At 65.7% G+C, this 105,513-nt stretch carries 124 protein-coding genes, 1 tRNA gene and 1 riboswitch; of the genes, 60 read left to right on the top strand and 65 right to left on the bottom strand.

The features are described from left to right. Positions 1 to 125: 125 nt before the first annotated feature. The 7 genes from QO033_RS07980 to QO033_RS07950 all read right to left on the bottom strand — a co-directional run bounded on the left by QO033_RS07980 (position 126) and on the right by QO033_RS07950 (position 3,325). A complete protein-coding gene (locus QO033_RS07980; protein ID WP_284480426.1) occupies positions 126 to 488 on the bottom strand; it encodes an HNH endonuclease in 363 nt (120 codons plus the stop codon). 92 nt (positions 489 to 580) lie between these two features. Beyond that, positions 581 to 1,306: a hypothetical protein gene (locus QO033_RS07975; protein WP_284480425.1), complete on the bottom strand. Its 726-nt coding sequence runs from the start codon at positions 1,304 to 1,306 to the stop codon at positions 581 to 583. Then, positions 1,303 to 1,923: a hypothetical protein gene (locus QO033_RS07970; RefSeq protein WP_284480424.1), complete on the bottom strand. Its 621-nt coding sequence runs from the start codon at positions 1,921 to 1,923 to the stop codon at positions 1,303 to 1,305. The genes QO033_RS07975 and QO033_RS07970 overlap by 4 nt, the downstream gene beginning before the upstream one ends. Before the next feature lie 178 nt (positions 1,924 to 2,101). Beyond that, positions 2,102 to 2,713 (bottom strand): hypothetical protein, encoded by a 612-nt coding sequence (locus QO033_RS07965; RefSeq protein ID WP_284480423.1) that lies wholly within the window; start codon positions 2,711 to 2,713, stop codon positions 2,102 to 2,104. Beyond that, on the bottom strand, positions 2,710 to 2,895 hold the full coding sequence (locus QO033_RS07960; RefSeq protein WP_284480422.1) for a hypothetical protein: 186 nt from the start codon (positions 2,893 to 2,895) through the stop codon (positions 2,710 to 2,712). Before QO033_RS07960 ends, QO033_RS07965 begins: the two co-directional genes overlap by 4 nt. Further along, positions 2,892 to 3,098: a hypothetical protein gene (locus QO033_RS07955; RefSeq protein WP_284480421.1), complete on the bottom strand. Its 207-nt coding sequence runs from the start codon at positions 3,096 to 3,098 to the stop codon at positions 2,892 to 2,894. Before QO033_RS07955 ends, QO033_RS07960 begins: the two co-directional genes overlap by 4 nt. Further along, positions 3,095 to 3,325 carry a hypothetical protein gene (locus QO033_RS07950; RefSeq protein WP_284480420.1) on the bottom strand — a complete coding sequence of 77 codons (231 nt, stop codon included), beginning with the start codon at positions 3,323 to 3,325 and terminating at the stop codon, positions 3,095 to 3,097. The genes QO033_RS07955 and QO033_RS07950 overlap by 4 nt, the downstream gene beginning before the upstream one ends. 312 nt (positions 3,326 to 3,637) lie before the next feature. Between QO033_RS07950 and QO033_RS07945 the strand changes: the two genes are divergently transcribed. Then, complete coding sequence (locus QO033_RS07945; RefSeq protein WP_284480419.1) at positions 3,638 to 4,288, top strand: helix-turn-helix domain-containing protein; 651 nt, start codon at positions 3,638 to 3,640, stop codon at positions 4,286 to 4,288. Positions 4,289 to 4,490: 202 nt separating this feature from the next. On the opposite strand, the gene QO033_RS07940 is transcribed toward QO033_RS07945, so the two are convergent. Then, the gene (locus QO033_RS07940; RefSeq protein ID WP_284480418.1) at positions 4,491 to 7,283 is read right to left on the bottom strand and encodes a glycosyltransferase; all 2,793 of its coding nucleotides are present in this window, start codon (positions 7,281 to 7,283) and stop codon (positions 4,491 to 4,493) included. A gap of 27 nt (positions 7,284 to 7,310) precedes the next feature. Then, a complete protein-coding gene (locus QO033_RS07935) occupies positions 7,311 to 8,021 on the bottom strand; it encodes a sulfotransferase domain-containing protein (protein WP_284480417.1) in 711 nt (236 codons plus the stop codon). A gap of 1,435 nt (positions 8,022 to 9,456) precedes the next feature. On the opposite strand from QO033_RS07935, the gene QO033_RS07930 reads away from it, so the two are divergent. The 5 genes from QO033_RS07930 (at position 9,457) to QO033_RS07910 (ending at position 10,999) form a co-directional block, all read left to right on the top strand. After that, the gene (locus QO033_RS07930; RefSeq protein ID WP_284480416.1) at positions 9,457 to 9,735 is read left to right on the top strand and encodes a hypothetical protein; all 279 of its coding nucleotides are present in this window, start codon (positions 9,457 to 9,459) and stop codon (positions 9,733 to 9,735) included. 187 nt (positions 9,736 to 9,922) lie between these two features. Beyond that, the gene (locus QO033_RS07925; protein WP_284480415.1) at positions 9,923 to 10,162 is read left to right on the top strand and encodes a hypothetical protein; all 240 of its coding nucleotides are present in this window, start codon (positions 9,923 to 9,925) and stop codon (positions 10,160 to 10,162) included. Then, positions 10,159 to 10,470, top strand: a complete 312-nt coding sequence (locus QO033_RS07920) for a hypothetical protein (protein ID WP_284480414.1) — start codon at positions 10,159 to 10,161, stop codon at positions 10,468 to 10,470. Before QO033_RS07925 ends, QO033_RS07920 begins: the two co-directional genes overlap by 4 nt. Positions 10,471 to 10,577: 107 nt before the next feature. Continuing rightward, positions 10,578 to 10,766 (top strand): hypothetical protein, encoded by a 189-nt coding sequence (locus QO033_RS07915; protein WP_284480413.1) that lies wholly within the window; start codon positions 10,578 to 10,580, stop codon positions 10,764 to 10,766. Next, positions 10,763 to 10,999, top strand: coding sequence for a helix-turn-helix domain-containing protein (locus QO033_RS07910; RefSeq protein ID WP_284480412.1), 237 nt, complete (start codon positions 10,763 to 10,765; stop codon positions 10,997 to 10,999). The genes QO033_RS07915 and QO033_RS07910 overlap by 4 nt, the downstream gene beginning before the upstream one ends. Here the strand turns inward: QO033_RS07910 and QO033_RS07905 are convergent. Next, positions 10,996 to 11,958, bottom strand: a complete 963-nt coding sequence (locus QO033_RS07905; RefSeq protein ID WP_284480411.1) for a tyrosine-type recombinase/integrase — start codon at positions 11,956 to 11,958, stop codon at positions 10,996 to 10,998. The two genes, QO033_RS07910 and QO033_RS07905, sit on opposite strands and share 4 nt — an antisense overlap. A 152-nt stretch (positions 11,959 to 12,110) precedes the next feature. Further along, positions 12,111 to 12,186: transfer RNA gene (locus QO033_RS07900), tRNA-Thr, on the bottom strand. Positions 12,187 to 12,395: 209 nt separating this feature from the next. On the opposite strand from QO033_RS07900, the gene QO033_RS07895 reads away from it, so the two are divergent. The 7 genes from QO033_RS07895 (at position 12,396) to modC (ending at position 18,342) form a co-directional block, all read left to right on the top strand. Further along, positions 12,396 to 13,292, top strand: a complete 897-nt coding sequence (locus QO033_RS07895) for an alpha/beta hydrolase (RefSeq protein WP_284480410.1) — start codon at positions 12,396 to 12,398, stop codon at positions 13,290 to 13,292. After that, complete coding sequence (locus QO033_RS07890; protein WP_284480409.1) at positions 13,285 to 14,223, top strand: tryptophan 2,3-dioxygenase; 939 nt, start codon at positions 13,285 to 13,287, stop codon at positions 14,221 to 14,223. The genes QO033_RS07895 and QO033_RS07890 overlap by 8 nt, the downstream gene beginning before the upstream one ends. A gap of 115 nt (positions 14,224 to 14,338) precedes the next feature. After that, positions 14,339 to 15,226, top strand: coding sequence for a hypothetical protein (locus QO033_RS07885; RefSeq protein WP_284480408.1), 888 nt, complete (start codon positions 14,339 to 14,341; stop codon positions 15,224 to 15,226). Positions 15,227 to 15,287: 61 nt separating this feature from the next. Further along, complete coding sequence (locus QO033_RS07880) at positions 15,288 to 15,686, top strand: winged helix-turn-helix domain-containing protein (RefSeq protein ID WP_284480407.1); 399 nt, start codon at positions 15,288 to 15,290, stop codon at positions 15,684 to 15,686. A 77-nt stretch (positions 15,687 to 15,763) separates the two neighbouring features. Then, entirely contained in the window at positions 15,764 to 16,555 is a 792-nt protein-coding gene (gene modA, locus QO033_RS07875; protein WP_284480406.1) for a molybdate ABC transporter substrate-binding protein, read from the top strand. Between the two features lie 3 nt (positions 16,556 to 16,558). Next, positions 16,559 to 17,257 (top strand): molybdate ABC transporter permease subunit, encoded by a 699-nt coding sequence (gene modB / locus QO033_RS07870; RefSeq protein WP_284480405.1) that lies wholly within the window; start codon positions 16,559 to 16,561, stop codon positions 17,255 to 17,257. Continuing rightward, positions 17,254 to 18,342 carry a molybdenum ABC transporter ATP-binding protein gene (gene modC, locus QO033_RS07865; protein WP_284480404.1) on the top strand — a complete coding sequence of 363 codons (1,089 nt, stop codon included), beginning with the start codon at positions 17,254 to 17,256 and terminating at the stop codon, positions 18,340 to 18,342. The genes modB and modC overlap by 4 nt, the downstream gene beginning before the upstream one ends. A gap of 99 nt (positions 18,343 to 18,441) precedes the next feature. Here the strand turns inward: modC and QO033_RS07860 are convergent, their stop codons facing one another. Together QO033_RS07860 and QO033_RS07855 are read right to left on the bottom strand one after the other, a co-directional pair. Continuing rightward, positions 18,442 to 19,500, bottom strand: coding sequence for an AraC family transcriptional regulator (locus QO033_RS07860; protein WP_284480403.1), 1,059 nt, complete (start codon positions 19,498 to 19,500; stop codon positions 18,442 to 18,444). A 1-nt stretch (position 19,501) separates the two neighbouring features. Continuing rightward, complete coding sequence (locus tag QO033_RS07855) at positions 19,502 to 20,728, bottom strand: serine hydrolase domain-containing protein (RefSeq protein WP_284480402.1); 1,227 nt, start codon at positions 20,726 to 20,728, stop codon at positions 19,502 to 19,504. A 275-nt stretch (positions 20,729 to 21,003) separates the two neighbouring features. On the opposite strand from QO033_RS07855, the gene QO033_RS07850 reads away from it, so the two are divergent. After that, the gene (locus QO033_RS07850; protein ID WP_284480401.1) at positions 21,004 to 21,924 is read left to right on the top strand and encodes a LysR family transcriptional regulator; all 921 of its coding nucleotides are present in this window, start codon (positions 21,004 to 21,006) and stop codon (positions 21,922 to 21,924) included. A gap of 66 nt (positions 21,925 to 21,990) precedes the next feature. Here QO033_RS07850 and QO033_RS07845 read toward each other — a convergent pair whose 3' ends face one another. Continuing rightward, positions 21,991 to 22,260 carry a DUF2312 domain-containing protein gene (locus tag QO033_RS07845; RefSeq protein WP_284480400.1) on the bottom strand — a complete coding sequence of 90 codons (270 nt, stop codon included), beginning with the start codon at positions 22,258 to 22,260 and terminating at the stop codon, positions 21,991 to 21,993. Between the two features lie 137 nt (positions 22,261 to 22,397). Next, positions 22,398 to 22,612, top strand: a riboswitch (cobalamin riboswitch). A 137-nt stretch (positions 22,613 to 22,749) separates the two neighbouring features. Here QO033_RS07845 and QO033_RS07840 point away from each other — a divergent pair. The 6 genes from QO033_RS07840 to QO033_RS07815 all read left to right on the top strand — a co-directional run bounded on the left by QO033_RS07840 (position 22,750) and on the right by QO033_RS07815 (position 28,132). Next, complete coding sequence (locus tag QO033_RS07840) at positions 22,750 to 24,591, top strand: TonB-dependent receptor plug domain-containing protein (protein WP_284480399.1); 1,842 nt, start codon at positions 22,750 to 22,752, stop codon at positions 24,589 to 24,591. After that, on the top strand, positions 24,566 to 25,453 hold the full coding sequence (locus QO033_RS07835; RefSeq protein WP_407682099.1) for an ABC transporter substrate-binding protein: 888 nt from the start codon (positions 24,566 to 24,568) through the stop codon (positions 25,451 to 25,453). Before QO033_RS07840 ends, QO033_RS07835 begins: the two co-directional genes overlap by 26 nt. After that, positions 25,450 to 26,430, top strand: coding sequence for a FecCD family ABC transporter permease (locus QO033_RS07830; RefSeq protein WP_284480397.1), 981 nt, complete (start codon positions 25,450 to 25,452; stop codon positions 26,428 to 26,430). Before QO033_RS07835 ends, QO033_RS07830 begins: the two co-directional genes overlap by 4 nt. Beyond that, complete coding sequence (locus QO033_RS07825) at positions 26,427 to 27,185, top strand: ABC transporter ATP-binding protein (RefSeq protein ID WP_284480396.1); 759 nt, start codon at positions 26,427 to 26,429, stop codon at positions 27,183 to 27,185. Before QO033_RS07830 ends, QO033_RS07825 begins: the two co-directional genes overlap by 4 nt. Further along, positions 27,182 to 27,835 (top strand): adenosylcobinamide amidohydrolase, encoded by a 654-nt coding sequence (locus QO033_RS07820; protein WP_284480395.1) that lies wholly within the window; start codon positions 27,182 to 27,184, stop codon positions 27,833 to 27,835. The genes QO033_RS07825 and QO033_RS07820 overlap by 4 nt, the downstream gene beginning before the upstream one ends. 78 nt (positions 27,836 to 27,913) lie before the next feature. After that, a complete protein-coding gene (locus tag QO033_RS07815) occupies positions 27,914 to 28,132 on the top strand; it encodes a hypothetical protein (protein ID WP_284480394.1) in 219 nt (72 codons plus the stop codon). Positions 28,133 to 28,231: 99 nt separating this feature from the next. Here the strand turns inward: QO033_RS07815 and QO033_RS07810 are convergent, their stop codons facing one another. Further along, on the bottom strand, positions 28,232 to 28,447 hold the full coding sequence (locus tag QO033_RS07810) for a hypothetical protein (RefSeq protein ID WP_284480393.1): 216 nt from the start codon (positions 28,445 to 28,447) through the stop codon (positions 28,232 to 28,234). Positions 28,448 to 28,680: 233 nt separating this feature from the next. Between QO033_RS07810 and QO033_RS07805 the strand changes: the two genes are divergently transcribed. From QO033_RS07805 to QO033_RS07790, 4 genes are all read left to right on the top strand, one after another. Continuing rightward, complete coding sequence (locus QO033_RS07805; RefSeq protein WP_284480392.1) at positions 28,681 to 29,544, top strand: MBL fold metallo-hydrolase; 864 nt, start codon at positions 28,681 to 28,683, stop codon at positions 29,542 to 29,544. Positions 29,545 to 29,670: 126 nt separating this feature from the next. Further along, positions 29,671 to 30,099, top strand: coding sequence for a YeeE/YedE family protein (locus QO033_RS07800; protein WP_284480391.1), 429 nt, complete (start codon positions 29,671 to 29,673; stop codon positions 30,097 to 30,099). Then, entirely contained in the window at positions 30,099 to 30,530 is a 432-nt protein-coding gene (locus QO033_RS07795) for a DUF6691 family protein (RefSeq protein ID WP_284480390.1), read from the top strand. Before QO033_RS07800 ends, QO033_RS07795 begins: the two co-directional genes overlap by 1 nt. 9 nt (positions 30,531 to 30,539) lie before the next feature. Continuing rightward, positions 30,540 to 30,971 carry a TIGR01244 family sulfur transferase gene (locus QO033_RS07790; protein ID WP_284480389.1) on the top strand — a complete coding sequence of 144 codons (432 nt, stop codon included), beginning with the start codon at positions 30,540 to 30,542 and terminating at the stop codon, positions 30,969 to 30,971. Positions 30,972 to 31,066: 95 nt separating this feature from the next. Here QO033_RS07790 and QO033_RS07785 read toward each other — a convergent pair whose 3' ends face one another. From QO033_RS07785 to QO033_RS07765, 5 genes are all read right to left on the bottom strand, one after another. Further along, entirely contained in the window at positions 31,067 to 31,627 is a 561-nt protein-coding gene (locus tag QO033_RS07785; protein WP_284480388.1) for a methyltransferase family protein, read from the bottom strand. 50 nt (positions 31,628 to 31,677) lie between these two features. Continuing rightward, positions 31,678 to 34,356, bottom strand: coding sequence for a sensor histidine kinase (locus QO033_RS07780; RefSeq protein ID WP_284480387.1), 2,679 nt, complete (start codon positions 34,354 to 34,356; stop codon positions 31,678 to 31,680). A gap of 69 nt (positions 34,357 to 34,425) precedes the next feature. Next, positions 34,426 to 34,758 carry a hypothetical protein gene (locus tag QO033_RS07775; RefSeq protein WP_284480386.1) on the bottom strand — a complete coding sequence of 111 codons (333 nt, stop codon included), beginning with the start codon at positions 34,756 to 34,758 and terminating at the stop codon, positions 34,426 to 34,428. Further along, positions 34,755 to 35,135, bottom strand: a complete 381-nt coding sequence (locus tag QO033_RS07770; protein WP_284480385.1) for a response regulator transcription factor — start codon at positions 35,133 to 35,135, stop codon at positions 34,755 to 34,757. Before QO033_RS07770 ends, QO033_RS07775 begins: the two co-directional genes overlap by 4 nt. A gap of 174 nt (positions 35,136 to 35,309) precedes the next feature. Continuing rightward, a complete protein-coding gene (locus QO033_RS07765; protein ID WP_284480384.1) occupies positions 35,310 to 36,617 on the bottom strand; it encodes a helix-turn-helix transcriptional regulator in 1,308 nt (435 codons plus the stop codon). Between the two features lie 233 nt (positions 36,618 to 36,850). Here QO033_RS07765 and QO033_RS07760 point away from each other — a divergent pair, with 233 nt between their 5' ends. From QO033_RS07760 to QO033_RS07740, 5 genes are all read left to right on the top strand, one after another. Continuing rightward, the gene (locus QO033_RS07760) at positions 36,851 to 38,197 is read left to right on the top strand and encodes a substrate-binding protein (protein ID WP_284480383.1); all 1,347 of its coding nucleotides are present in this window, start codon (positions 36,851 to 36,853) and stop codon (positions 38,195 to 38,197) included. A gap of 179 nt (positions 38,198 to 38,376) precedes the next feature. Next, positions 38,377 to 39,408: a branched-chain amino acid ABC transporter permease gene (locus QO033_RS07755; RefSeq protein WP_284480382.1), complete on the top strand. Its 1,032-nt coding sequence runs from the start codon at positions 38,377 to 38,379 to the stop codon at positions 39,406 to 39,408. A gap of 3 nt (positions 39,409 to 39,411) precedes the next feature. After that, a complete protein-coding gene (locus QO033_RS07750) occupies positions 39,412 to 40,617 on the top strand; it encodes a branched-chain amino acid ABC transporter permease (RefSeq protein ID WP_284480381.1) in 1,206 nt (401 codons plus the stop codon). Positions 40,618 to 40,626: 9 nt separating this feature from the next. Then, positions 40,627 to 41,382: an ABC transporter ATP-binding protein gene (locus QO033_RS07745; RefSeq protein ID WP_284480380.1), complete on the top strand. Its 756-nt coding sequence runs from the start codon at positions 40,627 to 40,629 to the stop codon at positions 41,380 to 41,382. A gap of 14 nt (positions 41,383 to 41,396) precedes the next feature. Next, positions 41,397 to 42,152: an ABC transporter ATP-binding protein gene (locus QO033_RS07740; protein ID WP_284480379.1), complete on the top strand. Its 756-nt coding sequence runs from the start codon at positions 41,397 to 41,399 to the stop codon at positions 42,150 to 42,152. A gap of 117 nt (positions 42,153 to 42,269) precedes the next feature. Here QO033_RS07740 and QO033_RS07735 read toward each other — a convergent pair whose 3' ends face one another. Then, positions 42,270 to 42,680: a PaaI family thioesterase gene (locus tag QO033_RS07735; protein WP_284480378.1), complete on the bottom strand. Its 411-nt coding sequence runs from the start codon at positions 42,678 to 42,680 to the stop codon at positions 42,270 to 42,272. Between the two features lie 308 nt (positions 42,681 to 42,988). On the opposite strand from QO033_RS07735, the gene QO033_RS07730 reads away from it, so the two are divergent. The 7 genes from QO033_RS07730 to aat all read left to right on the top strand — a co-directional run bounded on the left by QO033_RS07730 (position 42,989) and on the right by aat (position 48,058). Then, positions 42,989 to 43,243: a PepSY domain-containing protein gene (locus QO033_RS07730; protein ID WP_284480377.1), complete on the top strand. Its 255-nt coding sequence runs from the start codon at positions 42,989 to 42,991 to the stop codon at positions 43,241 to 43,243. Between the two features lie 104 nt (positions 43,244 to 43,347). After that, positions 43,348 to 43,872, top strand: coding sequence for a cytochrome b/b6 domain-containing protein (locus QO033_RS07725; RefSeq protein ID WP_284480376.1), 525 nt, complete (start codon positions 43,348 to 43,350; stop codon positions 43,870 to 43,872). 39 nt (positions 43,873 to 43,911) lie between these two features. Further along, positions 43,912 to 44,457, top strand: coding sequence for a helix-turn-helix transcriptional regulator (locus QO033_RS07720; RefSeq protein ID WP_284480375.1), 546 nt, complete (start codon positions 43,912 to 43,914; stop codon positions 44,455 to 44,457). A 69-nt stretch (positions 44,458 to 44,526) separates the two neighbouring features. Next, a complete protein-coding gene (locus tag QO033_RS07715) occupies positions 44,527 to 45,393 on the top strand; it encodes a glycosyltransferase family 2 protein (RefSeq protein WP_284480374.1) in 867 nt (288 codons plus the stop codon). A 150-nt stretch (positions 45,394 to 45,543) separates the two neighbouring features. Continuing rightward, entirely contained in the window at positions 45,544 to 46,038 is a 495-nt protein-coding gene (gene accB / locus QO033_RS07710; RefSeq protein ID WP_284480373.1) for an acetyl-CoA carboxylase biotin carboxyl carrier protein, read from the top strand. A gap of 9 nt (positions 46,039 to 46,047) precedes the next feature. Beyond that, the gene (gene accC, locus QO033_RS07705; RefSeq protein ID WP_284480372.1) at positions 46,048 to 47,397 is read left to right on the top strand and encodes an acetyl-CoA carboxylase biotin carboxylase subunit; all 1,350 of its coding nucleotides are present in this window, start codon (positions 46,048 to 46,050) and stop codon (positions 47,395 to 47,397) included. Positions 47,398 to 47,425: 28 nt separating this feature from the next. Further along, positions 47,426 to 48,058 (top strand): leucyl/phenylalanyl-tRNA--protein transferase, encoded by a 633-nt coding sequence (gene aat, locus QO033_RS07700; RefSeq protein WP_284480371.1) that lies wholly within the window; start codon positions 47,426 to 47,428, stop codon positions 48,056 to 48,058. Here aat and QO033_RS07695 read toward each other — a convergent pair. From QO033_RS07695 to QO033_RS07620, 16 genes are all read right to left on the bottom strand, one after another. Further along, a complete protein-coding gene (locus QO033_RS07695; protein WP_407682103.1) occupies positions 48,022 to 48,399 on the bottom strand; it encodes a DUF2155 domain-containing protein in 378 nt (125 codons plus the stop codon). The two genes, aat and QO033_RS07695, sit on opposite strands and share 37 nt — an antisense overlap. 2 nt (positions 48,400 to 48,401) lie before the next feature. Further along, on the bottom strand, positions 48,402 to 48,881 hold the full coding sequence (gene mlaD / locus QO033_RS07690; RefSeq protein WP_284480370.1) for an outer membrane lipid asymmetry maintenance protein MlaD: 480 nt from the start codon (positions 48,879 to 48,881) through the stop codon (positions 48,402 to 48,404). A gap of 43 nt (positions 48,882 to 48,924) precedes the next feature. Next, positions 48,925 to 49,308, bottom strand: a complete 384-nt coding sequence (locus QO033_RS07685; RefSeq protein ID WP_284480369.1) for an NADH:ubiquinone oxidoreductase subunit NDUFA12 — start codon at positions 49,306 to 49,308, stop codon at positions 48,925 to 48,927. 143 nt (positions 49,309 to 49,451) lie between these two features. Next, a complete protein-coding gene (locus QO033_RS07680) occupies positions 49,452 to 51,080 on the bottom strand; it encodes a Vgb family protein (RefSeq protein WP_284480368.1) in 1,629 nt (542 codons plus the stop codon). A 139-nt stretch (positions 51,081 to 51,219) separates the two neighbouring features. Then, positions 51,220 to 51,579, bottom strand: coding sequence for a RidA family protein (locus tag QO033_RS07675; protein ID WP_284480367.1), 360 nt, complete (start codon positions 51,577 to 51,579; stop codon positions 51,220 to 51,222). Between the two features lie 73 nt (positions 51,580 to 51,652). After that, positions 51,653 to 52,921 carry an ATP-dependent Clp protease ATP-binding subunit ClpX gene (clpX, locus tag QO033_RS07670; protein ID WP_284480366.1) on the bottom strand — a complete coding sequence of 423 codons (1,269 nt, stop codon included), beginning with the start codon at positions 52,919 to 52,921 and terminating at the stop codon, positions 51,653 to 51,655. Positions 52,922 to 53,063: 142 nt separating this feature from the next. Continuing rightward, positions 53,064 to 53,696 carry an ATP-dependent Clp protease proteolytic subunit gene (locus tag QO033_RS07665; RefSeq protein ID WP_284480365.1) on the bottom strand — a complete coding sequence of 211 codons (633 nt, stop codon included), beginning with the start codon at positions 53,694 to 53,696 and terminating at the stop codon, positions 53,064 to 53,066. Between the two features lie 346 nt (positions 53,697 to 54,042). Beyond that, the gene (locus QO033_RS07660; RefSeq protein WP_284480364.1) at positions 54,043 to 55,164 is read right to left on the bottom strand and encodes a c-type cytochrome; all 1,122 of its coding nucleotides are present in this window, start codon (positions 55,162 to 55,164) and stop codon (positions 54,043 to 54,045) included. Beyond that, entirely contained in the window at positions 55,148 to 56,431 is a 1,284-nt protein-coding gene (gene soxC / locus QO033_RS07655) for a sulfite dehydrogenase (protein ID WP_284480363.1), read from the bottom strand. The genes QO033_RS07660 and soxC overlap by 17 nt, the downstream gene beginning before the upstream one ends. A 50-nt stretch (positions 56,432 to 56,481) precedes the next feature. Continuing rightward, entirely contained in the window at positions 56,482 to 58,179 is a 1,698-nt protein-coding gene (gene soxB / locus QO033_RS07650) for a thiosulfohydrolase SoxB (protein ID WP_284480362.1), read from the bottom strand. Positions 58,180 to 58,280: 101 nt separating this feature from the next. Beyond that, on the bottom strand, positions 58,281 to 59,138 hold the full coding sequence (gene soxA / locus QO033_RS07645) for a sulfur oxidation c-type cytochrome SoxA (RefSeq protein WP_284480361.1): 858 nt from the start codon (positions 59,136 to 59,138) through the stop codon (positions 58,281 to 58,283). A 73-nt stretch (positions 59,139 to 59,211) separates the two neighbouring features. Beyond that, positions 59,212 to 59,541, bottom strand: a complete 330-nt coding sequence (soxZ, locus tag QO033_RS07640; protein WP_284480360.1) for a thiosulfate oxidation carrier complex protein SoxZ — start codon at positions 59,539 to 59,541, stop codon at positions 59,212 to 59,214. 37 nt (positions 59,542 to 59,578) lie between these two features. After that, on the bottom strand, positions 59,579 to 59,995 hold the full coding sequence (gene soxY / locus QO033_RS07635; protein WP_284480359.1) for a thiosulfate oxidation carrier protein SoxY: 417 nt from the start codon (positions 59,993 to 59,995) through the stop codon (positions 59,579 to 59,581). A 65-nt stretch (positions 59,996 to 60,060) separates the two neighbouring features. Next, positions 60,061 to 60,537 carry a sulfur oxidation c-type cytochrome SoxX gene (gene soxX, locus QO033_RS07630; protein WP_284480358.1) on the bottom strand — a complete coding sequence of 159 codons (477 nt, stop codon included), beginning with the start codon at positions 60,535 to 60,537 and terminating at the stop codon, positions 60,061 to 60,063. Between the two features lie 216 nt (positions 60,538 to 60,753). Continuing rightward, positions 60,754 to 61,335: a SoxW family protein gene (locus tag QO033_RS07625; RefSeq protein ID WP_284480357.1), complete on the bottom strand. Its 582-nt coding sequence runs from the start codon at positions 61,333 to 61,335 to the stop codon at positions 60,754 to 60,756. Between the two features lie 29 nt (positions 61,336 to 61,364). Continuing rightward, positions 61,365 to 62,102 (bottom strand): cytochrome c biogenesis CcdA family protein, encoded by a 738-nt coding sequence (locus QO033_RS07620; RefSeq protein WP_284480356.1) that lies wholly within the window; start codon positions 62,100 to 62,102, stop codon positions 61,365 to 61,367. Between the two features lie 116 nt (positions 62,103 to 62,218). Between QO033_RS07620 and QO033_RS07615 the strand changes: the two genes are divergently transcribed. The 3 genes from QO033_RS07615 (at position 62,219) to QO033_RS07605 (ending at position 64,164) form a co-directional block, all read left to right on the top strand. Beyond that, complete coding sequence (locus QO033_RS07615; protein ID WP_407682102.1) at positions 62,219 to 62,587, top strand: hypothetical protein; 369 nt, start codon at positions 62,219 to 62,221, stop codon at positions 62,585 to 62,587. Positions 62,588 to 62,692: 105 nt separating this feature from the next. Then, a complete protein-coding gene (locus QO033_RS07610) occupies positions 62,693 to 63,031 on the top strand; it encodes an ArsR/SmtB family transcription factor (RefSeq protein ID WP_284480355.1) in 339 nt (112 codons plus the stop codon). A 74-nt stretch (positions 63,032 to 63,105) separates the two neighbouring features. Further along, the gene (locus QO033_RS07605; RefSeq protein WP_284480354.1) at positions 63,106 to 64,164 is read left to right on the top strand and encodes a YeeE/YedE family protein; all 1,059 of its coding nucleotides are present in this window, start codon (positions 63,106 to 63,108) and stop codon (positions 64,162 to 64,164) included. Between the two features lie 30 nt (positions 64,165 to 64,194). Here QO033_RS07605 and QO033_RS07600 read toward each other — a convergent pair whose 3' ends face one another. Beyond that, a complete protein-coding gene (locus QO033_RS07600) occupies positions 64,195 to 65,211 on the bottom strand; it encodes a zinc ABC transporter substrate-binding protein (protein WP_284480353.1) in 1,017 nt (338 codons plus the stop codon). Between the two features lie 160 nt (positions 65,212 to 65,371). Between QO033_RS07600 and QO033_RS07595 the strand changes: the two genes are divergently transcribed. The 3 genes from QO033_RS07595 to QO033_RS07585 are packed head-to-tail and all read left to right on the top strand — an operon-like array spanning position 65,372 to position 67,415. Next, positions 65,372 to 65,851: a helix-turn-helix domain-containing protein gene (locus QO033_RS07595; RefSeq protein ID WP_284480352.1), complete on the top strand. Its 480-nt coding sequence runs from the start codon at positions 65,372 to 65,374 to the stop codon at positions 65,849 to 65,851. Beyond that, positions 65,848 to 66,618 carry a metal ABC transporter ATP-binding protein gene (locus tag QO033_RS07590; RefSeq protein ID WP_407682098.1) on the top strand — a complete coding sequence of 257 codons (771 nt, stop codon included), beginning with the start codon at positions 65,848 to 65,850 and terminating at the stop codon, positions 66,616 to 66,618. The genes QO033_RS07595 and QO033_RS07590 overlap by 4 nt, the downstream gene beginning before the upstream one ends. After that, on the top strand, positions 66,615 to 67,415 hold the full coding sequence (locus tag QO033_RS07585) for a metal ABC transporter permease (protein WP_284480350.1): 801 nt from the start codon (positions 66,615 to 66,617) through the stop codon (positions 67,413 to 67,415). The genes QO033_RS07590 and QO033_RS07585 overlap by 4 nt, the downstream gene beginning before the upstream one ends. Positions 67,416 to 67,430: 15 nt before the next feature. Here QO033_RS07585 and QO033_RS07580 read toward each other — a convergent pair whose 3' ends face one another. The 3 genes from QO033_RS07580 to QO033_RS07570 form a co-directional block, all read right to left on the bottom strand. After that, complete coding sequence (locus QO033_RS07580) at positions 67,431 to 67,613, bottom strand: CTP synthetase (RefSeq protein WP_284480349.1); 183 nt, start codon at positions 67,611 to 67,613, stop codon at positions 67,431 to 67,433. Positions 67,614 to 67,683: 70 nt separating this feature from the next. Beyond that, entirely contained in the window at positions 67,684 to 68,166 is a 483-nt protein-coding gene (locus QO033_RS07575) for a cytochrome b (RefSeq protein WP_284480348.1), read from the bottom strand. Between the two features lie 180 nt (positions 68,167 to 68,346). Continuing rightward, positions 68,347 to 68,781 (bottom strand): DsrE family protein, encoded by a 435-nt coding sequence (locus QO033_RS07570; RefSeq protein WP_284480347.1) that lies wholly within the window; start codon positions 68,779 to 68,781, stop codon positions 68,347 to 68,349. 211 nt (positions 68,782 to 68,992) lie between these two features. On the opposite strand from QO033_RS07570, the gene QO033_RS07565 reads away from it, so the two are divergent. Next, positions 68,993 to 69,130 carry an entericidin A/B family lipoprotein gene (locus QO033_RS07565; protein WP_284480346.1) on the top strand — a complete coding sequence of 46 codons (138 nt, stop codon included), beginning with the start codon at positions 68,993 to 68,995 and terminating at the stop codon, positions 69,128 to 69,130. 19 nt (positions 69,131 to 69,149) lie between these two features. Here the strand turns inward: QO033_RS07565 and QO033_RS07560 are convergent, their stop codons facing one another. Both QO033_RS07560 and lepA read right to left on the bottom strand, forming a co-directional pair. Next, positions 69,150 to 69,659 (bottom strand): PhnA domain-containing protein, encoded by a 510-nt coding sequence (locus QO033_RS07560; RefSeq protein WP_284480345.1) that lies wholly within the window; start codon positions 69,657 to 69,659, stop codon positions 69,150 to 69,152. Positions 69,660 to 69,880: 221 nt separating this feature from the next. Further along, positions 69,881 to 71,680 carry a translation elongation factor 4 gene (lepA, locus tag QO033_RS07555; RefSeq protein ID WP_284480344.1) on the bottom strand — a complete coding sequence of 600 codons (1,800 nt, stop codon included), beginning with the start codon at positions 71,678 to 71,680 and terminating at the stop codon, positions 69,881 to 69,883. A gap of 372 nt (positions 71,681 to 72,052) precedes the next feature. On the opposite strand from lepA, the gene QO033_RS07550 reads away from it, so the two are divergent. Beyond that, entirely contained in the window at positions 72,053 to 72,364 is a 312-nt protein-coding gene (locus QO033_RS07550) for a hypothetical protein (protein ID WP_284480343.1), read from the top strand. A 62-nt stretch (positions 72,365 to 72,426) separates the two neighbouring features. Here the strand turns inward: QO033_RS07550 and hisD are convergent, their stop codons facing one another. Beyond that, a complete protein-coding gene (gene hisD, locus QO033_RS07545; RefSeq protein WP_284480342.1) occupies positions 72,427 to 73,758 on the bottom strand; it encodes a histidinol dehydrogenase in 1,332 nt (443 codons plus the stop codon). A gap of 95 nt (positions 73,759 to 73,853) precedes the next feature. On the opposite strand from hisD, the gene QO033_RS07540 reads away from it, so the two are divergent. Then, entirely contained in the window at positions 73,854 to 74,819 is a 966-nt protein-coding gene (locus QO033_RS07540; RefSeq protein ID WP_284480341.1) for a LysR family transcriptional regulator, read from the top strand. A gap of 174 nt (positions 74,820 to 74,993) precedes the next feature. Here the strand turns inward: QO033_RS07540 and QO033_RS07535 are convergent, their stop codons facing one another. Next, complete coding sequence (locus QO033_RS07535; RefSeq protein WP_284480340.1) at positions 74,994 to 75,443, bottom strand: low molecular weight protein-tyrosine-phosphatase; 450 nt, start codon at positions 75,441 to 75,443, stop codon at positions 74,994 to 74,996. Positions 75,444 to 75,497: 54 nt separating this feature from the next. Here QO033_RS07535 and QO033_RS07530 point away from each other — a divergent pair, with 54 nt between their 5' ends. Continuing rightward, positions 75,498 to 76,196, top strand: a complete 699-nt coding sequence (locus QO033_RS07530; protein WP_284480339.1) for an NAD-dependent deacylase — start codon at positions 75,498 to 75,500, stop codon at positions 76,194 to 76,196. Between the two features lie 70 nt (positions 76,197 to 76,266). Here QO033_RS07530 and QO033_RS07525 read toward each other — a convergent pair whose 3' ends face one another. From QO033_RS07525 to meaB, 4 genes are all read right to left on the bottom strand, one after another. Then, positions 76,267 to 76,758 (bottom strand): copper chaperone PCu(A)C, encoded by a 492-nt coding sequence (locus QO033_RS07525; protein WP_284480338.1) that lies wholly within the window; start codon positions 76,756 to 76,758, stop codon positions 76,267 to 76,269. A 52-nt stretch (positions 76,759 to 76,810) separates the two neighbouring features. Continuing rightward, entirely contained in the window at positions 76,811 to 77,116 is a 306-nt protein-coding gene (locus tag QO033_RS07520) for a hypothetical protein (RefSeq protein WP_284480337.1), read from the bottom strand. Between the two features lie 168 nt (positions 77,117 to 77,284). Further along, positions 77,285 to 77,578, bottom strand: a complete 294-nt coding sequence (rpmB, locus tag QO033_RS07515) for a 50S ribosomal protein L28 (RefSeq protein WP_284480336.1) — start codon at positions 77,576 to 77,578, stop codon at positions 77,285 to 77,287. Positions 77,579 to 77,788: 210 nt separating this feature from the next. Beyond that, on the bottom strand, positions 77,789 to 78,766 hold the full coding sequence (gene meaB / locus QO033_RS07510; protein WP_284480335.1) for a methylmalonyl Co-A mutase-associated GTPase MeaB: 978 nt from the start codon (positions 78,764 to 78,766) through the stop codon (positions 77,789 to 77,791). Positions 78,767 to 78,928: 162 nt separating this feature from the next. Here meaB and hrpB point away from each other — a divergent pair, with 162 nt between their 5' ends. Continuing rightward, the gene (gene hrpB, locus QO033_RS07505; RefSeq protein WP_284480452.1) at positions 78,929 to 81,403 is read left to right on the top strand and encodes an ATP-dependent helicase HrpB; all 2,475 of its coding nucleotides are present in this window, start codon (positions 78,929 to 78,931) and stop codon (positions 81,401 to 81,403) included. A gap of 8 nt (positions 81,404 to 81,411) precedes the next feature. Here hrpB and QO033_RS07500 read toward each other — a convergent pair whose 3' ends face one another. The 4 genes from QO033_RS07500 to QO033_RS07485 form a co-directional block, all read right to left on the bottom strand. After that, positions 81,412 to 82,404 carry a 2-dehydropantoate 2-reductase gene (locus QO033_RS07500; RefSeq protein WP_284480334.1) on the bottom strand — a complete coding sequence of 331 codons (993 nt, stop codon included), beginning with the start codon at positions 82,402 to 82,404 and terminating at the stop codon, positions 81,412 to 81,414. 55 nt (positions 82,405 to 82,459) lie between these two features. Further along, the gene (locus QO033_RS07495) at positions 82,460 to 82,978 is read right to left on the bottom strand and encodes a GNAT family N-acetyltransferase (RefSeq protein ID WP_284480333.1); all 519 of its coding nucleotides are present in this window, start codon (positions 82,976 to 82,978) and stop codon (positions 82,460 to 82,462) included. Positions 82,979 to 83,003: 25 nt separating this feature from the next. Then, on the bottom strand, positions 83,004 to 83,930 hold the full coding sequence (gene argF / locus QO033_RS07490; RefSeq protein ID WP_284480332.1) for an ornithine carbamoyltransferase: 927 nt from the start codon (positions 83,928 to 83,930) through the stop codon (positions 83,004 to 83,006). Positions 83,931 to 84,016: 86 nt separating this feature from the next. Beyond that, positions 84,017 to 85,192, bottom strand: a complete 1,176-nt coding sequence (locus tag QO033_RS07485; RefSeq protein ID WP_284480331.1) for an aspartate aminotransferase family protein — start codon at positions 85,190 to 85,192, stop codon at positions 84,017 to 84,019. A gap of 404 nt (positions 85,193 to 85,596) precedes the next feature. Here QO033_RS07485 and QO033_RS07480 point away from each other — a divergent pair, with 404 nt between their 5' ends. Continuing rightward, a complete protein-coding gene (locus tag QO033_RS07480) occupies positions 85,597 to 86,184 on the top strand; it encodes a GcrA family cell cycle regulator (RefSeq protein ID WP_284480330.1) in 588 nt (195 codons plus the stop codon). Positions 86,185 to 86,326: 142 nt separating this feature from the next. Continuing rightward, positions 86,327 to 87,193 carry a glutathione-dependent disulfide-bond oxidoreductase gene (yghU, locus tag QO033_RS07475; RefSeq protein WP_284480329.1) on the top strand — a complete coding sequence of 289 codons (867 nt, stop codon included), beginning with the start codon at positions 86,327 to 86,329 and terminating at the stop codon, positions 87,191 to 87,193. A 322-nt stretch (positions 87,194 to 87,515) separates the two neighbouring features. Here the strand turns inward: yghU and QO033_RS07470 are convergent, their stop codons facing one another. Together QO033_RS07470 and QO033_RS07465 are read right to left on the bottom strand one after the other, a co-directional pair. Continuing rightward, positions 87,516 to 88,319 (bottom strand): SseB family protein, encoded by an 804-nt coding sequence (locus tag QO033_RS07470; protein WP_284480328.1) that lies wholly within the window; start codon positions 88,317 to 88,319, stop codon positions 87,516 to 87,518. Then, positions 88,316 to 88,921, bottom strand: coding sequence for a uracil-DNA glycosylase family protein (locus QO033_RS07465; protein ID WP_284480327.1), 606 nt, complete (start codon positions 88,919 to 88,921; stop codon positions 88,316 to 88,318). The genes QO033_RS07470 and QO033_RS07465 overlap by 4 nt, the downstream gene beginning before the upstream one ends. Positions 88,922 to 89,237: 316 nt before the next feature. On the opposite strand from QO033_RS07465, the gene QO033_RS07460 reads away from it, so the two are divergent. The 4 genes from QO033_RS07460 to QO033_RS07445 are packed head-to-tail and all read left to right on the top strand — an operon-like array spanning position 89,238 to position 93,979. Next, entirely contained in the window at positions 89,238 to 89,897 is a 660-nt protein-coding gene (locus QO033_RS07460) for an ABC transporter ATP-binding protein (RefSeq protein WP_284480326.1), read from the top strand. Next, entirely contained in the window at positions 89,875 to 91,626 is a 1,752-nt protein-coding gene (locus QO033_RS07455) for a capsule biosynthesis protein (protein WP_284480325.1), read from the top strand. The genes QO033_RS07460 and QO033_RS07455 overlap by 23 nt, the downstream gene beginning before the upstream one ends. A 4-nt stretch (positions 91,627 to 91,630) precedes the next feature. Next, positions 91,631 to 92,464 (top strand): 3-deoxy-8-phosphooctulonate synthase, encoded by an 834-nt coding sequence (kdsA, locus tag QO033_RS07450; protein WP_284480324.1) that lies wholly within the window; start codon positions 91,631 to 91,633, stop codon positions 92,462 to 92,464. An 18-nt stretch (positions 92,465 to 92,482) separates the two neighbouring features. Then, positions 92,483 to 93,979, top strand: a complete 1,497-nt coding sequence (locus QO033_RS07445; protein ID WP_284480323.1) for a phosphomannomutase/phosphoglucomutase — start codon at positions 92,483 to 92,485, stop codon at positions 93,977 to 93,979. Between the two features lie 225 nt (positions 93,980 to 94,204). Here QO033_RS07445 and QO033_RS07440 read toward each other — a convergent pair whose 3' ends face one another. Beyond that, positions 94,205 to 96,121, bottom strand: a complete 1,917-nt coding sequence (locus QO033_RS07440; RefSeq protein WP_284480322.1) for an AsmA family protein — start codon at positions 96,119 to 96,121, stop codon at positions 94,205 to 94,207. A gap of 158 nt (positions 96,122 to 96,279) precedes the next feature. Here QO033_RS07440 and rimO point away from each other — a divergent pair, with 158 nt between their 5' ends. Then, positions 96,280 to 97,668: a 30S ribosomal protein S12 methylthiotransferase RimO gene (gene rimO, locus QO033_RS07435; protein ID WP_284480321.1), complete on the top strand. Its 1,389-nt coding sequence runs from the start codon at positions 96,280 to 96,282 to the stop codon at positions 97,666 to 97,668. A gap of 188 nt (positions 97,669 to 97,856) precedes the next feature. On the opposite strand, the gene QO033_RS07430 is transcribed toward rimO, so the two are convergent. The 5 genes from QO033_RS07430 to QO033_RS07410 form a co-directional block, all read right to left on the bottom strand. Beyond that, on the bottom strand, positions 97,857 to 98,135 hold the full coding sequence (locus QO033_RS07430; RefSeq protein ID WP_284480320.1) for a DUF6455 family protein: 279 nt from the start codon (positions 98,133 to 98,135) through the stop codon (positions 97,857 to 97,859). A 1-nt stretch (position 98,136) separates the two neighbouring features. Next, the gene (locus tag QO033_RS07425) at positions 98,137 to 98,421 is read right to left on the bottom strand and encodes a DUF6455 family protein (protein WP_284480319.1); all 285 of its coding nucleotides are present in this window, start codon (positions 98,419 to 98,421) and stop codon (positions 98,137 to 98,139) included. 15 nt (positions 98,422 to 98,436) lie between these two features. Beyond that, the gene (locus QO033_RS07420; RefSeq protein WP_284480318.1) at positions 98,437 to 98,700 is read right to left on the bottom strand and encodes a DUF6455 family protein; all 264 of its coding nucleotides are present in this window, start codon (positions 98,698 to 98,700) and stop codon (positions 98,437 to 98,439) included. Between the two features lie 81 nt (positions 98,701 to 98,781). Then, the gene (locus QO033_RS07415; RefSeq protein WP_284480317.1) at positions 98,782 to 99,162 is read right to left on the bottom strand and encodes a YigZ family protein; all 381 of its coding nucleotides are present in this window, start codon (positions 99,160 to 99,162) and stop codon (positions 98,782 to 98,784) included. A 2-nt stretch (positions 99,163 to 99,164) separates the two neighbouring features. Beyond that, on the bottom strand, positions 99,165 to 99,863 hold the full coding sequence (locus tag QO033_RS07410; RefSeq protein ID WP_284480316.1) for a M48 family metallopeptidase: 699 nt from the start codon (positions 99,861 to 99,863) through the stop codon (positions 99,165 to 99,167). Positions 99,864 to 99,989: 126 nt separating this feature from the next. On the opposite strand from QO033_RS07410, the gene QO033_RS07405 reads away from it, so the two are divergent. After that, positions 99,990 to 100,238, top strand: a complete 249-nt coding sequence (locus tag QO033_RS07405) for a hypothetical protein (protein WP_284480315.1) — start codon at positions 99,990 to 99,992, stop codon at positions 100,236 to 100,238. Positions 100,239 to 100,255: 17 nt separating this feature from the next. Here the strand turns inward: QO033_RS07405 and QO033_RS07400 are convergent, their stop codons facing one another. Beyond that, entirely contained in the window at positions 100,256 to 100,531 is a 276-nt protein-coding gene (locus QO033_RS07400; protein ID WP_284480314.1) for a DUF167 domain-containing protein, read from the bottom strand. A 64-nt stretch (positions 100,532 to 100,595) separates the two neighbouring features. Next, positions 100,596 to 100,802 (bottom strand): hypothetical protein, encoded by a 207-nt coding sequence (locus tag QO033_RS07395; RefSeq protein ID WP_284480313.1) that lies wholly within the window; start codon positions 100,800 to 100,802, stop codon positions 100,596 to 100,598. Between the two features lie 192 nt (positions 100,803 to 100,994). Between QO033_RS07395 and QO033_RS07390 the strand changes: the two genes are divergently transcribed. Both QO033_RS07390 and QO033_RS07385 read left to right on the top strand, forming a co-directional pair. Then, a complete protein-coding gene (locus tag QO033_RS07390; protein ID WP_284480312.1) occupies positions 100,995 to 101,573 on the top strand; it encodes a nitroreductase family protein in 579 nt (192 codons plus the stop codon). Next, on the top strand, positions 101,570 to 102,262 hold the full coding sequence (locus QO033_RS07385; protein WP_407682101.1) for an EI24 domain-containing protein: 693 nt from the start codon (positions 101,570 to 101,572) through the stop codon (positions 102,260 to 102,262). Before QO033_RS07390 ends, QO033_RS07385 begins: the two co-directional genes overlap by 4 nt. 66 nt (positions 102,263 to 102,328) lie before the next feature. On the opposite strand, the gene QO033_RS07380 is transcribed toward QO033_RS07385, so the two are convergent. Together QO033_RS07380 and mce are read right to left on the bottom strand one after the other, a co-directional pair. Further along, a complete protein-coding gene (locus QO033_RS07380) occupies positions 102,329 to 102,604 on the bottom strand; it encodes a DUF1467 family protein (protein WP_284480310.1) in 276 nt (91 codons plus the stop codon). Positions 102,605 to 102,671: 67 nt separating this feature from the next. Continuing rightward, a complete protein-coding gene (gene mce / locus QO033_RS07375) occupies positions 102,672 to 103,076 on the bottom strand; it encodes a methylmalonyl-CoA epimerase (RefSeq protein WP_284480309.1) in 405 nt (134 codons plus the stop codon). Between the two features lie 146 nt (positions 103,077 to 103,222). Between mce and QO033_RS07370 the strand changes: the two genes are divergently transcribed. From QO033_RS07370 to QO033_RS07360, 3 genes are all read left to right on the top strand, one after another. Next, positions 103,223 to 103,942: a response regulator gene (locus QO033_RS07370; protein ID WP_284480308.1), complete on the top strand. Its 720-nt coding sequence runs from the start codon at positions 103,223 to 103,225 to the stop codon at positions 103,940 to 103,942. Positions 103,943 to 104,099: 157 nt separating this feature from the next. Further along, positions 104,100 to 104,732 (top strand): MT-A70 family methyltransferase, encoded by a 633-nt coding sequence (locus QO033_RS07365; protein ID WP_284480307.1) that lies wholly within the window; start codon positions 104,100 to 104,102, stop codon positions 104,730 to 104,732. Between the two features lie 4 nt (positions 104,733 to 104,736). Beyond that, the gene (locus QO033_RS07360) at positions 104,737 to 105,450 is read left to right on the top strand and encodes a BglII/BstYI family type II restriction endonuclease (protein ID WP_284480306.1); all 714 of its coding nucleotides are present in this window, start codon (positions 104,737 to 104,739) and stop codon (positions 105,448 to 105,450) included. Positions 105,451 to 105,513 lie beyond the last annotated feature (63 nt).

Genomic DNA, 105,513 nt, shown 5'->3' with positions numbered 1-105,513 from the left:
CCCTCTCTTTCCATGTGGCTTTTTCTATTCAATTCCGGCTTCGCGCACGGGAAGGTTCCCCCTCCGGTTTCCAGCCCGGCCGGGTTTCCTTCGGACCCTCCCCCTCCCGTCCGGAAGGCTGCGGATCAGCGGTTTGCCGGGTGGTTCGGATCGAGCGGCCAGCCATCCGGCCCGCGCTCTTCCGAATAACCTCTGGCCTCCAGCCGCTGCTTGTTCCGGTCGTGATCGTCCGGGCAGAGCGTCTGCAGATTCTCCGGATCGAGGAACAAGGCCCGGTCGCCCCGATGCGGCACGATGTGATCCACCGCCAGGAACCGCCGGCGTGGATTGGTCTGTCTCTCGCCCGAGGCGGTCAGCGAGCCATCGTTGACGATGCCCCGACGCAGGCAGGCCCGGCAGAGCGGTTCCCGCGCCAGGTGCTGCGGCCGCAGCTGCCGCCGCCAGGCCGAGAGGTTGTAAAGCTGGTGATAGTCACTCCGGGTCGTCATCCGCGCCCCCAGAAACGCAAAAGCGCCCGCCGGTTTCCCGTGGGCGCAGGTCTTGATGATTTCTCCTGCCTAGACTGCGGCTGAGGTTAGCGTCAATCCCCTTTTGTTCTCATCGTGACGATTGCCCGACAGCCCGCCGGCCCGGTCATCCGATCCAGGGCCGCGGCCAGCGCCCCGGTCAGGCCGCGCAGGGTGTCGCCATAGACCGACCAGCCATATGCGCGCAGCACATCGCTCAGTGCCTGATCCTCCAGGCAGACCAAATCCACCAGCTGCCGGTCGGGGATCGCCACCCGGGTGCCCCGCGCCGAAGGCCGCACCCGACGCACCGCCATTGCCACGCCTGCGCCGATCCGGCGGTGCAGCCAGGCGATCTCCTCACGATCCCGCAACACCGCATCCATGAATCCACCGCCCTGCCCGCTGCCGCCGGAGCGCACCGCCTCGATAGACGAACACCTGAGCCCGGCGCAGGCGTGACGCTCCACCAGATCGCGATAGTGCCGGCCCATGGCGATCTGCCCCGGGCTGAGCGGCACCGGCTTGCGCGCCCGCGCCGCGCTGGCCGCCATCCGGTCGAACACATCGGCATTGCAGATCGCCGCCCGCCCGAGGTGCCCGGCATCCTTCACCCGGTAGCCTTCCGCCCCATCCGGGTAGAGCCGCCGAAGCTGGACCAGCCGGAACGCGCCACGTGCCGGCGCCTCCGGGATATCCGGCCCGCATTGCTCCGGCACCCGGCCGCGCGCCTTCACCGCGGCGATCCGCGCCGCCTCTTCCGCCTTACGCCGCGCAAGCCGCGTGTCATGAACGCTCATTCGCCTGTCTCCCTGTCATCGCCCGCCGCCATCAACGCAAGGCATTCGGTTTCGTTCCGGTCGTACCAGGCCAGCCACTGCCGTTGATCGAGGCTGGCGCTGTCGTAATCGATCTGCCGCCGCACGATCTCGCGCATGCGGCGGTTCTCTTCGGCCTCCTGCCGCAGCCGGCCGAGGTCATAGCGGGAGGGCGGCGGGCCGAGCCGCCGCGCCAACATGAAAAGCTCGACGTGATAGCCCTGGTCCCGCGCCGCCCGGCCCATGGCGCTGGTCATCAGCGAAGCCACATAGTCCGACTGCCGCGCCGGCGGCGGCTGGATGCGCAAGCCCCAGCTCTTCAGCGTGACCTCTTTCGGCCAGCGATCCACCTGCCGGCCCTGCGCGTGGCGCGTCACCAGCTCCGCCAGACCACGCAGCGACCGGTCGGACATATGGGTCAACGCCCGGCAAAGCCGCGCCCGCATCTCCTCATAGCCCGCCACCGTCATCCCGCCCGGCCGCTGCATCCCCGCCGCCTCCAGCGGCGCAAACAGCAAAGCCCGCACCCGGGCCGGACCTGACAGCGCATCGCGCTCCGCTGTCCCTGCTCTCTCAGCCTGATGTCGATCGGTCTGCATCCCGCGGTCCTTTCGTCATTCCAGGCGCTTCCGCCTGTTTCTGTTTCATGTCTTTTGGTTTCTTTTCCTTTCAGACGGGACAAAACCGGACAAAACCTGTCCGCAAACTGTCCCGTTCTGTCTTCATTCTGTCCCGAGACTGTCCAAGACTGTCCTTGTGACGGAATGGGACAGTTTCTCAGCGATGCCTGCTCATGAGATTGAGGCCCTCGCGCACCAGGGCTTCAGTCCGGTTTCGCCCCGCATGTTCCGCCTGAAACCAGCGGTCGAGCCAGGACAGAACGCTTTCGTCGGCCGCCATCTGGCTGGACCCACCGACCTTGAGGATTTGCATCTTCAACCGCTCGAACCGCTTGCGTTCGCGGGCAGCTTCAGAGGCCTCAAGATGTTTCTGGCGGCGGCCAATCGCCTTGACCGCGATTTCGGTCACAACCGGATGCGCCCAACGGATTTCCCCTTCGCAATTGGTCAGCTGCCATTTGTGCAGGGGGGTGATTTCCCGTTTCAGCAGGCTCTGCCAAACCGCCAGGTCCAGCCCCAGAAGCCGCGCCAGCAACCGGTCATCGGTGGGCAGGGTCCCCACCGGCGCCTCGTTCTGAGCCACCATGAAGAGATCGAGCCCATAGGCCCGCACGTCCGGGTCGGCCAGAAGACGGAAGCTGCTGGACAGCCAGCGATTATGGTGGAACTCCACAAAGAAATGGCTCTCCAGCCGCTCCTCGCGGGAGATGGGATACTCCGGCACGTCACCGGCCTCGACCGGGCGCAGATGCGCATTCGCCGGGATCATGAGGTCACCCCCAGAGCCCGATCCAAAGTCCCCGCGCACCGCAGCTCGGCCACCACCGCCCGGGCGAACCCCGCCGGCGCGGTTCCCTGCGCCTGCATGTCCTCCACCCCGAGCCCGTCCCGCAGGGCCGCGATCACCTCACAGAAGCGCGGCAGCTGGCCGGGAAATTCCACGACGTTCATTCCCATTCCTCCCAGGGCGCGGCCGGCAGGGTCACCCAACGGCAACCCTCGCCCACCGGCGAGAAGGACCCGCGCACAGGAACCCGGACAGAAACCCGCCCCGGCAGCTTGCCCGGCACTCGCAGAAACCCGCCCGGACGTTCCAGCCTCGGGATCGGGCGCATGACCGGCGGACGGCCCAGAAGATCGGCTTCAATGGTCATGCGGCCCTCCGCAGCTGATCCTGAAAGAAGGCCGGTGCGCCGGGGTCGGTCAGCATGATCAGAAGCGCCGTGTGGCTGGCGGGCGCAGTGACCGCGCCCCACCAGTTCAGTGCGGTCTGAAAGCTGACATCGCAGAACAGCGCCACCTCGCGCGGGCTGGAGAAGCTGTTACGGAAATAGGCGGACCACAGATCGGCCGCCCCAGCCTTCAGCGCGTAGGGGTCCAACCGATTTGACCAAGAGCTTAGCCCTGCCCCGAGTGTATCCCCGGGACATGGAGCGTCGTTGTTCACAATCAGGGTTAGGCGAGGGCGGGTCATCTGGCCCCCTTTCCCGCAGGGAGGCTTGCGCAAGGGCGCTTGGTCGCCATCACGCAGCCTCCTGCCGAGCCCGGCCCTAGACCCACTCGATGGGCCAGAACCGTGATTTGAAGGGGAGTGTCTTTTGTATTCATGCCTCCTTATCGGGTAACTTTACCCATTTTTGCAAGGGTAAACTTCCCGATACTCGATTCAGCGGAAACTGGGTAACATTCCCCAATGGTGGATGAGAGCGAACGATTTCTGGAAGGGCTGCGTCGCGTCATGGATGCGCGGGGGCTCAAGGACACCCCGCTGTCTCTGGCTGCGGGTCTCCATCAGTCCTTCATCCGAGACCTGAAACGCGGCAAGGCAGCATCCCCTAAGCTCTCCTCCGCCGTGCGGATCGCGAACGCGCTGAACATGACCGTCGAAGACATCATGAACTGGGCGGACGGCCCTATGAAGGGTCTCCCAACTGTCGCAATCGCCGGCACCGTCGGCGCTGGAGCGCGAGTGCCGCTTTTCGATGCATATGAAAAAGGCGACGGACCTCAGGTCGAGTGCCCACCGGGCCTCTCACCTCATGGCATCGTGGCTGTTGAGATCGAAGGCGACAGCATGGAGCCTATCTATTCCGCAGGCGATCTCCTGTTTTACACGCGCGAGACCCATGAAGGCGTCCCCGATGACGTGGTCGGACATCGCTGTGTCTGTGAAGATGACGAGGGCATGGGCTGGGTGAAGCAAATCAAACCTGGCGATGAGCCTGGTTTGTTTCACCTAATTTCCCTAAACCCCGGTGCGACGACGATGTGGAACAAGCGATTAAAATGGGCCGCACGGGTGCGTCTGCACTGGCCAAACGAACTGGCTCAAAAGTCATTCTGAAAGGCCAGTCGGCAGGGAAAATCCCCCCCCCAGGAAGACCGTCCAAGTCTCTCCCCCCGACTGGCCCGCTTAAGGCCCCGCACAACGCAGCATGCAGCTCGATACATGCCCAAAGGCCTTGGCTCTCACCCATAGCCCTAGCTGCCACTGGCAAGCCCGCCAGGCACCCCTCCCACCTTGCTACAAAACCGCTGGCACCGATCTATTGCGAAGCAAGCTCTCTATCAAACTTCAGTATATCTCTGGTGAGATTAATCTTAGAGATCGAGACACTTAGAGCTCGAGGATCCCCACGAAAAGCAGGTTGTCTCGTCAAAGGGGAGCATAGCTCAATACGGACCTCGCCCTCACCGACCGCATCAAACACAAACACCACATCCCTAAATTTCATACCACCGACCTCAACCACTTCAGTGACCCTTCTGTCATATAGCCTTCCATCGACTTTGACATGAAATGCCTCGAAAACATTCATATCCACAAAGAAAGCAATCCGAACAGAAACGCTCAGAGGCCCACCTTCGGGAAGTTCCACTGAAATCGGAAAGTTCTCATCCATCCCCATCCAGACAAAACTTTCAGGAACACCATCAACTGTCTCAACTGAATATCTTCGGGCAAACTCCCGATCATAGTTCACAACATCTGCGGCAGATAGCTCAGCGACCGCTTTGCCGCCACCTTCTTCAAGAGGAATGGTCCTAGGCGTGGCACTTCCTGGAAGCCCAAGCTCAACGAGCTCAATGGACCTAACAAAAATCCCCAGCATTCTTGCGTCATCAGAAATACCAAGCTCTTGAGGGCTGTGCATGCAATTAAAAGAAAACTGCATCTCCATCTCCTCATGAGCATTACCCTGAATCTCCAAGAAAATCTCTGATGCATTTCCATCCATCACAGGAAATGTCAAATCTTCAGCGCCAGTGCAAGAAACATGTAAGACAACCCTCTCCGCACCCGGCGCATAAAATGGTATGAAGTTAATTTTAACGCCAAACTCCCTTGAAGCAATACATCCAAACCGGATAGACGCATTCCTTTCTGTGATCCAAATGCCATCTCCCTCAGGGCTTGCAGCGAAGCCCCTCGCACTGTAATCAGACACAAAACTATCCGTTGGAACTATTGGGTTGTCGATCCGAAGGCTCTTCTTAATTGCAGGATCTTCATCCTCCTCAGCCCCAGACCAAGCATTGTACGGCAAACTGTCCCATTGGAAATTTTCATCAAAAAACTTCCATCTACCCTTAACTCTATTCGCACAACGCCCCCAAACATCCTGACCAACGCCGGTCATAGAGTTAACGTCTTCACCCGACCTCCAATGCCACTGCGACGCAACCCTATAGGTAAAAGCAGGTTCATTACTTTGCAGCACACATCCATAAAAATAGACATCTTCCGCGACCTCAAGCTCTGGATCGGCCTGCTGGCATGAGTTTAGGAATGTCTTCCGATCACATATCCACGTGTTGCTCTGAATAAAGTTATCAAGATTAAAAAATCGATCCCTGTTAAATGGATCAAAGAAATGAAGCTCCCTCCGCTCCTCGATAATCTCGCCGAGCGGACCATTAAAATTCGGCGCAGTTACAAAATCTCCATCCTCGTGAAATTTAACCACCCCGCCGTAGACAAATTTCTTTTTACTCTCGTGCGCACGGTTAATCAAAGTTGCGATGCAGTTAGTGTGAATTGTATCGTCATCATCCAAAAGCCCAATGAAGCCACCGCGCGCGGCTGTGGCTCCCTTAAGAATTGGCGTACTCCGAAAGCCATTATTCGGGGAGGTTAAGTAAGTGACATTAAACTCGGGATCATCAGAACCACCTACGAGGGAGCACAAATCTTTGACATCGTCCCGCCCCTTGTAGTCGACCACAACCGCCTCAAGGGGACGATAAGACTGCAAGTACAAACTATTCAAGCTTCTTTTCAAGAAGTCTATATTTCGGCCACCCGTTCTAACAATGATTGAAACGAGGTCACTTCCCTTCTTAGAGCCTCCGCTTGATCTTTTACTCAAGTTCCGGACCGGCCTGCGGGTAAAGCCTTCAGCCTCAGACACATCTTCAGAAAACTCCAGAACCTTCGGAATAAGTACATCCAGAGACCAATCCCTCTCGAATATCTCTCTTGCTGCAGCCGCCCGCTCAAGTTCAATCTTAGGGTTAGTCAATATCCCATCAAGGATATGCAAGATCTCATCGCCAGCGCCATTAAGATCTCCGCTATCAATAATGTGAATAGTGTCGCCAAAAACCTCACGCGCAAACGGAATGTTATCCGATATAATCGAGGCACCAACGGATGCAGCTTCGAACAGCCTCATCGAAGGAGTATTCGCACGTCTGTGGGCTGCCTTGTGAACCGCCAAGGCGACACCCGATTCACATATCCTATTGAACATGGATTTCCCATCCAGAGGAATAGTACCCCGATGAGCTTCCGCAAAGTCAGACCAGCTTTCCTTTGGACCATATACGTCCAGCACCTTCTTCTGAGACAGGCGGGAAAACAAACCGTTATGCCGAGCACCATCCCAATGAACCCCAGCGTAGAACAGAGACCTCAACTCCTTCACTGAAAGCGAGGACTTTGGAGAGGATGGAAGAAAACGAAAGCTGCTCCGAAGCTTGTTCGTCCCGGTTGAGAACCACAGATCATCGAGGAATTGGGCTACCTTGCTTGAGCCAACCAGGTAACCATCATAGCTCATTATCGACTTTAACCTATACGGATCATTCTCAAAAAACTCGGGAGGACTCCACATCACACCCAACGTAGGGTGCCCAGTGATTTTCCTTGAGAATTCATGACTACAAAGAACGACATCTGGATTATAGTCATTTATCTCATCAGAGGTCACAACAACCCTGCAGTCCACGTCGATAGCACTGCAAGATATCAAGAATCTTTTGAGAAACTCTCGCTCCGCCGAAAAGGCGAGATTGGGCCAAGACTCGATAAAGGCGATCTTTTTACGTTTTTGCATAAGCGTGCTTCACAGTGTTCGCAGTGTTCACAGTTTAGACAACTCGGTCATCACAGGCGCCAGAGCTTCAATCTTCCGTATCTCTGTGTCACTGAGCTCATCAAATCGCCGCTGCGGCTTTCCCTTATTGTACTCGCCGTACATTGATTTGTTTTCCTCGTACCTTTCCACAATAGAGCGAGCGACATCCTCGTTTACCGGAAGGCCGAAGTTGTTAGACATTCCAACGATTATTTCCGTGGGGTCATCGAAGAGACGCTCGTACTCGATTATGTAAGGGGAACCCTTCAGGCTTCGAATGAGACATTTCTCATACCACGCAATGGACGCAGCCGTCTCCTCTATATTGTAAGTTTTAAATCTTGGATTCTCCATATGACGCTCATTTTCTGAAGCATCGACCAGAGCGAGAGCAACATCAGCCGGATGCCTTACGCTCACTACCAGTAAAACGTCGCGCACTCGAACTTTCTTCAGAACCTCATCCTGAAGGTATCCATGCGTTTTAATAATGACCGGTACCGCATCATCCGTCGCGTCACCGCTCTTCAATGCTTCGTTTGCGGCCGCTGTTAGCTCTTTATCACTTCGAAACAGCCTTCTCGCCAAGACCTGATCGAAAGCTTCTTCAGAATCAATCCTTTGGGAAAAAGCGTAGTTAGCTGCCGCCATTATAGAGGTCAACTGGAATCCAGCGGTCGTCGCTGATTTTTGCGCGCCGGAGGTTATTATTAGCATCTACTCACTCACTGCCGATAATCTTGCCCTATTTCACTTAGATCACATCAACTCTACCTTCTCCTGGTTTCTTTCCTTCCCCCTTCGAAAAATTCAAAACTCTTAGCGGCCATCCATTGCGGCTGACCCTCGTGATTCAGCCTTTGGATATTAAGCTCTCCAGCTTCGTTTTCTGAGATGTAGACAAGCCTGTCCATCGGGATGTAGCAGACAGTTTCATCTGCGAGCAGCACTCTTATCATCATCAAATCTCCATTAGTCACACGCATAGAAGGCACGCCCTTGACGCACCTTTTTTACCGTCCACGCTTTACGAGAACACACCTATATCGCCTTCAGCAGATCAAGGAAATATTCCAACCTCGATTCGCCCTCAGTCTTCCACCGATTCCTTTACAACCTTACCCCGCAAAGCCTGACGTGTGTCAATAATTTTGAGGAAATACCATTCACTCCAAGAGGGAAGAACACTCCCCGCGATGGCCTTTGTGCAGAGAACATTCCCGCCAACGATTTCTAAATTTACCATTTAAAATCAAATAGTTAAATTCTCCAAGACCCCCGCAAATCGACCCGGACTGCACAACTTCATAGCGCCACCTACATCAACAGCGCTTGCTGCCCATTAGGCACAACTTACATCATAATAGATATCCAAATTATTACACCTGAGACATGTGCCAATTGTGGTCTCGCACCTTACACTGGACCACCATAGGAAAATAAGAAACGTACCGATAGGCTCTCATAACGGCGTCATTCCCAACAGAATGCGGAATTCTTACAATTATCATCCACCTAAGAATTTCCTATTTTACATACACTTAGCACAGGACCTCTGCCGTGGAAGTGCTGCCCTTGCGATCGTCCTGACCTGGTGGTCCTAATCGCAAATGGATTACCTAAAACAGCCCTTCCCCAAAAGCCTTCTCAATCCAAGCCGGCTCTTCATTTCCTCAACGCTGAAAGCCGCCCATCCTAGTTCTTCATCTCCGCCTCGCGGCTCAAGCATTACATGTGTGGAGGAGCTGTGTTCAGGTGGCTGCCAAAGCGGTATTCGTCGACTACCCAGGGCGTGATACTGTTTTGCCCCGAGAAGCAAAAATAGAGAAACAGACACGGACGTGCATTACCAAAAGGATAGAGCGTAGGAAGACCCTTCGTTGAGTTCGCCTGTGTCCAGCCCATCGAGTTCATGTTCGGTCACCCCAAGACCTGACATAATGTCACAGTCAGTTTCGCCAGTTTCTTCAGCGGTACCATCCTCGCCGCCGCTTTGGTCACGCTCTCGCCATGAGTGAAAATAAACGCTCACCCTGAGGTCGATCAGAATACGCAAAGCCGTGCCAAAATGGGTATACTTACCCAATCTTACCCTTGACTAGGGTAAATTTACCCATTTAGGTTATTCGCATCAACCTGATGGAGGATTGACATGCAAGACGAACCGAAGAACGTCCTGGCTGATGCCAGGCACATCGTGCGCAACCCTGAAGATCACATCGACCAGCCGGAGCTTTTCACCGCTGCCTGGGCCGCGCTCAAGGCCGGCCGCGGTCAGGGTTTCGACCCGGCCAGGCTGCGGCCGATGCATATCGTGGTCCGGCCCGAACCGGCCCCCGAGCCCACCGATCAAACGCTGGAACGCACCCGCGCGAAGATCCGCGCCATGATCGAGGCAAAGGGCTATCGGCCCAGACGCCGGGCCGCCTGACGGCCTCCCCCGCGCGGCCTGCCTGCGCGTCTATGACACCCGAACAGACGGCGCCGGATTTCGAGGATTGCCCCGCCGTCTCTCCCAAAGGTTCCGCGCCAAGTCTTGCAAGCGGTGCGGGGCCTCGCGCGGGCGGGCCAATCCTCCACCTTTCCTGCCCGTCCGCGCCCTTGTTTGAGGAGCCCCCATGCCCGAGCATCACGACATCCCCCGTTTCGCGCGCACCCTGCGCGATCTGCCCGAGGCAGACCGCCCCGACCATTTCGCCAGCGCGGTGATCGAGGGTGGCGGCACCTATGCCGTGCCCAGAACCGGCCGCGGTTTCGTGGTGCTACAGTACCTCGGGCTCCAGTCCAGCGGCCGCAACGAATGCGAGGCGATCCAGGCCTGGATCGACGCCGCCCTGCCGCAGGAAGCGGCCGCATGATCCAGATTGACCCGCAACGGCTCTATGCCCTGACCCGGGACATCACCGCCGCGCCGCTGAGCGACAGAACGGATGCCTTCCGGCGCGCGGGAGGCAAAGTGACTCCCCCGGGTGATGATCAATGGGACTATCTCAACACCCGTTGGTGGGTCGAACTGATGGAGCTGACGGCCTATGGCGACAGTCCCACCGAGGCGGTCTCTGCCTGGCTGAGACTGGCTCGCAGCCGCCTCGCCCAGCCCACCAGCATCCGCGCCACCGACCGGCGGCCCGATTGCCCCTACAACGGTCAGGGCCTTGCGCCCTGATCTCACCGGGGCGCGGCACGCTGCCACTCACGATACCGGCCGCGCCCCAAGATCGTTGCCCCGGCCAAACCATGCTGGGGATATGTCCCTGCCGAGAGGATCGATAGATGCCCGACACCCGCTCAGAAACCCGGATATTCGTTCGCGTGATCAACCTCGCCACCGAGGTCTTGGAAAGCGAGGAGATCATGGACCACGACAACCGCCGCCACCGCGCCACGCTGGAGGGGAGGCTGCATTGGGCCCTTCGCAACGGCCGGGCCGTCACCATCGGGCCAATGGAGGTGCCGGAATGACCCAACAACTGATCGCCGTCGATGCGAACGCCCTGGGCCAGGTGCTCAAACGGCTGGACACGCTGGAAACCCTGATCCGGGATGTGAAGCTTGTCGCTCGCGAAGAATGGGTCTCCATTCAGGAGGCCGCGCGCCTGCTGCAATGCGATCCCTCCACGATCCGCCGCAAGATCAATTCCGGCGAGCTGCAGGCCAAGGGCAGCGGCAAGTCTCGCCGTGTCCGGCTGGATTAACCCAGCCGGAGCGCGAGGTCATCGGCGCGCTCGTTATAGTAGGTCAGGAGCTGAGACAGGTTCCGGTGCCCCACCATCCGGGCCAGGTCCATCACATCCAGCTTCTTCGCCAGCCGGGTAATCGCCCAATGGCGGGAATCGTGAAAGGTCAGGTCTTCGACAGCCGCCCGGTCCCGCACCTTGCGCCAAAGCACATCGAGCTGGCGAGAGGTCAGGCCGAACACCGGGTCCTGCTCAGGCAGCGCCTCAAGCATCTTCACCGCAACGCTCGACAGCGGCACCTCCCGCGCCGTACCGTTCTTTGTCATCGGTAGCGTGACCACCCGCCGCTCCAGGCTCACCCGATCCCAGGTCATCCCGACGATTTCCCCCGCGCGCATGGCGGTTTCGCCGGCGAATTCGAAGGCATGGAAGGCCCGTGTGGTTGCTGTCGTCAGATCGTCCCCGGCCGAGAGCCGGAGGCGCGTCAGTTCCGCTTCGGTGGGCAGACGGTCCCGCCCGGCCGGCTCGGAAGGCTTGCGCACATCGGCCATCGGAGACTCGGCTACAAGCCCCCATTCCCGCCGCGCGACCGAGAAGACAGAACTCATCAGCACCATTTCACGGCGCACCGATCCCGGCGCCACCTCCTGCAACCTGCGATCCCGCCAGTCGGCAAAATGCGCCGGTTTCAGGTCACAAAGGGCGATCTCGCCTATTCTGTCCTGACCGAACCGCTTCAGGCGGACATCCTCCCAGCGCCAGCCGCGTTTCTTCACACTGACCTCGCGGGCGTATTTGTCGAAGAGCTCCCGCAGCTTCATCCGCGCGGCGATCTTGTCGCCGTTGAGGATCTCATATTCCCTTCGATTCGCCCAATCCTGCGCCTCGCGCTTGCTCGGGAGCACCTTGCTGTCGCGGACGCCCTTGCGCGAAACCTCTGCCCGCCAGCCTGTCTTGGTTTTTCGGAAGGTCGCCATGGAAATTACGCATCAGCCCGGAGTTGCGGAAAATATGCGTAACAGGATGCGCATTTTTGACGGACATCAGCAAGCGGGAAAGCCCAAGGCGCCCAGCAAACCACTGAATTTACTCAACTCTACCCGATGATGATTGTCGCTAAGCGGGATGATGGTGCCCCCACACGGACTCGAACCGCGGACCTACTGATTACAAATCAGTTGCTCTACCAGCTGAGCTATAGGGGCATATGCAGATCCCGGCGGGCCGGACTGCGGATGCTGGTGACATCCGCCTCTCCGTAGCGCAAGGGGCGCGGTGCCGCAAGCGTTCCCGGGGTGGCGATGGGCAGGAAATCTCCGGTCCGGCGCGCGCGCCCTGCGACAGCCTCCGACTTGCCCGACGGACAGGCTTGCGGGCATAACCGGAGCATCCGCAGCGCTGGAGGGAGCGGCCGATGCAGGAGTCCGATGATCTGATGCCGCTGCTCTGGCCCGGCATGACGGCGGCCGAGCGCGCCCGCGCCTATTCGCCGAGCAGCATGCTCGACGGGCCGATCGATCCCTGGATCGCCGCCTATGCCGACAAGAGCGCCGCCGCGCGCGCCGGGCTGTGCGGCTGGCAGAGCCTGTCCTATGGCCCGCATCCGCGCCAGGCCATCGACCTGATCCGCCCCGACCTCCCGGGCCCGGTGCCGCTGCACATCTTCATCCACGGCGGTTACTGGCAGGAACTGTCGAAGGCAGAGAGCCTGTTTCCAGCCCCCGCGCTGCTGACCGGTGGCACCGCCTTCGCCGCGCTCGATTACCGGCTGGCGCCAGAGGCGCGGCTGGAAGAAATCGTGCAGGATTGCCTTGATGGTCTCAGAGAGCTGACGGCCCGCGCCGGCGACCTGGGCATCGATCCGGCGGCGATCACCCTGTCGGGCAGTTCCGCCGGGGCGCATCTGGCCGCGCTCTGCTGTCTGCGGCTGCCCGTGGAACAGCGGCCCCGGGCGGTGGCGCTGGTCTCCGGCATCTACGATCTGGAGCCGCTGGTCGGCACCTACATCAACGACCCCCTGCAGCTGACGCCGGCCACGGCCCGCGCGCTCAGCCCCGGGTGCCTGCCCACGACGGCGCTGTCCGGATTTCCGCCGGCGCTTCTGGCCTGGGGCGCCGCCGAGACCGATGAGTTCAAGCGCCAGAGCCTGCGGTTCGCCGGCCAGCTCTCCCGCGCCGGGGCGCAGGTGGCGACCGCGGAGATCCCCGGCCGCAACCATTTCGACGTGATCGAGGGGATCGCCGCGCCCGGTCCTCTCGCCACCGCCTTCGACCATCTCAAGACCCAAGCCGGATTGCCCCAGAATGCCTGATTACAAGCCCGTTTTCCCCGATCTGATCGACGCCGCCCAGGTGGTGGCCAGCACCGCGCCCCGGCCCATCGGCAAGACCGATGCCGCCCAGCGCGCCGAGACCGCCGCCAGCACCGGCGGCGACCCGCTGCTGGAGTTCGCCGGCCGCACCAACCCCTATATCGATTATCAGAGCATCGACCTTCTGCTCTCGCTGCAGCACCCGCGCAGCGACGGCTATGACGAGATGTGCTTCTTCGTCATGGGCCAGGTGAAGGAACTGCTGTTCCGCGGCCTGCATTTCGAGCTCTATAACGCCCGCGAACAGCTGCGGCAGGGCGAGATCGTCAATGCCATCGAGATCCTGAGCCGCGCCAGCGCCTTCACCGATTACATCACCGGCTCCTGGGACGTGCTGCAGACGATTTCGGCCGAAGGCTTCAATCAGTTCCGCGACCACCTCTCCACCGCCTCGGGACAGCTCAGCTTCATGTACCGGCATGTCGAATTCGTTCTCGGCAACAAGAGCCGTCGCCTTGCCTCCGCCCACAAGAACCTGCCGCATATCTGGCCGGCGATGGAGGCGGCGCTGACCAGCCCCAGCCTCTACGATGCGGCGATCGCCCAACTGCATGCCGCCGGCCACCCGGTCGACGCGCGGGCGCTGGATCGCGACTGGTCAGAGACCTACAGCCCCAATGCCTCCGTCGCCGCGGCCTGGCGGCAGGTCTATGACGATCCGCGCCCGGAAAACCCGCTCTACCGGCTGGCAGAGACCCTGATCGCGCTGGATGAGAAGATGTCCCTCTACCGCTGGCGGCATTACACCTCGGTGCACAAGATCATTGGTTACAAGCCCGGCACCGGCGGCTCCGCCGGGGTAGGATGGCTGCGGCAGGTGACCGAGCATCGCTTCTTCCCCGAGCTCTGGGAGATCCGCACCGGATTCTGACCCGAACCGGCCTCGCCTCCCGGCCAAAGCCGTTTGACGCCGCGCGGCAGAGGCGATACCCCAAAGACGGTTGCCGGCATATCCCGGCCGCCGATGACGCGTGTGGAGGTTGAAGATGTCGGACAAGCTGCAGATCATTTTCCATGCCGGCGCCCATTGCACCGATGAAGACCGGTTGCTGAAGTGCCTCCTGCGCAACAAGGACGATTTCTCCGCCCAGGGCATCGCCGTGCCCGGCCCCGGCAAATACCGGACCCTGCTGAAGGAAACCTTTCAGGCGATGGAGCATGCCGCCCCCGCCGAAGGCGCCCGCGACGTGCTGATCGACGCCATTCTCGACGAGGAGATCGCCAGCCGGCTGGTGATGTCGAACGCGCATTTCTTCGGCTCCCAGCGTTATGCGGTGGGGGACGGCCAGTTCTATCCCGACGCGCCCGACAGGGTCGCCCAGCTGCGTCAGCTGTTTCATCAGGACGGGCTGGAGATCTTCATGGCGATCCGCAACCCCGCGGCCTTCCTGCCGGCGGTGCTGCAAAAGGCCACCCCGCCCCGCATCGCGGAAACGCTGGGCCAGTGCGATCCCCGCGACCTGCGCTGGTCCGATCTGTTCGCGCGGCTGCAGGCCGCGGTGCCGGATGTGCCGCTGACGGTCTGGTGCAACGAGGATCTGCCGCTGATCTGGGGTGAACTTCTGCGCACCATGGTCGGGCTCGACATGGACGCCAAGCTGGCCGGCAACTTCGACATGCTGGCCGAGATCATGGACCGCGAGGGCATGCAGCGGTTCCGCGGCTATCTGCATCAGCATCCGGAAATGACCGAGGCGCAGCGCCGCAAGGTGATGCTCGCCTTCCTCGACAAATACGCGCTCGACGAAGAGATCACCGAAGAGCTCGACCTGCCCGGCTGGTCGCAGGATCTGGTCGAGGAGCTGACCGAGCTTTACGAAGACGATATCGACCGGATCGCCGGGATGGACGGGGTACGTTTCCTCGCCGCCTGAGCGGCGCTGCCCCTGCCTCCCCCGGCCCACCGGTCCCTGGTCATCGCAGCAGGAGACACCCATGCCGGACCCCAGCCCCGAACTGCCCCGGCTGCGCCTGCGGCTGATCTTCGCCTCCGGGGAAAAGCTCGGGCCCGGCAAGGCCGATCTGCTGGCGCTGATCGCCGAGAGCGGCTCCATCTCTGCCGCCGGCCGCAGCATGGGCATGAGCTACAAGCGCGCCTGGTCGCTGGTCGAGGAGATGAACGCCATGTTCACCACCCCGCTGGTGCAAAGCGTGCGTGGCGGTGCCAAGGGCGGCGGCGCCCGACTGACCGACACCGGCGAACAGATCCTGCAGCATTACCGCGCTCTCGAGCGCGCCACGACCGAGGGCGGCGCCGCCGAAATCACCGCCATCGCCGCATTGCGGCCACCCGGGGCCGGCAAGCCGCCGCCGGACAGCGATATGTCCGAATGAAAACAACGCTTGCAATGGCCGGGGACCCCCGCGATATTCCCCACCGGACATATCGCCATCTGACCGGAGGTTCCCCCATGGCCCGCCCCCTCGCCCGCGTGTTGCGCACCGCCCTTGCCTCAGCCGCCTTTGCCGCGCTCGGCGCGGCCTCTGCGCTGCAGGCGGGCACCACCACCGTCTTCGCCGCCGCCAGCCTGAAGAACGCCATGGATGAGATCGCCGGCGTCTATAAGGCCGAGACCGGCAACGATCTGCTGCCCTCCTTCGCCGGCAGCTCGAAACTCGCCCGCCAGATTCAGCAGGGCGCGCCGGCGCAGATCTTCATCTCCGCCAACCCGGGCTGGATGGATACGCTGGAGCAGGACGGGCTGCTGGCCGAGGGCAGCCGTCAGGATTTGCTGCTGAACTCCATCGTGCTGATCGCCGGCCCCGGCACCGCCCCCGATCTGAGCGTGACCATCGGCCCCGACACCGACCTTGCCGCCATGCTGGGCGACGACCGGCTGGCCATGGCGCTGGTCGATGCGGTGCCCGCCGGCATCTATGGCAAGGCGGCGCTGACCTCTCTGGGGTTGTGGGACGCCGTTGAACCGAAGGTGGCACAGGCCGACAACGTGCGTGCCGCGCTGCGGCTGGTCGGCTCGGGCGAGGCGCCGATGGGCATCGTCTATGCCACCGATGCCGCCGCCGATGCGGAGGTGCGCGTGCTCGATACCTTCCCCGCCGACAGCCATCCCGCCATCGTCTATCCCGCCGCGATCCTGGCCGAGGGCGATACGGTCGAGACCCGCGCCGCCTTCGCCTTTCTCACCGGGCCAGAAGCACGCGCGATCTTCAAGCGTCACGGCTTCGGCATCGCGGGTGAATAGCACATGACGGACTGGCTCGGCCCCGACGAATGGCAGGCGGTGGCGCTTTCGCTGAAAGTCTCGCTCTGGGCCATCGGGCTGAGCCTGCCCGCCGGTATTCTCGCCGCCTATGCACTGGCGCGCTGGAGCTTTCCCGGCAAGCAACTGCTGAACGGCATCATCCACCTGCCGCTGATCCTGCCGCCGGTGGTCACCGGTTATCTGCTGCTGCTCAGCTTCGGGCGGCGCGGACCGGTGGGCAGCCTCCTCTACGACTGGTTCGGGCTGATCTTCGCCTTTCGCTGGACCGGCGCGGCGCTGGCCGCCGCGATCATGGCCTTTCCGCTGATGGTCCGCTCGATCCGACTGGCGGTGGAATCGGTCGATCCCAAGCTGGAACAGGCGGCCTCCACCCTTGGCGCGCCCAGGCTCTGGGTCTTCTTCACTGTCACCCTGCCGCTGATCCTGCCCGGGGTGATCGCCGGCGCCATCCTCGGCTTTGCCAAGGCGATGGGCGAATTCGGCGCCACCATCACCTTCGTCTCCAACATCCCCGGCCAGACCCAGACACTGCCCTCGGCGATCTACACCTTCCTGCAGGTGCCAGGCGGCGAGACCCAGGCGATGCGGCTGGTCCTGGTTTCGGTCACCGTCGCCATGGCGGCGCTGGCGATCTCCGAAGTGCTGGCACGCCGCGCCGCCAGACGGGTCTCCGGCGCATGAGCCTGACCGTCGACATCGCCCATCCGCTGGCCGGCTTCGATCTGAACGTGGCCTTCGAGGCGCCCGAGGGGGTGACCGCGCTCTTCGGCCGCTCCGGGGCCGGAAAGACCACGGTGATCAACGCCGTCGCCGGACTGCTGAAACCAGAGCGGGGCCGCATCCTTCTGGGCGGCGAGACGCTGTTCGACGCCACCACCCGTGTCAACCTGCCGGTGCACCGCCGTCGGCTGGGCTATGTATTTCAGGACGGGCGGCTGTTTCCGCACCTGTCGGTGAAACAGAACCTGATGTACGGCCGCCGCTTCGCCCCGCGTGGCGCCAAGGGCCCCGATCTGGCCGAGGTCGCCGATCTCCTCGGCCTCTCCACCCTGCTGGAGCGTCGGCCCGGCGCGCTTTCGGGCGGCGAGAAGCAGCGCGTCGCCATCGGCCGGGCGCTGCTGTCCAGGCCCCGGCTGCTGCTGATGGACGAACCCCTCGCCGCGCTGGATGCCGCACGCAAAGACGAGATCCTGCCCTATCTGGAGCGTCTGCGCGACCGCGCCGGCCTGCCGATCCTCTATGTCAGCCACTCGGTGGCCGAAGTGGCCCGGCTGGCCACCTCCGTCGTGGTGCTGGAGGCCGGACAGGTGGTGCGGGCGGGCCCGGCGGAACAGGTGCTCTCCGATCCCGGCATGGTGCATCAGATCGGCCTGCGCGAGGCCGGCGCGGTGCTGACCGCCCGGATCGCCGCCCATCACGGCGACGGGCTGAGCGAGCTGCAGGTCTCCGGCGGGCGGCTGTTCCTGCCGCATCTGGACCAGCCGGTGGGGGCGCAGACCCGGGTGCGTATCCTAGCCCAGGATGTGATGCTGGCGACCGAGGCGCCGCGCGGCGTCTCCGCCCTCAACATCCTGGAGGGCGAGGTGGTGACGCTGCGCGACGGCAGCGGCCCCGGTGCCATCGTTCAGCTGCGCTGCGGCGGCGACCTGCTGCTGTCGCGGATCACCCGCCGCTCGGCCGAGGTGCTGCGGCTGGCACCGGGCACCCGGATCTTTGCCGTGGTCAAGACCGTCTCCATCGCCCGCAGTGACGTTGGCGCCGGCTGACCCCGCGCCGCTGTCCCAGCCCTGAAACCGCGTTCACATCTTATCACCGGGGGCAGGCTGGACACCGGCCGCCGCCGCATGCTCTGACCCGGCCGGCCCTCAGATCCCAGCGATCCGAGACGCCGGGCTCAGCCCCCGCGCCGGACTCTGCCGCAGGCCGCGGCGCCAATCGCTGGGGGTATGCCCGCAGATCCGCTTGAAGGCCCGGGTGAACACCGCCGGCTCGGCATAGCCGAGATCCAGCGCGATCTGCGCCAGCGGCCGTTCCCCCTCGCGCAGATATCGGCATGCGACGGCAAAGCGGGTCTCGTCCAACAGCCGTTGAAAGCTGCACCCCTCGATTCGCAGCGCCCGCTGCAGGCTGGGCCGCGACATCGACAACCGGTGCGCCACCTGTTCCAGTGTGACGGCGCCCCGGCTCATCTCCGCCAGGATGACTGCGCGCGCCCGGCTGCTGGCCGGCTGACGCTGCTCCATCAGCAACAGGTCGAGATGGCTGCGCAACACCCGGTGAAGCCCCGGATCGGCGGTTGCCAGCGGCCGGTCCATATCCCCGCAGGCGATGTCGAGCCCGTCGAACCCGGCCTCGAAGTGCACCGGGCAGCGGAACAGGCGACTGTAAAGCCCCGCATCGCCCGGGCGTGAATGGCGGAAATGGATGGCCTGCGGCGTCCAGCGGGGCGTCAGCACGTCGCGAACGACTTTCACCGCCAACCCGACCGCCAGATCGCTGTGCTGCACCGAGGCGGCCGGGGCGCCCGCCACCTGATCGAGCCGCCAGAGGCACCGGCCATCCGCCTCCTCGACCCGGACCCTCAGCGCCGCGTCGTGAAGGCCGATATAGCGGCTGAGCCCCCGCATCGCTTGCCGCAGGCTGGCGGAATGGGCCGCGAGATAGCCGACCGCCCCCAGTGTCGCCAACGACTGGCGCTGCGACAGATGCAGGCCGAAGCGCGCCACGCCGGAAGCCTCGGCGGCGAGGTCCAGCGCCCGACGAAAGGCCTGCACCGGCATCAGCCGATCCGGCGTACCGACCGCAGCGCCGCTGAGCCCCGCCGCCGTCAGCAGCGCCGCCGGATCGGCGCCGAGCTCCAGACCGCAGTCGCGAAACCCGTCGAGCGCCCCGGCCCGGATCATGAACTCTCCGCCCGGTGTCATCTCAGTCCCCGAACAGGCCCGAGGTCGCGATCGGCCGCAGGTAACGGACCGAGCTCATGTCGGCCCGAGTCGAGAAGAAGGCGATCACCAGATCGCGCCCCGGCGAAACATAGAGCGCCTGGCCCATCATCCCACCCTTGTACATGTCGCCGTCCGCCCACAGGCAATCCCACTGACGCGAGGCGCCGAGGATGCTGTCGTCGGCGAACCGATCCGAGAACACCTTGCCATCGTGACCGGCCATGAAGAACGCGCGCGGCCGCATCCGGTCACGGATCCGCGCCAGCGTCGCGGGGCGCACCACCTCGGTGTCACTGATCCGTGACCAGCTCGGGGTATAGAGCATGCCGAAACGCGCCATGTCGCGCAGCGTGCTCGACGCGATGCCATGCGCCAGCGCCACCCCGTCTGGGGACAGGTGCATCTGCAGCGGCCCGTCGACACGGAGGTGGCGCCACACCCGCTCCTCCATGAACTGCGACCAGTCGCGGCCCGAGACCGCCTCCGCCAGCAGGACCAGCATCTGGGTGGTGGGAGAGCCGTATTCGAACCTGGTCCCGGCCGGCCGCAGCGGCGTCACGTGGCGCAAAACCTGACGCAGGGTTTCCACCCGGCCCCGATGGGCACTGCCGAATTCAGCCAGAAAGGCGCGGATCGCAATCGAGTCCGGATCGGCCCGCGTCTCGTCGTTTTCCTCGCAATCGAGCCCCGGCGTCATGTCCATCGCGTCGCGGATGCGGATATCCGCCCAGGCGGTATCGCGAAACTCCGGCATATAGGCGCCAAAGCCCCGCTCTTCGTCCAGACACCCGTCCTCGATCAGCAGTTCGATCGCCAGCCCGGCCAGGGGCTTGGCACAGGAGGCCCACAGATGCGGCTGTTCGCGCCGCATCAGCGGATAACGTTCATAGACGATCCGGCCGGCGTGGATCACGCAGATCCCCTGCATTCGCGCCGCCGGCTGCTCCAGATAGGCGTCCAGACTGAAGCGGCCGAGCTCCGGGCTGGCGACGATCCCACCGATATCGGGGCACGGCGCTTCCTCCAGCCCGCCGGGGCCGTGCGGGCTGCACAACAGCGCGGTGCGGAAAAACCGCGCCACATTCACATTCCACATCGCGGCCACATCGCCGGCCTTCAGCAGTTCCGGCACCGTGGCTGCCGCGCAGAGCCGCTGAAACGCCGCCAGCGGATAGCCGTCGCGCACTGCATCCATGGAAAACTCCACCTGTCGTCCTTTCCTGCCCCCGATTGCCATCTCGCAGCCCGCCTCGGGGCGGCAGAGCCCTGCCATGCCCCCCACGCGTTGCCCGAGGCCCCTTCCCCGTCACGCCGGGCGGACCGTCGAGAACAGCATGACGATCGGCCCCGCAGGTTGGCGCCGCAGCCCTCCCCGCGACCACGTTGCCAGATCAAAAAACATCTTAATCATTCGTTCAAATTAAATTATCTGATGATCCCTATAGATTTCACAAATAACAAACCCCGCCGGAAGGGTCCGTGATGTTCAACCTGAAGCCGCTGCACCATTTCGTTCTGGTGGCCGAGGAGCGGAATTTCGGGGCTGCGGCGGAGCGGGCGCATCTGTCGCAACCGGCGCTCTCCAACTCGATCAAGACGCTGGAAACACAGCTGGGGTTCAAGCTGTTCCAGCGTCAGGAACGGCCGATCAAGCTGACCGCCGAGGGCCGCGAGCTGTATCAGCGGGCCAGGGATCTGCTGTTCGAGGCGCGGAATCTCGACCGCCGGATCCTGTCGCTGAAACGCGGTGAGGCCGGACATATCCGCTTCGGTCTGGTGCCCACCTTCGCCGCCAGCCTCGGCGGGCGCATCATCTCAGCCTGTCACCGGGCCAATCCCGGGCTCAGCTTCGACGTGGAGGTGCTGCAGACCTCGGGGCTGGTTCAGGGGCTGATGGCGGAGACGCTGGAGCTGATCGTCTGCGATCTGAGGGAGCTTGCCGATCCCTCCGCGCTCGAGGTGACGCCGCTGCCGCCGCATCCGGGCGGCTGCTTCTGCCGCCCCGGTCACCCGCTGCTGGCACAGGACAGGCCGCCGACGCTGCATGAGATTTTCGACCATGGCCTCGCCTCGGTGCATATGCCCGGGGCGCTGCGGCGCGCACTGGCGGCGCGTTTCATTCCCCCCGGCGACGACCGGCCGCTGCTGCAACTGGAATGCGATAACGTCACCCTGCTCAGCGATGCGGTGCTGGCCAGCGATCTGGTGCTGGTCACCACGCGGTCGAGTCTGGCCGATGCGCTGGCAGAGGGGCGGCTGCGGCAGGTCGGCCCCGCGCTCGACAGCTCCGCCGTCTGGGGCATCGCCACGCTGCGCGGCCGCACCCTGCATCCCGGCGCGCCGCGGATGATCGACTGGATCCGAAGCTGCGCGGCCCCGGAAGAGGACACCGCCGCCGGCTGACCGGATCGGACGTCTGACCGGGTCGGGCGCCCCCGAGGACCTCGGGTCCCCCGGGCGCCCAAAGGCTCAGCTCATGCCCAGCGCTTCCTTGTACATTTCCAGCACCGCCTCTTCCTCGGCGATGTCGTCCTTGTCGCGCTTGCGCAGCGCGATGACCTTGCGCATCACCTTGGTGTCGTAGCCGCGCGACTTGGCCTCGGCCATCACCTCTTTCTGCTGGTCGGCGATGTCCTTCTTCTCAAGCTCCAGCCGCTCGAACCGTTCGATGAACTGGCGCAGTTCACCGGCGGTGACGCGGTAGTTGGCTTCGGCCGTGCTGTCGTCAATAGGGTCCATGGGAAAGCTCCGCTCGATACGCTTTGCGATGTGTTTTGCTGATTGGAAATCGGGATACAGGCCCCGCCCCGCCCCCGCAAGACGGGATTGACCGCCGCAGCGCCGCAAAGCGGCTTGCGCGGAAAGTCGCGACCACGTATTCCGAAACCTGCTTTGGTTCGGCGTCTTCCCTCAGGAAACGCCGTGAAAAGGGAACTGCGGTGCGCCCGGCGACGGGCAAACCCGCGACTGCCCCCGCAACTGTGAGCGGCGAGCAGGACCGGCAGATACCACTGGGCCATCACGGCTCGGGAAGGTCCGGTCCATGCGATAACCCGCAAGTCAGGAGACCTGCCAGAGCGATCACCTTTCATCCGGCGCGGGGTGCGTCTGATGGGCGGCGTTCAGACCGTTGGGGTGATGACCTCACCGTTTGCGGAAGGGCGCGGCCGGTCTCCGGTGGCCTCTCCAAGAACAGAACGAACTGGAAGGCCCGGAAAGGACCTGAACATGAAGAAACTCCTCACCACCGCCTCGGCGCTCGCGCTCTGCGTCGCCGGCGCCGCGCAGGCGGAAGAGGCCTATGAGCTGGACGAGATCACCATCTCCGCCAGCAAATCGGGCACCGCGACGCCGCTGGACCGCACCGGCGCCAGCGTCGAAGTCATCACCCGCGAAGAGCTGGAGAAGGCCGGCGAAACCAGCGTCGCCGATTACCTGACCCGCGACCCCGGTGTCACCGTCGCCAACAACGGCCCGATGGGCACCACCAGCACGATGCGGATCCGCGGCCTGGACGGCAAATACATCAAGGTGCTGGTCGACGGCATCGACGTAACCGATCCCAGCTCGACCCAGACCCAGTTCAACTGGACCGGGCTGACCACCAACAACATCGAGCGGATCGAGATCCTCAAAGGCTCCAGTTCGGCGCTCTATGGCTCGCGCGCGGTGGCCGGTGTGGTCAACATCACCACCCTGTCGCGCCCCGCCGAGCCCGGGTCCGAGACCAACGTGGCAGTCGAGGGCGGCAGCAACGACACCTGGCACGGCGCCGCCAGCTACGGCTACAGCGGCACCCGCGGCGGCCTGTCCTTCGGCATTGACCGGATCATCACCGACGGCTTCTCCGCCAGCGCCGGCGGCACCGAGGCTGACGGCTATCAGGGCACCCGGCTGACCTTCTCCGCCGACATCATGGCCACCGACGCGCTGAAGCTGGGGCTGTCGGCCTATACCCTGGATGCCGAGGGCAACTTCGACGAATACGGCAGCGACGGCGCCCCGCCCTATGACGAATACACCACAGTCGAGACCCGGGCGATCCGCGCCTTCGGCCAGCTCGACCTCGGCGCCTGGACGCATAACTTCTCCGCCAGCTACTACAGCAACGACCGGGTGAGCAGCTCCAACGGGATCGACACGCCGTTCAACAGCGAACGCAAACGCGTCGATTACAGCGGCAGCTATGCCTTCTCCGATATGCTGAACCTGACCTTCGGCACCGACTGGGAAGAGGAATACTACGATTCCGGCACCGACAGCGGCAAGGTGCGGACCACCGGTGGCTTCGGCGAACTGCTCTATTCCCCGACCGCAAACCTCGATCTGGCGGCATCGCTGCGCTTTGACGATCATTCCACCTTCGGTGGCTACTGGACCGACCGGCTGGCGGCGGCCTATCACCTGACGCCCGGGACTGTGCTGCGCTTCGTCACCGCCACCGGCTTCCGCGCCCCCTCGCTCTATGAGCTGAACAACGCGCTTTACGGCAACCCGAATCTCGACCCGGAGGAAAGCCAGAGCTACGAGCTCGGGATCGAACATGATTTCGGCGCCGGCCGGCTGGTGAAGGCCACCGCCTTCTACACCGAGATCGACAACCTGATCCAATACGTCTCGCTCTACGATTCCACCGGCGCCTGGGTCGGCGGTCAGTATCAGCAGGTCACCGGCACCTCCACCTCGCAGGGGATCGAACTGTCGGGTGAATGGGCCGTGAATGACGCGCTGGGTCTCTATGCCAACTACACCTATACCGATGCCGAGGACGCCACCGGTGCCCGACTGCTGCGGGTGCCGCGCCACGCGGTCAACCTCGGGCTCGACGCCGATCTGATCAATGGCTGGTCGGGTCAGGTGAACCTGCATTACGTGGCCGATCGTGCCGACGAATACGGCACCGTGATGGAGGATTACACGGTGGTGAACCTCGGCGTGGCCTATGCCCTCACCGACAGCGCCCAGGCCTATGTGCGGGTCGAGAACCTGTTCGACGAGGCGTATCAGACCGCCGCTGGCTACAACGCCTCGGAGCGGGCCGTCTATGTGGGGCTGCGTGCGTCCTTCTAAGCTGAAAACCGGGCTTGCCGCGCTGCTGATCTGCGGCGCGGCGGCTGCGGGCGCGCGGGCGGAGAGTGCCTCCGCGCGCCCACCCGCACCGATGCCGCCGGCGCGGGTGGTGTCGATCAATCTCTGCACCGATCAGCTGGCGCTGATGCTGGCCGCCCCCGGTCAGCTCGTCTCGGTGTCCAAACTCTCGCACGATCCCGACAGCTCCTCGATGGCGGAGGCGGCTCAGGCCTATCCCACCAATGGCTCGGGGGCCGAGGAAGCCTATCTGCTCGCCCCCGATCTGGTGCTGGCGGGCACCTTCACCGCGCCCGCGACGGTCGACATGCTGCGCACGCTGGGCATCCGGGTGGAACAGTTCGCCCCGGCCAATGCGCTGGCCGATGTGCCCGCCCGGCTGCGCCAGATGGGCGCCGCCCTGGGCCGCGAAGCCGAGGCCGAAGCCATGATCCGCGCCTTCGAGTCCGATCTGGCCGTGCTCAGCCGCACACCCGCCCGCCGGCCGCGCGCCGCGCTTTACTACGTCAACAGCTACACCGTCGGTGATCGCACGCTGGCCGGCGATATCCTGCGCGCCGGCGGCTTCGCCAATGTCGCCGCCGAGGCCGGGCTGAGCCGCGGCGGCACCCTGGCGCTGGAACAGCTGATCCTGCTCGACCCCGAGGTGATCATCGAGGGCCGCGATTATCCCGGCCAGTCCCGCGCCGAGGATGTGCTGCACCACCCGGCGCTCAGGGCCCTGACCGGCGCCCGCGTCGCCGGGACGCTGACGGATCGCGACTGGATCTGCGGCACCCCGAAGGTTCTGTCCGCAGTGCGCAAGATGCGCGATCTGCGGCTGTCGCTGGAGGCCGGGGAATGAGGCTGGCGATCGCTCTGATCCTGCTGGTGGCGACACTGTTCGTGATCTCGCTGGTGGTGGGGGTGGCCGCGGTGCCGCCCGGACAGGCGCTGTCGGCGCTGCTTTCGGACGATGGCACCCCGGTCGCGGTGGTGATGCGCGACATCCGGCTGCCACGGGCGATCCTGGCGGCGCTGATCGGCGCGGCACTGGGCATGTCCGGCGCGGCGATGCAGGGCTATCTGCGCAATCCGCTGGCCGAGCCCGGGCTGATCGGCGTCTCCGGCGCCGCAGCCCTGGGCGCGGTGCTGTCGATCCAGCTGGGGTTGAACCTGCTGTTCCCGCTGGCGCTGCCCCTGGCGTCGCTGGCGATGGCGGTGCTGGCGGTGCTGCTGATCCTGCTGCTGGCGGGGCCGCGCGGTTCCTCGATCACGCTGATCCTGGCCGGGATCGCGATTTCCGCACTGACCGGGGCGCTGACCTCACTGGTCCTGAACCTGTCGCCCAACCCCTTCGCCGCCGCCGATATCGTGTTCTGGATGATGGGCTCTCTCGCCGACCGGTCGTTCCTGCATGTCGCGCTGGCCGCCCCCTTCATCCTGATCGGCGGGCTGCTGATGCTGAGCCTGGCCCGCGGACTGGATGCGCTGACGCTGGGCGAGGATGCCGCCGCCGCCATGGGCATCAACCTACGCGGCCTGCGGCTGCGGCTGGTGCTGGGCGTCGCCGCCGCCGTCGGCGCGGCCACCGCCGTGGCCGGCGCCATCGGCTTCGTCGGGCTAGTGGTGCCGCACCTGCTGCGCCGGGCGGTGGGGGCACGGCCCTCGGCGCTGCTCTGGGCCTCGGCACTCGGCGGCGCAGCGATGGTGCTGGCCGCCGATATCGCGGTGCGGCTGATCCTGCCCGACCGCGATCTGAAACTGGGGGTGTTGATGGCGCTGGTCGGCGCACCGCTGTTCCTGCATCTGATCTTCCGCACCCGGAAGGAAATGTCATGAGCCTGATGACCCTGCGGGAGCTGACCGTGCGGCGTGGCGACTGCCCGGTGGTCGATCACGTGAGCCTGCAGGTCGCCCCCGGCGAATGCATCGGGCTGATCGGCCCCAATGGCGCCGGCAAGACCACGCTGCTGCGCGGGGCGCTGGGGCTGCTGGCGGCCAGCGGCAACAGCTCGCTCGCCGCCCTGCCCGCCGCTGACCGCGCCCACGCCGTCGCCTGGATGCCGCAGGCGCGCGAAATCGCCTGGCCGGTGACGGTGGAGCGGCTGATCGCGCTGGGGCGCATCCCGCATCTGCCGCGCGGCGCCCGGCTGGGCACCGACGACCGCGCTGCCGTCGATGCCGCCATCGCGCGGATGGGGCTAGAGGCCTATCGCAACCGCATCGCCACCCAGCTTTCGGGGGGCGAACAGGCGCAGGTGCTGATCGCCCGGGCGCTGGCGCAGCAGACACCGCTGCTGATCGCCGACGAGCCGATCGCCGGGCTCGACCCCGCGCATCAGATCGCGACGATGGAGGTCTTTGCCGGGCTCGCCGCCGAGGGCCGCTCGGTCATCGTGTCGCTGCACGATCTCGGCCTGGCGGCGCGCCACTGCAGCCGGCTTCTGATGATGGAGCGCGGCCGGCTGGTGGCCGACGGTCCGCCGGCCGAGGTGCTGCGCCCCGATCTGGTCGACCGGGTCTTCGGCGTCACCGCCTTCTACCGCGAAACCGAGGATGGCGCGGTGTTCCAGCCGATGCGGGTGACCCGGTGAAGCTGACGCTGGAGCGCCCCTGGCTTGAGCTCGACCTCGGCGCGCCGCACCGGGTGCTGAGCTGGTCGCTGACCCGGCCCGGCTTCGTCACCGCCGACCGGATTCTCTGGCGCGAGGTCCGCAACGCCGATCTGCCCGAGGGCCTGGACGTGCTGGCCTGGTATCGCGCCGAGCTGGCCGCGCGCGGTGCCGCGGATGCGGTGGCGATGCTGACCTCGCGCACGCTCAGCGCCTATGAGGTGGCGGAGGCCGAGGTCGATGGCATCCGCGCCTTCTGCGTCGCCACCGTCGGGCTCAGCAACGCGGAGCGGATCGGCACCCGGCTGGATCGCAGCGGCAACGACTGGGGCACCATCAACGTGGCGCTGCATCTGGAGCTGCCGCTGACCGAGGCGGCGTTGCTGGAAACCCTGTCGATCGTGACCCAGGCGCGTACCGCCGCGGTGATGGAGGCCGGGCTGGATCTGCCCGACGGACGCGCCACCGGCACCGGAACCGATTGCATCGCGGTGGCCGCCCCCGCCGGCGACACCCCCTATGCCGGGCTGCATACGCCGCAGGCCGAGGCGGTGGGCCGGGCGACCTATGCTGCCGTGCGCCGCGGCGCCGACATCTGGATGCGCCATGTGCGCCGCCCCGGCGTGATCTGAGCGAGCCCGGGCCATAAGCCTTGCGCGCCCTGCCCCGATCGGCTACCGGCTGGCGGCGTGAAAACCGGGGGATACCACATGTATGACATCATGATCTGGGTCGGTGCCGTGCTGTCGCTGGCCGGGCTTCTGGGACTGGTCTGGTGTATCGTCCGGGTGCTGCGGGCCAAACGCGCCAAACTGCCGGACGAGGACCTGCGCAAGGTGCTGCAGTCCATCGTTCCGATCAATCTGGGCGCGCTGCTGATGTCGGTCTTCGGGCTGATCCTGGTCGCCATGGGTGCCTATCTGGGCTGACGCCCGCGCGCCGGTTCCCCGGCGGTCCCGGCCCCTCTTCCGACACAAGCTCGTGCCAGAACCGCGGCCCGCCGAAGCGGTGCCGCGACCGGATCGCGATCAGATCGGCATGTTGTCGAAGCGCGCCTCGACCGCCTCGGCCATCAGCGCCTCTTCCATCCGGCGCAGCCGCGACGGCACCGGGTGGCCCTCTTCCTTCAGCCGCGCGATCACCGTGCTGAATTCCGGTTGCAGCCGCAACCGGGTCTCCGGGCAGGCGGTGGCAAGTTTCTCTTCCAGCCGCGTGGCGGCCGAAACAAGCTCGTGATCGGTCATGACGGTCTCCTCCCTGTCTTCGATTCCCTCGCACGAGGATGTAACATCCTCACGACCCGGCAAAGGGCAACTCAACCAATAGTTGTGATTTCCGGACGAATGGGGACGATCTGCCGCATCCGTCAGCCCTCAGGCATCAGCGATGGGCAGAGACTGCATCAATGAGGAGGAAGAGACTTGAAACATATTCCGATTAGAATATATGTCTTTTACAAAGACCAATGGAGATCCTCATGACCCCCTTTGTGAAAGCCTTTTTCGACCCGGCCACCTTCACGGTGTCCTATGTCGTCCGCGAGCCGCACGGCAAGGCCTGTGCGATCATCGACAGCGTTCTGGACTTCGACCACGCCTCGGGGCGCACCAACACCGAATCGGCGGACAAGATCATCGCCTATGTTCAAGCCGAAGAGCTGAACGTGGAATGGATTCTGGAAAGCCATGTGCATGCCGACCACCTGTCGGCGGCGCCCTACATCCAGGAGAAGGTCGGCGGCAAGATCGGCATCGGCGATCATATCACCATCGTGCAGGATACCTTCGGCAAGGTGTTCAACGAGGGCACCGAGTTCCAGCGCGACGGCAGCCAGTTCGACTCCCTGTTCAAGGAGGGCGACAGCTTCATGATCGGGCAGATGCGTGGCGACGTGCTGCACACCCCCGGCCATACCCCGGCCTGCCTGACCTATGTGATCGGCGATGCGGCCTTCGTCGGCGACACGCTGTTCATGCCGGACTTCGGCACCGCCCGCTGCGACTTCCCCGGCGGGTCGTCCGAGACGCTCTACAACTCGATCCAGAAAATCCTGGCGCTGCCGGACGAGACCCGCATCTTCGTCGGCCACGACTACAAGGCACCGGGCCGCGATGAATACGCGTGGGAGACCACGGTGGGCGAGCAGAAGGCGCTGAACATCCACGTCGGCGCCGGCAAGAGCATCGAGGATTTCGTCTCGATGCGCGACGCCCGAGACGCCACGCTGGCGATGCCGCGGCTGATCCTGCCGTCGCTGCAGGTCAACATGCGCGCCGGCCAGATGCCGCCCGCCGACGAACAGGGCGATGTCTTCCTGAAAATTCCGGTCAACAAGCTCTGAGCTTCACGGAACACCACTTGCGGGCGGCGGACGGATGGGGTCCGCCGCCCTTCGATATCCACGCACCGGGGACGGGACCCCGGCGCCGGAGACTTGCGCGAACACAATAGGGACACGGATTAAATCATGGAAACAGACTGGATCTGGGGCCTGGTCGGCGGATTGCTGATCGGGACGGGCGGCGCCGTCTATCTGCTCGGCAACGGGCGGATCATGGGCGCCTCGGGCATCGTCGGGGGCCTGGTGGACGGCAGCGGCTGGTCCACCCTCTGGGAACGGGTGGCGTTTCTGGCCGGAGTGGTGATCATGCCGCTCATTCTCTGGCCGCTCTACAGCGTCAAGATCGACACCCATCTGACCGACAAGATGTGGGTGATCATCGTCGCGGGCCTGCTGGTCGGCGTCGGCACCCGGATCGCCAATGGCTGCACCTCGGGCCATGGGGTCTGCGGCATCTCGCGGCTGTCGATGCGCGGGATCATCGCCACCGTCTTCTACATTCTCGCCGGCGGTCTGATGCTGGCGCTGTTCCGTCACGTGCTGGGGCTGATCTGATGCGTATCTTCATTTCCCTGATTTCCGGGCTGCTGTTCGGCGGCGGCCTCTTCATCTCCGGCATGACCGACACCGCCAAGGTACAGGGCTGGCTGGATGTCTTCGGCAACTGGGACCCGACGCTGGCCTTCGTGATGGGCGGCGCCATCATCCCGATGTTCTTCGCCTGGCAATTCACCAAGGGCCGCCACCCGCTGGTGGGCGGCGATTTCCCCGCGCCGCCGCGGACAGAGATCGACCACCGCCTGGTGATCGGCTCCGTGCTGTTCGGCATGGGCTGGGGCCTGGCCGGGCTCTGCCCCGGACCGGCGATCGCCTCGATCACCTATAACGGCATGGGCGGCGTAATCTTCATGGTGTCGATGCTGGCCGGCATGCTCGCCGCACCGGCGGTGGGACGCGGTCTGGACAGGGCGGCAACTGCGGCGTAAGGATCGGCCATGGACATCCGCACACTTACCCCCGGCTATTCCGTGTCACCGCAGCTGTCGGTGGAGGATATGCCCGCGATCGCCGAGGCAGGCTATACCACGGTGATCTGCAATCGCCCCGATTCCGAAATCGGCCCGGAGCTGAGCTGCGCCGCCATGCGCGACGCCGCCGAAGCGGTGGGGATCACCTTCATCCCGCTGCCGCTGGACCAGACCACGCTGACGCCGGAAAACGGCATCCGCCAGGTCGAGGCCATCGCCGACGCCACCGGTCCGGTGCTGGGCTATTGCCGCACCGGCACCCGCAGCACGGTGATCTGGGCCATGGGCCAGGCCGGCAAGCTGCCCGTCGACGAGATCCTGACCAAGGCCTCGGCAGCCGGCTACGAGCTGGAACATCTGCGCCCGATGCTGGAGGCCCTCGCCGCCAGCCGCGCCTGATCCCGCTCCGAACGACAGCAACGATAACGGCCCTGCGGGGCCGTTTTTGCTGTCTGACGCACACTTTGGCACGGCGTCAGCAGCCAGCGCAGCGGCTAGAAAAAGCGCGGAACCGCGTCCCGATATCGCTCAAAGGCGGCTCCGTATCTCGCCTGTAGCCAGCGCTCCTCAAGGAAGATGGCCACGAGATAGAGCGGCCCCCAGACCGCCAGGGTCGCAAGGATCAGCGGTGCCGGCGCCAGAAGCGCCCAGCCCCCTAGGCCGAACCAGGTCGCGCAATAGACGGGGTTCCGCGAGTATCCGAAGATTCCGCCGGTCCGCAGCCCCTCCTGGGCGCCGAAGGCATTGCCCCAGCCCAAACTGGCGGTCGCCGCGAAGGCGACCGCGAAACCGGTCGCGAACAGGACCAAGGCAAGCCAGCTTTGCCAGATCGAGATCGAAACGCCGTCGCGCCAGAGCCGCAGCGCTGTCGCACCGACCAAACCGTAGAACATGATGCGGAACAGGACCCTGAACAGCCGGTTTTGCCAGCTTGCCGTCTCTGGCGGCGGCCAGAACGCAAAGGCCGGACGCAGCAGGGCCATCCCCGCCAGCAGCAACAGGACCACCGCCGCCATCAGCGCCGCAAGCGCAAGAAGCCTGTCCGGATCCGTCATCTTCATCTCCCCCGAAAGATTGCCGGGCACACCCCCGACATGCCCGCCTCCTACTCCGGTATCGGTCGCGCTTCGGTCGGCAGGCTGACCCGGAACGCCGCCCCGGCGTGACCGGGCAGATAGTGGATTTCACCGCCCAGACGCTGCATGATCTCACGGCAGATGGCCAGCCCCAGCCCCGCCCCGCCGGCCTTTTCCGCATGCACCCGGGCGAATTTCTCGAACACCGTCGACTGCGCCTCGACCGGGATGCCGCTGCCGTTGTCGATGAAATCCACCACCACCTGATCGCCCACATCGTGCACCGAGACGGTGAGCTCCGGATGCGGCGCATCGCAGTATTTCTGCGCGTTGGAGATCAGGTTGATGAAGACCTGCGCCAGCCGGTCCTGATCGGTGGTCACCCGCACCGTTTCGCTGAGCCGGCGACGGCGCACCACCAGCGCCCCCTCCGCCCCCGCCAGCGCCGAGGAGATCGCCCGGTCCAGCACGTCGGACAACAACCCCGACCGCATGTTCAGGCTGACCTGACCGTTTTCCAGCACGCTCAGATCCAACAGATCGTTCAGCAGCCGCGTCAGCCGCAGCGCCTCGTCATGGATGATATTGGCATAGCGGCTCTTCTCCCGCAGGCTCAGCCCGTCGTCGTCGCGCAGGATCTCGGAAAACGCCCGGATCGAGGTCATGGGCGTCCGGAGTTCATGGCTGATCTGGCTGAGAAAGGCATCCTTCTGCAGCGATATCTGCGTCAGCTTGTCGTTCGCCTCGCGCAATTTCCGGGCGGTGCGGGCGAGTTCGGCGGATTTCACCTCCAACTGGCTGGAATATTCCATCAGCTGGGCGCTCTCATCCGCCACCGCCAGCAGATCCTCGACCGAGACGGAAGAACCGCCGACGATCTGGCCGATCATCGCATGGGCCGCCGCCGCCCCGACCGACCCGCTCAGCTCCCGCTCCAGCCGCTCCAAGAACAGCGGTGTCGGCTCCGGCAGGTGACCGCGCCCGCCCTGCAGCGCCGCCTCGCGGTGGAACAGCGCCTGCGCCTCCCGCGCGCCGAGGATGCGCTGGGTCATGATCATCAGATCCTCGCTCTGCGCGACAGAGCCGGTCCAGCCGCGCGGCCCGGCGGAGTGGTCGAAGACATTGACGAACTGCGCCCCCTGCAACCGCTCCAGCGGGCTGGGAAAGCTCAGCATCGAGCCGGCGAAGAAGGCGGTGGCATTCAGCACCATGCTCCACAGCACCGAATGCACGATGGGGTCTAGCCCCTCGATCCCGAACAGCGCCTCGGGCCTCAGCCAGCCGATACCGAAGGGCCCCTGCGCGAGCACGCCTTGCGACAGGATGCCAGCGCCCATCTGCGGCAGCAGCAGCGTGTAGAGCCACAGCACGAAGCCCACCGTCAGGCCGGCCAGCGCGCCGATCCGGGTGGCGCCGCGCCAGAACAGCCCGCCCATCAGCGCCGGCAGGATCTGGGCGATGCCGGCGAAGGAGATCAGCCCGATGGACGCCAGCGCGGTGCCGCCGCCCGACAGCCGGAAATAGAAATACCCAAGCCCCATGATCGCGGCGATCGAGATGCGGCGCGCCAGCAGGATCACCTTGCGCACATCGCCGGAGACCGACGCGCGATCCCCCCGTGCCGACAGCCAGATCGGCATCACCAGATGGTTCGATACCATGGTCGACAGCGCCATCGCCGCGACGATGACCATCGAGGTGGCGGAGGAGAAGCCACCGAGAAAGGACAGCATCGCCAGCGCTTCCTTGCCCTGCGACAGCGGCAGCGTCAGCACGAACATGTCGGGATTGCTGCCCGCCGGCATCACGTCCAGCCCGACCACCGCGATCGGCACCACGAAGAGGCTGATCAGCAGCAGATAGAGCGGAAACGCCCAGGCGGCGGTGCGCAGGTGGCGTTCGTCGTCATTCTCCACCACCATGACCTGGAACATCCGCGGCAGGCAGAGAAAGGCCGCCACCGCCAGGAAGGTGATCGTCGCCCAGCGGCTGCCGTTCACCTGCCATTCCCCGATGGGCGAGGCGTCGATCCGCGCCAGCGTCTCCGCCACACCGCCGGAGAGACCCCACACCACGAAGACCCCCACCGCCAGCAGCGCCACCAGCTTGACCACCGCCTCAAGCGCGACGGCGGTGACCACCCCGTGGTGGCGTTCGTTGGCGTCGAGGTTGCGGGTGCCGAAGAGAATGGCGAAGACCGCCAGGCCGGCGGCGACCCAGAACACCACCGTCGCCTCGCCATAGCCGCTGACACCCTCCTCGGCGAAGAAGATCGCGAAAGAATGGGTGATCGATTGCAGCTGCAGCGCGATATAGGGGGTGATGCCGATCACCGCGAGGGTGGTGACGCAGATCGCCAGCAGGTTGGATTTGCCGTAGCGGGACGAGATCAGGTCGGCGATGGAGGTCACCCGCTGGCTGCGCCCGACCCGCACCAGCTTGCGCAGGCCCCACCACCAGCCGATCATCACCAGCGTCGGGCCGAGGTAGATGGTGACATATTCCAGCCCGGAGCGCGCCGCGTAGCCCACCGCGCCGTAAAACGTCCAGGCGGTGCAGTAGATCGACATCGACAGCGTGTAGATCACCGGCGAGCGCAGCCAGGTGCCCCGCCCCGTCGCGGCCAGCCGGTCGGCGGCGAAGGCGACGATGAACAGCAGCGCCACATAGCCGAGGCAGACCAGCACCATCAGGTTGAAGGATGCCATCAGCCGCCCTTTCCCGTCCCGCGCATCGCCCCCTTCATCCGCCCGTTCAAGCGCCCGCTCCCAACCCGCTCACCGGCCAACCGGTGCCGGCTCGGTCGCCTCCGCCCCGGGGCCGACGGGATCGGCCGGGCCGGACCAGCCGCGGGTCAGCAGGCCGAACAGCAGGGTACAGAGGATCAGCAGCCCCCAGACGATGAAAATGTAGCGGATCGCCGCCGAGGTGGAGGGCGTGCCCGCCGCCCCGCCCTGGGGCCAGAGCAACGGCACCGCGAACAGCAGCGCCCCCAGCACCGGCAGCAGCCGCGCCGCGTCCAGCAGCCGGCGCCGGCGATAGCTCTGGCGTTCCAGGAACACCGGCGGCAGCTTCTTGGCGGGGCCGGGATCGCTGCCGGTGTCGCTCATGTCCGCTGCGCCTGGGCGTGCAGATCGCGCACCGCGCTCAGCACTTCGGCATTGGAGAACGGCTTGGTCATGAACCGGCTGACCCCGGCGCGTTCGGCCATGTCGCGGTCGCGCGACTGGCCTCGGGCGGTCAGCATCAGCACCGGCAGATCGCGAAACCCGTCGAGATCGCGCAGATCGCGCAGGATCTCCATGCCGCTGCGCCCCGGCAGCATCACGTCCAGAATCACCAGATCGGGGGCTGCGCGGCGGATCACCTCGACCGCGTCGGCACCATCGGCGTGGGTGTCCACCTGCCATCCATCCCGCGTCAGCAGGAAGCGGATCGCCTCGGTGATATTCGCTTCGTCTTCGATCAGCAGAACATGTCGACCCATGCCGATCCTCCCCTCCCCCGGCCCGGTACCGCCGGGCTGCATCCCTCAGGGACCGGCGGGCGGGCGTCTTATTTGTTCGGCTCAGAGTATCCCCGCCGCCGGGACAGTGTCAAAACCCTTCGTCACAGGCCCCCGTCACAGCCCCCCTCAAAGGCCCCCCCTCAAAGGCCGCTGTCACAGGCCCTCGCTCAGGATCGAGGGTTCGCGGCGGGCGGCGCAGGCGGACCGCGGACAGACCCGGCAGCTGCTGCCCACCGGCTGCACCTGCTCGCCGCCGATACCGCCGCCGGCCACCGGCAGGATCAGCATGATCGAGCGATAGACCGGATCGCGGTCGAAATCCGGCTGGCCGTCGGGCCAGGCCACCGCCAGACAGTCGAAATGCGCGGCGCTGCGCCCCAGCTGCGCCACCCGCCGGCGGATCGGCACCAACGGCCGGTTCAGCGCGCTGAAGAGCGGCCAGAGCGGGCAGGATTCGCCATGGCGCGGCAGCGCGAAACCGGGCAGCGGCTTGCGAAAGAGGATCGAACCCGAGGCATCGCAGATCACCAGACCGACCTCATCCGGCAGCACCTCGGCCGGCAGCGCCGCGATGCGCCGGAACACCGCTGGAAGATCGGCGCCGAAACGCGCCGCCAGCGCCAGCGGGTCCAGCCCCACCGAGGCGATGGCGCCGGTGATCTCGGTCAGGGGCATCGCCGCCGCATCGGCCTGATATTGCGCCAAAACCGCGCGGGCCACCTGGCGCGCCGCGCGCGAGGTCAGCTCTGGCGCCGCCTCGATCAGCGGATCCGGCAGTTCCGCGCCCCTCTCCAGCCCGGGGAAATGATGGCCGTGAGCCGCCATGAAGGCCTCCACCTCCTCCTGCGGAGCGCCCCGGCGATCGTCATTCGCCTCGCTGTCGTCCAGATAGGCCACCAGCGCCTTTGAACTGTCGGCCAGCCGGGCGCTGTCCTCGTTCAGGTTGCGGTGAAACCGGTCACGCCATTCCGGCTCCAGCTCTCCGGTCTCGGCCAGGATCGAGGCGGTGGATCGGATCGCCGCGGCGGTCGACAGCACCTCGTGCAGCGAGGCCGCCAGCCGCGGATCGTGGGTCAGCCGGTCGGAGAGCGTTTCGACCGTGCGTTCGAGCGAGGCGATGCGGTGATGCGACCAGGCCAGCACCTCGGCCCAGCCGGGAAACCGGCCGGCGAATTCATCGGCGCGATCGGTTTCGGCCAGCGGCGTGGCCGCGTCGGCGGCGGCCTCGCGCAGCGTGGCGATCAGCGCGGCCTCCGCCCCTTCGGTCAGCATCGACGGCTCGACCCCCAGGACCGAGGCGATATCGATCAGCAGTTTGCCGCCGATTCTGCGCCTGTTATGTTCGATCAGATTGAGGTAAGAGGCCGATATCCCCACTTTTCGGGCAAGGTCGGCCTGTCGCACCCCCTTGATCGTCCGACGTTCCCGGATACGGCTGCCGGTCAGCGTGTCACGAGCCACCTGCGTTATCCCTCCCTTTCTGTCGGCTTTTCAAAGCCTTTCTGCACCGCAACATAATGAAATTGACAATTATTGCGGTGCAATTGTTCATTTGTTGACAAAAATATTCTTCCCTACAAGGGGCTTATTGCGAAATTTTCGGGACCCTTCTCATAATCAATTTGCACAATCGTGCCTGCGCCACCCCCGGGAAGAGGAGCCCGGCGGCGCAAGAACCGAAACGGGAGGATTACATGACCAAGACCACTGTGACACGCCGCGGCGTGCTCAAGAGCGGTGCGACCGCCGGCGCCGGTCTGGCGCTGCCGACGATCTTCACCGCCTCTTCGGCGGCGGCCTACATGAACGAACCCACCGGCGGCACCGTCACGCTGGGCTTCAACGTGCCGCAGACCGGACCCTATGCCGATGAGGGCGCCGACGAGCTGCGCGCCTATGAGCTCGCGGTCGAACATCTGAACGGCGGCGGCGACGGCGGCATGATGAACACCTTCAGCTCCAAGGCGCTGCAGGGCAACGGCATCCTGGGCAAGAAGGTGCAATTCGTCACCGGCGATACCCAGACCAAATCCGATGCCGCCCGCGCCTCCGCCAAGTCGATGATCGAGAAGGACGGCGCCATCATGATCACCGGCGGTTCGTCCTCGGGCGTGGCGATCGCCGTACAGGGCCTGTGCCAGGAGGCCGGCGTGATCTTCATGGCAGGTCTGACCCATTCCAACGACACCACCGGCAAGGACAAGAAAGCCAACGGCTTCCGCCATTTCTTCAACGCCTATATGTCGGGCGCGGCGCTGGCGCCGGTGCTGGCGGCGCAATACGGCACCGACCGCAAGGCCTATCACCTGACTGCCGATTACACCTGGGGCTGGACCCAGGAGGAATCGATCAAGGCCGCGACCGAGGCCCTGGGCTGGCAGACGGTGAACACGGTGAAGACGCCGCTGGCGGCCACCGATTTCAGCTCCTACATCGCGCCGGTGTTGAACTCCGGCGCCGACGTGCTGATCCTGAACCACTACGGCGGCAACATGGTCAACTCGCTGACCAACGCGGTGCAGTTCGGCCTGCGCGACAAGATGGTCAACGGCAAGCATTTCGAGATCGTCGTGCCGCTCTATTCCCGGCTGATGGCCAAGGGCGCGGGCGAGAACGTCAAGGGCATTCTCGGCTCCACCAACTGGCACTGGTCGCTGCAGGACGACGCCTCCAAGGCCTTCGTCAAGAGCTTCGGCACCAAATACGGCTTCCCGCCCAGCCAGGCGGCGCATACCGTCTATTGCCAGACGCTGCTCTATGCCGATGCCTGCGAGCGCGCCGGCACCTTCAATCCCTGCGGCGTGGCCCAGGCGCTGGAAGGGTTCGAGTTCGACGGGCTCGGCAACGGCAAGACGCTGTACCGGGCGGCCGATCACCAGTGCTTCAAGGACGTTCTGGTGGTGCGCGGCAAGGAGAACCCGACCAGCGAATTCGATCTGCTGGAAGTGGTCGAGGTGACGCCGGCCGGCCAGGTGACCTATCCGCCGGATCACCCGATGTTCTCCGGCGGCATGCTGGGCACCTGCAACGCCGGCGCCTGACCGTCTGATCTGACCACGTGGGGGGGTGCGCGCGGACCGACGCGCGCACAAGGGGGCCGCGCCCGGGGTTCTTCCGTGGCTCCGGGCCGGCTTTCCGACACCCGTCACATATCCCACCCGACGGATGGCACCGGCAAGTCCGGAGCGATCCGCCCATTCTTCACCAGAGGCGGGAACCGATGGACGCATTCCTTCTGCAAATTCTCAACGGGCTCGACAAAGGCTCGGCCTATGCGCTGATCGCCTTGGGGCTCACGCTCATCTTCGGCACGCTCGGCGTGGTCAACTTCGCCCACGGCGCGCTGTTCATGATCGGGGCGTTCTGCGCCGTCACCCTGCAACGGCTGTTCACCCTCTCCTTCGAGACCATCGACCCGACGCGGACCGATTTCCTCGGCAATCCGATGAAGGTGAAAACCCCCTATATCGAGTCTTGGTTCGGCCCCGATATCGGCGCCGCGATCATCGACTGGTCGGTGCCGCTGGCGGTGCTGTTCTCGATCCCGATCATGCTCGGCATCGGCTATGCGATGGAGCGCGGGCTGATCAAGCATTTCTACAAACGCCCCCATGCCGATCAGATCCTGGTGACCTTCGGGCTGGCCATCGTGCTGCAGGAGGTGGTGAAATACTTCTTCGGCGCCAACCCGATCCAGACCCCCGCCCCCGCCGCGCTGCGCGGTTCGGTCGATCTGGGCCAGATGATCGGCTTCCAGGCCAATGCGATCATCTATCCGATCTGGCGGCTGGTCTATTTCTTCTTCGCCGCCGGCGTCATCGCCGCGGTCTTCGCCTTCCTGCAATTCACCACTTTCGGCATGGTGGTGCGCGCCGGCATGGCCGACCGCGAGACCGTGGGGCTGCTGGGCATCAACATCGACCGCCGCTTCACCATCATGTTCGGCATCGCCGCCGCGGTCGCAGGCCTGGCCGGGGTGATGTACGGCCCGCTCAACCCACCGAACTATCACATGGGAATGGACTTTCTGGTGCTCAGCTTCGTCGTGGTCGTGGTCGGCGGCATGGGATCGCTGCCCGGCGCGGTGCTGGCCGGCTTCCTGCTGGGCGTGCTGGAGAGCTTCGCCTCCACCACCTGGGCCACCACCACCATCCCCGGCATCAACCAGATCATCATCTATCTGGTCGCCATCATCATTCTGCTCACCCGCCCGCGGGGCCTGATGGGCCGCAAGGGCGTGATGGAGGACTAACCCATGCTGGGACTGGACAAGAAAGACACCACGCTGCTGATCATCGTCGCCTTGCTGACGCTGGGGGCGCCCTTCATCCTCAACCCCTTTCCCGCCGACAGCGCCATGGCGCAGTTCAACGCCGGTTATCCCGACCTGATGCAGCGGTTCGTGATCTTCGGTATCTTCGCCATCGGCTTCAACATCCTGTTCGGGCTGACCGGTTACCTGTCCTTCGGTCATGCCGCCTTTCTCGGGGTGGGCAGCTATTCGGCGGTCTGGATCTTCAAGCTCTTCACCTACAACGTTCTGCCCGCCGTGGCGCTGAGCGTGGTGGTCGCGGGGCTGTTTTCCCTGCTGATGGGCTTCGTAAGCCTGCGCCGATCGGGTATCTATTTCTCGATCCTCACCCTCGCCTTCGCGCAGATGTCCTTCGCGCTGGCCTATTCGGTGCTGTCGAACCCGCGGTTCAACCTGACCAACGGCGAAACCGGGCTGCAGGTCTATGCCGACGATCCCCAGCTGTTCCACAGCGACCGGCTGCCCGATCTGCCGCATCTCTTCGGGCTGTCGATGCGGGCGACCTACCGGCTCGATCTCGGCGGCTGGAGCTTCGATTTCAACGCCGGATACTACCTCTGCGCGGTGGTGCTGATGGCGGTGTTCTACCTGGCGATCCGCATCTTCCGCTCTCCCTTCGGCATGATGCTGCGGGCCGTGAAGTCGAACCAGCAGCGGATGAATTACACCGGGCTGAACACCCGCCCCTATACGTTGGCCGCCTTCGTGATCTCGGGCATGTATGCAGGGCTCGCCGGCGGGCTGATGGCGGCGATGGATCCGCTCGCCGGCGCCGAGCGGATGCAATGGACCGCCAGCGGCGAGGTCGTGCTGATGACCATCCTCGGCGGCACCGGCACGCTGATCGGTCCGGTGCTGGGCGCGGGCTTCATCAAATACTTCGAAAACATCTTCTCGAAGATCAACGACAACGTGCTGCACGGCTGGTTCGGCTTCCTGCCCGACGGGCTGGAGGATGCGATGGTCTTCCTGGTGCATCCCTTCATCGGCAAGGGCTGGCATCTGACGCTGGGCATCCTGTTCATGCTGGTGGTCATCTTCCTGCCCGGCGGGCTGGTCGAGGGCGGTCAGCGGCTGGGGCGCTGGATCAGGCGCCGGCGGGGCGGCAAGGACGGCGAAGCGCAGCGCAAGACCGAACCGGCGGAATAGGAGGCAGCCATGGGCATTCTCGAAGTCAAGAACGTCAGCAAGAATTTCGGCGGCCTCAAGGCGCTGAGCGATGTGAACCTGAACGTGCGGGAAAACACCGTGCATGCGATCATCGGCCCCAACGGCGCCGGCAAGTCCACCCTGCTGAACTGCCTGGTGGGCAAGCTGATCCCCGACACCGGATCGGTGATGTTCGACGGCCAGTCGGTGCTGGGCCGCAAGCCGTTCGAGATCAACCAGATGGGGATTTCCCGGGTGTTCCAGACGCCCGAGATCTTCGGCGATCTGACGGTGATGGAAAACATGCTGATCCCGATCTTCGCCCGCCGCGACGGCGCCTTTCGCATGCACGCCATCGAAAGCATTCGCAACGAGGCCGGCGTGATCGAGCAGGCCGAAAAGATGCTGATCGACATGAACATGATCGACAAGCGCCACATGCACGCGGCCTCGATGTCGCGCGGTGACAAGCGGCGGCTGGAAATCGGCATGTGCCTGAGTCAGGAACCGCGGCTGCTGCTGCTGGACGAACCCACCGCCGGCATGGCGCGGGCCGATACCAACAACACCATCGACCTGCTGAAGCAGATCAAGGCGGAACGCGATATCACCATCGCCATCATCGAACACGACATGCATGTGGTGTTCTCCCTCGCCGACCGGATCACCGTGCTGGCGCAGGGCACGCCGCTGGTCGAGGACGAGCCGCAGAACATCCGCGGCAATCCCAAGGTGCGCGAAGCGTACCTGGGCGAAACCGCGTAACGGAGGGCCACGAAATGAACGTCAAACCCGACTTTTCCAGGAACGCCAACCAGGCCCAGACCGCCCCGGCCTTTCTGTCGGTCTGGGACATGCATGCCTATTACGGCGAGAGCTATATCGTGCAGGGCGTCTCCTTCAACGTGCATGAGGGAGAGATCCTGGCGCTTCTGGGCCGCAACGGCGCCGGCAAGACCTCGACCCTGCGGGCCATCGCCCGCACCGGCAGCCCGCAGGTGACGCGCGGAGAGATCTGGCTGGATCACAAGCCCCTGCACGCCATGACCTCTTACGAGGCGGCGACCGCGGGGCTGGGGCTGGTGCCGGAGGATCGCCGCATCATTCCCGGGCTGACGGTGGAAGAGAACCTGCAACTGGCGCAGATCGCCCCTCCCATCGGCTGGAGCATCGACCGTCTTTACGAACTCTTCCCCCGTCTGGGCGAGCGTCGCAAGCAGGAGGGGGTGACGCTGTCGGGCGGCGAACAGCAGATGCTGGCGATCGCCCGGGCGCTGGCCCGCGACATCAAGGTGCTGCTGCTGGACGAACCCTATGAGGGGCTCGCCCCGGTCATCGTGGATGAGATCGAAAAGACCCTCATCCACATCAAGGAACAGGGGATGACCACGATTCTGGTCGAACAGAACGCGGTGCGCGCGCTGCAGCTGGCGGATCGCGCGATCATCCTCGACACCGGCTCCATCGTCTTCGACGGCTCCGCCGCCGAGGTGCTGGAGGATGCGGATCTGCGCGCCGAATATCTGGCGATCTGATCTTCTCCCTGCTGCGGGGGTCCCTGTCCCCCGCACTCCGGACGGGCTGCCCGGCGCGGGGTGGCCCGTCCTTTTTTCGTCCCGATCGAACCGACGCAGGCAGCTCCGGCACCCGGATCAGTCCGGCAGGGAAACCTTGACGATGGTGCCCTGCGCCGCAGCGCAGAGCTTTTCCGCCCCGTCCTGCAGCGCGAAGATGTCACAGCGGCAGACTGCCTGGGTCTTGCCATGGGACAGCACGCTGGCCCGGGCGATCAGCCGCTGCCCCAGCCCCGGGCGGGTATAATTCACCTTGATCTCGGAGGTGAGTACCCCCTTCAGCACCGACCCGCCGGCAAAGGTCAGGGCGGTATCGGCGAGATAGGCCAGAACGCCGCCATGAACGAAACCGTTCTGCTGTTTGAGCTGATCGGTGACCGGCAGCGCGATCTCCGCCTCGCCCGGCACGAAACGGGTCAGCTCCGCCCCGACCATCTGCGAAAACGGCTGCGCCGCCAGCACCGCGCGGCCATGCTCCAGAAACTCCATGGGTCTCCCCCCTTCTCTGATCTTGCGGACCCTCACGGGCCGTCCTCCGGCGGCAAGGATCGGAAGCGGCCCCAGGCCTGTCCAGCACGACCCGGCGTCATCGCCACGCCTGCCGTGCCGTCAAACCCCTGCGTCTGCGGCCTAAACCCGGGTTATAGGCGCGCACTGGCGGGAAAAATCCGCCGCTCTCCACCCTCGGTTCAATTCCTCGCCGTCGCCCGCCGGTCCAGATCGGCAGCACCGGCGCCGGGAGCCATCCCGACCGGTTCATGTGACCCCAGAGTGTGATCCCTGAAGGAGACCCGAAGATGAAATTCACCCATGCCGCCCTGCTCGCCCTGACGCTTGCCCTGCCCGCCACCGGCGCCCTGGCCTCCGACCGCAGCGTGCCGAGCGATACCGCCGACAAGATCCGCGCCACCCTGACCGAGCAGGGCTATGAGGTGCGCAAGATCAAGATGGAGGACGGGATGTATGAGGCCTATGTGATCAAGGACGGCATGAAACAGGAAATCTACCTCGACGCCGATCTGAAGATCGTCCGCAGCAAGGACAACGACTGATCGCGTCCGGCGCCGCCGCCCCCCTGACGTCCCCCCGACATCCCCCTGGCGCGGCGGCGTCCCCTTATGGATCGACCAGCTCCCCTGAGAGAAAGGAAAGCAAGATGACAAGAACCCGGGTCTGGGACCCCGCCGTGCGCCTGTTTCACTGGTCCCTGGTGGCGGGCTTCGCCGCCAATGCGCTCTTCGTCGACGAAGAGAGCAAGCTGCACCATTGGATCGGGTACTTCGTCGTCGGCCTCGTGGTTTTCCGCATCCTCTGGGGACTGGTCGGCAGCCGCTATGCCCGGTTTTCCAGCTTTCCGCCCAGCCTGTCCGGCGCAGTGGGGCAGATGACCGATATCGCCACCCATCGCACCCATCCGCATGTCGGCCACTCGCCGCTGGGGGCGCTGATGATCTACAACCTGATCCTGACGCTGCTGGCCATCGGCCTGACCGGCTATCTGATGACCACCGACATGTTCTGGGGCGTCGAGGGCCCGGAGGAGCTGCATGAGGCCTTCGTCACCTGGGCCGAAATCTCGGTCGTCGCGCATATCGCGGCTGTGGCCTTCGAGAGCCGCCGGACCAAAGTCAATCTGGCACGGGCGATGATCACCGGGTACAAGGACCTGCCGGAGAGCTGACCCGACGCCGAACAGACCACGCCGAACTGACAGGGCCGAATGACTGCCATGGAGACCACCTCCCGCTCCGACAGCCGGAAAATCCCGCTGGTCCTGACCGTCCTGATCGCCGTCCAGGTGTTCTGCGCGGCGATCTTCATTGGCGATCTTCTGGCTGACAGCTGGCACCCGAAACTGAGCACCGCCGACCTGATCCACCTGGCCATCGAGGCGGTGGCGACGCTGGGTCTGGTCGCCGGCATCATCTTCGAGATCCGCTATCTGCTGTCGCTGTTGCGCCGCAAGGCGCATCTGGAAGACAGCCTGCGGGCCGCCAATGCCGCGGTCCACACCGTGATCGAGGCGGAGTTCGACGCCTGGGCATTGACGCCCGCCGAACGCGATGTGGCGAGCTTTCTGGTCAAGGGCCTCTCCATCGCCGAAATCGCCGAGCTGCGCGGCAGCGCCGAGGGCACGGTCAAGGCGCATCTGAACGCGATCTACCGCAAGTCCGGCACCCGCAACCGGGCCGAGATGCTGAGCCATCTGATCGACACCATGATGGGCAACCGCCCCGCTCTTCCCCCCGACCCCGATCCCGCCTGACCGGCCCGCCTCCGGGCGGGGGCGGAGGTTTCGCTTGTCGCCCGGGGTTTCGCGGCCCTAGATGGAGACATGAGGATCTGTGCCATCACCATGGTGTATCGCGATCACTGGGCGCTGTCGCAGTGGTACATGCACTATGCCCGCCATCTGGGGGCGAAGAACCTCTTCATCGTCGCCCATGGGGCCGATCCGATGCTGCCCCGGCTCTGTCCCGGCGCCAATATCCTCACCGTGCCGCGCGACCGGCTGGAGGGATTCGATGCCCTGCGCGACCGGCTGCTGAACGGTCTGCTGTCGGGGCTGCTGGCGGTCTACGACTGGGCCATCCGCACCGATGCCGACGAGCTGGTCTGCCTCGATCCCGCGCTTTACGACAGTTTCGAAAGCTTCTTTGCCGCGCAAACCGGACAGGCGGTTTTCGCGCTGGGGCTGAACCTGGCCGAACGGCCCGGCGATCCCCGTGTGCCCGATGGCGATCCGGTGCTGAAACACCGGCCCGCGGCGGCGTTTTCCAGCCATTATTCCAAGGCCTGGGCGGCGCGCGGCGATGTCCGGCTGGTTCGTCATGGCGTCCAGGTCCGCCCGCGGCTGGTGCCCCGGTTCCCCTTTGTCCTGCCGCCCGGGGTCTATCTGATCCACCTGAAATACGCCTTTCGCCCGGCGCTTCTGGCCGCCAACCACCACCGGCGCGAGATCGCCGGCGGCCCGGGCAAGGGGTTGCCGGGACCGGCCTGGGCGAAACCGCTGTTGGCCGCCCGCAAGTTCTATGACGGGTTCGAAGCGCTGCCCGAAGCGCCCTGGGACCCTGCGGCAGAGGCCGCGCTCGCCACGATCGCCGCCGAACCGGCGCGCGACGCCAAACGCGGGCTGATCCGCGCCCGCAACCACCGCTTCACCAGCCGCACCACCCTGCCCGAACGGCTGCGCGGGGCTTGAGCGGGGCTTGGGCCGATCGGTCACGCAGCCGTGTAGCCTTTGGCTGCGGCATCTGCGCTTTTCACCGTTTCCGCCATGGCCTATAAGCCCACATGATTTGCATGCCGCCCGATCTCCCTCCGGCGCGGTTCAAACGGGTCGAGGAACGATATGACGAATAAAACAACCGACGCGGATGTGGCTTTCATCAAGGCCCTTGCGGAGCTTCTGCAAGAGAACGACCTGACCGAGCTTGAGGTCAAGCGCGAGTACAGCGAAGACAACAGCCTGAACGTGCGGGTGAGCCGTGCCGCGCCGATCGCCGCACCGGTGGCGATGGCCGCCCCGGCACCGGTCGCCGCCGCACCGGCTGCCGCCCCCGCAGCGGCCCCGGCCGCCGCCGCCGCACCGCAGGAAGATCCCGCCTCCCATCCCGGCGCCGTGACCTCTCCGATGGTCGGCACCATCTATCTGCAGCCCGAACCCGGCGCGCCGAAGTTCATCAAGGTCGGCGCCACCGTCGATGAGGGCGACACGCTGCTGATCGTCGAGGCGATGAAGACCATGAACCACATCCACGCACCGCGCGCCGGGACGGTCAAACGCATCCTGGTCGACGACGGCGCCGCGGTCGAATTCGGGACTCCCCTGGTCATCATCGAGTAAGGGGCCGAGATGTTCGACAAGATTCTGATTGCGAACCGGGGCGAGATCGCCCTGCGCGTGATCCGCGCCGCCCGCGAGATGGGGATTGCCACGGTCGCCGTGCATTCCACCGCCGACAGCGATGCGATGCATGTGCGCATGGCCGATGAATCGATCTGCATCGGTCCGCCGCCCAGCCCGCAAAGCTACCTGAACATGCCCGCCATCATCTCCGCCTGCGAGATCACCGGCGCGCAGGCGATCCATCCCGGCTATGGCTTCCTGTCGGAGAACGCCAACTTCGTGCAGATCGTCGAAGATCACGGCATCACCTTCATCGGCCCCACCGCGGAGCATATCCGCATCATGGGCGACAAGATCACCGCCAAGGACACGATGAAGGCGCTGGGTGTGCCCTGCGTGCCCGGCTCCGACGGCGGCGTGCCCGATCTGGAAACCGCCCAGCGTGTCGGCGCCGAGATCGGCTATCCGGTGATCATCAAGGCGACCGCCGGCGGCGGCGGCCGAGGCATGAAGGTGGCGCTGACCGCCGCCGACATGGAACATGCCTTCCATACCGCCCGGGCCGAGGCCAAGGCCGCCTTCGGCAACGATGAGGTCTATATCGAAAAATACCTCACCACGCCGCGGCACATCGAAATTCAGGTCTTCGGCGACGGCAAGGGCAAGGCGGTCCACCTGGGGGAACGCGACTGTTCGCTGCAGCGCCGCCACCAGAAGGTGCTGGAAGAGGCCCCCGGCCCCTGCATCAGCGCCGAGGAACGCGCCCGCATCGGTCAGGTCTGCGCCGAGGCGGTGGCCAAGATCAACTATATCGGCGCCGGCACCATCGAGTTTCTCTACGAGAAGGGCGAGTTCTACTTCATCGAGATGAACACCCGCCTGCAGGTGGAACACCCGGTGACCGAGGCGATCTTCGGCGTCGATCTGGTGCGGGAGCAAATCCTGGTCGCTGCCGGCGAGCCGATGTCTTTCGGGCAGGACGATCTGACCATCAACGGCCATGCCATCGAAGTGCGGATCAATGCCGAACGGCTGCCGAACTTCGCCCCCTGCCCCGGCAAGATCAGCGCCTATCACGCCCCCGGCGGGCTGGGGGTGCGGATGGATTCCGCGCTCTATGACGGCTATTCGATCCCGCCCTATTACGACAGCCTGATCGGCAAGCTGATCGTGCATGGCCGCGACCGGGCCGAGGCGCTGGCGCGTCTGAACCGCGCGCTGGGAGAACTGATCGTCGACGGCGTGGACACCACCGTGCCGCTGTTCAGCGCGCTGCTGCAGGAGCCCGACGTGCTCGGCGGCAACTACAACATCCACTGGCTGGAAAAATGGCTTGAGGATCATCTGGGCGCCTGAGCTTTCCCCTTGCAGGCGGGGCTGACCGATGTCGATCAGCCCCGAACTGCTGCTGCACGGATATTCCATCGGCATTTTTCCGATGGCCGAGCATCGGGACGACCCGGAGATCTTCTGGGTCGACCCCAAGCGGCGCGGGATCCTGCCGCTGGACGGCTTCCATATCTCGCGCTCGCTGGCGCGGCGGATGCGCCGCGGCGGCTACCAGATCACCATAGACCGCGATTTCGCTGGCGTGCTCGACGGGTGCGCCGACCGGACAGAAACCTGGATCAACGCAGAAATCCGCAGCCTCTACATCGCCCTGCACCGGATGGGACGGGCGCATTCGCTGGAGGTCTGGGACGGCGACAGGCTGATCGGCGGCGTCTACGGCGTGGTGCTGGGGGCGGCCTATTTCGGCGAAAGCATGTTCTCGCGGCGCACCGACGCGTCGAAGCTGGCCCTGGCCTATCTGGTCGACCGCCTGCGTCAGGGCGGCTTCGAACTGTTCGATACGCAGTTTCTCACCAGTCATCTGGCCAGCCTCGGCGGCATCGAAATCCCGCGGGCCGCCTATCAGCGGCGGCTGGCCTCAGCGCTGGAGAAATCGGCGGATTTCACCGCGCCGCCGGTGCCGAGCGCTCAGGACGTGATACAGCGCAACACCCAGACGTCATAGCGCGCATGATCGAGTGCGTTCAGCGCCGGGGCGGAGGCGATCATCCAGCCCTCGAAAATGGCCTGAGCCTTGCCCCGTTCCCAGATCGTTAGATAGGCGAAGGCATCGCCGGTGGGGTTGTCGGTGGGATAGCGGCAATCGGCCAGGGCGACATCCAGGCCGAAGACCTCGGCAGTGCCGCCATTGGACAGCTCGATATCCACGGTCTGGCCGTTAACCTTGTCGAGCCCGCGCAGAACGGCGCCCTGCCCCGAGGTCGAGGGCACCCGGTCCTGCGCCAGCAGCGGCCCGGCGGCCAGCCCGGCAGCGGTCAGCAGGCCCAGCAGAACGGCGCGGCGCAGGATCACTCCGTCGCTCCGCTGTCGCCGCTGTCAGAGCCACCCGACCCGCCCGAGACGAATTTCAACAGCAGTGAGATCAGGCTGACGGAGCCCTGGGTATCGGTGATCTCCGACCCCGGTTCGAAATAGCCGAGCGATCCGCCCGGCATGATCTCGACAAAATTGCCGCCCAGAAGCCCTTCGGAGGACACCACGACGGAGCTGTCGTCGGGAATCTCGATGCCCTTCAGGATCGAAAGCGTGGTGTCGGCGCGATAGGTCTCGGGGTTCAGCTCCATCCCGGTGACGGTGCCGATCTTGACCCCCGCCAGCCGCACGTCGGTGCCCACACTCACCCCTTCGAGAGAGCGGAAGGACGCGGTCAGCGGGTAGCCGCCACCGCCGGGACCGAACCCCGTGGATTGCCCGGCATAGACGGCAAAGCCGATGGCCGCGGCCAGAACCACGCCCCCGACCAGAACCTCGGTGGTGCTATGCGACATGCGACGCTCCGTACGCTAGAAACCCAGGGCCTGCGGGACCCGGCTATTCCGGGCTCCAGGCCTCGTAATCGCGGCGCTCGACCGGCTGCGGCCGCAGAATCGACCCGGCGGGCACATAGGCCTGCGCCGTCCCGGTCAGGTTCTCGTGATGCGGCTTTTCCCACGGCTTATGGGCCAGCGGTTGTTCGGTCGGCGGCTCCTTGAAGGTATGGTGCAGCCAGCCATGCCAATCGGGATCGACGCGCGTTGCCTCGACCTCACCGTTGAAGATGACCCAGCGGCGGCTGTCATCGGCATTGCGATAGAACACATTGCCCTGATTGTCCTCGCCGACCTTGGTCCCCTTGCGCCAGGTGTAGATTTGGGTGTTGATCGTCTGCCCGTGCCACCAAGTCGCCGCGCGCAGAAGAGTGTTGAGGATTCCCATGTAAGCCTCCGGCCTTATGCTGACGGCAGGTATGGACCAAGCGCGCGGCAAGGTCCAGATCAGAGGCGGAGATTCCGTGCCGCCAGCGCCTTGGCGCCGAGCCCGGGGCAGCCCCGGACCCGGCCCGGGCCATCAGACGCCCGTTATTGCGGCACCAGCCGGTAAATCGCGTTCTCGATATCCGCACTGACATAGACGCTACCGTCCTGCCCCACCGCGACCCCGGTGGGAATATAGGTGGGCGGCATGCCGGCGGCGGCGGTCATGCCGATCGGCAGGCCTTCGGCCAGAACCGCCACCTCTCCCCCGGCGGGATCGATCGCCAGCACCCGGCCAGTGCCGACCTCGGCCAGTACCAGCCGCCCATCGGGCGCCCGGTCCAGCCCCTCGGGCCCCTGCAGCCCCGAGGCGATCACCGTCTTCGCCCCGTCCGCCAGCGCGATCCGCGACAGGGTGCCGGTCCCGGCCTCGGTCAGGAACACCGCCTCCTGCCCGTCCGGAACCATGCCAACCGGCAGCACCAGCCCCTCGGCCACGACCTCGCGGGTGTCGCCCTCGGCGCCCGTCACCCGGGTCAGCGTGCCCTTGGCCAGTTCCGTCACCAGCAGGCTGCCATCGGCAAGCTCCAACGCGTCCTGCGGCGCGGCGAACCCATGCAGCAGGCGCAGGCTGTGGCCGCTGTGGCGATCCATCACCTGCACGGTGCCGGTGAACCAGCTGGACAGCAGCACATGGTCCGCATTGGCGCGGGCGCTGAACGGGTATTCCAGATGATCCGCCTGCATCCGCGCCAGATCGGTCACCGCGCCGCTGGCGGTATCGACACTGCGATAGGCGAAACCATCGGCGACATAGAGCGTATCGCGCCCGCCGTCAGAGACCAGCGCCAGCCCGCCCGGCATCGACAGCGCGCCCTTGACCAGCTGTCGCACCGCGCCGCTTTGCGGGTCGATCTGCTGGATGCCGTTGTCGGCCATGTTGGAGACGAAGATATGATCCTCCGCATCGATCGCCAGATTGTCGAGCGAGGTGGAAAGATGCGCGAAGATCTCCTTGCGCTGCCCGTCCGGGCTGACCCGCACCAGATGCCCCTGCGCGGTATCCACCACCCAGATATTGCCCTTGGAATCGAGATTGACCGCCGCCGGCACCTTGAACCCGTCGGCGATCACTTCGATCTCGGCAGTCTCCACATCGACACGCACCACCTGCCCCTTGAACCACAACGGCCCGTAGAGCTTGCCGTCGGGACCGAACTGGAACCCGTTCAGACCGCCCATGCCCTCCATGATCTTGCGGGCCGGCGCCCGGCCGGTGGGGTCGACCTCATAAAGCGCATCGCCCAGAAACACCTGGGTCGCGAACAGCCGGCCATCGTCGCGGTAGGCCAGAGAGTTGATGCCCGGCAAGCCGCTGGCCAGCTGCGTCACCGCGCCGTCCGCACCGCGAGCATAGATGTCGCCCAAGAGAAAGGCGGTCCAGGCCATGGTGCCATCGGGGGCAAAGGCCAGGTCGTCCGCCATGCCCTGCGGCGCGGGAATCTCCACCGATACCGCACCGCTGTCGCGATCCACCCGATAGAGCGTCTGCCCCACCACGCTGCCGGCAAAGAGATGCCCCGCCGCATCGACACCCAGCCCGTGGACGCCGTGGAACGCCGATCCCGGCACCAGCGTCTCGACCCGATAACCATCGGCCTGGGCCGGCAGCCCGAGGCCGAGCGCAAGAACAAGGGCCGATGCCGACTGCATCGCCCGATTGAGATAAGTCATAGTCTCCTCCCTTTGGATCATGGCCGCAGCCATGCACCACCCGCCCGGGCTCCTCTTCCCGGGGAACGGCTGTGCAACCATAGGCACAGCCCGGGCGGCGGCGGGGAGATAACGTTACGTTACCCCCGCATCGATCCGATCAGGGCAGGAGCGCGGTCAGCTCGATCTCGATCCGGTATTTCTCATCGATCAGGCCGCATTCGATCATCGTAGCAGCTGGCGGATTCTCTCCGAAGGTCTCGGACAGAAGCGGCCAGCACAGCGGGAAATCGGCGCGGTCGGGCAGATAATAGGTGACCCGCACCGCATCGGCGAAACTGACCCCGACCTCGGCCAGCGCCCGGCTGATGGTCTCCAGCGCCGAGCCACACTGTGCAACCACATCGTCGCCCTGCCCGACGGTGCCGGCCACATGGACAAAGCCCCCCGCAACCACGGCCCGGCAATAGCCGATCTTCGCCTCGAACTCTCCGCCCGAACGGATACGTGTGATGGTCATCTCTTTCTCTCCGCTACAAAAGAAAACGGCGCGGGAAAGTCCCGCGCCGTCCAATCATTGGATATCACCGGCCTCAGCCCGCCGTCGCCGGCTCCTTCTCGGCATCCGCGTAAATCTTCAGCGGCTGCGCGGCAGAGCTCACGGCTTCTTCGTTGACGACGACCTTGGTGACATTGTCCATGCCCGGCAGTTCGAACATGGTATCCAACAGGATATCCTCCATGATCGAGCGCAGCCCGCGCGCACCGGTCTTGCGTTCGATGGCACGTTTGGCGATCGCCTTCAGCGCATCCTCGGTGAACTGCAATTCGGTGTCTTCCAGCTCGAACAGGCGCTGATACTGTTTGACCAGTGCGTTCTTCGGCTTGGTCAGGATGGTGACCAGAGCGTCCTCGTCCAGGTCTTCCAGCGTCGCGATCACCGGCAGACGGCCGACGAATTCCGGGATCAGGCCGAATTTCAGCAAATCCTCGGGCTCCAGATCCTTGAAGATCTCCCCCACGCCGCGTTCGTCATTGTCGCGCACATCGGCACCGAAGCCCATGGCCGAGCCCTTGCCGCGCTGCGCGATGATCCGGTCGAGCCCGGCGAAGGCGCCACCGCAGATGAACAGGATGTTGGTGGTGTCCACCTGCAGGAACTCCTGCTGCGGATGCTTGCGTCCGCCCTGCGGCGGCACCGATGCGACAGTGCCTTCCATCAGCTTCAGCAGCGCCTGCTGCACCCCTTCGCCCGACACGTCGCGGGTGATCGAGGGGTTCTCCGACTTGCGGGTGATCTTGTCGACCTCGTCGATATAGACGATGCCGCGCTGTGCCCGCTCAACGTTGTATTCCGAGGCCTGCAGCAGCTTGAGGATGATGTTTTCCACATCCTCGCCGACATAGCCGGCTTCGGTCAGCGTGGTGGCATCGGCCATGGTGAAGGGCACATCCAGAATCCGCGCCAGCGTCTGCGCCAGCAGCGTCTTGCCGCAGCCCGTGGGGCCGATCAGCAGGATGTTCGACTTCGCCAGTTCGATATCTGAGCCGGCCTTCTGCGAATGGTTCAGACGCTTGTAGTGATTGTGCACGGCAACCGACAGCACCCGCTTCGCCATCGCCTGGCCGATGACATAATCATCGAGCACTTCGCAGATATCCTTAGGCGTCGGCACACCGTCGGTGGACTTCAGCCCAGAGGCCTTGGTCTCCTCGCGGATGATATCCATGCACAGCTCGACGCATTCATCGCAGATGAACACAGTCGGGCCGGCGATCAGCTTGCGCACCTCGTGCTGGCTCTTGCCGCAAAAGCTGCAGTAGAGCGTATTCTTGCTGTCGCCGCTTGAATTCGTTGCCATAATTTACCTTTCGGCTTCGATTTATCTGCCACCCCATGGCCGGGAAGAGTCATGCCAAGCCAGCTTAGGGCAGCGTCCCGGGCATCACAATCGCAAATTACCCGCGTTATGCGCACCGGCACGGCCCCGCCGGGATCAGGCCTTATTTCCCGTCTTCGCCCAGTTTGGCGCGGCTTTCGACGATCTCGTCGATATGGCCCCACTCTTTGGCTTCCTCAGGTGACATGAAATTGTCACGATCGAGCGCCTTTTCAACCGCCTTCTTGGTCTGACCGGTATGTTTGACGTAAATGTCATACAGCCGGTCCTTCAGTTTCTGGGTCTCGGCGGCATGGATCATGATGTCGCTGGCCTGGCCCTGGAACCCGCCGGAGGGCTGGTGCACCATGATCCGGCTGTTCGGGAGCGAGAACCGCATGCCCGCCTCGCCGCCGGCCAGCAGGACCGACCCCATCGACGCCGCCTGGCCGATCACCAGGGTCGAGCACTTCGGCTTGATGTACTGCATTGTGTCGTAGATCGACAGACCGCTGGTCACCACGCCGCCGGGCGAGTTGATGTAGATGCTGATTTCCTTGTTCGGGTTCTCCGCCTCAAGGTGCAGCAGCTGCGCCACGATCAGATGGCTCATGCCGTCGTGGATCGGGCCGTTGATGAAGATGATCCGCTCCTTCAGCAGGCGCGAGAAGATATCATAGGCCCGCTCGCCACGGCTGGTCTGCTCGACAACCATCGGGACCAGGGTGTTCATATAGGTATCAATCGGATCGTACATGTGACCTGCCTGCCTTTATCAAGGATCGGGACGATACCCGAAGCTGCGTTACAAGAGTCTTAGTGTCGCTCCCGGGGGGCTGCAAGGGGGCGCGGACCCCGGAACCCTGCGCGATCCGCCCCGGCGCCCCGATCCTGAGCCTCGCCTGCCTCTCCCTGCGTCACCCGCCACCGCCGCAGGCGCTTCTCCGGCCACTCTTTTTCTGGCCCAAATATCCTCGCCGAAGGCGCCAGCGGCACGCCGGTTCTCCCCCGTCGCGCGCGAAAAAACACCCCGGAGCCAATGCGGGCTCCGGGGTGCAGGCCTGGCGCTCCAGGGCGCCACCCGGGGAGAGTCGCCGCCGCGGCTATTGCGCGGTCGATTTCAGATAGGCGATCACCGCCTCGATATCGCTGTCCTTCTTCAGACCGGCAAAAGACATCTTGGTCTTCTTCATGTACTGCTTGGGCTTGGACAGGAAGGCATGCAGCTCCTCCTCGCTCCAGACCAGCCCGTCGCTGCCGGCCTCCTTCATCGCCTTGGAGTAACCGAAGCCGTCGGAGGCGCCGGCCGGATGGCCGACGATCCCGGTCAGGATCGGACCGGTACGATGCTTGGCGCCGTCGCCGACCTGGTGACAGGCGGCGCATTTCTTGAAGACCTTCTCGCCCTTGGCGACCAGTGCCGGGTCCAGCGCCTCGGCGGCAGGCACGGCCTCGACCGCCGGGGCCTCCTCTGCCGGCGCTGCGGCAGCGACCTCCTCTGTGACCGGTGCGGCGGCTTCCGTCGTCGCTGCGGCCTCGGTGCTACGCGGGTTGGTGGCGTCCATCATCTCCTGCACCTTGCGGGCCTTGGTCTCCTCCGGGGTGACATCCAGCACCGCCGCGCGCATGGTGATCTCGACGCTCTCCTTGCAATCGGTCATGCAGGGTGCGTCCTTCCAGAAGGCGGCCTCGGAGGTTTGACGGTCGTCGATGATGAAACCGTCGCGGTTCGGCATCTCGACATCGAGGAAGTTTTCCTTCGACAGCACGAAGTCATCTTCGACCAGATCGTTGGAATAGAGGATATAGGCGACGATGGCATAGACCTCGTCCGGCGCCAGCGTCTGCGCGTTGCCGAAGGGCATCGACCGGTGGACGTAATCCCAGGTGGTCGAGAGATAGGGCCAGTAGCTGCCCACCGTCTTCAGCGGGTCCTCGTGATCGAGCGTATCCATGCCGCCGGCCAGCTTCGGCCAGTTGTCCACGCCTTCGGCGAAATCGCCGTGGCAGACGGCGCAGTAATCGGCGAAGAGCGCCTCGCCATCCTCGACCGAACCGGAGCCCTCGGGCAGCCCGGTGCCGTCGGGGCTGACATCAAGGTTCCAGGCCGCAACCTCTTCCGGCAGGGCGGGCCGGCCCAGCCCGTATTTCTCAGCCAGCGCCGGCCCGGCGATCAGCGTCGCGGCCACCGCAGCGGGAGCGATCAGCTTAGGAAACTTCGACATTCTCGGCCTCTCCGTTCGGTTTGACCCACCAGGTCTGGATGCAGTTGTTGTGGTAGATGGAATTCATGCCGCGCACCTCGCGCAGCTCGGCCTTGGTGGGCTGGACATAGCCGGTCTCATCCATGGCGCGGGATTGCAGCAGCATCTCCTCGCCGGTCCATTCGGTATCGAGATAGAAGCGGGTCAGTGCCATCGCCTGCCCCGGTTGCGCCAGTCGCGCGGTCTCCCAGGTCTTGCCGCCGTCCTTCGACACATCGACGCGGGTGATGGCGCCGCGGCCAGACCAGGCCAGACCGGTGATCACCAGCGGCCCCTTGCCATGCTTGATCGGCGATTGCGGGCTGGGGCTGGTGACCACGGATTTCGCATCCATCACCCAGGTCCACTTGCGGCTGACCCCATTGGCCAGCGTGTCGGTGTATTTGCTGGTCTCTTCCCGGCTCTGCACCGGCTGATCGGTAACCTCGATCCGGCGCAACCACTTGACCCACATGTTGCCTTCCCAGCCCGGCACCACCAGCCGCACCGGATATCCATGTTCCTTGCGCAGCGCCTCGCCATTGGCCTTGAAAGCGACCAGGCAATCGTCCAGCGCCTTCTCCATCGGGATCGACCGGCCGTTGGAGGAGGCATCGGCCCCCTCGACATAGACCCATTTGTCCTTGAGATCGCCGGCCGCATCCAACCCGGCCTCTTCCAGCAGGGTCCGCAGCGAAACCCCGGTATATTCCATGTTGTGGATCATGCCGTGGGTGAACTGGGCGCCGTTCAGCTGGGCACCGGCCCATTCCATCCCGGTGTTGGCGGCGCATTCCAGAAAGAAGGTGCGGTTGATCCGAGGGAACCGCTCCAGATCGGCATAGGTGAAGACCAGCGGCGTATCCACCAGCCCGTTGATCATCAGCCGGTAGTCCTGCTTCCTCAGCTCGATGGCGCCGGAGTGGTGCCGTTCAAAGGCGCAGCCCTGCGGCGTGATGGTGCCGTCCAGCGCATGGATCGGGGTGAAGTTGATCGAGCTGATGGTATCCGCGGTCAGCCATTCCACATTGCGCCGGCGCACATCGCCTTCGAAACGGATCGGCAGACCGTAGGGGGTGGCATCCACCCCCTCGCCGGTGGCCGAGGCCCAGGGCTGAACCTCGGTGATCAGGGGATCGGGCGTCGCCGCCCGGCTGGCGCCCGCTGCCACCGCGCCGGCGCCGGCTGCGGCCACCCCGGTCAGGAACTGGCGGCGAGAGGGCGCATTGTCCTTCGTGCTGTCGCTCATCTGGATTTGCCTCCTTTTGAGATATCGGGATCGGATCGGGCCGGACCGCCTCAGGCGCCCTCGACCGTGACCGATGTGTTGGGGGTGACCGTGACGGTGCCGAGCTTGCGGATATGGCTTTCCACCACGTCCCAGATCTGCGGCCCCTCGGTGCCTTCGTTGACGCTGGCCCAGCCGGCGACGACATAGCTCTTGGCCGGGTCGATCCGCTCGCCGGTTTTCAGAAGCGTCATCTCGGAAATCCGCTCGCCCTGCGGCTTGGTGATATCGATCCGGTAGCCCATGCCACCGATCCGCACCATGTCGCCACCCTGCTGGTAATAGGGGTCGGGGTTGAAGATGTTGTCGGCCACGTCCTCCAGGATCACCTTGATGAATTCCCCGGTCATTTCAGACCTGTAAGCCTCACCGTAGGACATCGAGGTGACGTTCCAGATATCCTCGCGGGTGATGTTGTCGCCCGGCACCAGGCTGGGGCCCCAGCGCACCCCGGGCGACATGGCGATATCGGCCTCGCGCTCGGACAGCAGCGCATCGCAGATCAGGTCGTCCCAGGTGCCGTTGAAGTTGCCGCGACGATACAGCAGGCTGTCGGTCTGGCCGATCACCTCCTCCAGCTGCGCCTTGAAGGGCGCGCGCTGTTCGTCGATCAGCCGGGTCATTGCCGGGTCCGGCATGATCACGTCCGAGAAGATCGGGATCAGCTTGTGCTTCAGGCCCATCAACTGGCCGTCGCGCACGTCGAGATCGACACGGGAGACGAATTTGCCGTTCGACCCGGAGGCGATGATATGGGTCTGTTCCACCAGCACCGGTTCGGGCAGCGCGTCATGGGTATGGCCCGACAGGATCACGTCGATGCCGGTGACCACGCTGGCCATCTTCTTGTCGACGTCGAACCCGTTGTGCGACAGGACCACCACCACATCGGCGCCGGCCTCGCGGACCTCGTCCACCATCTCCTGCATATGCTCGTCGCGGATACCGAAGGAGTATTCCGGGAACATCCAGCGCGGGTTGGCAATCGGCATATAGGGGAAGGCCTGGCCGATCACCGCCACCTTGGCGCCGCCACGTTCGAAGAACTTGTAGGGCTTGAAGAGCTCGGCCGGCTCGTCCCACTCTGCATCGAAGATATTCTGACCCAGCGCCGCGAAGGGCAGCCCCTGCACCAGCTCGTTCACCCGGTCGGAGCCCAGGGTGAATTCCCAGTGGAAGGTCATCGCGTCGGGCTTGAGCGCATTCATCACGTTGACCATGTCCTGGCCTTCGGTCTGATAGCAGGTGTAGGAGCCGTGCCAGGTGTCGCCGCCATCGAGCAGCAGCGCATCGGGGCGGTCGGCGCGGATCGCGTTGATCACCGTCGCCACCCGGTCGAGCCCGCCGACCCGGCCATAGCCCTGGGCCAAAGAGGCGAAATCGTCATAGGTCAGCGCATAGGCCGAGGGGCTGCCGTCGGCGATACCGTAGGCCTTGCGGAAGTCGGCGCCGGTGATATGCGGCACCTGCCCCCGGTTGGCCCCGACGCCGAGATTGACCGAAGGCTCGCGGAAGTAGATCGGCTTCAGCTGGGCATGGATGTCGGTGACATGGATCAGGCTGATGTTGCCGAAGGTTTCGAACTCAAGCAGCTGATCCTGCGTCAGCGCCTGCTGCGCGGCCAGCCGCGCCCAATTGCCGAAGCCCGACGCACCCAAGAGCGCCGAAGCCGCCATCGAAACCTGGAGGAAATCACGACGTGAAATCATGGAGCACAGCTTTCCGTTCAGATCGCATCACACATTCGCATATGTGAATTATTTAAAGGAAAGACCCCGCCCCCTGTTTCAGGAAGCGAGGTCACGATTGATCAGTTGCGGACCGAGGGTCCCTCGACCGACAGACCGTTGCCGCGGCTGGCAACATAGAGTTCCAGCGCCACGAACTCCGGCGAGCCGGGGCTGAAGGTCTCGGCGCGGGTGTCGCGCACACAGCCCTTAAACCGGTCCTGCACGGTGTTCAGCTTGGTATTCTTCAGACGATAACTCGGAAAGCCGTTGATCTGCCCCTGGCTGAGGTGGTCGGCGCGGATCATGTTGCCGTAGTTCTGCTCGTGGCAGGAGGCGCAGGACAGATCCAGTTGACCGAAGCGGGTGTAATAGATCTCCTTGCCGTGCTCCCAATAGGGCGCGGCGGCCCCATCGATCGCCACATTGACCGGCAGGCCGCGCGACTGGACCGAAATCAGGGCCTCCATCGCCGCCATCTCGCTGCCGGCATATTTCCACGGCTTGGCGCCCATCTTGGTCTCGCGGCAGTTGTTCACCTGCATGGCGATGGTGCGCAGCTCTCCGGCTTCGGCATTGACCTTCGGATAGACCGCACGAACGCCGACCATCGACTCCTCCGGTGCCCCGTGACAGGAGGCGCAGGACTTTCCTTCGCTGCCGTCGACGGTGTTCCAGGTTTCCAGCGCCTGGTCGACGAAGACCATGCCCGGGTTGTCGAAGTCGTCCATCTCCAGCGCCTGGGTCTCGTCCGAGCGGAAGTGCCAGCCCGACATGATGGTGTCGATCCCGGTGTCTTCCATAAAGGCGGGCGCCGGCGCTTTGGTGACGATCTCGATCTCGCCGTTGATCACCAGCTCGTCGTCATCCGCATCGGCCCAGGTCAGGGCCGGCAGCGCCATCGCCACAGCGGCAATCGCCGTCATTGCCTTGAATTTCATCCCTTTTCCTCCCTTGGGTCTTCGCCCGGCCCCGCGCACGGGATCGGGCGTCTGCCTGGGTCAGCCCGCCGGCTCAGCCGATGGCGATGGGTTTCGTCTCGGTGTAGACCGACCCGTCATCGTCGTACCAGGTGAAGGTGAAGTCCCCGGCTTCGGGCACCGTCGCTTCGAACTGGAAATAGGGGTTGGTGGAAATCGCCGGCTCCATCTTCACGTCGATCACGGACTGGCCGTTGAACTCGCAGGTGAAGCGATTGATGATCGAGCGCGGGATGACCTTGCCATCCTTGTCCTTGCGTTGACCGCTTTCCATCTTGTGGCTGATCAGCGTCTTCAGGGTCACCGCCTCGCCTGCAGCGGCGGTTTTCGGGACCTTGACGCGGGGTTTAACACCAGATGCCATTTCGAAATCTCCTTGTCTTCGGAACGCGCAGGCGGGCTCAGCCGCCGCAGCCGCCGATGGTCACTTTGACGGTGGAGGCCGCCCTGGCGAAGCTGCCATCGGCCAGTTTGGCGATGGCGACCACATCCTGGGTGCCGGCGAGACGGATCCGGGTCGAGGCCGCCTGGCTGGCCGCCAGCGGCCCGAAGGTGAAAGTTGCCACACCCGGGGTCGGGTTGCCGGTGGCCAGCACCATGATCGCCTCGGCGCCGGGTGCGCTAACTTCGATCGGCACGGTGTTGCCGTTCTCGGCGATCTCCGGCGCGGTCAGTTCGATGCCGCTGTCGACCATCGCGGCGCCACCGGTGAAGGCCTCAATCGCGGCGTCGGCAGCCGCCGAGGCCCGCAACGGCACCATTGTCAGAACCGCAGCGCCCAGGCCCATGGCCAGGGTATCGCGACGTGTGAACTCCATTTCGTTTCTCCTTTGCATAACTGGCCGCCCGGCACGGAGGCGCGCCGGCGGCGGAACTGCGGGGATCAGTCGTCCTTCAGCGTGGACAGGAAGGCGACGACGTCCTCGACCTCCTGCGCCGACAGCAGCGGCGTCAGCTCGCCCTTGGCGGCCTTGCCGGTGTAGCCATCGCCGGGACGGTTGAAGCCGTCGATCCGATAGAAGGCCGGCATCACGGTGCCCTCGAACATCTTCTTGGGGTTGACCAGCAGACCGCGCAGCTCTTCCGGGCTCCAGCGGTCGCCGGCACCATCCAGCATCGGCCCGACATTGCCCTGGAACGGCGCATCGCTCAGCGCGGTGATCTCGTGGCAAGCCACGCAGTTGCCCTTTGACTTGGTCGCCATGATCACGGCGCCGGCCTCGGGGTCGCCCGGCATCCCGGTCAGCGAGGTCGCGACAGCGCCATATTCATCGAAGCTCACGTCCTTGGGGCCGACTTCGGCCGCGATGGCCGCGCCGCCGATCAGGGCAGCCGCCAATGTCAGAGATGCTAGTTTCATGGTTCCTCCCGATGGCTGCCGCATCGTCACTGCGACAAGCTGTCTTATTGCTCCCAGTACACCGTAGGCTACCGGCGCGGCAGTCGCAACAACGAATTCATAAGTATGAATTATTAAAAAGTTCCACGACTGATCTGAAATCTTTCATGAAGTTATCAGAATGCCGCAACGCAGCGAAACGGATCGCAAAACCGGCCGGTTCCGGGCCCTGCCGCGTCAGTCCGTCTTGCCGTCCGCCCGTTCGCGAATCATGCGGGCGTGATAGCGCTGGAAATCCTCTTCGGACTGATCTTCATAGCGCTCCTCCAGCACCCAGGTCAGCATGTCGAAGGTGGTGCCCGGACTGAACGCCCCCGGCATCACCGCCACCGCCTGATCGATCGCCGGCCGGCTCTCGTCCAGCTCGGTCGGAAAGAAGATCATCGTCGGCGTGAACAAGATCCGCCATTTGCGCGCCGCCGCCTTCTCGGACAGCGCCTCGCCATCGGTATCGACGATCTCGGTATCGCCATGCAGGTTCATCTGCACCGGGAAATAACGGTCCTTCAGCAGCGCGCGGATCCGCGGGTCAGGAAAGGTTTTCTCATGCATTTCCTTGCAGTAGATGCAGCCGCGCTGTTCCAGGATGATCATCAGCCGCTTGCCTTCGCCCTGCGCCTCGTGAAAGTCCTCGCGCAGGTCCTTGAAGGTCTCGCGCATCCAGTCTTCCTTGTGCAGACCGTCGTCCCCCAGTTCGGCCGCCGACAGCGGCACCGCCAGCAGCACCGCCGCGGCGGCGGCCAGAATCGCTTTGAACATGTCTTTCTCCTCCCTCACACCCGGGCTGGTCAGCCCAGCCCTGCAAACCCCGGAACCCAGCGGATCATCGCATCCGCGATCAGGTTGACGCCCCCCGTCGCGATCAGCAGCGCGAAGACGATCAGCATCACCCCCATCCCCTTTTCGACCCAGGCAAAGGCGGCGCGGTGACGCTGCACCCAGGCCAGGAACGGCCTTGCGAAGAAGGCGGCGACGATGAAGGGCGCGGTCATCCCCGCCCCGTAGAAGAACAGCAGCAGCGCGCCGCGCCAGATCTCCCCCATGCCGCTGGCGATCATCAGGATCGAGGCCAGCGCCGGGCCGACGCAGGGCGTCCAGCCAAAGCCGAAGGCCAGCCCCATCAGGTAGGCGCCAAGCACCGTGCTGGCCTCGGCACTGCTTTCCATCCGCGCCTCGCGGTAGAGCAGCGGCACCCGGATCACGCCGAGGAAATGCAACCCGAACACCAGCAGGATCGCGGCGGCGACATAGGCCAGCCACTCCAGATAGCTGGCGAAAAGCTGCCCCAGCGCCGTCGCCCCCATGCCCATCAGCATGAAGATCGTCGTCACCCCCAGGGCGAAGAAACAGGCCGAAATCAGCAGCCGCCGCTGCGCCCCCGGCGCGATATCGCCATCGCCGCGCAGCTCGGCCATGCTGAGGCCGCCCATATAGGACAGGTAGAAGGGCACCATCGGCAGGATACAGGGGGTAAAAAAGCTCAACAGGCCGGCGGCCAATGCGCCGAGCAACGATATTTCCAGCACGCGGTTCCTCCCCCGGCTGCATCGCACCTCTCCTCAGGCGCGGGCAGCTTGAACTATTCACATATTCAAATTATCTTGTGTGACAACGTTAGGTCAATGGGTGGGCGACAGTGATTGTGCAGCTTTTCCGGGGCGCGCTGGCCGCGCTGATGCTGGCCGGACCCGCCGCGGCGGCGGAGCTGGTGATGGTCGAACAGGCCGGCTGTGCTTGGTGCGCGCGCTGGAATGCCGAGATCGCTCCCGCCTACCCCAATACCACAGAGGGCAAATTCGCCCCGCTGCGGCGGGTCAGCCTGCGCACCCTGCCCGCGGATCTGGAGGTGGCCCGCCGGGTGACCTTCACCCCCACCTTCCTGCTGGTGGAGGACGGTCGGGAGATCGCCCGCATGGAGGGCTACCCCGGAGAAGATTTTTTCTGGCCGATGCTTGATCAGATGTTGCGCCAGAACAGCAATTACGCCCCGGAAACGGAGGGGAACGGCTGACGCGGCGCGCCAGCCGGGATAGGACGGAGGAGACAATCGGGCCCCGGTCATCCCGCCAGCGGGAAAATCGCGGCCAAGCGTGGCAAGAAGACAAGGACGATAAGAATGGCGCTACCGCAATTCTCGGTCGATATGTCGGAAGACGAACTGGACAGGATGGTCGACAATGCGACCGAGGCGTCCAATTTCCTCAAGGCCATCAGCCATGAAGGCCGGATGATGATCCTGTGCCATCTGGTCACCGGCGAGAAATCCGTGACCGAGCTGGAGGAACTGCTCTCCGCCCGGCAGGCGGCGGTCTCGCAGCAGCTCTCCCGCCTGCGGCTGGAGGGGCTGGTGGTGCCCCGGCGCGAGGGCAAGGCGATCTATTACCGCCTGGCCGACAACCGACCCCGCCGCATTCTCGAAGTCGTCTACGATCTGTTCTGCAACGACGGCGACTGACCCCCCTGCCCCTTGCGGCAGCGCCCGGGATCCGGGATGCTGGTCCGCGTGCGTTCGGTTAGAGGGAGGAACCGATGCCAGGCTGGATGACGGAAAGCCACACCGTGGCCCTGATCGGGCTGCTGGGAGGCGTGATGCTGGGCCTTGCCGCCCGGTTGGGCCGGTTCTGCACTCTCGGCGCGATCGAGGATGCGCTCTATGGCGGCAGCGTGCTGCGGCTCAGGATGTGGGCGCTGGCAATCGGCGTCGCGGTGACCGGCACCTTCGTGCTGATCGCCACCGGGCTGCTGCAGGAACGCGCCAGTTTCTACCTGTCGATTCGCTGGATGCCGCTGGCCTCGATCATCGGCGGGCTGATGTTCGGCTATGGCATGGCCCTGGCTGGCAACTGCGGCTATGGCGCCATCGCCCGACTGGGCGGTGGCGATCTGCGGTCCTTCGTGATCGTGCTGGTGATGGGGGTTTCGACCTATGTCACCCTCGCCGGCCCCCTGGCGCCGCTGCGCAACGCCCTGTTCGAACAGGTCGATGTCACCTCCGACCTGCCGCCGGGGCTGGCCCATCACGTCGCGGCGCTGACCGGCTGGCCGCCGGCAGCGATCGGGATCGTCCTGGGGCTGGCGATCTGCCTCGCCGCGCTGTGGCCGCCGGCGCTGCGGCAGGACCCGAAGGCGATGTTCTGGTCGGTGGTCGTCGGGCTGGCCATCGTCTCCGGCTGGGCCGGCACCCAATGGGTCAATACCCACGGGTTCGATGGGCTGCCGGTGGTCTCGCACAGCTACTCCGCTCCCGTCGGCGAAACCATCCTGTGGACCATGACCGGCAGCCTGCGCCCGGTGACCTTCGCGGTCGGGTCGGTGGTGGGGGTCTGGCTGGGCGCATTCATCGGATCGCTGATCCGCGGTCATTTCCGCTGGGAAGCCTGCGAGGACCCGCGCGAGCTGCGCCGCCAGATCATCGGCGCCGCGGTGATGGGGGTCGGCGCGGTGATCGCCATGGGCTGCACCGTCGGTCAGGGGATGAGCGCCTTTTCCGTACTCGCCCTCTCGGCGCCGGTCACCTTCCTGGCGATCTTCGCCGGCGCCGCCCTGGGGCTGCGCCAGCTGATCGAAGGCTTCAGCCCGGCGGAATAACCGCCGGACCGCGCCCCTCATGAGGCCGCGTTACTTCAGCGTCGCGGCACAGGCGGCGAAGGAACCGCCGACCGCTTCCAGCAGCTGCGGATAGAGATCCGGGCCGGGTTCAAAGCTGCGGCCCAGCGGATCGAGCTCCAGGATCGGGATGTCGCGCCCGGCAATGGCCGCCGACAGCAGCCGGGTGTCGAACTGGGGTTCGGTAAAGGCGCAGCGCACCCCCAGCTCCCCCAGCCGGTCACGCAGTGCGTCCAGATGCGCTGGGCTCGGGTCCGAGGCATCGCTCGCGGTCACCCGGCCGGTCAGCTGCAGCCCGTAGCGCAGTTCGAAATACTGGAAGGCGTCGTGATAGGAGACGAAGGGCACCCCCCGCATCGGCGCCACCTCTGCCTTCAGCTGCGTCTCGATCGCGTCGATCCGCGCCTGCCCTTCGGCCGCGTTGGCGCGATAGGTCGCGGCATGCTCCGGGTCGAGCTCCGCCAGTTCCTCGGCGATCAGCCCCAGCCAGACCTTGCCGTTTTCCGGGTCGAGCCAGGCATGCGGATCGGCCCCGTTGTGATCGTGGTTGTGGCCGTCATCGTCCATGGCCGCTTCGTGATCATGGCCATCGTGGTCGCCATGGTCATGATCGTCATGACCGTGATCGTCATGGTCGTCCTGGGCCTGCTCCATCCGCGCGACCGCTGCCATGATATCCGCAGCACCGCGATAGGGTCGTTCGATGGTGCCGTCGCCGTCCAGCAACTCCAGCGTCTCGGCCTTCTCCGCCAGCGCATCCAGCGGCTTTTCCAGCCAGGGGGTCAGCGCATGACCGACCCAGACCACCAGCCCCGCCTCCTGCAGCGCCCGGGCCTGCGACGGCCGCAGCGCGTAGCTGTGCGGCGACTGGCCCGGCTGCACCAGCAGCACTGGTTCGCCCAGGCCCTTCATCACCTGCGCGGTCAGCGAATGCACCGGGGCGATATCGGTGACGACGCGCGGCACCTCGGCCCAGGCGGGAAGCGCGCCGGCAGCGGCGAGAGCGGCAATCAGGGGGAGCTTTGACATCGGAGCCTCGAACGTTATCTTATAACATGTGATGCGGCTTGATATAGAGGCTGTTATCTCATATCAACCCCCGATCGACAGAGGATCGCATCGCGCTCCCTCCGCCGGTCGTCCCCCGCGCGCGCCCCGGGCGCGGCAGCCCGCAGACGGAGGCCCCGTAATGACTGCCATCGGCTTCGAAAAACACGACCACAGCCATTGCATCGCCGATGCGCTCAGCGCGGCAGAGACCCGCTGCAAGGCCCAGAAGCTGCAGTTCACCCCGGCCCGCCGGCGGGTGCTGGAAATCCTGCTGGAGCGTCACCGCGCCATGGGCGCCTATGAGATCCTCGACATCCTTGCCGCCGAAGGGCTCGGCTCGCAGCCGCCGGTGGCGTATCGGGCGCTGGATTTTCTGGTCAAGAACGGCTTTGCCCACCGGATCGAACGGCTCAATGCCTATGCCGCCTGCACCCATCCCGGCGAACAGCATGTGCCCGCCTTCCTGATCTGCCGCAGCTGCAAGGCGGTGGCGGAGACCGAAACCGGCCTGGACAGTGGCAGGCTCGGCGCCGCGGCGCGGGACACCGGCTTCGTGATCGAGAAGGTCGTGGTCGAGGCCGAGGGGCTCTGCCCCGGATGCGCGGAGGCCGCCGCGTGAGCGCGCCTCTCATTGCTGCACGCGACCTGACCATCCGGCGCGGCGGCCATACCATCCTGGAGCATGTCGATGTCGAGATCGCCGCCGGCGAGATCGTCACCATCGTCGGCCCCAACGGATCGGGCAAATCCACCTTTCTCAAGGCGCTGATCGGGGCGCTGAAACCCAGTTCCGGCAGCATTGAGCGCCTACCCGGGCTGCGGATCGGCTATGTTCCGCAGAAGCTGGCGATCGACCAGTCGCTGCCGCTGACCGTGCGCCGGTTTCTCGGGCTTCCGCGCCGCATCGGCCGCCGCGAGGCCGATGCGCTACTGGCCCGAGCCGGGGCCGATCACCTCGCCGACCGACAGATGGTCGATCTCTCCGGCGGCCAGTTCCAGCGCGTTCTGCTGGCCCGGGCCCTGCTGGAGACCCCGCAGCTGCTGCTGCTGGACGAGGCGACCCAAGGGCTGGATCAGCCCGGCTCGGCCGCCTTCTACCGCCGCATCGAAGAGGTGCGCAGCGAATTGGGCTGCGCCGTGGTGATGGTCAGCCACGATCTGCATGTGGTGATGGCCGCCTCTGACCGGGTGGTCTGCCTGAACGGCCATATCTGCTGTCAGGGCACCCCCGAGATCGTCGCCGATGCGCCGGAATACCGCGCGCTGTTCGGCTCTGGCACCAAGGGCACGCTGGCGCTCTACCGGCATGAGCACAGCCATGATCACGATCATGATCACGGCAGCGACCCGCATCACCACCTTGCGCATGAGGACCACGGCGGATGAGTTTTCTGGATGACTTCCTCGCCCGGGCCGCGCTGGCGGGCCTGGGGGTCGCCCTTGCGGCGGCGCCGCTGGGCTGTTTCGTGGTCTGGCGCCGAATGGCCTATTTCGGCGAGGCGACCGCCCATGCCGCGGTTCTGGGCGTCGCCTTTGCCCTGGGGCTGGGCTTTGCCGTGATGCCGGCGGTGCTGATCGCGGCACTTCTGATGGCGCTTCTGGTCACCGCGATGACCGGGCGCGGCTTTGCCATGGATACCGCGCTGGGGGTGATGTCGCATACCGCGCTGGCCGCCGGCCTGGTGGCGGTGACGCTCCTGGCGGATGTGCGGCTGGATCTGATGGCCTATCTCTTCGGCGACATCCTGGCGGTGACGAGCGGCGATCTGGCGGTGATCTGGGGCGGCGCGGCGCTGGTGCTGGGCCTGACCCTCTGGCGCTGGCCGGCCCTGCTGCTGTCGACGCTGAACCCGGATCTGGCGCGCGCCAGCGATATCGATCCGCGCCGGGAGGAAATGGTGCTAACGCTGGCGCTGGCGGTGGTGGTGGCGGTGGCGATCAAGGTGGTCGGCGTGCTGCTGATCGCCTCGCTGCTGGTGATCCCGCCCGCCGCGGCGCGGCCGTTGTCGCATACCCCCGAACAGATGGCTCTGACGGCGGCGGGACTGGGCGCCTGCGCCACGCTGGGCGGGCTCTGGGCCGCGTTCAGCTTCGACACCCCGACCGGCCCCAGCATCGTCTGCACCGCCGCCCTGCTGTTTCTGCTGACCACGGTTCTGGGGCAGCTGCGCCGCAACCGCTGAGGCCATCGGCGCCGATCACGATCCGCCCATCGCCCGGGCGACGATCCGCGCCGCCGGAAAGCCCAGCACGAAGCCGCCGGCCACCGCCCCGACCAGCGGCCAGACGCCATCGATTCCGGCCACCAGAACAACGACAAGCGCCACCCCCGACAGGGTGGCGCCGATAAAGAGGTGCAGGATCAGGACCAGAATGCTCATTCGCCCCGCCTATCAGGCCGGGTGGCCACGGGCCTTGATCCAGATCACGGGGCATAGTCCCGGTGCCAGCTCAGCCCGCCCGTTTCATCCGCGACAGGATGTCGGTCTTCAGGACGAACTGCTGATAGAGCGCGCCGAGCAGGTGCAGGATCACCAGCACGAACATCGCCTGGAACAGCAGTTCATGCACCTCCGCCAGATCGGTCACGCCGCCGAACCAGGCCAGCGCGCCAGTGACCGGCAGCGCCAGCATCAGCACATAAAGCAGCATATGGGTGCCGTGGGCCGCCAGTTTCAGCGGCGCCGGTTCCTTCTCCGGCAGCGCCGGTGCGCCCCGGGTCAACCGCAGCGCCAGCCGCCAGACCACCAGAAGCAGGATGGCGAGCCCGAGAAACACATGCAGCGCGGCAAGCGGCGAAAACGCCGGTTCGGCCCCCTGCTGCATCTGCCGCCAGACCCCGGAAATGGTCTCGTGGAACAGGAATTGCACGACGATGGCAAGAAAGATCCCCCAGTGCAGCAGGATCTGGGCGCGAGAATAGTGGCTGGGCATCGAGGCCTCCGCTGTGACGAATACGCCCTCCGATCCTAGCCCCCGCCCCACCGGTTGCCGAGAGCTAATCGCGCCCGCCCGGGAACGCAGGCCGGGACAGATGGCCGCGCCCGCGGGCAGCGCCGAGGCCACCCGCAGGGGCAGCCCCGGCTGATCCGCCCTGATCAGGGGTAGGAGATGTCAGGGACGGATATAGGCGTAGCCCTGCTGCTGCAGCTCGACCAGGCGCACCACCCCAGAAGGCACCAAATGCGCCTCATCCAGCAGGGCGATGTCGTGCCCGGCCTTCTGGCTCATCGCGCGGATGGTATTGCCGCAGGCGGAGAAGGACACATGGCCGATCTCCAGGCTCATGGTGGCGATCCGCTCTGCCACCGGGCTCTTGCCCGGAACCAGCATGTTGACGCCGGGACCGTAGGCCACGACCTCCACCACCAGATCGTCGCCCTGTTCCTCGTAATATTTGGCGAGATTGGCGACATTGTTCAGCGCCATGTTCATCACCTGCGGGTCATTCTGATTGACGTGCACGGCAATGTGATGGGTCTGCCCGCCGGCCATGGCCGCACCGGACAACCCCACCGCTAGCACGGCGGCGGTAAGAATGGATTTCATATTATGCTCCTCCCTAAAGGTGACAGGAGGATAGGCCCAAGCAATGCTTTCGCATAGAGGCTTATGAATGTTTGAATGAGATTGCTGCCCAGGACCCGGTCACCCGTGCCAAAGACCACCGGCGCCGGCGCGCCGCCCTGCACGGGGCCGCTTGCCGCCACCGGGGTCCTGCGCCTATATCTCCTGTCATCGAGCGAGACGGAGAAACCTGATGACCCGAGCAATTGTGATTGGACTGGCCCTGATGGCCCTGGCCGCCTGCGAAACCGCCAAGGGCGCAGGCCGCGACATCAACAAGGCCGGCACGGCCATTGAGAACGCGGCCACCGACGTTCAGAAGAAAATCTGACCGGCACGCGGCCCGGGGGTCAGCGTTTCTTGACGAACTGCGTCAGGATCACGATGCGCTGACCCTCGACCCGCCCTTCGATCTGGTCCGGGTTGTCGGGGACCAGAGAGATGCCGCGCACCGCGGTGCCCCGCTTGGCGGTGAAGCCCGCGCCCTTGACCGGCAAATCCTTGATCAGAACCACGGTATCCCCCTGGGCCAGCGGGCTGCCGTTGCTGTCCTTGTGGCCACTGTCCTGCGGCACGTTGTCGGCCCAGGCGCGGGTGTCGTCGTCCAGCCAGAGCTGATCGGCCAGATCGCGCGCCCAGTCCTCATCCGAGAGCCGCTTGAGCATCCGCGCCGCCAGCACCTGCACCGCCGGCTCCTCCGACCACATCGAGGACGACAGGCAGCGCCAGTGGTTCGGATCCGCCTCCCCCTCGATCTGGGCAATGCAGGTCTCGCAGAGGTCGACCGAGGCCCCCTCGGGCCCGCCGGCGACGGAATAGGCAGTCAACGGCACATCGGCCGAACAAAGGGCGCAGGGCATCGGGTCTCTCCGCAGATGTAGGGTGTTGAGACGGCTATAGGGGGTTGGCGGGCCGAGGGGAAGCCCCAGGGGCAGCGGCGACACGATCCTCCCCCGTTTTCAGATCATCACCGACGGGCAACACCAAAGAGGACACCCCGGCAAGACCCAGCCTCGAAACGAAAACGGCCCCCGAAGCGGGGGCCGTCTGTCTCTGAACCGGTGGGCGGGTGCCCTGCCCCTCAGCTGTCCATCTTCAGCGCCGAGATGAACGCTTCCTGCGGGATCTCGACCTTGCCGAACTGGCGCATCTTCTTCTTGCCGGCCTTCTGCTTCTCCAGCAGTTTCCGTTTCCGGGTGGCGTCGCCGCCGTAGCATTTCGCGGTCACGTCCTTGCGGAGCGCCGAGAGCGTCTCGCGGGCGATGACCTTGCCGCCGATGGCCGCCTGGATCGGAATCTTGAACATGTGGCGCGGGATCAGGTCCTTGAGCTTTTCCACCATCGCCCGGCCGCGCAGCTCCGCCCGGTCGCGATGGACCATGACCGACAGCGCATCCACCGGTTCGTCGTTCACCAGGATCTGCATCTTCACCAGATTGTCCTGGCGATAGCCCATCATCTGGTAGTCGAAGCTGGCATAACCCTTGGTGACCGATTTCAGCCGGTCGTAGAAATCGAACACCACCTCGTTCAGCGGCAGGTCATAGACCACCATGGCGCGGGGCCCGGCATAGCTCAGGTCCTCCTGCAGGCCGCGGCGGTCCTGGCAGAGCTTCAGCACATCGCCCAGGTATTCGTCCGGCACCAGGATGGTGGCCTTGATCCGCGGCTCCTCCAGATGGTCGACATAGGTCAGGTCCGGCATGTCGGCGGGGTTGTGCAGCTCCTGCATCGTCCCGTCCTTCATGTAGATGTGATAGACCACCGACGGCGCGGTGGTGATCAGCTCGATGTTATACTCCCGCTCGATCCGGTCGCGGATCACCTCCAGGTGCAGAAGCCCGAGGAAGCCGCAACGGAAGCCGAACCCCAGCGCGGCGGAGGTTTCCATCTCATAGCTGAAGGACGCGTCGTTCAGCGCCAGTTTCTCGATCGCGTCGCGCAGATCCTCGAATTCGGCGCTGTCGACCGGGAACAGGCCGCAGAACACCACCGGCTGGGCCGGTTTGAAGCCCGGCAGCGGCGTCTCGCAGCCCTTCTTCTCATGGGTGATGGTATCGCCGACCCGGGTGTCGCGCACCTGCTTGATCGAGGCGGTGAGAAAGCCGATCTCGCCCGGGCCCAGTTCGTCGACCGGCTGCATCTGCGGCCGGAACACGCCGATCCGGTCGACATGGTGGACCGAGCCGTTCGACATCATCTTGATGCGCTCGCCCTTCTTCAGCACGCCGTCCATAATGCGCACCAGAACGATCACCCCCAGATAGGCATCGTACCAGCTGTCCACCAGCATCGCCTTCAGCGGCGCGTCCCGCTCGCCCTTGGGGGCGGGCAGATGCGCAACGATGGATTCCAGCACCTCGTGGATGCCCTGCCCGGTCTTGGCCGAGACCGCGATTGCGCCGGAGGCGTCGATGCCGATCACATCCTCTACCTGCTCCGCCACGCGGGAGACGTCCGAGGCCGGCAGGTCGATCTTGTTGAAGACCGGCACGATGTCATGATCGGCGTCGATCGCCTGATAGACATTGGCCAGCGTCTGCGCCTCGACCCCCTGGGTGCTGTCGACCACCAGCAGAGAGCCCTCGACCGCGCGCATCGAGCGGGAGACCTCATAGGCGAAGTCGACGTGGCCGGGAGTGTCGATCAGATTGAGGATATAGGTCTCCCCATCATCGGCCTTGTAATCGAGGCGAACGGTATTCGCCTTGATGGTGATGCCGCGCTCGCGCTCGATATCCATCGCGTCAAGCAGCTGCTCTTTCATGTCACGATCCTGCACCGTCCCAGTCTCCTGGATCAGGCGGTCTGCAAGCGTGGATTTCCCATGGTCGATATGGGCGACGATGGAGAAGTTGCGGATATGCGAAAGCTCGGTCATGCCAGCCGATATGTCCGGGAACGCGATGCCCGTCAAGCGGTCGCAGAGGCAGGCGCCGCTGCCCCGCCATTTTGAGCAAAATTACATGCAAATCCATAATTCCGCCACAATCCCCGGGCAGGACGGGAGCCACGAAAAACAACCTGCACGACAACAGCAGGAAAGAGGCAAGAGCAGTGATCCACCGGAGCCTCCGGCATGACCGCGAAAACGCGACCCCACGGGACGAAGCCCAGGCTTCGGCCCCGGGGTCCGTGGCTGCGACCTCTGTTCAATTGCCTCATGGTGGCAAGTGGGACATAGTGCTGCCCAGGCAGCAATGGGCCAGAAGGTCCGAACAGACCGGAAGAACACCCGGAACGAGGAAAATCCATGAAATACCTGCTTACCCTCGCAGTTTGTGCGACCGCCCTTTCGGGGGTCACCACCTCCCCCGCCGCGGCCGGGGTGATCGAGCGCGCCTGCCGCGATTCCAACCGCTCTGCCGCCTCGCCGCAACTGTGCAGCTGCATCCAGAACGTGGCTGAACGCAGCCTGAATGCCAGCGACATGCGCAAGGTCGCCCGCTGGTTCGCCGATCCGCATCAGGCCCAGGTGGTGCGCCAGTCCAGCCGCACCAGCGACGCCAAGCTGTGGCAACGCTACCGCGCCTTCGGCGACCGCGCCGCCCAGATCTGCGGCTGAGCCCTCCCGCCCCCGTCGGGCGTCCGCCGGACGCGCGTGGGGGGCCTCCCCCTCCCCTCCTCCTAGAGCCGTGAGCGGCCTTCCCCCCGCTCGTGCGACCCCTTCACGAGCCGCAGCGGCGGATGCGCGTGCCCCAGCCTGAGATCGGCGCTACGGGCGTGACCCTCCATCCCCTCGGCCCGGCTGATGGTCGCGGTGGCGCGCGCCAACTCCGGCAGGGCCTGCTCCTCAACCCGTTGCCAGGTCACGGTTTTCAGGAACTTGTGAACGCTGAGCCCGCCGGTATAGCGGGCCGCGCGCCCGGTTGGCAGAACATGGTTGGGGCCTGCCGCCTTATCGCCGAAGGCCACCGTCGTCTCCGCCCCCAGAAACAGCGATCCATAGGCCGTGAGCCGCTGGCGCCACCAGGGCAGATCGCCGGCCTGTACATGCAGATGCTCCGGCGCATAGGCATCGGCCAGCGCCGCCATCTCCTCCCGCGAGGAACAGAGCGTGACCTCCCCCAAATCGTCCCAGGCGGTGCGCGCGGCGCTGCCGTTCACCTCTGGCAGCTGGTCGAAACACGCCGGCAGGCGGCGCAGCACCTCTTCCGCCAGCGGGCGATGATCGGTGACCAGCCAGACCGGCGAGGTCGCGCCATGTTCGGCCTGAGCCGCCAGATCCCAGGCCACCGTTTCCGGATCGGCGCCGGCATCGGCCAGAATCAGCACGTCGGTGGGCCCGGCATACATGTCGATGCCGACCGGCCCGAACAGCTGGCGTTTCGCCTCTGCCACATAGGCATTGCCGGGGCCGACCAGGATATCCGCCGCCGGGGCCCCGAACAGCCCCTGCGCCATCGCCGCCACCGCCGGCACACCGCCCAGAACCAGAACCCGGTCCGCCCCCGCCAGCGCCATCGCATAGAGCAGCGCCGGCGGAATCCCCGCCGCGCCGCGCGGCGGCGAACAGGCGGTGATATCGGCCACCCCGGCCGCCCGGGCCGTGGCGATCGACATCAGTGCCGAGGCGATATGCGCATAGCGCCCGCCGGGCACATAGCAGCCCGCCGCCGCCAGGGGTATCTGACGCTGACCGGCAATCAGCCCGGGCCTGAGCTCGACTTCGAATTCCATCGCGGTGGCGCGCTGCGCCTCGGCAAAGCGGCGGATATTGTCATGGGCATAGCCGATCGCCTGTCGCAGCTCTGCCGGCACCTGCGCAGCCGCGGCGCGAATCGCGGCCTCCGGCACCTCGACCGGCCCCTCCCAGCCGTCAAAGCGGCGGGCATAGTCGCGCGCCGCGGCCTCCCCCTCGCGCGCCAGCCGCGCCAGCATCAGAGCGACGGCATCTGCGGTGTCGCGGCCGGCGGCAGCCGGAGCTGTCCGGGCGGATTTCAGGATCTCGACAGACATCTGCAAAACCTCATGCACGGGGAGAAGAGCCGAAGTTGGGGTTGACCGATAGCGCAGCCAAATTCACAAAAGGTAAAACTGTGGGGGAGCGCATCATGCTCATGAAAGGCGTCACGTTGCGTGGGCTGGAGGTTTTCGCCGCCCTTGGCACCACCGGATCGGTGGCCCAGGCGGCCGAGATCACCGGCCTCAGCCAGCCTGCCGTCAGCCAGCAGCTGCGCAATCTGGAAACCGCCCTGGGGGCGGAGCTGGTCGATCACGGCCGCCGGCCGATGGTGCTGACCCCGGCGGGGCGTAGCTTTCTGGCCCGGACCGAGGCGGTGCTGTCGGAACTGCGGCTGGCGCAGAGCGAGCTGACGGTGATGGATCTCAGCGAGCTGACCACCCTGTCCTTCGGGCTGATCGACGATTTCGACAACGACCTGACGCCGCGGCTGGTCACCATCCTGGCCGACAGCCTGACCCGCTGCCGGTTCAAGATGATCACCGCCCCCAGCCACGAGATCAACGAGGCGCTGGAAGACCGCCGGCTGCATATCGCGGTGGCCGCCAGCACCGGCGAGCTGCGCGAGGGGATCGTCGAATACCCGCTGGCGCGCGACCCCTTCATCCTGGTGGCCCCGCGTGGCACCGTTCAGGACCGTCAGGACGTGATGGGAGCGCTGGCCGGGCTGCCGCTGCTGCGCTACGCCAAGGAACAGATGATCTCCCGCCAGATCGAATCGCACCTGTCGCGGCAACGGCTGGTGTTCGAGGAACGCTTCGAAATCGGCAGCCATCTGGCGCTGATGGCGATGGTGGCGCGACGGATCGGCTGGGCGCTGACCACACCGCTGGGCTACATGCGGGCGGGCCGCTTTCATGATGAGCTCGACGTCTTCCCGCTGCCCTTCGCCGCCTTCTCGCGCACCATCTCGCTGTTCGCGGCGGCGGACTGGGCCGACCGGGTGCCGCGCGACGTGGCGCAGACCATGCGCCGGCTGGTGCGCAGCCAGATGATCGACCCGGCGGTCAACCGGCTGCCCTGGCTGGCCGGAGAGCTGCGCGTGCTCGAAGACTGAAAAGGCGGCGGTCGGCATCCGCATGGGCGGGGCATCCCGGTTCGGAAAATTGCGGTCGCCCCATTGCGCCGCGCCCGCCGCAGCGCGGCAAGAGCGCGGCTGAAAGATTTCGCATCAAACGCCGGCAGATTTGGCTTCGCTTAACTCAGGCCATCCGCCGCGCGCCGACCTGCCTCAGCTTTCAGCAGCCAGTGTGCGGCGCAACCCCTCGGCCGCGGCCCCGATCAGATCCAGCGCACCGTCGAAATCGCGTGTGTAATAGGGATCGGGCACATGGTCGGCCCCGGTCTGCGGTGCGTAATCGGTAAAGAGCCGCACCGGTGTCCTCGATCCGGCCGGGCGCAGCGCCTCGATATCCGCGAGGTTCTGGCCGTCCATTGCCAGAATCAGATCGAAGCGGCGGAAATCCTGCGGCCCGAACTGCCGCGCCCGCAGCCGGCTGAGGTCGATCCCCCGCCGCAGCGCCGCCGCCTGCATCGGGCCATAGGGTGGCTCGCCGACATGCCAGTCCGAGGTGCCGGCGCTGTCGATCTCCAGCTCTGGCAGCAGGGCCCGCGCCGCGCCCTCGGCGGCCGGCGACCGGCAGATATTGCCCAGACAGACGAACAGAATGCGGGTGGTCATGCGGTGCTCCTTTCGTCAGTGTTGATAGGACAGCAAGCCGCCAGGGGGAAGCCTATGGAAAAGATCGTCATTCTCACCGGCGCGGGGATTTCCGCGGAAAGCGGGCTCGGCACCTTTCGCGACGAAGGCGGGCTCTGGGCGCAGCACCGGGTCGAGGATGTCGCCACCCCCGAGGGCTTCGCCCGCGATCCCGCCCTGGTGCAGGCCTTCTACAACGCCCGGCGTGCCCAGGCCGCCCAGGCGACCCCCAATGCCGCCCATGAGGCGCTGGCCCGGCTGCAACGGGAGTTCCCCGGCGAAGTGGTGATCGTCACCCAGAACGTCGACGGGCTGCACGAGAAAGGCGGCGCAAGGGATGTGCTGCATATGCACGGGGCGCTTGACGGGGCGCTCTGCGCCAGCTGCGGCCACCGCTGGCCGGCGCCGATGCAGATGGCGGTGGCAGAACCCTGCCCCGCCTGTCACCGGCCCACGGCGCGGCCCGATATCGTCTGGTTCGGCGAGATGCCCTATTACATGGACCAGATTTTCGACCACCTGATGACCGCCGATCTCTTCGCCGCCATCGGCACCTCCGGTCAGGTCTATCCTGCCGCCGGCTTCGTTCAGGAGGCCACCGCCGCCGGCGCGCGCACCGTCGAACTGAACCTCGAGCCCTCGGCCGTGGTCTCGCAATTCGAGGAAACCCGATTTGGCCCGGCCAGCCAGACGGTGCCCGCCTGGGTCAGCGACCTGCTGGCCGCCACCGCCTGAGCCCCGGGCAAGACAAAGGCCGCGCCCCGAAGGGGGACGCGGCCCGGCGGCCTCTCAGCCGATGACGGGCTCAGCCGCCGGTCTTCATCTTCTTGCCGTGCTGCATCTGCATGCCGCCCGCCGGGGTGCGCTCCAGATCGACCGGCACCTCGATGGTCATGTCGCCGGCCTTTTCAAAGGTCAGGGTCAGGGTCACGACATCGCCCTGCGCCAACGACCGGTTCAGCCCCATGAACATCACGTGGTCACCGCCGCGCGCCAGCGCGTGGCTGCCATGCGCCGGCACCGGAAAACCCTCTTCGACCTCGACCATGCGCATGACGCCGTTGGCGTCTTCCTTGTGGGTGTGCAGTTCGACCCGCTGGGCGACATCGGAGGCGGCGGCGACCAGCCGGTCGTCCTCGTCGCCCGGATTCATCAGCACCATGAAGGCGGCCCCGGATTTCGACATCATGGTCGAGGTGCGGACATAGGGGTCCTGCACCATGATCTCCCCCGCCAGCGCGGGCAGAGCGAAAGCGACAGCCGCAGCGGCGGCAAGCAAAGTGGTTTTGACGGACATGATCTGTCTCCTCATGCGATCTGTTGTCTGAGTCTCTGGTTGGATGGAAAGGTCAAACCAGGATCGCGGGAGGATCGCGCGCCGTCGCCACCGGGCGTGACAGGCCGTGACCGGCGCTGTTGCGGGGCGGCTCCGCGCGCAGAAACGTCAGCGCCAGGGGAACCGGTGCGATATCGGGCACCGCCACGAAGGCGAGGAAATGCAGCGCGAAGTCGGGGCAGATATGCGGCGGACCGGTCGGTGCGCCATTCTCGTCGACATAGACGGTGACCGGGCCTGTGCCGGTACACAGCACGATCTGCCCGGCAACACCGGCGTTGCCCCGGGCAACGGCCATGCTGTGACTGGTCAGCGCCATGACCGCGACCAGCGCCAGAGCCAGGTATGAGCGCCAACGACATATCATCGAAGAGGCATATAATCGGGGCCACGCCCCCTGGGCAAGCGCAAAGGCGGGCCCGTCGTCACGACGCAAAACCCCGCGCCGGCCGGCACGGGGTTGCGTCATCCGATAGGAAGAAAAGGATCAGACGGCGCTGGCAGCAGCGGCCTTGGCGATCTCTTTCTTGACCTTCAGTGCGTTCGGGGACAGCTCTTCGTCCTTGGCTTTCGCCAGGAAGGCGTCCAGACCGCCGCGGTGATCGACGCTGCGCAGGGCGGCAGCCGAAATCCGCAGTTTGACGCCGCGGCCGAGAGCTTCGGACTGCAGGGTCACGTCATTCAGGTTCGGCAGGAAACGGCGGCGGGTTCTGTTTTTGGCATGGCTGACGTTGTTGCCAGTCATGGGGCCTTTACCGGTCAGTTCGCAACGGCGCGACATGGTTTCATCCTCGTCTTTTCTCGGGCGCTATTGCCGGGGTCTTGGCGGCCCCGCGTGGCCCTGCAAATAACAGGGGCGCCGCTTAGGCAGCGCCCGGAATCTCGTTCGCAGGCTATTACGCGTGTGCCGGAGAATCGTCAAGCCCCAGCAGACATGGGGTTTGGCAGGTTTTTCGCCCTGCCCGCCGCCCTCTTCCCCATACCGGCGACCTCAGCCCGCCAGATGGGTGGAGAGCATTTCTTCCGCCGCGCTCGCCGGGGCCAGCTCCCCCGCCGCGACCCGGTCCGACAGCCGCGCCATCGCCGCCTTCGCCGCTGGCGTCGCCAGCCGCGCCAGCAGCGCCTGGCGCACCTCCTGGTCGAACCAGTAGAGCGCCTGTTCCGCGCGCCGCCGGTCCCAGAAACCGTTCTCGCGCCGCCAATCGACCAGATGGCACATCTCTTCCCAGGCCTCGGCCAGCCCGTTTTCCTGCCATGCAGAGACCATCATCGCCTTGGGGAACCCCTCCGGGTCCTGCGGCCGCTTGCGCAGCAACCTGAGCGCGCCGGCATAGTCGGAACAGGTCCGCGTCGCCGCCGGCTTCAGATCGCCGTCGGCCTTGTTGACCAGAATGATATCGGCCATCTCCATGATGCCGCGCTTGACGCCCTGCAGTTCGTCGCCGCCGGCGGGAGCAAGCAGCAGCACGAACAGATCCGACATCTCGGCCACCACGGTTTCCGACTGACCGACGCCGACCGTCTCGATCAGGATCACATCGAAGCCGGCGGCTTCGCAGACCTCCACCGCCTCCCGGCTGCGGCGCGCCACGCCGCCCAGATGCGACTGGCTGGGAGAGGGGCGGATGAAAGCCGACCGCTCGCGGCTCAGCCGCTCCATCCGGGTCTTGTCGCCGAGGATCGAGCCGCCCGACCGGGTCGAGGACGGGTCCACCGCCAGCACCGCGACCCTGAGCCCAAGGCCGATCAGCATCATGCCGAAGGCCTCGATAAAGGTGGATTTGCCGACCCCCGGCGTGCCTGAAAGGCCGATCCGCACCGCCTGTCGCCCGGCTCCGCGCAACCGGTCCAGCAGCGCCGCCGCCTCGGCCCGGTGATCCGCCCGGCTGCTTTCCACCAGCGTGATCGCGCGGGCCAGCGCCCGGCGGTCGCCGTTCAAAATCCTGTTGCCCAGCTCTTCTGTCTGCATGATGTTTTCCCGCTGGTTTGTCCTGCCGGTCCAGCGCCCTTCATGCCTTGGCCGGGCGCGGCTTGTCCAGTGCCCGGGGCACGGCGGGACAGGATGCCCCGGGCAGAAGCCGCCGCCGCGGCGCTTCTGGACCCGGGCGCGGCTTTGGCCGATAAGGCCGGCATGACCCGCGCCACCGCCCCCGCCCTGCCGATCGACGCCGCCCTGCCCCCGCTGCTGGAGGCGCTGCGCCAGCATGGGCGGGCGGTGCTGCAGGCGCCGCCGGGCGCGGGGAAGACCACACGGGTGCCGCTGGCGATGCTGGAGGCCGGGCTGACCGCGGGGCGCATCCTGATGCTGGAACCCCGCCGGCTGGCCGCCCGCGCCGCCGCCGAACGGATGGCCGAGACACTGGGAGAGCCGACCGGCCAAACCGTCGGCTACCGGGTGCGCGGCGAAACCAAGGTCACCAGGGCCACCCGGATCGAGGTGGTGACCGAGGGCATCCTGACCCGCATGCTGCAATCCGATCCGGAGCTCGCGGGCGTCGGCGCGGTGATCTTCGACGAATTCCACGAACGCTCGCTCAACGCCGATTTCGGCCTCGCCCTCTGCCTCGAGGTCGCCGGCGCCCTGCGCGACGATCTGATCCTGCTGGCGATGTCGGCAACGCTCGACGCCGGCCCGGTGGGCGATCTGATGGCGGCGCCCGTCATCACCTCCGAAGGGCGCAGCTACCCGGTCGAGACCCGCTGGTTCGATACCCCGCTCGGCCCAAAGGCCCGGCGCGACGCGGCGCTGGCCGATCTGGTGGTGCGGGCGGAAGCGGAAACCCGGGCAGAGGGCGGCGGCATTCTGGTCTTTCTGCCCGGCGAGGGAGAGATTCGCCGCGCCGAGACTGCCCTGTCGCAGCGGCTGCCCGGCGCCTGCCACATCCACCCGCTCTATGGCGCCATGCCCTTCGCCGCCCAACGCGCGGCGGTCGAACCCGCGGCAGCGGGGCGCAAGGTGGTGCTCGCGACCTCCATCGCCGAAACCTCGCTCACCATCCAGGACGTGCGGGTGGTGGTCGACATGGGGCTGGCCCGGCGCGCCCGCTTCGATCCCGGATCGGGCATGTCGCGGCTGGTGACCGAACGGGTCACCCGGGCCGAGGCGACCCAGCGCGCCGGCCGCGCCGGCCGGGTCGCCGCCGGCGTCAGCTATCGGCTCTGGTCGAAGGGAGAGGACGGCGCCCTTGCCGCCTTCCCGCCGGCGGAGATCGAGGCCGCCGATCTGACTGGCCTCGCTCTGGACCTCGCGCTCTGGGGCGCTTCGGAACAGGACCTGGCCTTTCTCACCCCGCCGCCCACCGGCGCGCTGGCGGAGGCGCGGGCACTGCTGCGCCTGCTGGGGGCGCTGGACGACAAGGGCCGGATCACCGATCATGGCCGGGCCTTGGCCACGCTGCCGCTGCACCCGCGCGTCGCCCATATGCTGGTACTCGCCGGGCCGGAGGCCGCCCCCCTCGCCGCGCTGATCGAGGAACGCGACCCACTGCGCGGCGCCCCCTCGGACCTGACCCTGCGGCTGGAGGCGCTGCGCGATCTCAAGCGGTTCAGCCGCGACCGCCCCTATGAGGTGACCCGCGCCACGCTGGAACGGATCAGGGGCGAGGCCAAACGCCTGCGCGCCCAGGTGCGGCATGCCCGGCTCACCGATCTCTCCGCCGCCGCGATGGCGGCGCTGGCCTATCCCGACCGCATCGGCCAGCGCCGCAAGGGCGAGGCGCCGCGCTATGTGCTCTCGGGCGGCAAGGGCGCGGTAATGGCGGCGGGCGATCCGCTGGCCGGTGCGCCCTTCGTGGTGGCCACCGATCTGGACGGCGACCCGCGCGAGGCCAAGATCCGCATGGCGGTGCAGATCGGCGAACGCGAAATCCGCGCCCTCTTCGCCGATCAGATCGGCTGGGTCGATCACTGCGACTGGTCGAAACGCGACCGCCGGGTGGTGGCGCGCAAACAGGAACGCTTCGGCGCGCTGGTGCTGGACGACCGGGTGTGGAAGGACGTACCACCCGAGGCGGTGGCACGCGCCATGCTGGACGGGGTGCGCGATCTGGGCCTGCGACTCGATGGCGCGGCGGCCCGGCTGGCGGCACGGGTGGAGCTGCTGCGCGCCACCGGCCCCGATCTGCCCGACTTCTCCCCTGACGGGCTGATGGCGACGCTGGAGGACTGGCTGCTGCCGATGCTGGGCAACGTGAAGACGGCGGAGGACTGGAAACGCTTCGACCCCCTGCCGGCGCTGCAGGCGGCGCTGAACTGGGACCAGCAACAGGAGCTCGACCGCAGGGTGCCCGGCGCCTTCGTCACGCCGCTGGGCCGCAAGGTGCCCATCGACTACTCCGGCGGCGAGGGTCCCGAAATCGCGCTCAGGCTGCAGGAGCTGTTCGGCGTCACTCGCCACCCGACCAGCGCCGGCCAGCCGATCAAGATCACGCTGCTTTCCCCCGCCCAACGGCCGGTGCAGGTGACCCGCGATCTGCCCGGCTTCTGGGCCGGTTCCTATGCCGATGTGCGCAAGGACATGCGGGCGCAATATCCCAAGCACCCCTGGCCGGAGGATCCGACCCAGGCCGATCCGACCCTACGCACCAAGCGCCGCAGCGGCGGCTGAGCCGCGCCTCAGGGCCGGATCTGATCCGGGCCGAGATGCGGCCGCCGCTGCCCCTCGGCCACCGCCCGCTGCAGCCGCTCCGCCACCGCGGCGCAGATCGGCGCCGGCGGGCCGCCCCGCGCCACCAGCGCCACGATCGCCCCCTGCAGCTGGTCGATCTCGGTGCCGCGACCGGCCTCTAGATCATAGGCCATCGAGGTGCGCGCCGCCGGATCGATTGTCAGCATCTGCGCCGCGATGCGGGTAAAGAGCGGCGTCGGCAGCCGCAGGAGATGCGGCAGCAGCCGCGCCGGCGCCGGTGTTGGCGGCGCCACCCGGATCCCCGCAGCCCGCAACACTGCCAGCGCCTCGGCCATCTGGTCGGCGATCAGCCGCCGCCAGTCACGGTCGAGCAGCTGGTCGCGCAGCGTCAGCCCGGACAGCGCATTCAGCGCATTGGTCAGATTGAGCAGCAGCTTGCCCCATTGCACCGCCGCGATATCGCGGCTGCCCCGCAGCGTCAGCCCCGGCACGCTCAGCCGCGCAGCCAGGTCGCCCGGCCCAGCCTCCAGTACGATATCGCCGCTGGTGGCGCGGTGCCAGTGCGCCGGCCCGCGCGGCACCACGTTGAAAGGCACCATGCCCGCCCGCACGTCACGGCCGGGCAGCAGCCGGCGCAACCGGTCGGCATTGTCGATCCCGTTTTGCAGGCTGATCACCGGCGCCGCCTCCGGCGCCCGGGCGGCGATCTCTGCCGCGATGCTTTCGGTCGCCGCCGATTTGACGCAGACCAGCACCACCGCCGCGTCGGAGAGAACCGCCGCGTCCTCGGAGAGCTGCAGCCACTCCTCTCCCACCGACAGGTCCAGCCCGCCGAAATCGCTGAGCCGCAGCCCGTCCCGGCGGATCGGATCGAGGATCCGCGCCCGGCCCCAGAGGCTCACCGGCGCGCCGGAGGCCGCCAGCAGCCCGCCGACGAAGCAGCCGATGGCCCCGGCCCCGGCGATGACGATACGTGCCACGGTCTTCCCCCTCCGATGATGCGCACAGCCGGAGTGTAGGCGATCTTCCGGCGCGCTACAGCACCCATCGCAGGATGAGGTTCTCCGACCGCCAGAGCGGCCCGGCATCGGTGAAATGGCCGGCAGGTCGTCCCCCCGCCGCCCGGTAGAAGGCCAGCGCCGGATCGTTGCCGCGTACCACCGCCAGCGCCGCCTCGGCGCAGCCGGCCCGCCTCAGCCCGTCAAACGCCGCCGACAGCAGCTGACGGCCGATGCCCTGACGGGCGCAGGCGGGATCGACATAAAGATGCTTGATCTCCCCGGCCTCGCCCAGCTCCGGCTGGGAAGCCGGGCCAAAGCGGACAAAGCCCGCGAGCCGCGCGTCCCGCAGCGCCAGCAGGGTGGCGCCACGCGCACCCGGCGCCAGCGCCGCCCGCCACTGCGGCAGGCGATGCGCCAGATCCAGCCGCGCCACCGCCGCGGGCGGGGCGAGGCCGGCATAGGTCAGCCGCCAGACCGCCACATGCAGCGCGGCGATGGCGGCGGCATCCGCTGGCCCCGCCGGCCGGATGGAGAGGAGCGACCCGGCGGTCATCGCCGCCGCCCGCCCCGCCGCCGGTTCAGACCCCCAGGCACCAGCGCATCACCGCCTTCTGCGCATGCAGACGGTTTTCCGCCTCGTCGAAGATCACCGACTGCGGCCCGTCCATCACCTCGGAGGTCACTTCCTCCTCCCGGTGCGCCGGCAGGCAATGCATGAAGAGCGCATCGGGCTTGGCGTATTTCATCAGCTCCGGATTGACCTGATAGGGGCGCAGCAGATTGTGCCGGCGTTCTTTCGAGCTCTGGCTGTCGTGCATGCTGACCCAGGTGTCGGCGACCACCAGATCGGCGCCCTCCACCGCCTTTTTCGCGTCCCGTTCGATCACCACGGTGCTGCCCGCCTTGCGGGCCATACCGACGAATTCCTCTTCCGGGTCGAGTTGCGCCGGGCCGGTGAAGGTCAGGTCGAAACCGAACTGCCCGGCCGCATGCAGGAAGGAGGCGCAGACGTTGTTGCCGTCGCCGCACCAGACCACCTTCTTGCCGGCGATCGGGCCGCGGTGTTCCTCATAGGTCAGGATATCGGCCATGATCTGGCAGGGGTGAGTGCGGTCGGTGAGCCCGTTGATCACCGGCACCGAGGCGTATTCGGCCATCTCGGTCAGCACGGTTTCGTCGAAGGTCCGGATCATGATCAGGTCGACATAGCGGCTGAGCACCCGGGCGGTATCGGCGATGGTCTCGCCATGGCCGAGCTGCATGTCGCTGCCCGAGAGCACCATGGTCTGCCCGCCCATCTGCCGCACGCCGACGTCGAAGGACACCCGGGTCCGGGTCGAGGGTTTCTCGAAGATCAGCGCCACCATGCGCCCGGCCAGCGGCTGGTCGTCGTCGGGGGCGCCCTTGGGCCGGCCGAGGCGGGCCTGCTTCATCTGCCCGGCCTGATCGATCATGCCCCGCAGCGCGGCGGGATCGGTTTTGTAGATATCCAGAAAATGGTTCATATCGGTTCGCTTCTTGTCTTGCGGCAGGCCGCGGGGGGCTGTCTGCCCCCCGGACCCCCCGAGGATATTTTCCGCCAGAGAAAGACTCAGGCGGTTTCGATCTGCGCGGCGGCGGCGTCGAGGCGGATCAGCGCATCGGCGACCTCATCCTCAGAGAGGGTGAGCGGCGGCAGCAGGCGGATCACATTGTCGCCGCCCGGCACGGTGATGATCAGATTGTCGTAGCCGGCGGCCACCACCTCGGTGTTCGGCACCTTGCATTTCAGCCCCAGCATCAGGCCGACGCCCCGGACCTCCTCGAAGACGTCGGGGTGCGCCGCCACTAGGCCTTCGAGCTTCTGCCGCAGCAGGCCGGCCTTGCGGTTCACCCCATGCAGGAAGGCCGGGGTATTGACCTGATCCATCACCGCGCAGCCCACCGCGCAGCCCAGCGGGTTGCCGCCGTAGGTGGAGCCATGAGTGCCCGCGGTCATGCCCGAGGCGGCGTCCTCGGTGGCGAGCACCGCGCCAAGGGGGAAGCCGCCACCGATGCCCTTGGCCACCATCATGATATCCGGGGTGATCCCGGCCCATTCATGGGCGAAGAGCCGGCCGGTCCGGCCCATGCCGCACTGCACCTCGTCCAGGACCAGCAGGCAGCCCCTGTCGTCGCAAAGCGCACGAATCGCCTTGAGATCGGCATCGGCGATCGGGCGAATGCCGCCTTCCCCCTGCACCGGTTCCAGCAGGATCGCGGCGGTGGTCTCGTCAATCGCGGCCTCCAGCGCCTCGAGATCGCCCCAGGGCAGATGCTTGAACCCGGGCAGGAGCGGCCCGAAGCCCTTGGTCATCTTCTCCGACCCGGCCGCCGCGATGCCGGCGGAGGACCGGCCGTGGAAAGAACCCTCGAAGGCGATGATATCGGTCTTCTCCGGCTGGCCTTTATCATACCAGTATTTCCGCGCCATCTTCACCGCCAGCTCGCAGCTCTCGGTGCCGGAGTTGGTGAAGAAAACCGTATCGGCAAAGGTGGCCTCGACCAGCTTGTCGGCCAGCGCCTGCTGCTCCGGGATCTGATAGAGGTTCGACACATGCCAGACCTTCTGCGCCTGCTCGGTCAGCGCCGCCACCAGCGCCGGATGGGCATGGCCGAGCGCGTTCACCGCGATACCGGCGCCAAGGTCCAGGAAACGTCGGCCATCCGCCTCGATCAGCCAGGAGCCTTCGCCCTTGACGAAGGAAAGCGGCGCGCGGTTGTAGGTCGGCAGAACGGACGGGATCATAGGATCATCCTTTACGGGGTGCGTGAGCCCAAGGGAGTGCCCCAGCTTGGGCGGTTTCGTCAACGATTTGAGAGGGGGCGCACCGGAATTCCGGTGCAAATGATCGAAAAGAGCCGTTACGCGCGGGCGCGTCGGCGTCGGGTCGGAAAGCTGTAAGCCAGGTCGATCATGCCCGTCGCTTAGCCCGGCGGGCAGCAAAAGAAAAGCCCCAATCGCCGCACCCCGGCCCGACGACCTTTGCCGCGCTGCCGCCGTTGCCCGACGATCACGCCCCGGCGCAGGCATCGCCCCGGCGCCGAGCCGCCTTGTATCTCCGCCCACAGTGATTAGTATAGGCGCTCAATGGGAAACGACCGGAGCGGCCGCGTCAGCGCGGGCCGCTTTTCAGCTTTGAAAGGCATGAGATGTCCTGGACTGACGAGCGTGTGGAATTGCTCAAGAAAATGTGGGCCGAGGGCCAGTCGGCCAGCCAGATCGCCAAGGAGCTGGGCGGAGTCACCCGCAACGCGGTGATCGGCAAGGTGCATCGTCTGGGGCTGTCCAACCGCACCACCGGGACCACGCCGGCGAAATCGGAGGCCAAGGAAAAGCCTGCCGCCGCCAAGCCCGAGGTCGCGGCGAAGCCGAAGCCCGAGCCGCGCCCCGAACCGGCCCCGCGCCCCGCGCCCGAGCCGAAACCGGCCGCCGAGGCCCGGCCGACGCCGCCGGCGCGCAAGCAGATCATTCCCGCCGGGCAGCCGCTGCCGCCGCAGCCCTCGGCCAATGAAATCAGCCCCGAGGCGCTCGCCAAGGTGAGCGAGGTCGAGAAGAAGGCCAAGAAGCTCACCCTGATGGAGCTGACCGAACGCACCTGCAAATGGCCGGTCGGCGATCCCGCTACCGACGATTTCTGGTTCTGCGGCCTGCCGACCCAGCCCGGCAAACCCTATTGCGAGGCCCATGTCGGCGTCGCCTTCCAGCCGATGAGCGCGCGACGCGACCGCCGGCGCTGATCTCCTCGCCTCCCCCGTGCAGCGGCGCACATCCGGCCCTGCGCGGGGATGGCCTTGGCAAACCTTTGCCGCGCGCTTACCCCTAGGGGCATCCCGCCCGGCGGCCGTCTCTGACCTGGCCGCCCCAACAGGAGGAACGCGCATGAACACCCCCTATACCCCGCCCGATGTCTGGACCTGGGACAGCGAAAGCGGCGGTCGCTTCGCCAGCATCAACCGCCCCATCGCCGGGCCGACCCACGATCAGGCCCTGCCCAGGGGCGATCACGCCTTCCAGCTCTATTCCCTGGCGACACCGAACGGGGTCAAGGTCACCGTCCTTTTCGAAGAGCTGCTGGCCGCCGGCCATGCGGATGCGGACTATGACGCCTGGCTGATCAAGATCGGCGACGGCGATCAGTTCGGCTCCGGCTTTGTCGAGGTCAATCCGAATTCCAAGATCCCGGCGCTGATGGATTACAGCGGCGCCACCCCGGTCCGCGTCTTCGAATCCGGCGCCATCCTGCTGCATCTGGCGGAGAAATTCGGCGCCTTCCTCGGCGCGCCGGAATCCCGCGCCGAACTGCTGTCCTGGCTGTTCTGGCAGATGGGCAGCGCCCCCTATCTCGGCGGCGGCTTCGGACATTTCTACGCCTATGCGCCGGAGAAATGGCAATATCCGATCGACCGTTTCGCGATGGAGACCAAGCGCCAGCTCGATGTGCTGAACCGCAATCTGGCCGAGCGCCGCTTCATGACCGGCGAGGATTATACCATCGCCGATATCGCGATCTGGGCCTGGTACGGTCAGCTGGCGCTGGGACGGCTCTATGACGCCGGCACCTTCCTCGACGTCGACAGCTATACCTATGTGCAACGCTGGGCGAAAGAGATCGACGCCCGCCCCGCGGTGCTGCGCGGCCGCATGGTCAACCGCACCTTCGGCGCCCCGGCGCTGCAGCTGCACGAACGCCACGATGCTGGCGACTTCGACACCAGGACCCAGGACAAGCTCGCCCCCGAGAGCTGAGCTTCAGCGCGGGCGCCGCTCTCTCGGCGTGCGCCCGCCCCCCGTTTCCGAGCCCACCCGCGCACCGAAGTTCCCAAGGTCCGATCACCGGGCCGACGCCCTTCGCGGCTGGGCATGACGGATCAGAAAACGCTCCGGGCAAACGTTTTCCTATCGAACTGTCCACGGAACCGCTGCCCCCGCACCGCCCGGGGCTTCGCCCGGTCGCGGCTGGAAACGGTCCACCGGACGTTTGTCCCTGCGCTGCTCATCCCGCCTTTTTCTGGCTCCAAATATCCCGGAGGAATCGCCGCAGGCGACGGGGCAGCGCCCCCTCCCCCGCTCACTTCAGGATCGGCGGCTTGTCGGGGTTGCTGCCGGGCGCCTCCTGAAACAGCGGCTCCGGTTTTGCCGGTTCCGGCAGATCGAAGCGCAGCCCGACCGCCGCCAGCCGCGCGGTCACCGGATCGGCGGCGGCGAAGAAGGCCACATCCATTGCACCCGCCTCGATGCCGGAGAAGGTCAGCGCCTCGCTCGCCGCCTTGGCCAGCGCCCCCTGCGCCGGTTCCAGCGCATCGACGAAGCCCAGCAGATGCCCGCGCCCGCCGGCGGCGTCAACGGTGCCCACCAGATAGGCCGATTTCGCCAGCCCCACCGCCGTGGCCAGCTTGGTGTCGATGGCGGTGATCAGCGCCTCGGGCAGCCCGCCCGGGGCGGTGAACTGCGCGATCTGCGCCTCGGTCTCCTCCGGGGCATGGCCCAGGGTGTCGCAGAGCCAGTCCATCGCCGCCGGCGGGATCAGAATCGCCGAGGGGGCAACCCCAAGGTTCAGCCCCAGGCCGATCTCCTGGCCGCGCAGCATTTCCGCCAGGATCCGCCCCGACAGCGCCGCATAGGGCGCCGGGCGTTCGGCGAATTGCGCCAGCCGCTCCTCCCGGTCGAAGGCCAGCACGAAACGGCCTTCTTCCAGCTCAAAGAGCTCGGGAGAGATATTCTCCCCCTCCGCCTCTTCGATCAGCATCAGGAACAGCTCGGCATCGGCGATGCGCTCATAGAACCTGAGCCGCGCCTCCGGGGCCGCCCCCTCGGCCTCCATGGCGGCATGGGCGATGTCGATCGGGGTCAGCTCTTCGGTGTCTGCGGTCATTCGGACCCTCCTGCCAGCACGTCGCGGACCCGGGCGCGCAGGACCGGCACCAGCTCGGCCTCGAACCACGGGTTCTTCTTCAGCCATGCGGTATTGCGCCAGGACGGATGAGGCAAGGGGAAGACGTCCGGCGCATGGTCGCGCCAGCCCGCCACGGTCGCGGTCACCGGGGTCTTTACCCCCATGTGCCAGTGCTGCGCATGGGCCCCGACGAGGATCTTCAGCTCCACCCGCGGCAGCGCCGCCATCACGCGATTGTGCCAGGTCCGTGCACAGAGCGTCGGCGGCGGCAGATCGGCCTTGCGGTCGTTGTAGCCCGGGAAACAAAACCCCATCGGCACCACCGCCACGCGGGACAGATCGTAGAAGCTCTCCGGCGTCATCCCCAGCCAGGCGCGCAGCCGGTCGCCGGAGGGATCGGTAAACGGCCGGCCGCTATCGTGCACTCTTGCGCCCGGCGCCTGACCGGCGATCAGTATCCGCGCCCCGGGGCGGAACCAGACCACCGGCCGCGGGGCGTGATGGGTGGCGGTGGCGGCAAACCGGTCGGCGCAGAGACGACAGGCGCGAATCTCCTCGATCAGCTCGCGGGCATCGGCCAAAGGTGCTCTCCTTCCCACAGGATGGTTCAGTTTGGATCGATTGTTTCGACAAGGGAAACAGACAAAAGCCCCGGTGATCACGAAACCCGGCGATTTCCGCCCCGCGCCGGGCCGGCGCGGTTGACGGCTTGCCGCATTCCGGCCCTAATCTTGTTGGCTTTTGGGCTCCCCTTTCGACATAATCTAGCCTAATTCGCCCTGTAAGCCATTCATACTTCTCTGAGAAAGGGGCCGGTCCGGGTTCGGGCCCGGCCGCGTCTCCGGGCCAGATCATGCAAGGGACCCCAAGACTGCGCAGGCAGTTCCGGAAGAAACAATGCTCGAATTCGACAACGTCAGCAAATCCTTCTGGACCGGGACACGCCGCAAGGTGATCCTGGATCGGGTCTCGTTCCGGGTCGAGCTCGGCCGCTCGCTGGGCATCCTGGCGCCCAACGGCACCGGCAAGACCACCTTGATCAACATGATGGCCGGGCTGGAGAAGCCTGACGAGGGCGAAGTGCGCCGCGGCTGCAAGATCTCCTTTCCGCTCGGCTTCATGGGCGGCGTGGTCAGCCGGGTCTCGGCGATGGAAAACTCGCGCTACATCGCGCGGCTCTACGGAATGGACCCCGATTATGTCGAGGCCTATTGCCGCTGGCTCTGCGGCCTGGGCGAATATTTCGACCAGCCGCTCGGCACCTATTCTTCCGGCATGCGGTCGCGGTTCTCCTTCGCGCTGATGCTGGCACTGGATTTTGACATTTACCTGATCGACGAAGGCATGCCGAATTCCACCGATGTGGAGTTCAACCGCAAGGCGGGATCGATTCTGAAGGAACGGCTGCGCACGACCACCATCGTGATCGTGTCCCACCAGCCCGCGACTTTGGAGAAATTCGCCCGTTCGGCGGCGGTTCTGATGAACGGCAAACTGCATATGTTCGACACCTTGGAAGAGGCGAAGCGGCTTTATGACTACGAAACCCAAGGCTAGAAAATTCCGCATCCGGCGCAGCACGCCCACCAGCGCGCAGACCGCCGCGACGGCAGAGTCCGAGACCGACACCGCCCCCACGCCGGAGGTCGAACGGCTGCGCCCGCGCGTCGTGGCCAGCGACGGGGAAACCCGCGCCGAAGCGGCCACCCCCGAGGCCGCGCCCGATGCAGGCCCCGAGACCGGTGCCGAGATCGCCAGCAGCGCGACCGCCCCCGAACCGGCGGCGGCCCCGGCGCGCAGCGGTCAGGTCGCCTCCCCCCGCGAGGCCACCCTAGACGCGGAGATCGACGCGATCCGCCGCGAGGGGCTGACCGGCCGGCAATTGCGCATGGCCCGGCGGGTGGCGCAGAAACACAATCTTCCCGCCACCTCGGACTTCGACGCCGTGCGGCTGCTGCGCCAGCACGGCATCGACCCGTTCCAGCGCTCCAACATGCTGGAACTGGTGGTGCCCCGCGCAGCGGAACCGGAGGCCGGCGCCGGCGGCGAGCCGCCGAAGGACCGGGTGCAGCTGCCGCAGACGGTTCCCAGCGGCAAATCCTCCCTGCCCTCGACCGAGCTGAGCCCGGCAGAGCAGCGCGACCGCGAGATCACCGAAATTCAGCGCGACATCGGCCGGCGCCGCCGGCGCAAGATGGCGCTGCTGCTGACCCGGCTGTTCTTCTTCGTGGCGATCCCCACCGCCGTGGTCGGCTACTACTATTACGCCATGGCCACGCCGATGTATGCGACCAAGTCGGAGTTCCTTATCCTGAAGGCGGATAACGCCGGCGGCGGCACCGGGCTGGGCAGCCTGCTGAGCGGGACGCAATTCGCCACCAGTCAGGACTCCATCGCGGTGCAATCCTATCTGCAGTCCAAGGACGCGATGCTGCGTCTGGACGAGGACGAGGGCTTCAAGGCGCATTTCTCGCAGCCCTGGATCGACCCGATCCAGCGTCTCGCCCCCGATCCGACCAACGAACAGGCCTACAAGCTCTATTCCAAGGACGTGAAGATCGGCTACGACCCGACCGAGGGCGTGGTGAAGATGGAGGTGGTTGCCGCCGATCCGCAGATCAGCGCCAATTTCGCCCGCAGCCTGCTGTCCTATGCCGAGGAACGGGTCAACCACCTGAGCGAGCAGAAACGCTCCGACCAGATGCGCGATGCGCTCAAGGGCTTCGAAGATGCCCAGGTGCAGCGGCGCAAGGCGCAGGAGGCGCTGGTATCGCTGCAGCAGAAAGGTGCCATCCTCGATCCCGAAGGGGTGATCACCACGCTGCGCGGCCAGATCAACAATATCGAGATGCAGCTGCAGGAAAAGCAGCTGGAGCTTGCCGCGCTGATGGACAACACCCGGCCGAACCAGGCCAAGGTCGACGGCGCGCGCGGAGATGTCCGCCGGCTGCAGGCGCTGCTCGATCAGCTGAACGAACGGATGGTCGACGCCTCGAAGGGCGAAAACTCTCTGGCGCAGCTCTCTGTCAGCATCCAGATGGCGCAGGCCGACCTCGCCACCCGGGACATGATGCTGCAGTCGGCGCTGCAGCAGGTCGAACAGACCCGGATGGAGGCCAACCGCCAGGTCCGCTATCTCACCACCTCGGTCGAACCGGTGGCGAGTCAGGATCCCGCCTATCCGCGGAAATTCGAGAATACGATTTTGGCATTCCTCGTCTTTTCCGGTATCTACCTGATGATCTCGCTGACTGCGTCGATTCTCCGGGAACAGATAACGTCTTGACCTCATGAAACATATTGACATCGCCGGCCTGACCGTCGGCAATGACCGGCCGCTGACTGTCATCGCGGGGCCCTGCCAACTGGAAAGCCGCGATCATGCTGAAATGATCGCCGGCCGGATGAAGGAGATCTGCGATGCCGCCGGTGCGCAATTTGTCTTCAAGGGCTCCTACGACAAGGCCAACCGCACCTCGATCGGCGGCAAGCGCGGGCTCGGGATCGATGCCGGGCTGAAGGTCCTGCAGCAGGTGCGCGACAGTATCGGCGTACCGACGCTGACCGATGTGCACCTGCCCGAACACTGCGCCCCGGTCGCCCAGGCGGTCGATGTGCTGCAGATCCCCGCGTTTCTCTGCCGCCAGACCGATCTGCTGATCGCCGCCGGCGAAACCGGCGCGGCGGTCAACGTGAAAAAGGGCCAGTTCCTGGCGCCCTGGGACATGGCCAATGTGGTCGCCAAGGTGGAAAGCACCGGCAACCACCGGCTCCTGCTGACCGAACGCGGCGTTTCCTTCGGCTACAACACGCTGGTGGCGGACATGCGGTCGCTGCCGCAGATGGCCAAGACCGGCTATCCGGTGGTGATGGACGCGACCCATTCGGTGCAACAGCCCGGCGGGCTGGGCGGCTCCTCCGGCGGCCAGCGCGAATTCGCCCCGGTGATGGCGCGCGCCGCGGTGTCGCTGGGCATCGCCGCCGTCTTCATCGAAACCCACGAAGACCCCGACACCGCCCCCTCGGACGGGCCGAACATGATCCCGCTCGACCAGATGGGCGGGCTGATCGACACGCTGATGCAATTTGACAAGCTGGCCAAGGCCAACCCGATTGTAATTTAAGAATTGAGGACGAGAGACATGACCCGCCCCCTGAACGAGGTGAGCCCCAACACCTGGGAGTTCCTGAAGACGCCGATGATCAAGCCGACCGGCTTTCGGGAATACGATGCGCGCTGGAAATACCCCGAGGAAATCAACCTGCCGGGGATGACTGCGCTTGGCCTCGGCCTCGGCACGCAGATGCACAAACGTGGCATTCCGCCGGTGATCGCGGTCGGCAACGACTATCGCGACTATTCCTTGGCGATCAAGAATGCCCTGATCCTGGGGCTGGTGCAGGCTGGCATCACGGTCAAGGATATCGGCCCCTGCATCACGCCGATGGCCTATTTCTCCTCCTTCCACCTAGGCGGCTGCGCGGTGGCGATGGTCACCGCCTCGCACAACCCGAACGGCTGGACCGGGGTGAAGATGGGCTTCAACATGCCGCTGACCCACGGCCCCGACGAGATGGCCGAGCTGAAGGAGATCGTGCTGGAGGGCAAGGGCGAGGCGCGCCCGGGCGGCCAGTACGAATTCGTCGATGGGGTCTGGGACGCCTATATGGACGATCTGGTCGGCGATTTCAAAATGTCGCGCAAGCTGAAGGTGGTCTGCGCCACCGGCAACGGCACAGCCGGCGCCTATGCCCCTGCGCTGCTGGAACGTATCGGGGTCGAGGTCGTGCCCTCGCACAATGAACTCGACTACACCTTCCCGAATTACAACCCGAACCCCGAAGCGATGGAGATGCTGCACGACATGTCCGCCACGCTGAAGGCCTCCGGCGCCGATCTGGCGCTCGGCTTCGACGGCGACGGCGACCGCTGCGGCGTGGTCGACGACGAGGGCGAGGAGATCTTCGCCGACAAGGTCGGGGTGATCATGGCCCGCGACCTGTCGAAACTCTATCCCAACGCGACCTTCGTGGCCGATGTGAAATCCACCGGCCTCTTCGCCTCCGACCCGGAGCTGAAGGCCAACGGGGTCACCGCCGACTACTGGAAGACCGGCCACAGCCACATGAAGCGCCGGGTGCACGAACTGGGCGCGCTGGCGGGCTTCGAGAAGTCGGGCCATTACTTCATGGCCGAACCGGTGGGCCGCGGATATGACGACGGCATGCGGGTGGCGGTCGAGATCTGCAAGCTGATGGACCGCAACCCCGACATGAAGATGTCCGACCTGCGCAAGGCCCTGCCGAAGACCTGGTCGACCCCCACCATGTCGCCCTACGCCGCCGATACCGAGAAATACGATATCCTCGACCGGCTGGTGCAGAAACTGGTGACCAAGGCCGAGGCGGGCAATGCCTTCGCCGGCCAACCGATCAAGGAGGTCGTCACCGTGAACGGCGCCCGGGTGATCCTGGAAAACGGCTCCTGGGGGCTGGTGCGCGCCTCCTCGAACACGCCGAACCTGGTGGTGGTCTGCGAAAGCTCCGACAGTGAGGACGAGCTGCGGGCGATCTTCAAGGAGATCGACGATGTGATCCGCACCGAACCCGCCGTCGGCGATTACGATCAGACCTTCTGATCGCAAGGCCTGATCCCTGGCGGCGCGTGCCCTGCGCGCGCCGCTGCCGGTTCGATCGAGTATTTGAGGCGAGAAGACGCGCAGGCCATCGGGCCTCTGCCCCAGAGACAACCTGCCGCTTCGCCGGGCGTCCCCGCCCAGCTTCTTCTCTGCCGCAAATACTCCCGCCGGAGGCACGCGCCGCAGGCGCGTTGGCATCCCCCGGCGGGATCTCCTGCCGCCGCCTCAGTTGCCGCCCAGCAGTTTCAGGATGCCTTTCCTGGCCTCCGATTCCAGCTTGTCCTTCAGCGCGTCTTCGGTGGTCTTGCCATCCTCGACCTGCAGCTTGTCGCGCAGCTTCTGCTCCAGCGCGTCTTTCTGCTCATCCAGCTTGCTGCCGGCGGCGGCCTCCAGATCGGGGGCGATTTTCGGGCCGGACCACGGACCGGTCACGCGCAGCGGCAGGCGCAGCCCCTCGCTCTCCCCGCCCTTGAAGGCGACCGGGGTCACCAGGTAGTTCAGGTCGCGGGCGCCGAGACCGATCCGCCCCTGGCCCTCGACCCGGAAGCTCGACAGCGACAGCAGCAGGTCGTCGTTCTGCAGGTTGCCCTTCTGGATCTTGTAGCTGGCGGTCAGGCTGTCGAAAACGGTGGTGCCCTTGGTCACCGCGCCCGACCGGAACAGCTTGTCCAGATCGATGCCGGAGATCACGCCGCGCCCCATGCGGATCTGGCCGCTCCCGGAGAGCGAGCGCATGATCGCATCCACAGACCGCCCCGCCCCCAGCACCGAGATCTGCGCCTGCAGCTTGCCCGACAGCCGATCGGTGCCGGCCAGAGTGGTCAGCAGCGCCTCTGTCTGCAGGTCGGAGGCGGTGAGATCGGCCGAGACCGAGAAGCCCTTGCGGTTGTTGGCCACCATCCGGCCGCTGAGACTGCCGCCGAAGATCGTGGCCGGCGCCAGATCGAGCACGGCACGGGATTTGTTCAGCGTCACCGCCGCGGTGGTCGGCCCCAAGGCCCAGTCCCCCAGCGCGATGCTCTGGGCCGAGAGATGCAGCTGCCCGTCGGCCAGCCCCAGCGCCGAGGCATCGATCGGCGCCGTCGACCAGCCCGAGCCGGTGCTGCCAGCGCTCTGGCCGCCGCCGGTGCTGCCGGTCTCCATGAAGCCGGAAAGATCGAGCGCGCCGGCGCTGAAATCGGCGCTGATCTGCGGCCGCTTGCCGGAAAGGTCGAGATCCGCCGCCCCCGACAGGCTGTTGCCCGCCGCCGTCAGGGCCAGATCGCGCAGGCTCAGCCGCCCATCGGCACCATAGCTGACGCGGCCTTCCACCTCGGCCCGGCTGCGCAGCGCCGGCGGCAGATCGGATGGCCCACCGAGCGCCTCCAACACCGTCACCGGATCGTCGCTGCGGGCGGACACCGCGCCGGAGAGCGCACCGCTGTTGTTCACCTGCCCCTCGAAGCTCAGGTCGCCGCCGGCCCCTTTGGCGTTCAGCGCCAGCGCCGTGGTCTGCCCGGCCAGGAACGCTTCAAGGCTGTCGATCCGCATCGTCATGTCGAACGGCTGCCCGCCAGAGGTAAGCGCCAGGTGCAGATCGGCCGGCCCTGTGGCATCCGGCCAGGCCAGTTTCACATCGACCGGCCCCAGCCGCATCGGCGCGGCGCCGGAGGCGGTATAGCTCACCTCCGCGCCCTTCAGCTGAACCTCATCCAGCGTCAGCGCTGTCGCGCCGCCCGCAGATGCCGCCGGCGCGGAAGTCCCCGTCGCCTGGACCGGAGTGGTCAGCTCCCAGTTGCCGCGGCCGTCGGCCCCGGTCCTGAGATCCAGCATCGGGTCCTCCGCCACCAGCCGGGTGATCCGAATCTTGCCGCCGATCAGCTCGGACACCCCGACGCCGATCGACAGGCTCGTCGCCCGGAACATCGGCTCGTCGCCGGCCCAATCCGCATTGGCCAGGGTCACCGGCCCGGTCTCGATGCCCAGCACCGGCCAGAACGACAGATGCAAATCGCCGGTGATGGTCAGCGCCCGCCCGGTACGCGCCTCCACCTGCTGGGCGGCAATCCGCGCGATCCGCTCCGCCGGCAGCATCAGAAGAGCGACCACCATCACTGCGGCCAGAACCACGATTCCTGCCAGCGCCCGAAGAGCCCATTTCATTGCATTGCCTCCTGCCCGAGATGCCTTCGTCCCACCCTAGCCGCTCGGCGCGCAGCTGCAATGACGGCCGCCGCTTTGGGCCGCGATGGGCAAACCGCCGCCCGGACAAAACGATGAAAACAGTTCCCCCCGGGGCTCCTGCGCACTATATGCGCGCAATGAGCACGAATCCGCCCGACCTGCGCCCCGATCTCGCCCCCAAGCCGCAGCTGACCGACCGCCCGCGCGCCGGCCAGCCCACCATCGGCATGGTATCTCTGGGCTGTCCCAAGGCGCTGGTCGACAGCGAACGCATCCTGACCCGGCTCCGCGCCGAGGGCTATGGCGTCTCGCCCGATTACGCCGGCGCGGATGCGGTGATCGTCAACACCTGTGGGTTCCTCGACAGTGCCAAGGCGGAATCGCTCGATGCCATCGGCGAGGCACTGCAGGAAAACGGCAAGGTGATCGTTACCGGCTGTCTCGGGGCGGAGCCCGATTACATCCGCGAACATCATCCCCGCATTCTGGCGGTGACCGGCCCGCATCAATACGAACAGGTACTGGACGCGGTGCATGCCGCGGTGCCGCCCGATCCCGATCCCTTCATCGACCTGCTGCCGGCGACCGGGGTCCAGCTGACGCCGCGCCACTACAGCTATCTGAAGATCTCCGAGGGCTGTAATCACAAGTGCAAGTTCTGCATCATTCCCGACATGCGCGGCCGGCTGGTGTCACGCCCCGGCCATGCGGTGCTGCGCGAGGCGGAAAAACTGGTCGATGCCGGCGTGCGTGAGCTGCTGGTGATCTCGCAGGACACAAGCGCCTATGGGCTGGACCGCAAATACGACAGCAATCCGTGGAAGGACCGCGAGATCCGCAGCCATATCACCGATCTGGCGCGAGAGCTGGGCCAGCTGGGGGCCTGGGTGCGGCTGCATTACGTCTATCCCTATCCGCATGTGCGCGAGCTGATCCCGCTGATGGCCGATCCGGAGAGTGGCGTGCTGCCCTATCTGGACATCCCGTTCCAGCATGCGCATCCGGATGTGCTGAAGCGGATGGCGCGACCGGCAGCGGCCGCCAGGACGCTGGACGAGATCGCCGCCTGGCGCGCGATCTGCCCGGAGATCACCCTGCGGTCGACCTTCATCGTCGGCTATCCCGGCGAGACGGAGGCGGAGTTCCAGACACTGCTGGACTGGCTGGACGAAGCCCAGCTGGATCGCGTCGGTTGCTTTCAGTACGAAAACGTCGAAGGCGCCCGGTCGAATGCCCTGCCCGACCACGTCCCGGCCGAGGTCAAGCAGGAGCGCTGGGAACGCTTCATGGAAAAGGCCCAGGCGATCTCCGCCGCCAAGCTTGAGGCGAAGGTCGGCACGACCTGCCAGGTCATCGTCGATGAGGTCGACGCCGAGGCCGCCACCTGCCGCACCATGGCCGATGCGCCGGAGATCGACGGCAACCTGTTCATCGACGAGGGGTTCGAGACCCTGAGCCCCGGCGATATCGTGACGGTCGAGGTCGAAGAGGCCAGCGAATACGATCTCTGGGGCCGGATTATCTGAACCCCTCTGCCAGATTTATCCACAGGTTTGGTATCAGGGATTATCTTTTCCGGACTTTTCTGGAAATCCTCCCCTGATTGCCCCCCGCAATTCAGCGATGCCGGGACGACAGCTCGCCACAGCAAGTGAAAAGCCCCGCGTCCTGCATCCGGAACGCGGGGCAATCGCTTGAAACGGCTTGAAAATCCTCAGTTCGGGATTTGCAGCTGCCGCAAACGGGCCAAAATCTCGATATGGGCGCAGAACCGTGGCGGCTCTGCCGGCCAGGCCGCCTGCTGACCCAGCCATTCGGCGCAGGCGCCGTCACAGCCCCCCTGCCGGCAGCTTTCGATCATCCCGGCGTAATCGGCCTGGGTCAGATCGCCATGAGACAACGCCTGCATGAGGTTGACCCCCGCCACCCGCGCGACCGACCGGGTCAGCCAGAAGTGGCGGTCTGTCTCTTGTGGAGAAGCACCGCCGTCCATCTCAGCAGGCCTCTGTCAGGCGGCAGCCGGCGTCATCCCGCAGCGCCGCGAACCGGTCGCGGTTCAGGCAGGGAACCGGCGCCTGATCAACGCTGTCATGGCTGTCGAGCCAGCCCTCGCAGCGCCCCGCCCAGGTGCAGCTGCGACAGGTCTGGACCATCCCGGCCCAGTCTTCCTGGCTCAGCATTCCGGCGTCATAAGCGGCCACCAGATCGGTATCCGTCACCTGCGCCATGCGCGACACCAGCCGCACGTGCTCCATCATCTTTCCCAGAACGGCACTCATCTCTGTCTCCCCCGTTCAAGCAGCGCCCGGCTGCAACCGGGCCATCAAATCCTTGTTCCTGCAATAGCCCGGCGTCTGATCGGCGCCCTGTGCATGGGCCGTCAGCCAGCCGGCACAATGACCGGGATCGGCGCAGCCGGTGCAACGCAGCACCGCGTCGGCGATCTCATCCATCGCCATCCGGCCCTCGATTACCGCCGTTTCCAGATCGACGCCCAGCGTCGTCGCCATCCGGTCCACCAAGGCGGCATGATGTTTCAATCTGTCGCGATCCTGCATGGCCCGGTCCTTCTGCGTGCATCTGGGGCGGCGATTGACGTCAAGCCTATCGCGCCCGGCCGCTGCCGCCCTTGATTCAGGTCAAGCCTCGCCCAGGCCCTGCTCCGACAGATAGGCCCGCACCGCGTCCTGAACCCGGCGAAACCGGTCACCGCCCAGTTTCTTACCACCATACCAACGGGTTACAATCACCAGATGGTCTTCGAGCCCCGCCCGTTCCAGCATCCGCAAAATCACCATGCCGGCGCCGCTTTCGCCATCATCGGCCTTCAACGCGCCACTGACCGACAGCCGCGCCGCCCAGGTGTTATGGGTCGCCTTGGCATAGCTGCGGTCGCTTTTCAGCGCCGCCAGCGCCGCGTCGATCTCGGTCCGGTCGCGCACCGGCGCCCCGGTCACCGCATAGCGCGATCCGCGGTCGGTCAGGACCACACCCAGCCGGGTCAGCTCCGGTGCCTGCATGTCTAGACCCCGGCCTCCAGCTGCCGGACCAGGTCGTCGACAAGGCGCTTGCGCTCGGCATTGGGGGGATGAGTGCCCAGCGGCTGATCGCCGGGATCGGGCAGCGCATCGAAATAGTCGGCGCCCTTGCGCGGATCGTAGCCGGCCTCGAAGGCGATGATCGCCCCCAGATGATCGGCCTCCAGCTCGAACTCCTTGGAGAAGCTGCGCGCGCCCAGTTCGGCCCCGATCTCCTGGGCCTGCATGATCACCTGCGGGCTGGCGCCATCGCGCCGTGCCATGCCACCGAGGATCTGCGCCCCGGCGCGGGCATTTTCGGTCTGCCGCTGCAGATGGCCGAGGATGTGATGCGCCGTCTCGTGGCTGAGCACGAAGGCCATCTGATCCTCGTTATCGACCGTCTCGATCAGCGCCAGCGTGAAGGTGATCACCGGCCGCCCTCGCCCGTCGATGGATTGGAACGCGTTCGGCCCCATCTCGCGATCGGTATCGACCTGGATCAGGAAACTGCAGTTCGACGCGATGGCATGGCTTTGGCATTCGCGTTCGGCCACGGGCTCCACCGCCTTGATCACCTGAGCGAAATGCTGCAGCCGGACCTCGTCCTGGGGCGTCAGTTCAGGCGCGGCCCCGGGGCCCTGGCTGATGGTGTCACAAGCGGCAACCAGCAGCAGAGCCACCAGCGAAAACATCCGGCGCATCGACGGGCCTTTTCCTTTTACGAACGCGACCGAGCTTAGCACAGTGGCGCCGCCCCGCCAGCCCCCTCCGCCCGGACAGCAGAGCCCGCGCTTGCATTGCGCCTGCGGGAACGGCAATCTGGGGGCATGTTTACGATCGAACACGACTTCGACGCCACCGTGATCACCCTTGTCGACGAGGGCAGCCTGCCGTTGCAGGAAGATGTGACCATCAATGCCTTCGCCGAATGCGTGACACTGGAACAACTGGATCCGCGCACTGACCGGGTCCAGTTGATCACGCTGTCCCCGGAACAGCTGCGCGATCTGGCGGCGGCGCTGGATCTGCCCGAGGGGGTCTATCAGCTGCGCGAAATCCCCGAGAAGAAGGGCTGAAGCCCGTCGCTCTCTCGCTATCCCAGAAAGACGAAAACCTTGTCGCGGGCGGTCTGGCCGCGGCGAATCTCCAGCCGTGACGGCGCCACCCCCATGGCCGCGGCCAGCAGCGCCTGCACCGCGGCATTGGCCTTGCCGTTCTCCGGCGCGACGGTAACGGTGGCGCGGAGCGCATCGCCGTCGCGGGTCAGGCTGGTGCGGGCGGCCTTGGGCGTTACGCGCAGTGCGATCTCCGCCCCCGGGCGGGCGAAATCGGACAGGTCAGGCAGGTTACGGATCTTGGGTTTGGCCATAGCGGCATCATGCGCCGGATCGCCGGCGGGGGCCAGCGGGTTCGCGTGCCCCGGGCATGGGGGCTCAGAACTCCTGACCGCGCGGCCCCTGATAATAGCTGCGCCGCGCGCTCCGGTCTTCCGCGGTGCGCCCCGGTGGCGGCGGCGCGGCGACGAAATCGCCCTGCCCCAGCGCCGGATCGGCCGCGGTGACCGGAGCGGCAGGCGTCAGCGGCAGGCAACCGGCCAATCCGACCAGCGCCAAAATCGTAACAGAGAACAGAGGTTTCATTGCTGCATGCCTTTCACGCCGCTCCGGTCATTCCCCTATCTAGGAAGGATTTCGGGGATTGCCCTGCACGATAATGTGACCGGTGAAAAATCGCCGGTGGCCGCCGTCTGGAAAATGCACCGGATTCGCTCTTGAATCTCCGCCGCCCGGACCAGAGATTTGGGACAACCGCAATGTAAACAGGTTTCACATATGCCCACCCCCAACCCCGCCGCGCTGGAGTTCCTGCTGACCCGCCGGTCGCGCCCCGCCAAGACCCTCACCGCCCCCGCCCCGGATCGCGCGGCGCTGATGCCGCTGCTGCAGGCCGCCGCCCGCACCCCCGACCATGGCAAGCTGGAGCCCTGGCGCTTCATCGTGCTGGAACAGGGGGCGATGCCGCGGCTGGCCGATCTGGCAGAGGTACGGGGCCACGCGCTCGGCAAGGCGGCGGCCGATATCGCCAAGGGCCGCAGCCAGTTCGATCAGGGCATTCTGGCAGTGGCGGTGATCGAGGTGCAGAAACCGTCCGAGAAGATCCCGCCGCTGGAGCAGACCTATTCCGCCGGCGCCGCCTGTCTGGCGCTGCTTAACGCCGCGCTGGCCTCTGGCTGGGGGGCGAACTGGCTGACCGGCTGGGTCTCGCACGACCGGACCTTCTGCGAAGCGGGACTGGGGCTTGCCGAAAACGAACGTATCGCCGGGTTTATCCACATCGCCACCGAAACCGTGGCCGCACCGGAGCGTCCGCGACCCGATTTGGATCAGATCACCGAATGGGTGAGCCAGTGATCTTTCAGGCTTTCCTTCTCGCCCTGCGTCAGATTGGCGATCCGAAGTTCCGCAAGGTCCTGTTCCTGGGGCTCGGGCTGACGATCGGGCTGCTGATCGGCGCCTATATCGTCGTGCTCTGGCTGATCAACGTGCTGGTCGGCGATCAGGCGACCCTGCCGCTGATCGGCGAGGTGACCTGGCTGAACGATCTCCTGAATGTCGGTTCGTTCTTCCTGATGGTGCTGCTGTCGTCCTTCCTGATGATCCCGGTCGCCTCTGCCATCACCTCCATGTTCCTCGACGAGGTGGCGCAGGCGGTGGAAGACAAACACTATCCCGGGCTGCCCAAGGTCCCGGCCCTGCCGTTCTGGGACGGGGTGCGCGATACGGTCAACTTCATGGGGGTGCTGATCGCGGCGAACATCTTCGCGCTGATCCTCTATGTGCTGATTCCGCCGGCCTCTGCCCTGATCTTCTGGGGGCTGAACGGCTTTTTGCTGGGGCGGGAATATTTCACCCTGGCGGCGATGCGGCGGATCGGGCAGGACGGCGCCAAACAGCTGCGGTCGCGCCATGCCGGCACCATCTGGGTGGCCGGGACGCTGATGGCGATCCCGCTGTCGGTACCGATCCTGAACCTGATCATCCCGATCCTGGGCGCGGCGACCTTCACCCATATCTTTCATCGGCTGCAGTCGCACGGCTGAGCCCGGGAACCGAAAACGGCGCCTCCCGGACCGGGGGCGCCGTCACACGCGGGCCGTCTGCCCCGCTCACTCCAGCGGCGGCATCCGGTGCATCCAGTCGATATCGCGCACCGTGATCAGACCCGACAGGATGATCCAGGCGATCACCGCCCAGAGCACGGCGGCCACCACCGTGGTGATCAGCGCCTTTTTCTTCAGATAATGATGTTCCGGCGCGCCGGCATGGGTGCCTGGCACCACCTCTCCGACATCGCCCTGCGTCTTCAGACGGATCGGCAAGGCGATGAAAAAGGTCATGAACCACAGCACCGCATAAAGCACGATGGCGGATGTGATCGACATGGGGCTCCTCCTCCCGGGTATCGATGGCCGATAGCTGGTGGGGCGTGACGGCAGCCGTGGCGGGCCGTCAGACCTGTTCCAGCTCGATCAGCGTGCCGTTGAAATCCTTGGGGTGCAGAAACAGCACCGGTTTGCCATGAGCGCCGATCTTCGGCTCACCGTTGCCCAGCACCCGGGCGCCGGTGGATTTCAGGTGATCGCGGGCAGCGATGATATCGTCGACCTCATAGCAGACGTGGTGGATGCCGCCCGACGGGTTCTTGTCCAGAAATCCCTGGATCGGGCTGTTCTCTCCCAGCGGATAGAGCAGTTCGATCTTGGTGTTGGGCAGTTCGATGAACACCACCGTCACCCCATGATCGGGCTCGTCCTGCGGCGGATTCACCTTGGCCCCGAGCGCAGAGCGATACTGCTCCGACGCGGCCTCCAGATCCGGGACGGCAATGGCAACATGGTTCAGGCGGCCGATCATGGCAGGTCTCCTCAATCCTGGGTTTCTCCGGGTTATGGGGCCTGCCGCGTCCGAGAGCAAGGGAGCGCGGCGGCGGTCAAACGGCGTTAACCCGGTCTTAGGCATCTCCGGCCTAGCGTCTTGGCAAGCCGAAGGGGGGCTGAATCATGGACGATGCCGATCCGTTTGCCGTGCCAGGACCGCGCGGGGCCAGCCGAAAGCCGCTGCTGGGCCTGACCGTTCTGGTGGTCGAGGACAGCAATTTCGCGGCTGAGGCATTGCGCATGCTCTGCCTGCGCAGCGGCGCCAGGATCCGCCGCGCCGACTGTCTCCGCTCGGCCCGTCACCACCTCCAGGTCTACCGGCCCGCCATCCTGATCGTCGATCTCGGGCTGCCAGACGGCTCCGGCCTCGACCTGATCGAGGAAAGCGTGGCCGCGCGGCCCCGGATCGCCACCATCCTGGGGATGTCGGGGGACAATTTCGCCGAAGACAGCGCCATCGCCGCCGGTGCCGACGGGTTTCTGGAAAAGCCGCTCACGTCGCTTGCCACCTTCCAGAAGGAGGTGCTGCGCCGCCTGCCCGCCGATCTGCTGACCGATCTGCCGCTGACAACGGAGGAACTGGTCGTCCACCCCGACCCGCTGGCGTTTCGCGACGACATGGCGCATGTGGCGGATGTGCTGAACGACGAAGGCGACGGGCGCATGCTGGATTACGTGGCGCAGTTTCTGCGCGGTGTCGCCCGCAGTGCCCAGGATCAGGTCCTGGCGGAGGCGGCTGAGGGGCTGGCGCGGGCGCGGGCCGGCGGCGCGCCGCTGGCCTCTTCCACCGCGCGGGTGGCCGGGCTGGTGCAACAACGGCTGCGCGATCACCCCGCGATCTGAGCCGCCCCTGCCGGCCCCGACCCTCCTGCCGGGTCGAATCCGCTTGCGCTCCCGCGGGCTCCCGGCCTAGGTTCTCAGAATGTTCCGATCGGGCATGAATTCGCGGCAGCGCACGAATCCCGTGACAGTGCCGGCAAACTGAAGCAGTATATCGCGTATGGCACAGACAGCGGCACAAGATTTGTCCCGATTCCTGGACGGCGCAAAGTTCGGCTGCGTGATGGCGGACCCGCCCTGGCGGTTCACCAACCGCACCGGCAAGGTCGCCCCTGAACACAAGCGGCTGGCGCGGTATCCTACCATGACGCTGGAGGATATCTGCGCCCTGCCGGTGGCCGATCATCTGGAAGACAAGGCACATTGCTATGTCTGGGTGCCCAACGCACTGCTGCCAGAGGGGCTGGAGGTGCTGCGTGCCTGGGGCTTCGAATACAAATCGAACATCGTCTGGCACAAGATCCGCAAGGATGGCGGCAGCGACGGCCGTGGAGTCGGTTTCTATTTCCGCAATGTGACCGAGCTCCTGCTGTTCGGCACCCGCGGCAAGAATGCCCGCACGCTGGATCTGGGCCGCCGTCAGGTGAACATGATCCAGTCGCGCAAACGCGAGCATTCCCGCAAGCCCGATGAGCAATATGAGCTGATCGAGGGCTGCTCCTGGGGGCCCTATCTAGAGCTCTTCGGACGCGGTGTGCGCGATGGCTGGACCGTCTGGGGCAATCAGGCGGATGCCGATTACAAACCCGGCTGGAAGACCTACGCCTATAACTCGGGCGTCGCGGCGGAATAAGCCCGTGGCCCGCGACATCACAGATCTGGTCTTCGACCCGCAAGAGCTGGTCGAGCCCGCCTTCGACGCCGATCTGCTGCGCCGCTACTCGGTGCGCAGCTATCGCAGCGCCACCGCCGTTCTGCAGCAGCGCGCGCCGGAGGAGTTCGCCGCGATCCAGCAGGTGCTGCGCGCCTTCACCATCTCGACCACCGAAATCCGCAGCCCCGGCGGCAACCGGATGGAGGCGACGACGCGCTTCGCCAGGCTGGCCGCCGATGCCGGCTTTTTCGAAGAGGTGCATATCGAGGCCGATCTGGTGGTCAAGCTGAAGGCCGGCAAGGGCCAGTCCGCCGAAGAGATCGACCGCATCCTGCGCGCCGATTACATCCACAACCACATGATCGATTTCTGGAAGGGCCGGGTCGCGTTCGACTACGAATGGAACAGCAAGGATCAGACCTATGATCGCGATCTCTATGCCTTCCGCAGTTTCTTCGAGGCCGGGGTCATCGACGTCGGCGTCATCGTCACGCGGGAGCTGTCGAACGAGTTCTTCAAGTCGCTGGGCCATTGCCTGGACCGCAACGGACAGGAGACCGATCAGACCGTCGCCGCCAAGTTCGGCGCCAGCACCACCGGCACCCACAAGCTGATCAGCCGCATCGCCGCCGGGCGCAGCGGCGGCTGCCCGGTGCTGGCGATCGGCATCCTGCCGGAGAATATCACCCCGGAGTGATCCTGCGGGGCCGGGACGCACGACGGAAGGCGAACGCCATTCTTCCGCCCGAAACAAGGCCCA

The organism is Pseudodonghicola flavimaris (assembly GCF_030164425.1).
GTDB lineage: Bacteria > Pseudomonadota > Alphaproteobacteria > Rhodobacterales > Rhodobacteraceae > Pseudodonghicola > Pseudodonghicola flavimaris.
This window is presented reverse-complemented; position numbering and strand designations above follow the sequence as displayed.

What these genes read in the sequence shown, in the direction of transcription:
- QO033_RS07980 (WP_284480426.1), bottom strand. Translation starts at nt 488, where the DNA reads ATGACGACCCGGAGTGACTATCACCAGCTTTACAACCTCTCGGCCTGG.
- QO033_RS07975 (WP_284480425.1), bottom strand. Translation starts at nt 1,306, where the DNA reads ATGAGCGTTCATGACACGCGGCTTGCGCGGCGTAAGGCGGAAGAGGCG.
- QO033_RS07970 (WP_284480424.1), bottom strand. Translation starts at nt 1,923, where the DNA reads ATGCAGACCGATCGACATCAGGCTGAGAGAGCAGGGACAGCGGAGCGC.
- QO033_RS07965 (WP_284480423.1), bottom strand. Translation starts at nt 2,713, where the DNA reads ATGATCCCGGCGAATGCGCATCTGCGCCCGGTCGAGGCCGGTGACGTG.
- QO033_RS07960 (WP_284480422.1), bottom strand. Translation starts at nt 2,895, where the DNA reads ATGAACGTCGTGGAATTTCCCGGCCAGCTGCCGCGCTTCTGTGAGGTG.
- QO033_RS07955 (WP_284480421.1), bottom strand. Translation starts at nt 3,098, where the DNA reads ATGACCATTGAAGCCGATCTTCTGGGCCGTCCGCCGGTCATGCGCCCG.
- QO033_RS07945 (WP_284480419.1), top strand. Translation starts at nt 3,638, where the DNA reads ATGGTGGATGAGAGCGAACGATTTCTGGAAGGGCTGCGTCGCGTCATG.
- QO033_RS07940 (WP_284480418.1), bottom strand. Translation starts at nt 7,283, where the DNA reads ATGCAAAAACGTAAAAAGATCGCCTTTATCGAGTCTTGGCCCAATCTC.
- QO033_RS07935 (WP_284480417.1), bottom strand. Translation starts at nt 8,021, where the DNA reads ATGCTAATAATAACCTCCGGCGCGCAAAAATCAGCGACGACCGCTGGA.
- QO033_RS07930 (WP_284480416.1), top strand. Translation starts at nt 9,457, where the DNA reads ATGCAAGACGAACCGAAGAACGTCCTGGCTGATGCCAGGCACATCGTG.
- QO033_RS07925 (WP_284480415.1), top strand. Translation starts at nt 9,923, where the DNA reads ATGCCCGAGCATCACGACATCCCCCGTTTCGCGCGCACCCTGCGCGAT.
- QO033_RS07920 (WP_284480414.1), top strand. Translation starts at nt 10,159, where the DNA reads ATGATCCAGATTGACCCGCAACGGCTCTATGCCCTGACCCGGGACATC.
- QO033_RS07915 (WP_284480413.1), top strand. Translation starts at nt 10,578, where the DNA reads ATGCCCGACACCCGCTCAGAAACCCGGATATTCGTTCGCGTGATCAAC.
- QO033_RS07910 (WP_284480412.1), top strand. Translation starts at nt 10,763, where the DNA reads ATGACCCAACAACTGATCGCCGTCGATGCGAACGCCCTGGGCCAGGTG.
- QO033_RS07905 (WP_284480411.1), bottom strand. Translation starts at nt 11,958, where the DNA reads ATGGCGACCTTCCGAAAAACCAAGACAGGCTGGCGGGCAGAGGTTTCG.
- QO033_RS07895 (WP_284480410.1), top strand. Translation starts at nt 12,396, where the DNA reads ATGCAGGAGTCCGATGATCTGATGCCGCTGCTCTGGCCCGGCATGACG.
- QO033_RS07890 (WP_284480409.1), top strand. Translation starts at nt 13,285, where the DNA reads ATGCCTGATTACAAGCCCGTTTTCCCCGATCTGATCGACGCCGCCCAG.
- QO033_RS07885 (WP_284480408.1), top strand. Translation starts at nt 14,339, where the DNA reads ATGTCGGACAAGCTGCAGATCATTTTCCATGCCGGCGCCCATTGCACC.
- QO033_RS07880 (WP_284480407.1), top strand. Translation starts at nt 15,288, where the DNA reads ATGCCGGACCCCAGCCCCGAACTGCCCCGGCTGCGCCTGCGGCTGATC.
- modA (WP_284480406.1), top strand. Translation starts at nt 15,764, where the DNA reads ATGGCCCGCCCCCTCGCCCGCGTGTTGCGCACCGCCCTTGCCTCAGCC.
- modB (WP_284480405.1), top strand. Translation starts at nt 16,559, where the DNA reads ATGACGGACTGGCTCGGCCCCGACGAATGGCAGGCGGTGGCGCTTTCG.
- modC (WP_284480404.1), top strand. Translation starts at nt 17,254, where the DNA reads ATGAGCCTGACCGTCGACATCGCCCATCCGCTGGCCGGCTTCGATCTG.
- QO033_RS07860 (WP_284480403.1), bottom strand. Translation starts at nt 19,500, where the DNA reads ATGACACCGGGCGGAGAGTTCATGATCCGGGCCGGGGCGCTCGACGGG.
- QO033_RS07850 (WP_284480401.1), top strand. Translation starts at nt 21,004, where the DNA reads ATGTTCAACCTGAAGCCGCTGCACCATTTCGTTCTGGTGGCCGAGGAG.
- QO033_RS07845 (WP_284480400.1), bottom strand. Translation starts at nt 22,260, where the DNA reads ATGGACCCTATTGACGACAGCACGGCCGAAGCCAACTACCGCGTCACC.
- QO033_RS07840 (WP_284480399.1), top strand. Translation starts at nt 22,750, where the DNA reads ATGAAGAAACTCCTCACCACCGCCTCGGCGCTCGCGCTCTGCGTCGCC.
- QO033_RS07835 (WP_407682099.1), top strand. Translation starts at nt 24,566, where the DNA reads ATGTGGGGCTGCGTGCGTCCTTCTAAGCTGAAAACCGGGCTTGCCGCG.
- QO033_RS07830 (WP_284480397.1), top strand. Translation starts at nt 25,450, where the DNA reads ATGAGGCTGGCGATCGCTCTGATCCTGCTGGTGGCGACACTGTTCGTG.
- QO033_RS07825 (WP_284480396.1), top strand. Translation starts at nt 26,427, where the DNA reads ATGAGCCTGATGACCCTGCGGGAGCTGACCGTGCGGCGTGGCGACTGC.
- QO033_RS07815 (WP_284480394.1), top strand. Translation starts at nt 27,914, where the DNA reads ATGTATGACATCATGATCTGGGTCGGTGCCGTGCTGTCGCTGGCCGGG.
- QO033_RS07810 (WP_284480393.1), bottom strand. Translation starts at nt 28,447, where the DNA reads ATGACCGATCACGAGCTTGTTTCGGCCGCCACGCGGCTGGAAGAGAAA.
- QO033_RS07805 (WP_284480392.1), top strand. Translation starts at nt 28,681, where the DNA reads ATGACCCCCTTTGTGAAAGCCTTTTTCGACCCGGCCACCTTCACGGTG.
- QO033_RS07800 (WP_284480391.1), top strand. Translation starts at nt 29,671, where the DNA reads ATGGAAACAGACTGGATCTGGGGCCTGGTCGGCGGATTGCTGATCGGG.
- QO033_RS07795 (WP_284480390.1), top strand. Translation starts at nt 30,099, where the DNA reads ATGCGTATCTTCATTTCCCTGATTTCCGGGCTGCTGTTCGGCGGCGGC.
- QO033_RS07790 (WP_284480389.1), top strand. Translation starts at nt 30,540, where the DNA reads ATGGACATCCGCACACTTACCCCCGGCTATTCCGTGTCACCGCAGCTG.
- QO033_RS07785 (WP_284480388.1), bottom strand. Translation starts at nt 31,627, where the DNA reads ATGACGGATCCGGACAGGCTTCTTGCGCTTGCGGCGCTGATGGCGGCG.
- QO033_RS07780 (WP_284480387.1), bottom strand. Translation starts at nt 34,356, where the DNA reads ATGGCATCCTTCAACCTGATGGTGCTGGTCTGCCTCGGCTATGTGGCG.
- QO033_RS07775 (WP_284480386.1), bottom strand. Translation starts at nt 34,758, where the DNA reads ATGAGCGACACCGGCAGCGATCCCGGCCCCGCCAAGAAGCTGCCGCCG.
- QO033_RS07770 (WP_284480385.1), bottom strand. Translation starts at nt 35,135, where the DNA reads ATGGGTCGACATGTTCTGCTGATCGAAGACGAAGCGAATATCACCGAG.
- QO033_RS07760 (WP_284480383.1), top strand. Translation starts at nt 36,851, where the DNA reads ATGACCAAGACCACTGTGACACGCCGCGGCGTGCTCAAGAGCGGTGCG.
- QO033_RS07755 (WP_284480382.1), top strand. Translation starts at nt 38,377, where the DNA reads ATGGACGCATTCCTTCTGCAAATTCTCAACGGGCTCGACAAAGGCTCG.
- QO033_RS07750 (WP_284480381.1), top strand. Translation starts at nt 39,412, where the DNA reads ATGCTGGGACTGGACAAGAAAGACACCACGCTGCTGATCATCGTCGCC.
- QO033_RS07745 (WP_284480380.1), top strand. Translation starts at nt 40,627, where the DNA reads ATGGGCATTCTCGAAGTCAAGAACGTCAGCAAGAATTTCGGCGGCCTC.
- QO033_RS07740 (WP_284480379.1), top strand. Translation starts at nt 41,397, where the DNA reads ATGAACGTCAAACCCGACTTTTCCAGGAACGCCAACCAGGCCCAGACC.
- QO033_RS07735 (WP_284480378.1), bottom strand. Translation starts at nt 42,680, where the DNA reads ATGGAGTTTCTGGAGCATGGCCGCGCGGTGCTGGCGGCGCAGCCGTTT.
- QO033_RS07730 (WP_284480377.1), top strand. Translation starts at nt 42,989, where the DNA reads ATGAAATTCACCCATGCCGCCCTGCTCGCCCTGACGCTTGCCCTGCCC.
- QO033_RS07725 (WP_284480376.1), top strand. Translation starts at nt 43,348, where the DNA reads ATGACAAGAACCCGGGTCTGGGACCCCGCCGTGCGCCTGTTTCACTGG.
- QO033_RS07720 (WP_284480375.1), top strand. Translation starts at nt 43,912, where the DNA reads ATGACTGCCATGGAGACCACCTCCCGCTCCGACAGCCGGAAAATCCCG.
- QO033_RS07715 (WP_284480374.1), top strand. Translation starts at nt 44,527, where the DNA reads ATGAGGATCTGTGCCATCACCATGGTGTATCGCGATCACTGGGCGCTG.
- accB (WP_284480373.1), top strand. Translation starts at nt 45,544, where the DNA reads ATGACGAATAAAACAACCGACGCGGATGTGGCTTTCATCAAGGCCCTT.
- accC (WP_284480372.1), top strand. Translation starts at nt 46,048, where the DNA reads ATGTTCGACAAGATTCTGATTGCGAACCGGGGCGAGATCGCCCTGCGC.
- aat (WP_284480371.1), top strand. Translation starts at nt 47,426, where the DNA reads ATGTCGATCAGCCCCGAACTGCTGCTGCACGGATATTCCATCGGCATT.
- mlaD (WP_284480370.1), bottom strand. Translation starts at nt 48,881, where the DNA reads ATGTCGCATAGCACCACCGAGGTTCTGGTCGGGGGCGTGGTTCTGGCC.
- QO033_RS07685 (WP_284480369.1), bottom strand. Translation starts at nt 49,308, where the DNA reads ATGGGAATCCTCAACACTCTTCTGCGCGCGGCGACTTGGTGGCACGGG.
- QO033_RS07680 (WP_284480368.1), bottom strand. Translation starts at nt 51,080, where the DNA reads ATGACTTATCTCAATCGGGCGATGCAGTCGGCATCGGCCCTTGTTCTT.
- QO033_RS07675 (WP_284480367.1), bottom strand. Translation starts at nt 51,579, where the DNA reads ATGACCATCACACGTATCCGTTCGGGCGGAGAGTTCGAGGCGAAGATC.
- clpX (WP_284480366.1), bottom strand. Translation starts at nt 52,921, where the DNA reads ATGGCAACGAATTCAAGCGGCGACAGCAAGAATACGCTCTACTGCAGC.
- QO033_RS07665 (WP_284480365.1), bottom strand. Translation starts at nt 53,696, where the DNA reads ATGTACGATCCGATTGATACCTATATGAACACCCTGGTCCCGATGGTT.
- QO033_RS07660 (WP_284480364.1), bottom strand. Translation starts at nt 55,164, where the DNA reads ATGTCGAAGTTTCCTAAGCTGATCGCTCCCGCTGCGGTGGCCGCGACG.
- soxC (WP_284480363.1), bottom strand. Translation starts at nt 56,431, where the DNA reads ATGAGCGACAGCACGAAGGACAATGCGCCCTCTCGCCGCCAGTTCCTG.
- soxB (WP_284480362.1), bottom strand. Translation starts at nt 58,179, where the DNA reads ATGATTTCACGTCGTGATTTCCTCCAGGTTTCGATGGCGGCTTCGGCG.
- soxA (WP_284480361.1), bottom strand. Translation starts at nt 59,138, where the DNA reads ATGAAATTCAAGGCAATGACGGCGATTGCCGCTGTGGCGATGGCGCTG.
- soxZ (WP_284480360.1), bottom strand. Translation starts at nt 59,541, where the DNA reads ATGGCATCTGGTGTTAAACCCCGCGTCAAGGTCCCGAAAACCGCCGCT.
- soxY (WP_284480359.1), bottom strand. Translation starts at nt 59,995, where the DNA reads ATGGAGTTCACACGTCGCGATACCCTGGCCATGGGCCTGGGCGCTGCG.
- soxX (WP_284480358.1), bottom strand. Translation starts at nt 60,537, where the DNA reads ATGAAACTAGCATCTCTGACATTGGCGGCTGCCCTGATCGGCGGCGCG.
- QO033_RS07625 (WP_284480357.1), bottom strand. Translation starts at nt 61,335, where the DNA reads ATGTTCAAAGCGATTCTGGCCGCCGCCGCGGCGGTGCTGCTGGCGGTG.
- QO033_RS07610 (WP_284480355.1), top strand. Translation starts at nt 62,693, where the DNA reads ATGGCGCTACCGCAATTCTCGGTCGATATGTCGGAAGACGAACTGGAC.
- QO033_RS07605 (WP_284480354.1), top strand. Translation starts at nt 63,106, where the DNA reads ATGCCAGGCTGGATGACGGAAAGCCACACCGTGGCCCTGATCGGGCTG.
- QO033_RS07600 (WP_284480353.1), bottom strand. Translation starts at nt 65,211, where the DNA reads ATGTCAAAGCTCCCCCTGATTGCCGCTCTCGCCGCTGCCGGCGCGCTT.
- QO033_RS07595 (WP_284480352.1), top strand. Translation starts at nt 65,372, where the DNA reads ATGACTGCCATCGGCTTCGAAAAACACGACCACAGCCATTGCATCGCC.
- QO033_RS07585 (WP_284480350.1), top strand. Translation starts at nt 66,615, where the DNA reads ATGAGTTTTCTGGATGACTTCCTCGCCCGGGCCGCGCTGGCGGGCCTG.
- QO033_RS07580 (WP_284480349.1), bottom strand. Translation starts at nt 67,613, where the DNA reads ATGAGCATTCTGGTCCTGATCCTGCACCTCTTTATCGGCGCCACCCTG.
- QO033_RS07575 (WP_284480348.1), bottom strand. Translation starts at nt 68,166, where the DNA reads ATGCCCAGCCACTATTCTCGCGCCCAGATCCTGCTGCACTGGGGGATC.
- QO033_RS07570 (WP_284480347.1), bottom strand. Translation starts at nt 68,781, where the DNA reads ATGAAATCCATTCTTACCGCCGCCGTGCTAGCGGTGGGGTTGTCCGGT.
- QO033_RS07565 (WP_284480346.1), top strand. Translation starts at nt 68,993, where the DNA reads ATGACCCGAGCAATTGTGATTGGACTGGCCCTGATGGCCCTGGCCGCC.
- QO033_RS07560 (WP_284480345.1), bottom strand. Translation starts at nt 69,659, where the DNA reads ATGCCCTGCGCCCTTTGTTCGGCCGATGTGCCGTTGACTGCCTATTCC.
- lepA (WP_284480344.1), bottom strand. Translation starts at nt 71,680, where the DNA reads ATGACCGAGCTTTCGCATATCCGCAACTTCTCCATCGTCGCCCATATC.
- QO033_RS07550 (WP_284480343.1), top strand. Translation starts at nt 72,053, where the DNA reads ATGAAATACCTGCTTACCCTCGCAGTTTGTGCGACCGCCCTTTCGGGG.
- hisD (WP_284480342.1), bottom strand. Translation starts at nt 73,758, where the DNA reads ATGTCTGTCGAGATCCTGAAATCCGCCCGGACAGCTCCGGCTGCCGCC.
- QO033_RS07540 (WP_284480341.1), top strand. Translation starts at nt 73,854, where the DNA reads ATGCTCATGAAAGGCGTCACGTTGCGTGGGCTGGAGGTTTTCGCCGCC.
- QO033_RS07535 (WP_284480340.1), bottom strand. Translation starts at nt 75,443, where the DNA reads ATGACCACCCGCATTCTGTTCGTCTGTCTGGGCAATATCTGCCGGTCG.
- QO033_RS07530 (WP_284480339.1), top strand. Translation starts at nt 75,498, where the DNA reads ATGGAAAAGATCGTCATTCTCACCGGCGCGGGGATTTCCGCGGAAAGC.
- QO033_RS07525 (WP_284480338.1), bottom strand. Translation starts at nt 76,758, where the DNA reads ATGTCCGTCAAAACCACTTTGCTTGCCGCCGCTGCGGCTGTCGCTTTC.
- QO033_RS07520 (WP_284480337.1), bottom strand. Translation starts at nt 77,116, where the DNA reads ATGGCGCTGACCAGTCACAGCATGGCCGTTGCCCGGGGCAACGCCGGT.
- rpmB (WP_284480336.1), bottom strand. Translation starts at nt 77,578, where the DNA reads ATGTCGCGCCGTTGCGAACTGACCGGTAAAGGCCCCATGACTGGCAAC.
- meaB (WP_284480335.1), bottom strand. Translation starts at nt 78,766, where the DNA reads ATGCAGACAGAAGAGCTGGGCAACAGGATTTTGAACGGCGACCGCCGG.
- hrpB (WP_284480452.1), top strand. Translation starts at nt 78,929, where the DNA reads ATGACCCGCGCCACCGCCCCCGCCCTGCCGATCGACGCCGCCCTGCCC.
- QO033_RS07495 (WP_284480333.1), bottom strand. Translation starts at nt 82,978, where the DNA reads ATGACCGCCGGGTCGCTCCTCTCCATCCGGCCGGCGGGGCCAGCGGAT.
- argF (WP_284480332.1), bottom strand. Translation starts at nt 83,930, where the DNA reads ATGAACCATTTTCTGGATATCTACAAAACCGATCCCGCCGCGCTGCGG.
- QO033_RS07485 (WP_284480331.1), bottom strand. Translation starts at nt 85,192, where the DNA reads ATGATCCCGTCCGTTCTGCCGACCTACAACCGCGCGCCGCTTTCCTTC.
- QO033_RS07480 (WP_284480330.1), top strand. Translation starts at nt 85,597, where the DNA reads ATGTCCTGGACTGACGAGCGTGTGGAATTGCTCAAGAAAATGTGGGCC.
- yghU (WP_284480329.1), top strand. Translation starts at nt 86,327, where the DNA reads ATGAACACCCCCTATACCCCGCCCGATGTCTGGACCTGGGACAGCGAA.
- QO033_RS07470 (WP_284480328.1), bottom strand. Translation starts at nt 88,319, where the DNA reads ATGACCGCAGACACCGAAGAGCTGACCCCGATCGACATCGCCCATGCC.
- QO033_RS07460 (WP_284480326.1), top strand. Translation starts at nt 89,238, where the DNA reads ATGCTCGAATTCGACAACGTCAGCAAATCCTTCTGGACCGGGACACGC.
- QO033_RS07455 (WP_284480325.1), top strand. Translation starts at nt 89,875, where the DNA reads ATGACTACGAAACCCAAGGCTAGAAAATTCCGCATCCGGCGCAGCACG.
- kdsA (WP_284480324.1), top strand. Translation starts at nt 91,631, where the DNA reads ATGAAACATATTGACATCGCCGGCCTGACCGTCGGCAATGACCGGCCG.
- QO033_RS07445 (WP_284480323.1), top strand. Translation starts at nt 92,483, where the DNA reads ATGACCCGCCCCCTGAACGAGGTGAGCCCCAACACCTGGGAGTTCCTG.
- QO033_RS07440 (WP_284480322.1), bottom strand. Translation starts at nt 96,121, where the DNA reads ATGAAATGGGCTCTTCGGGCGCTGGCAGGAATCGTGGTTCTGGCCGCA.
- rimO (WP_284480321.1), top strand. Translation starts at nt 96,280, where the DNA reads ATGAGCACGAATCCGCCCGACCTGCGCCCCGATCTCGCCCCCAAGCCG.
- QO033_RS07430 (WP_284480320.1), bottom strand. Translation starts at nt 98,135, where the DNA reads ATGGACGGCGGTGCTTCTCCACAAGAGACAGACCGCCACTTCTGGCTG.
- QO033_RS07425 (WP_284480319.1), bottom strand. Translation starts at nt 98,421, where the DNA reads ATGAGTGCCGTTCTGGGAAAGATGATGGAGCACGTGCGGCTGGTGTCG.
- QO033_RS07420 (WP_284480318.1), bottom strand. Translation starts at nt 98,700, where the DNA reads ATGCAGGATCGCGACAGATTGAAACATCATGCCGCCTTGGTGGACCGG.
- QO033_RS07415 (WP_284480317.1), bottom strand. Translation starts at nt 99,162, where the DNA reads ATGCAGGCACCGGAGCTGACCCGGCTGGGTGTGGTCCTGACCGACCGC.
- QO033_RS07410 (WP_284480316.1), bottom strand. Translation starts at nt 99,863, where the DNA reads ATGCGCCGGATGTTTTCGCTGGTGGCTCTGCTGCTGGTTGCCGCTTGT.
- QO033_RS07405 (WP_284480315.1), top strand. Translation starts at nt 99,990, where the DNA reads ATGTTTACGATCGAACACGACTTCGACGCCACCGTGATCACCCTTGTC.
- QO033_RS07400 (WP_284480314.1), bottom strand. Translation starts at nt 100,531, where the DNA reads ATGGCCAAACCCAAGATCCGTAACCTGCCTGACCTGTCCGATTTCGCC.
- QO033_RS07395 (WP_284480313.1), bottom strand. Translation starts at nt 100,802, where the DNA reads ATGAAACCTCTGTTCTCTGTTACGATTTTGGCGCTGGTCGGATTGGCC.
- QO033_RS07390 (WP_284480312.1), top strand. Translation starts at nt 100,995, where the DNA reads ATGCCCACCCCCAACCCCGCCGCGCTGGAGTTCCTGCTGACCCGCCGG.
- QO033_RS07380 (WP_284480310.1), bottom strand. Translation starts at nt 102,604, where the DNA reads ATGTCGATCACATCCGCCATCGTGCTTTATGCGGTGCTGTGGTTCATG.
- mce (WP_284480309.1), bottom strand. Translation starts at nt 103,076, where the DNA reads ATGATCGGCCGCCTGAACCATGTTGCCATTGCCGTCCCGGATCTGGAG.
- QO033_RS07370 (WP_284480308.1), top strand. Translation starts at nt 103,223, where the DNA reads ATGGACGATGCCGATCCGTTTGCCGTGCCAGGACCGCGCGGGGCCAGC.
- QO033_RS07365 (WP_284480307.1), top strand. Translation starts at nt 104,100, where the DNA reads ATGGCACAGACAGCGGCACAAGATTTGTCCCGATTCCTGGACGGCGCA.